General features: G+C 49.4%; 92 protein-coding genes (1 of these 92 running past the window's edge). 35 read left to right on the forward strand and 57 right to left on the reverse strand.

What is annotated here, in order from left to right; all coding sequences use genetic code 11:
• The 4 genes from G8770_RS17345 to G8770_RS17360 all read left to right on the forward strand — a co-directional run.
• Positions 1-478: IS3 family transposase (locus tag G8770_RS17345; RefSeq protein WP_167189798.1), on the forward strand; the 478-nt coding region annotated here is incomplete at its 5' end.
• 25 nt (positions 479-503) lie between these two features.
• Positions 504-866 (forward strand): SDR family oxidoreductase, encoded by a 363-nt coding sequence (locus tag G8770_RS17350; RefSeq protein ID WP_208022333.1) that lies wholly within the window; start codon positions 504-506, stop codon positions 864-866.
• A gap of 94 nt (positions 867-960) precedes the next feature.
• Positions 961-2,958 carry a glycoside hydrolase family 3 protein gene (locus G8770_RS17355; RefSeq protein ID WP_167189802.1) on the forward strand — a complete coding sequence of 666 codons (1,998 nt, stop codon included), beginning with the start codon at positions 961-963 and terminating at the stop codon, positions 2,956-2,958.
• A gap of 379 nt (positions 2,959-3,337) precedes the next feature.
• Positions 3,338-4,093, forward strand: coding sequence for a methyltransferase domain-containing protein (locus G8770_RS17360; protein ID WP_167189805.1), 756 nt, complete (start codon positions 3,338-3,340; stop codon positions 4,091-4,093).
• Positions 4,094-4,362: 269 nt separating this feature from the next.
• Here G8770_RS17360 and G8770_RS17370 read toward each other — a convergent pair whose 3' ends face one another.
• Both G8770_RS17370 and G8770_RS17375 read right to left on the reverse strand, forming a co-directional pair.
• Positions 4,363-5,787 carry an aldehyde dehydrogenase family protein gene (locus G8770_RS17370; RefSeq protein WP_167189807.1) on the reverse strand — a complete coding sequence of 475 codons (1,425 nt, stop codon included), beginning with the start codon at positions 5,785-5,787 and terminating at the stop codon, positions 4,363-4,365.
• Positions 5,788-5,826: 39 nt separating this feature from the next.
• A complete protein-coding gene (locus G8770_RS17375; protein ID WP_167189810.1) occupies positions 5,827-6,594 on the reverse strand; it encodes an SDR family NAD(P)-dependent oxidoreductase in 768 nt (255 codons plus the stop codon).
• A 280-nt stretch (positions 6,595-6,874) separates the two neighbouring features.
• Here G8770_RS17375 and G8770_RS17380 point away from each other — a divergent pair, with 280 nt between their 5' ends.
• Complete coding sequence (locus G8770_RS17380) at positions 6,875-9,166, forward strand: TonB-dependent receptor (protein ID WP_167189813.1); 2,292 nt, start codon at positions 6,875-6,877, stop codon at positions 9,164-9,166.
• A gap of 86 nt (positions 9,167-9,252) precedes the next feature.
• Here the strand turns inward: G8770_RS17380 and G8770_RS17385 are convergent, their stop codons facing one another.
• A complete protein-coding gene (locus G8770_RS17385) occupies positions 9,253-10,275 on the reverse strand; it encodes an AraC family transcriptional regulator (RefSeq protein WP_167189816.1) in 1,023 nt (340 codons plus the stop codon).
• A 319-nt stretch (positions 10,276-10,594) separates the two neighbouring features.
• Between G8770_RS17385 and G8770_RS17390 the strand changes: the two genes are divergently transcribed.
• Both G8770_RS17390 and G8770_RS17395 read left to right on the forward strand, forming a co-directional pair.
• Positions 10,595-12,517: a pyrroloquinoline quinone-dependent dehydrogenase gene (locus G8770_RS17390; RefSeq protein WP_167189819.1), complete on the forward strand. Its 1,923-nt coding sequence runs from the start codon at positions 10,595-10,597 to the stop codon at positions 12,515-12,517.
• 20 nt (positions 12,518-12,537) lie between these two features.
• Positions 12,538-14,259: an acetolactate synthase catalytic subunit gene (locus G8770_RS17395; RefSeq protein WP_208022334.1), complete on the forward strand. Its 1,722-nt coding sequence runs from the start codon at positions 12,538-12,540 to the stop codon at positions 14,257-14,259.
• A 146-nt stretch (positions 14,260-14,405) separates the two neighbouring features.
• Here G8770_RS17395 and G8770_RS17400 read toward each other — a convergent pair whose 3' ends face one another.
• The 3 genes from G8770_RS17400 to G8770_RS17410 are packed head-to-tail and all read right to left on the reverse strand — an operon-like array spanning position 14,406 to position 17,362.
• Complete coding sequence (locus G8770_RS17400; RefSeq protein ID WP_167189822.1) at positions 14,406-14,906, reverse strand: hypothetical protein; 501 nt, start codon at positions 14,904-14,906, stop codon at positions 14,406-14,408.
• Between the two features lie 36 nt (positions 14,907-14,942).
• Positions 14,943-16,916 carry a thiamine pyrophosphate-binding protein gene (locus G8770_RS17405; protein ID WP_167189825.1) on the reverse strand — a complete coding sequence of 658 codons (1,974 nt, stop codon included), beginning with the start codon at positions 16,914-16,916 and terminating at the stop codon, positions 14,943-14,945.
• Between the two features lie 56 nt (positions 16,917-16,972).
• Positions 16,973-17,362, reverse strand: a complete 390-nt coding sequence (locus tag G8770_RS17410) for a c-type cytochrome (RefSeq protein ID WP_167189827.1) — start codon at positions 17,360-17,362, stop codon at positions 16,973-16,975.
• Between the two features lie 362 nt (positions 17,363-17,724).
• On the opposite strand from G8770_RS17410, the gene G8770_RS17415 reads away from it, so the two are divergent.
• Complete coding sequence (locus G8770_RS17415) at positions 17,725-18,012, forward strand: hypothetical protein (protein WP_167189830.1); 288 nt, start codon at positions 17,725-17,727, stop codon at positions 18,010-18,012.
• A gap of 359 nt (positions 18,013-18,371) precedes the next feature.
• On the opposite strand, the gene dctP is transcribed toward G8770_RS17415, so the two are convergent.
• Positions 18,372-19,457, reverse strand: coding sequence for a TRAP transporter substrate-binding protein DctP (dctP, locus tag G8770_RS17420; RefSeq protein ID WP_167189833.1), 1,086 nt, complete (start codon positions 19,455-19,457; stop codon positions 18,372-18,374).
• 247 nt (positions 19,458-19,704) lie between these two features.
• Here dctP and G8770_RS24715 point away from each other — a divergent pair, with 247 nt between their 5' ends.
• Together G8770_RS24715 and G8770_RS24720 are read left to right on the forward strand one after the other, a co-directional pair.
• Complete coding sequence (locus tag G8770_RS24715) at positions 19,705-19,935, forward strand: TetR/AcrR family transcriptional regulator (protein ID WP_425050732.1); 231 nt, start codon at positions 19,705-19,707, stop codon at positions 19,933-19,935.
• On the forward strand, positions 19,884-20,252 hold the full coding sequence (locus tag G8770_RS24720; RefSeq protein ID WP_208022351.1) for a hypothetical protein: 369 nt from the start codon (positions 19,884-19,886) through the stop codon (positions 20,250-20,252). Before G8770_RS24715 ends, G8770_RS24720 begins: the two co-directional genes overlap by 52 nt.
• A 358-nt stretch (positions 20,253-20,610) precedes the next feature.
• Here the strand turns inward: G8770_RS24720 and G8770_RS17435 are convergent, their stop codons facing one another.
• From G8770_RS17435 to G8770_RS17475, 9 genes are all read right to left on the reverse strand, one after another.
• A complete protein-coding gene (locus G8770_RS17435) occupies positions 20,611-21,840 on the reverse strand; it encodes a tyrosine-type recombinase/integrase (protein WP_167189839.1) in 1,230 nt (409 codons plus the stop codon).
• 282 nt (positions 21,841-22,122) lie between these two features.
• The gene (locus G8770_RS17440) at positions 22,123-23,661 is read right to left on the reverse strand and encodes a glycoside hydrolase family 30 protein (RefSeq protein WP_208022335.1); all 1,539 of its coding nucleotides are present in this window, start codon (positions 23,659-23,661) and stop codon (positions 22,123-22,125) included.
• 53 nt (positions 23,662-23,714) lie between these two features.
• On the reverse strand, positions 23,715-25,307 hold the full coding sequence (locus G8770_RS17445; protein WP_167189841.1) for an alpha-N-arabinofuranosidase: 1,593 nt from the start codon (positions 25,305-25,307) through the stop codon (positions 23,715-23,717).
• Positions 25,308-25,371: 64 nt separating this feature from the next.
• A complete protein-coding gene (locus G8770_RS17450) occupies positions 25,372-26,940 on the reverse strand; it encodes a nucleoside hydrolase-like domain-containing protein (protein ID WP_208022336.1) in 1,569 nt (522 codons plus the stop codon).
• A gap of 57 nt (positions 26,941-26,997) precedes the next feature.
• Positions 26,998-29,109 (reverse strand): beta-galactosidase, encoded by a 2,112-nt coding sequence (locus G8770_RS17455; RefSeq protein WP_208022337.1) that lies wholly within the window; start codon positions 29,107-29,109, stop codon positions 26,998-27,000.
• Between the two features lie 18 nt (positions 29,110-29,127).
• Positions 29,128-30,069 carry an alpha/beta hydrolase gene (locus G8770_RS17460; RefSeq protein WP_167189844.1) on the reverse strand — a complete coding sequence of 314 codons (942 nt, stop codon included), beginning with the start codon at positions 30,067-30,069 and terminating at the stop codon, positions 29,128-29,130.
• 215 nt (positions 30,070-30,284) lie between these two features.
• A complete protein-coding gene (locus G8770_RS17465; RefSeq protein ID WP_208022338.1) occupies positions 30,285-32,507 on the reverse strand; it encodes a TonB-dependent receptor in 2,223 nt (740 codons plus the stop codon).
• A gap of 96 nt (positions 32,508-32,603) precedes the next feature.
• Positions 32,604-34,988: a beta-glucosidase family protein gene (locus tag G8770_RS17470; protein WP_167189846.1), complete on the reverse strand. Its 2,385-nt coding sequence runs from the start codon at positions 34,986-34,988 to the stop codon at positions 32,604-32,606.
• A 74-nt stretch (positions 34,989-35,062) separates the two neighbouring features.
• Positions 35,063-36,346, reverse strand: coding sequence for a sugar MFS transporter (locus G8770_RS17475; protein WP_167189849.1), 1,284 nt, complete (start codon positions 36,344-36,346; stop codon positions 35,063-35,065).
• Positions 36,347-37,341: 995 nt separating this feature from the next.
• Here G8770_RS17475 and G8770_RS17480 point away from each other — a divergent pair.
• The 4 genes from G8770_RS17480 (at position 37,342) to G8770_RS17495 (ending at position 41,377) form a co-directional block, all read left to right on the forward strand.
• The gene (locus tag G8770_RS17480; RefSeq protein ID WP_167189852.1) at positions 37,342-38,376 is read left to right on the forward strand and encodes a LacI family DNA-binding transcriptional regulator; all 1,035 of its coding nucleotides are present in this window, start codon (positions 37,342-37,344) and stop codon (positions 38,374-38,376) included.
• 793 nt (positions 38,377-39,169) lie between these two features.
• The gene (gene tnpB / locus G8770_RS17485) at positions 39,170-39,469 is read left to right on the forward strand and encodes a transposase (RefSeq protein ID WP_167189855.1); all 300 of its coding nucleotides are present in this window, start codon (positions 39,170-39,172) and stop codon (positions 39,467-39,469) included.
• A 115-nt stretch (positions 39,470-39,584) separates the two neighbouring features.
• Positions 39,585-40,028 carry a helix-turn-helix domain-containing protein gene (locus G8770_RS17490; protein WP_167189858.1) on the forward strand — a complete coding sequence of 148 codons (444 nt, stop codon included), beginning with the start codon at positions 39,585-39,587 and terminating at the stop codon, positions 40,026-40,028.
• Positions 40,025-41,377 carry a type II toxin-antitoxin system HipA family toxin gene (locus tag G8770_RS17495; RefSeq protein ID WP_167189861.1) on the forward strand — a complete coding sequence of 451 codons (1,353 nt, stop codon included), beginning with the start codon at positions 40,025-40,027 and terminating at the stop codon, positions 41,375-41,377. Before G8770_RS17490 ends, G8770_RS17495 begins: the two co-directional genes overlap by 4 nt.
• A gap of 187 nt (positions 41,378-41,564) precedes the next feature.
• On the opposite strand, the gene G8770_RS17500 is transcribed toward G8770_RS17495, so the two are convergent.
• Together G8770_RS17500 and G8770_RS17505 are read right to left on the reverse strand one after the other, a co-directional pair.
• Positions 41,565-42,002: a hypothetical protein gene (locus G8770_RS17500; RefSeq protein ID WP_167189864.1), complete on the reverse strand. Its 438-nt coding sequence runs from the start codon at positions 42,000-42,002 to the stop codon at positions 41,565-41,567.
• A gap of 409 nt (positions 42,003-42,411) precedes the next feature.
• The gene (locus tag G8770_RS17505; RefSeq protein ID WP_208022339.1) at positions 42,412-43,095 is read right to left on the reverse strand and encodes a TetR/AcrR family transcriptional regulator; all 684 of its coding nucleotides are present in this window, start codon (positions 43,093-43,095) and stop codon (positions 42,412-42,414) included.
• Positions 43,096-43,265: 170 nt separating this feature from the next.
• On the opposite strand from G8770_RS17505, the gene G8770_RS17510 reads away from it, so the two are divergent.
• Genes G8770_RS17510 through G8770_RS17520 form a run of 3 tightly spaced genes read left to right on the forward strand, consistent with a single transcriptional unit; the run spans position 43,266 to position 45,611 of the window.
• Entirely contained in the window at positions 43,266-44,465 is a 1,200-nt protein-coding gene (locus tag G8770_RS17510) for an aromatic ring-hydroxylating oxygenase subunit alpha (protein WP_167189867.1), read from the forward strand.
• A complete protein-coding gene (locus G8770_RS17515) occupies positions 44,462-44,809 on the forward strand; it encodes a hypothetical protein (protein WP_167189869.1) in 348 nt (115 codons plus the stop codon). Before G8770_RS17510 ends, G8770_RS17515 begins: the two co-directional genes overlap by 4 nt.
• A gap of 13 nt (positions 44,810-44,822) precedes the next feature.
• Positions 44,823-45,611, forward strand: a complete 789-nt coding sequence (locus tag G8770_RS17520) for an SDR family oxidoreductase (RefSeq protein WP_167189872.1) — start codon at positions 44,823-44,825, stop codon at positions 45,609-45,611.
• A gap of 915 nt (positions 45,612-46,526) precedes the next feature.
• Here the strand turns inward: G8770_RS17520 and G8770_RS17525 are convergent.
• Both G8770_RS17525 and G8770_RS17530 read right to left on the reverse strand, forming a co-directional pair.
• Complete coding sequence (locus G8770_RS17525; protein ID WP_167189875.1) at positions 46,527-47,036, reverse strand: MarR family winged helix-turn-helix transcriptional regulator; 510 nt, start codon at positions 47,034-47,036, stop codon at positions 46,527-46,529.
• A 120-nt stretch (positions 47,037-47,156) separates the two neighbouring features.
• Complete coding sequence (locus tag G8770_RS17530; RefSeq protein WP_167189878.1) at positions 47,157-48,233, reverse strand: aromatic ring-hydroxylating oxygenase subunit alpha; 1,077 nt, start codon at positions 48,231-48,233, stop codon at positions 47,157-47,159.
• Positions 48,234-48,709: 476 nt separating this feature from the next.
• On the opposite strand from G8770_RS17530, the gene G8770_RS23925 reads away from it, so the two are divergent.
• Together G8770_RS23925 and G8770_RS24725 are read left to right on the forward strand one after the other, a co-directional pair.
• The gene (locus G8770_RS23925; protein ID WP_208022340.1) at positions 48,710-48,910 is read left to right on the forward strand and encodes a hypothetical protein; all 201 of its coding nucleotides are present in this window, start codon (positions 48,710-48,712) and stop codon (positions 48,908-48,910) included.
• Between the two features lie 10 nt (positions 48,911-48,920).
• Entirely contained in the window at positions 48,921-49,043 is a 123-nt protein-coding gene (locus tag G8770_RS24725) for an alpha-hydroxy-acid oxidizing protein (protein ID WP_208022341.1), read from the forward strand.
• 203 nt (positions 49,044-49,246) lie between these two features.
• On the opposite strand, the gene G8770_RS17540 is transcribed toward G8770_RS24725, so the two are convergent.
• Positions 49,247-50,296, reverse strand: a complete 1,050-nt coding sequence (locus G8770_RS17540) for an aromatic ring-hydroxylating dioxygenase subunit alpha (RefSeq protein WP_208022342.1) — start codon at positions 50,294-50,296, stop codon at positions 49,247-49,249.
• Positions 50,297-50,505: 209 nt separating this feature from the next.
• On the opposite strand from G8770_RS17540, the gene G8770_RS17545 reads away from it, so the two are divergent.
• From G8770_RS17545 to G8770_RS17560, 4 genes are all read left to right on the forward strand, one after another.
• Positions 50,506-50,796 (forward strand): GntR family transcriptional regulator, encoded by a 291-nt coding sequence (locus G8770_RS17545; RefSeq protein ID WP_208022343.1) that lies wholly within the window; start codon positions 50,506-50,508, stop codon positions 50,794-50,796.
• 30 nt (positions 50,797-50,826) lie between these two features.
• Positions 50,827-51,741: a LysR family transcriptional regulator gene (locus tag G8770_RS17550; RefSeq protein ID WP_167189880.1), complete on the forward strand. Its 915-nt coding sequence runs from the start codon at positions 50,827-50,829 to the stop codon at positions 51,739-51,741.
• Positions 51,742-51,904: 163 nt separating this feature from the next.
• A complete protein-coding gene (locus G8770_RS17555) occupies positions 51,905-53,065 on the forward strand; it encodes an alpha/beta hydrolase family protein (RefSeq protein ID WP_167189882.1) in 1,161 nt (386 codons plus the stop codon).
• 5 nt (positions 53,066-53,070) lie between these two features.
• Positions 53,071-53,850 (forward strand): cyclase family protein, encoded by a 780-nt coding sequence (locus G8770_RS17560; RefSeq protein WP_167189884.1) that lies wholly within the window; start codon positions 53,071-53,073, stop codon positions 53,848-53,850.
• A gap of 77 nt (positions 53,851-53,927) precedes the next feature.
• Here G8770_RS17560 and G8770_RS17565 read toward each other — a convergent pair whose 3' ends face one another.
• Together G8770_RS17565 and ligA are read right to left on the reverse strand one after the other, a co-directional pair.
• A complete protein-coding gene (locus tag G8770_RS17565; RefSeq protein WP_167189886.1) occupies positions 53,928-54,779 on the reverse strand; it encodes a class III extradiol dioxygenase subunit beta in 852 nt (283 codons plus the stop codon).
• Complete coding sequence (gene ligA, locus G8770_RS17570; RefSeq protein ID WP_167189888.1) at positions 54,772-55,161, reverse strand: protocatechuate 4,5-dioxygenase subunit alpha; 390 nt, start codon at positions 55,159-55,161, stop codon at positions 54,772-54,774. The genes G8770_RS17565 and ligA overlap by 8 nt, the downstream gene beginning before the upstream one ends.
• Before the next feature lie 163 nt (positions 55,162-55,324).
• On the opposite strand from ligA, the gene G8770_RS17575 reads away from it, so the two are divergent.
• The 3 genes from G8770_RS17575 (at position 55,325) to G8770_RS17585 (ending at position 57,477) form a co-directional block, all read left to right on the forward strand.
• On the forward strand, positions 55,325-56,218 hold the full coding sequence (locus G8770_RS17575; RefSeq protein ID WP_167189889.1) for a LysR family transcriptional regulator: 894 nt from the start codon (positions 55,325-55,327) through the stop codon (positions 56,216-56,218).
• A 99-nt stretch (positions 56,219-56,317) separates the two neighbouring features.
• The gene (locus G8770_RS17580) at positions 56,318-56,764 is read left to right on the forward strand and encodes a nuclear transport factor 2 family protein (protein ID WP_167189891.1); all 447 of its coding nucleotides are present in this window, start codon (positions 56,318-56,320) and stop codon (positions 56,762-56,764) included.
• Positions 56,761-57,477 carry an alpha/beta fold hydrolase gene (locus G8770_RS17585; protein ID WP_167189894.1) on the forward strand — a complete coding sequence of 239 codons (717 nt, stop codon included), beginning with the start codon at positions 56,761-56,763 and terminating at the stop codon, positions 57,475-57,477. The genes G8770_RS17580 and G8770_RS17585 overlap by 4 nt, the downstream gene beginning before the upstream one ends.
• Before the next feature lie 317 nt (positions 57,478-57,794).
• Here the strand turns inward: G8770_RS17585 and G8770_RS17590 are convergent, their stop codons facing one another.
• The 11 genes from G8770_RS17590 to G8770_RS17640 all read right to left on the reverse strand — a co-directional run bounded on the left by G8770_RS17590 (position 57,795) and on the right by G8770_RS17640 (position 76,824).
• Positions 57,795-58,508, reverse strand: a complete 714-nt coding sequence (locus G8770_RS17590; protein WP_167189897.1) for a FadR/GntR family transcriptional regulator — start codon at positions 58,506-58,508, stop codon at positions 57,795-57,797.
• Positions 58,509-58,816: 308 nt separating this feature from the next.
• Positions 58,817-59,071 (reverse strand): mannonate dehydratase, encoded by a 255-nt coding sequence (locus G8770_RS24415; protein WP_167189900.1) that lies wholly within the window; start codon positions 59,069-59,071, stop codon positions 58,817-58,819.
• Positions 59,072-59,288: 217 nt separating this feature from the next.
• Positions 59,289-60,227: an alpha/beta hydrolase gene (locus G8770_RS17600; RefSeq protein ID WP_167189903.1), complete on the reverse strand. Its 939-nt coding sequence runs from the start codon at positions 60,225-60,227 to the stop codon at positions 59,289-59,291.
• A gap of 126 nt (positions 60,228-60,353) precedes the next feature.
• A complete protein-coding gene (locus G8770_RS17605; RefSeq protein WP_167189906.1) occupies positions 60,354-62,639 on the reverse strand; it encodes a TonB-dependent receptor in 2,286 nt (761 codons plus the stop codon).
• 757 nt (positions 62,640-63,396) lie between these two features.
• Positions 63,397-65,667 carry a TonB-dependent receptor gene (locus tag G8770_RS17610; protein WP_167189909.1) on the reverse strand — a complete coding sequence of 757 codons (2,271 nt, stop codon included), beginning with the start codon at positions 65,665-65,667 and terminating at the stop codon, positions 63,397-63,399.
• 229 nt (positions 65,668-65,896) lie between these two features.
• On the reverse strand, positions 65,897-68,602 hold the full coding sequence (locus tag G8770_RS17615; protein ID WP_167189912.1) for a glycoside hydrolase family 2 TIM barrel-domain containing protein: 2,706 nt from the start codon (positions 68,600-68,602) through the stop codon (positions 65,897-65,899).
• Between the two features lie 204 nt (positions 68,603-68,806).
• A complete protein-coding gene (locus G8770_RS17620) occupies positions 68,807-70,210 on the reverse strand; it encodes a nucleoside hydrolase-like domain-containing protein (RefSeq protein WP_167189914.1) in 1,404 nt (467 codons plus the stop codon).
• Between the two features lie 354 nt (positions 70,211-70,564).
• Positions 70,565-71,473, reverse strand: a complete 909-nt coding sequence (locus tag G8770_RS17625) for a CE1 family esterase (RefSeq protein WP_167189917.1) — start codon at positions 71,471-71,473, stop codon at positions 70,565-70,567.
• 492 nt (positions 71,474-71,965) lie between these two features.
• Entirely contained in the window at positions 71,966-72,088 is a 123-nt protein-coding gene (locus G8770_RS24730) for a sulfatase-like hydrolase/transferase (RefSeq protein ID WP_167190136.1), read from the reverse strand.
• Between the two features lie 93 nt (positions 72,089-72,181).
• Positions 72,182-74,044 (reverse strand): glycoside hydrolase family 3 protein, encoded by a 1,863-nt coding sequence (locus G8770_RS17635; RefSeq protein ID WP_208022345.1) that lies wholly within the window; start codon positions 74,042-74,044, stop codon positions 72,182-72,184.
• 455 nt (positions 74,045-74,499) lie between these two features.
• Positions 74,500-76,824, reverse strand: coding sequence for a TonB-dependent receptor (locus tag G8770_RS17640; RefSeq protein ID WP_167189920.1), 2,325 nt, complete (start codon positions 76,822-76,824; stop codon positions 74,500-74,502).
• Between the two features lie 241 nt (positions 76,825-77,065).
• Between G8770_RS17640 and G8770_RS17645 the strand changes: the two genes are divergently transcribed.
• Positions 77,066-78,202: an AraC family transcriptional regulator gene (locus G8770_RS17645; RefSeq protein ID WP_167189922.1), complete on the forward strand. Its 1,137-nt coding sequence runs from the start codon at positions 77,066-77,068 to the stop codon at positions 78,200-78,202.
• Between the two features lie 43 nt (positions 78,203-78,245).
• Here G8770_RS17645 and G8770_RS17650 read toward each other — a convergent pair whose 3' ends face one another.
• The 11 genes from G8770_RS17650 to G8770_RS17700 form a co-directional block, all read right to left on the reverse strand.
• Positions 78,246-78,827, reverse strand: coding sequence for a cupin domain-containing protein (locus G8770_RS17650; RefSeq protein WP_167189925.1), 582 nt, complete (start codon positions 78,825-78,827; stop codon positions 78,246-78,248).
• A gap of 14 nt (positions 78,828-78,841) precedes the next feature.
• On the reverse strand, positions 78,842-80,434 hold the full coding sequence (locus G8770_RS17655) for an arylsulfatase (RefSeq protein WP_167189928.1): 1,593 nt from the start codon (positions 80,432-80,434) through the stop codon (positions 78,842-78,844).
• Between the two features lie 152 nt (positions 80,435-80,586).
• Positions 80,587-81,270, reverse strand: a complete 684-nt coding sequence (locus G8770_RS17660; RefSeq protein WP_167189931.1) for a glutathione S-transferase family protein — start codon at positions 81,268-81,270, stop codon at positions 80,587-80,589.
• A gap of 19 nt (positions 81,271-81,289) precedes the next feature.
• Positions 81,290-82,228: an NAD-dependent epimerase/dehydratase family protein gene (locus G8770_RS17665; protein WP_167189934.1), complete on the reverse strand. Its 939-nt coding sequence runs from the start codon at positions 82,226-82,228 to the stop codon at positions 81,290-81,292.
• 10 nt (positions 82,229-82,238) lie between these two features.
• Positions 82,239-82,709: a hypothetical protein gene (locus tag G8770_RS17670; protein WP_167189936.1), complete on the reverse strand. Its 471-nt coding sequence runs from the start codon at positions 82,707-82,709 to the stop codon at positions 82,239-82,241.
• 71 nt (positions 82,710-82,780) lie between these two features.
• A complete protein-coding gene (locus G8770_RS17675; protein WP_167189939.1) occupies positions 82,781-85,243 on the reverse strand; it encodes a TonB-dependent receptor in 2,463 nt (820 codons plus the stop codon).
• Between the two features lie 200 nt (positions 85,244-85,443).
• Positions 85,444-86,247, reverse strand: coding sequence for a glutathione S-transferase family protein (locus tag G8770_RS17680; protein ID WP_167189942.1), 804 nt, complete (start codon positions 86,245-86,247; stop codon positions 85,444-85,446).
• Positions 86,248-86,347: 100 nt separating this feature from the next.
• Positions 86,348-87,481 carry an FAD-dependent monooxygenase gene (locus G8770_RS17685; RefSeq protein ID WP_167189945.1) on the reverse strand — a complete coding sequence of 378 codons (1,134 nt, stop codon included), beginning with the start codon at positions 87,479-87,481 and terminating at the stop codon, positions 86,348-86,350.
• Positions 87,478-87,840 (reverse strand): Rieske (2Fe-2S) protein, encoded by a 363-nt coding sequence (locus G8770_RS17690; RefSeq protein WP_208022346.1) that lies wholly within the window; start codon positions 87,838-87,840, stop codon positions 87,478-87,480. The genes G8770_RS17685 and G8770_RS17690 overlap by 4 nt, the downstream gene beginning before the upstream one ends.
• A gap of 14 nt (positions 87,841-87,854) precedes the next feature.
• Positions 87,855-88,787 (reverse strand): VOC family protein, encoded by a 933-nt coding sequence (locus tag G8770_RS17695; protein ID WP_167189948.1) that lies wholly within the window; start codon positions 88,785-88,787, stop codon positions 87,855-87,857.
• A gap of 172 nt (positions 88,788-88,959) precedes the next feature.
• Positions 88,960-89,943, reverse strand: a complete 984-nt coding sequence (locus G8770_RS17700) for a fumarylacetoacetate hydrolase family protein (RefSeq protein WP_167189951.1) — start codon at positions 89,941-89,943, stop codon at positions 88,960-88,962.
• Positions 89,944-90,239: 296 nt separating this feature from the next.
• On the opposite strand from G8770_RS17700, the gene G8770_RS17705 reads away from it, so the two are divergent.
• From G8770_RS17705 to G8770_RS17715, 3 genes are all read left to right on the forward strand, one after another.
• On the forward strand, positions 90,240-91,145 hold the full coding sequence (locus G8770_RS17705; RefSeq protein WP_167189953.1) for a LysR family transcriptional regulator: 906 nt from the start codon (positions 90,240-90,242) through the stop codon (positions 91,143-91,145).
• Positions 91,146-91,288: 143 nt separating this feature from the next.
• A complete protein-coding gene (locus tag G8770_RS17710) occupies positions 91,289-91,957 on the forward strand; it encodes a TetR/AcrR family transcriptional regulator (protein WP_167189957.1) in 669 nt (222 codons plus the stop codon).
• A 181-nt stretch (positions 91,958-92,138) separates the two neighbouring features.
• On the forward strand, positions 92,139-93,359 hold the full coding sequence (locus G8770_RS17715) for an MFS transporter (RefSeq protein ID WP_167189960.1): 1,221 nt from the start codon (positions 92,139-92,141) through the stop codon (positions 93,357-93,359).
• A 317-nt stretch (positions 93,360-93,676) separates the two neighbouring features.
• On the opposite strand, the gene G8770_RS17720 is transcribed toward G8770_RS17715, so the two are convergent.
• The 12 genes from G8770_RS17720 to G8770_RS17775 form a co-directional block, all read right to left on the reverse strand.
• Positions 93,677-93,943 (reverse strand): transposase, encoded by a 267-nt coding sequence (locus G8770_RS17720; protein WP_341771168.1) that lies wholly within the window; start codon positions 93,941-93,943, stop codon positions 93,677-93,679.
• Between the two features lie 255 nt (positions 93,944-94,198).
• Positions 94,199-94,438 (reverse strand): hypothetical protein, encoded by a 240-nt coding sequence (locus G8770_RS17725; RefSeq protein ID WP_167189795.1) that lies wholly within the window; start codon positions 94,436-94,438, stop codon positions 94,199-94,201.
• A 26-nt stretch (positions 94,439-94,464) separates the two neighbouring features.
• Entirely contained in the window at positions 94,465-97,797 is a 3,333-nt protein-coding gene (locus tag G8770_RS17730; RefSeq protein WP_167189966.1) for a glycosyl hydrolase, read from the reverse strand.
• Positions 97,794-99,002, reverse strand: a complete 1,209-nt coding sequence (locus tag G8770_RS17735) for a TCR/Tet family MFS transporter (RefSeq protein WP_167189969.1) — start codon at positions 99,000-99,002, stop codon at positions 97,794-97,796. The genes G8770_RS17730 and G8770_RS17735 overlap by 4 nt, the downstream gene beginning before the upstream one ends.
• 61 nt (positions 99,003-99,063) lie before the next feature.
• A complete protein-coding gene (locus G8770_RS17740; RefSeq protein WP_167189972.1) occupies positions 99,064-100,764 on the reverse strand; it encodes an FAD-dependent oxidoreductase in 1,701 nt (566 codons plus the stop codon).
• A 12-nt stretch (positions 100,765-100,776) separates the two neighbouring features.
• The gene (locus G8770_RS17745; protein WP_167189975.1) at positions 100,777-101,337 is read right to left on the reverse strand and encodes a gluconate 2-dehydrogenase subunit 3 family protein; all 561 of its coding nucleotides are present in this window, start codon (positions 101,335-101,337) and stop codon (positions 100,777-100,779) included.
• On the reverse strand, positions 101,337-102,503 hold the full coding sequence (locus G8770_RS17750) for a Gfo/Idh/MocA family protein (protein ID WP_243760553.1): 1,167 nt from the start codon (positions 102,501-102,503) through the stop codon (positions 101,337-101,339). Before G8770_RS17750 ends, G8770_RS17745 begins: the two co-directional genes overlap by 1 nt.
• 6 nt (positions 102,504-102,509) lie before the next feature.
• Positions 102,510-103,748, reverse strand: a complete 1,239-nt coding sequence (locus tag G8770_RS17755; RefSeq protein ID WP_167189978.1) for a sugar phosphate isomerase/epimerase family protein — start codon at positions 103,746-103,748, stop codon at positions 102,510-102,512.
• A 29-nt stretch (positions 103,749-103,777) separates the two neighbouring features.
• Complete coding sequence (locus G8770_RS17760) at positions 103,778-105,460, reverse strand: GMC oxidoreductase (RefSeq protein WP_167189981.1); 1,683 nt, start codon at positions 105,458-105,460, stop codon at positions 103,778-103,780.
• A 40-nt stretch (positions 105,461-105,500) separates the two neighbouring features.
• A complete protein-coding gene (locus tag G8770_RS17765) occupies positions 105,501-106,061 on the reverse strand; it encodes a gluconate 2-dehydrogenase subunit 3 family protein (RefSeq protein WP_167189984.1) in 561 nt (186 codons plus the stop codon).
• A gap of 163 nt (positions 106,062-106,224) precedes the next feature.
• Complete coding sequence (locus tag G8770_RS17770; protein WP_167189987.1) at positions 106,225-107,214, reverse strand: sugar phosphate isomerase/epimerase family protein; 990 nt, start codon at positions 107,212-107,214, stop codon at positions 106,225-106,227.
• Positions 107,211-107,657, reverse strand: a complete 447-nt coding sequence (locus tag G8770_RS17775) for a C-glycoside deglycosidase beta subunit domain-containing protein (RefSeq protein ID WP_167189990.1) — start codon at positions 107,655-107,657, stop codon at positions 107,211-107,213. The genes G8770_RS17770 and G8770_RS17775 overlap by 4 nt, the downstream gene beginning before the upstream one ends.
• A gap of 514 nt (positions 107,658-108,171) precedes the next feature.
• On the opposite strand from G8770_RS17775, the gene G8770_RS17780 reads away from it, so the two are divergent.
• The 5 genes from G8770_RS17780 to G8770_RS17800 form a co-directional block, all read left to right on the forward strand.
• Positions 108,172-110,337 (forward strand): TonB-dependent receptor domain-containing protein, encoded by a 2,166-nt coding sequence (locus tag G8770_RS17780; protein ID WP_167189993.1) that lies wholly within the window; start codon positions 108,172-108,174, stop codon positions 110,335-110,337.
• A gap of 88 nt (positions 110,338-110,425) precedes the next feature.
• Positions 110,426-112,738 carry a glycoside hydrolase family 3 N-terminal domain-containing protein gene (locus G8770_RS17785; protein ID WP_167189996.1) on the forward strand — a complete coding sequence of 771 codons (2,313 nt, stop codon included), beginning with the start codon at positions 110,426-110,428 and terminating at the stop codon, positions 112,736-112,738.
• A gap of 58 nt (positions 112,739-112,796) precedes the next feature.
• Positions 112,797-113,675: a sugar phosphate isomerase/epimerase family protein gene (locus tag G8770_RS17790; protein WP_167189999.1), complete on the forward strand. Its 879-nt coding sequence runs from the start codon at positions 112,797-112,799 to the stop codon at positions 113,673-113,675.
• An 11-nt stretch (positions 113,676-113,686) separates the two neighbouring features.
• Positions 113,687-114,094, forward strand: coding sequence for a C-glycoside deglycosidase beta subunit domain-containing protein (locus G8770_RS17795; RefSeq protein WP_167190002.1), 408 nt, complete (start codon positions 113,687-113,689; stop codon positions 114,092-114,094).
• 26 nt (positions 114,095-114,120) lie between these two features.
• A protein-coding gene (locus tag G8770_RS17800) for a family 43 glycosylhydrolase (protein ID WP_167190005.1) crosses the window boundary here: on the forward strand, positions 114,121-115,343 show its 5' portion. Its footprint extends 418 nt past the window's final position; the window shows 1,223 of its 1,641 coding nt (coding positions 1-1,223); its start codon is at positions 114,121-114,123; the stop codon falls past the right edge of the window.

Raw genomic sequence — 115,343 nt, forward strand, 5'->3', positions numbered from 1 at the left:
AGAGCCCCTTCGTCCGAACCAAGTTTGGTCAATGGATTTCATGCATGACCAGCTATCCGATGGCCGCAGTTATCGCTTGTTCAATGTCATTGATGATTACCGGCGCGAAGGGATTGCCATCGAAGCAGGCTTTTCGTTGCCATCAATCAGAGTGATCCGAGTACTAAATCAGCTACTTGAGTGGAGGGAAAAGCCAGCGGTTATACGGTGCGACAACGGCCCAGAATTTATCAGCCATGAGTTTACAAAGTGGGCGGTTGCGCATGATATCCGGATTGAATATATCCAACCGGGTAAGCCTCAACAGAATGCCTATATCGAGAGAACAAACCGGACCATCCGGTATAGTTGGGTAAGTAAACACCTGTTCGAAACGCTCGAACAAGTTCAGGAGTATGCAACTAAATGGCTTTGGTTTTACAATCACGAACGGCCACATAAGGCCAACAATGGGAAACCACCACTGATGGCTGCTTAATCTCTACTTTGAACGTCAGTTAAAAATGGGAGGATTACCGGGGCGAATTGTTAACCTCTCCTCAACTTCAATTGTCACAAACGCTATTGGCGTTAGCCACTACATGGCATTAAAAATGGGAATCATTGGTTTTACCCGAGGTCTTGCTAATGATGTGGGTAAGGATTTGATTACCGTAAATGCAGTCGCACCTGCGCTAACTGAGACGCCAGGAACTAGCCATCTTTCTCCAGAAGTACGTGAGTGTATCGTCAATCAGCAGTCATTCAAACGAATGGCAATACCTAAGGATATAGTGGGACCAATTTTGTTTCTGACAGGCGAGGATGCACAGTTTATTACTGGTCAAGTGCTCGCTGTCGATGGGGGGATGATGAAAGTCAGCTGAATATTACTGACTACAATTGATTTCAATTGTAATTTAGGCAGCGTTCAAAACCGGGGTACAACAATATTAAAGAAAACCCGAAAGAGAGAGTTCAATGATTCAATCTGTATGGATCGCAGGCATAGGCTTGACGCTGACAGCTTTTGCACTTACCGCCTGCCAGCAAACATTTCAGCCTACACGCACTTCAGATACCACTGTGTTGACCCAGCCCGAACTGAAACATCATTCAGCACCGATTCTGAGTGTTGCAAACCTGCAGTTTCGCGATCTGGATCGTAATGGAAGACTCACGCCCTATGAAGACTGGCGCCTGCCGGCGGAAAATCGGACGTCAGACCTTGTTGGGCGAATGACTCTGCGTGAAAAAGCAGGGACTATGATGCACGGTAGTCTACGGGCGGGTGGAGCGATTGGTTTGTCAGCTGAGGGGTACGATCTAACTCAAGTTCGCAAACAAATTGACAAGCAAGCCATCAGTAGCTTTATCACGCGTCTATCGGCACCCCCCCAAAAAATGGCCGAGCAAAATAACAAGATACAAGCCATTGCCGAGGAATCTCGACTGGGTATTCCATTGACGATCAGTACTGATCCACGGAATCACTTTCAATATGTCATGGGGGCAAGTGTAAGTGCAAATGGTTATTCACAGTGGCCTGAGCCGCTGGGTTTTGCTGCCTTGCGTAATCCCGAGCGAGTGAGGCGTTTTGCTGAAGTGGCTAGGCAGGAGTATCGCATGACCGGTATCCATCAGGCGCTTTCTCCGCAAGCGGACCTTGCGACTGAACCTCGTTGGGCTCGTGGCACGGGTACGTTTGGAGCCAATCCTGATCTTGTAGCGGTAATGGTTAATGCTTATGTTGCGGGCTTTCAAGGTAGTGACCAGGGGCTCACCAGCTACGGTGTGATGACGGTTGTTAAGCATTGGGTCGCCTATGGTGCTACCCCCCATGGCTGGGACGGACACAATTATTATGGTCGCTTTACCCAGGCCGACAATGAGTCTTTCGCACTCCACGTCAAACCGTTCATAGGCGCCTTTTCCGCGCACGTGTCGGCGGTTATGCCGACTTATTCGATTGTCAAAGGCGTCACCGTTGATGACAAACCACTGGAGCCGGTTGGGGCCGGCTTCAGCAAACAACTGCTCACTGGCCTGCTAAGGGGAGTTTACGGATTTGGTGGTATCGTATTGTCGGACTGGGCCATTCTGGACGATTGCCCGAAGAACACCTGTGAAGCTCCAGCGCAGCCGGGACTTATGGTTATCGGCTTACCTTGGGGGGTTGAGGATCTGTCACGCCAACAGAGAATGGTGAAAGGCCTTGAGGCGGGAATTGACCAATTCGGTGGCGCTGAGGAGACAGATCTGCTGGTCGATGCGGTTAATAAGGGATTGATCGATGAATCCAGGCTTGACCAGTCAGTCCAGCGTATCCTGCTGCCCAAATTTAAGATGGGGTTGTTTGAAAATCCTTATGTGGATGTGCATCAAGCGGCAGTGTCTGTTGTGTCTCCTGGAATTCTCGCCGAAGGCGTAAGAGCACAGGCGGAGTCCCAAGTATTGCTCAAAGCTTCTGGCGGATTGCAACCACTTGAAGCGGGTCAGTCGGTATATCTGGTTGGCGTTGATCCTGACCAAGCTATCGCTCATGGACTACTTGTAGTCGATGATCCGGAAAAGGCTGATGCTGCAATTGTGCGCATGTCGGCTCCGTTTGAACTTCTCCATCCGTTCCATTTTTTTGGTAGTCGCCAACATGAGGGGAGGCTTGATTATCGCGATGGTGACGCAGATTACGAGAAACTCAAATTGCTGCGAGGCAAGACCCGGGTTATTGCGTCCATTTTTCTTGATCGACCCGCGGTCCTCACCAATATCATCGATCTGACAGACGTGTTGCTAGGCAATTTCGGGATATCAGACGATGCATTGCTGGATGTTGTGACGGGGCGCGCGGCACCTCAAGGACGAATGCCTTTCGAACTACCTTCGTCTATGGCGGCAATATTGAATCAGGATCCGGCAAAACCTGACGATAGTATGTCGCCGCTCTTTCCTTACGGGGCCGGTATCGTCACCGACTAGATTCGAGTGTAAAACGCTTAAATTCAGGTGGGTATGAGAAGCGAGAAAGAATCTACAAAGTTTAGAATCAATAAACCTGAGTGCTAACAGCTCGAGAGGCGATAAGGTTAATAACTCGATTAACTCTCAAAATATTAATAAAGTATCAAGTTCCATTGACGGCCGTTCAAGATTTCGGTCGTCAATGTATTTGTCTAATTTATAGTCAACACTCACTTCATGTAACTCATGGTTAGCTTTGTACTGAAATATTAACTTGATATGTTACAGTATCAGTTGCTTACAGGCTCAGGGGGAAATATGATAAAACCTCATATACAGATTAATGATCTGCCTTATCATAGAAATGTACCCTACAGATATATAACTATTGAGAAACATGAAAGTCTTAGATAACCCTAATACCATTACGGAAAATCTTATTGCTAATTCCGCTATATCTCATGGAATGAGGGTGCTTGATTTTGGGTGCGGTAACGGTGAGACATCCAAATTACTAGCCAAAGCTGTTGGAGAAAGTGGCGAAGTAGTTGGAGTAGATATCAATGAGAATGCAGTTATTCAAGCCCGTGAAAAGCTAACTCTTGAAGGCTATAAAAACTGTAGATTTATACATACAGATATATCTGATCGATTGGAAAAATTAGATTACTTTGATGCAGTTTTTGGACGAAGAGTGTTGATGTATGTGCCTGATCAAAACAAGGTATTAAGTACGCTATCTTCTTTGCTTAAAGCTGGTGGGGTTATCTGCCTCCAAGAAAGCGACTCTACAATTGTGCCCGCTTCAACTGATTTATTACCTTTGCACGATAAAGTGAATGGTTGGGTTTGGGAAACTGTAAAAGCCGAGGGTGGTAACGTAAATACGGGCTTTATGTTACCTTCAATTCTTTCTAATTGTGGATTCAAGGTTGAAAGCATAAAGGCTGAGGCAATTATTCAAGGCCAAAACCTTCACTATCCTATGAGCACCGTTGTTCGTGCGATCCTTCCTCGCATTGTTGAAAAAGGCATTGCCACTGAAAGCGAAATTGATATCGAAAATCTTGACGATCGCCTGAAAAATGAGAGAGATAAAAATCAGGTATTCATTAGTGATCTTGTGTTTTCAGTAATTGCTATTAAGGTATAAAGCTAGCAATGTGTCGAAGCAGGCCGCTTTGCGTTTGGATAAGAGGTTGACAGCTTACAGTGTTAATCCTTCTTCTCCATGGGCCTGAAATCGACGCCATCACTTCCTTAAAGTCGGCCTGGATATACCGCACCGGCTGCAAACCAAGCCTGTATCACCAGCCTCTTCATCGAGCAAACCCACTGTAATCGCTGTTAAATTTCTCTGTTTATGACACCTTATGGTAGTGGAAGGATGTCTATGAGTCACACATCATATTTTATTCCCATTTAACCATTAAATCCCATCACGGCTTTAATTTCTAAAAACTCGGTAAATCCATGATGTCCCCACTCACGACCATTCCCCGATTGTTTGAAACCTCCGAAAGGGGCCTTAACATCGACGCCGGCACCATTTAAATGGACCATGCCGGTACGCAATCGCAGAGCAGTGGCTTTGGCTAAGTCTGTATTTGAAGAAGACACATAGCCAGACAAACCGTAAGGGCTGTCATTCGCAATATCAATAGCTTCGTCCAGGCTGTCGTAAGGGATAATTGAAAGTACTGGTCCGAAAATTTCTTCTTGCGCAATGGCCATTTTACCACTGACGTTCGAGAACACTGTGGGTTTAACAAAATAACCCTTTGCGAACTGATCTGGCCGACTCACACCTCCTGCAATTAAGCTCGCGCCTTCGGCTAGCCCCTGTTGAATATACTTCTGTACTTTGTACCACTGCACTTCGGAAACCACAGGCCCCAGTACAGTATTTTCTCTTGATGGATCGCCAATCAAAATGGAGTTGGCTTTTTGTTGAGCCAGTTTTTCTACTTCACCCAACAATTTCCTTGGTACCAGCATACGTGTCGGTGCATTGCAGGTTTGACCGGAATTCATCATTACAGCTTGAACATCTCTAGGGATGACTGTTTTAAGGTCGGCATCTTCAAGAATAATATTGGCAGATTTCCCTCCCAGTTCCTGAGTGACACGCTTGACTGTCGGTGCTGAGCATTTTGCCACTTCGATACCGGCATGAGTCGAACCGGTAAAAGACACCATGTCCACATCGGGGTGGCTGCTCATTATTGCACCGACAGTAGGTCCATCACCATTGATCAGGTTGAATACACCTGCGGGAACACCAGCCTCATGGAGTATCTCGGTCAGTAACAGCGCATTTAATGGGGCAACTTCACTGGGTTTTAGCACCAGGCTGCAACCGGTGGCCAATGCGGGTGCAACCTTGCAGCCAATTTGGTTAATTGGCCAGTTCCAGGGGGTAATCATGGCACAGACACCAATAGGTTCTTTGACGACCTGAGTGGTTCCAAGGGTTTCTTCAAACGCGTAATCGCGCAACACGTCCAAAGCAGTGATGAAATGGCCAAGACCACCAGGGGCATGTGCACGTTTGGCTAGCGTAATGGGGGCGCCCATTTCTTGAGAGATAATATCAGCAACATCATCCAAACGACGCTTGTAGTGTTCGATGATGCTTTCCAGCAGTTCGATACGTTCCTGACGACTGGTCAATGCAAAAGAGGAAAAAGCGCTTTTGGCCGCTGCGATGGCAAGATTGGCATCTTCGGCATTGCCCAAAGCAATGGTCTCAATAACATTTTCTGTTGCTGGATTGATGACTTTCAGAGTGTCTGTGCCCTTGGGATTTACCCATTGACCATTAATGTAAAATTGTTGAGCATTCATAGATTTTCCTTTGAACTCACTGTTTCGTGTGTAGATAGCTTAGTCGACTAACCTTGCCAGTACTTCGTTGCGGTAGCCGGTGAGTCGACCACCATCCACGACGATGGTCTGTCCGGTGATATAGCGGCTCTGTTCGCTGGCAAGAAAATGATAAACCCCAACAAGATCGTCCACTTCGGCGATACGCCCAAGAGTAGAGAGCTGTTTTGCCAGAGTATTGAGGATATGACCTGGTGGAAGCATCGGAGTTTTCACCGGACCTGGAGCCACCGAGTTACAGCGAATACCGCGCATGCCCAACTCAACGGCTGCGGTTTTTGTCATGCTGATGGTAGCAGCTTTAGTGGCACTGTAATCGAAGAATCCTTCATTCTGTTGTAAACCCGCAACTGAGGCCGTGGTGATTATTGAGCCGCCGTCATTCATGTGTCCGGGGCCATATTTTAGAATGTAATAGGTACCATAAAAGTTCAGGGCAACCAGTTTATCCAGTACCGCTTCTTCGGACTCGGTAATGTGTGTACCACGACCAGGTTTGCCGGCGTTATGGATGATGACATCCAGTTTTCCGTGAATGTCTTCGGCGGTTTGAAACGCGTTCAGAATTTCTTCACGCTGGCTGATGTCCACTTCCAGATAAATAGCTCCGTTATCCAGGATGGATTGCGGCGGGGGCTGAATATCCACAATCACCAGCTTGGCGCCTTCTAGCAGAAAGCGTTCACTGGTTCCCAGGCCAATGCCGGATGAGCCGCCGGTAATCAGGACGGACTTGTCTTTAAGACTGAACGGATTGTAGCTATTCATGATATTTTCTCGCAATGGTCTTTTTTTATGCAAACCATTGTCCATAAGAACGCCACGATCCAGCCATGACACTTCCGGACCTGTCGACTCACCAATCCGGTCATATCTTGGGCAGGTATTCCGAAGAGGATGTGCGTCCAAATCTGTGACTGACTTGACCGGAAACGACAATGTAAGTCATCACACGACTCATTAATCTGTGGTGCAAGCTGGCTGTGACTTCAAGCTACCGGACATGAAGTTAGTGCCTGATAACAAAAAATAACCGAGGAGAGTCCGTATGAAAGTTTTTAACAAACAGGCATTGGCATTGGGAATTGCCATGGCAACCGTTGGGGGGCAGGCCATGGCACAGCAAGGCAACTCTGAGGAACGTATGTTTTTTCTGGAAGAGATTGTTGTTACTGCGCAAAAGCGGGAGCAGAGTCTGAATGATGTCCCGGTATCTGTTGCCGTGGTCACTGGAGATGATCTCAAAAATTCCGGCACTCAGGATTTTCAAGCCATGGCAGACAGTGTTCCCAGTTTATCAATAACCAATGTGGCTAACATCACGGCTATTTCCATCCGCGGTATTGGGACGACTGATAACGGTGGTTTTGAGCAGTCTGTAGGCTTGTTTATTGATGGTGTTCAACAGCCAAAAGACCGTTTGTACCGCGCGACTTCTTTTCTGGATGTTGGCAGCATTCAGGTTTTGCGCGGCCCGCAGGGCACGTTATTTGGTAAAAATACCACCGCTGGCGCGATGATGCTAACGTCTAACCGACCTACACAGGACTTTGAAGGGAGTGTTACCACGGGCTATACCTTCGATGAAGGTGGAATCGGCGGCAATAATGGGGGTTATAGTGTTGAAGGATTTCTCTCCGGTGGTTTGACTAATACACTGTCAGCCCGTCTGACGTTTCGTCAAATTGAAGATGAGGGTTACTTTACTAACTTTACCCCGGACGGTGAAGAAAACGTTAATGACAAATCTCAACAGGCACTGCGTTTAAGTGTGTTGTGGCAACCCAATGATAATTTCGATGCATTGCTGAAACTTGAAAAAGGTCGTGTACGGGAAACCGGTGAGCCAAACCGTACCTTTAATCATGATACAGCGTATTCCACCAGCTTGGGGATTACTCCAGATATTGTGAATGCTGCAGCTATGTTTGCTGGACAAAATGTTGTGCCGCTAAAGGAAGGTTCTTACGCACAAAGCTGGAATACCGGTTTCGACGACACGAATAGTGAAGCGGCGACGCTAACCATGAACTGGTATGCTGGCGAGTACACGCTGATGTCCATTTCAGGCCATACGGCTTTTGATTACCAGCAAAATCGTGATTCTGACTGGATTTCTGCAGACCTGGCAAATCAAGATGACACTCAGGACTACGATGCTTTCAGTCAGGAGTTTCGTCTGGTATCTCCACAGGGACAGACCGTGGAATATGTTGCCGGATTGTATTATCAAACTACCAGTGATGAATCCAATGAGACACGCAATTTAAATGCCTCTATTTTGGGTTTACCTAATGCAATTGCCAGCCGTGACTACCAACAGGATGGAGAGACCTATGCCATTTACGGTAACGCAGATATTCACCTTGCAGATAACTGGACGTTGACCCTTGGCGTTAATTATACCTACGAAAACAAAGACGCCACCAGAGACTTATCGGTGAGTGGTGATCCAGGTGCCAGTACTGTTCTGGCTCTTTTGACCGGTGATGTTGCCCACCACATGGAAGGTGACCGATCCGTAGACCAGTTTAACAGTTCGGTAAAACTCAGCTGGAATGTAACAGACGAGACCATGCTTTATGTCAGTGCTGCGCAGGCTTTCAAGTCCGGTGGTTTTGATGAAACAGGTGGGCAGGGTGATGATCCTGGCGAGTATTTGGTTGATCCGGCGCAATTTGAGTTTGATGATGAAAAAGTACTGTCTATGGAAGTCGGTGGTAAAGGCACGTACCTGGATGGGCGTTTAAGCGCTAACTGGGCCGCATTCTATGTAGAGATGACTGATCGTCAATTTAGTCGTTATGTGCCGGGTACAGGTTTTATAGTGGGTAACTCTGGACAGGTGGATTACAGCGGTGTTGAGCTGGAAACACAATTTCTGATTACCGAAAACCTGAAGTGGGATTTACAGTTGTCTTACTTGAACGGTGAAATCGTGGAGCCGATTTCTTCACCTAATGCGGCAGGTCTTGAAAAGAAAGGCCCGACCAAAAACGCAAATTGGGGAGGTACGAATACATTGAGCTACGACTACTACGTGGGTGACTATCTGTTCAATGCGAAGATGGTTAATATTTACGATGGCGCAACTGATTTTAACGGTGCCAATCTGGATCGTGAATCAACGGTTCGCACCAATCTGCGTTTTGGTTTTGGCAGCAGTGATGGAGCCTGGGATGTGGCGTTCCTGGTAAACAATGTGACGGACGAAGAAGTGGTTCTGGCTTATCAGCAAAGTAACTTCTTTGATGCCTCTGCTGCAGGTGTAGGGACTGCCGCCGAAGCCTGGGTGCGTCCGCCACGCTCATATATGCTGCAGGGAACTTATAACTTTTAACAGAATTGTTGTAGCTATAGGTAAAGGCCGTTCATAATGAACGGCCTTTTTTGTCACTGTTAGAAATAGAAAATTAATGACCAAAATTATTGCATCAGCTGCCTGCGATAGCTACTGATGGTTTCTCCGGTCCATTGTTTGAAGCTACGGTGAAAGGATCGGGTTTCGCTGAACCCCAAGCGTTCGGCAATATCATCTATCGATAAAGATAAATCTTTCATGTAGTAGATCGCCATTTCCTGCCGCACTTCATTAAAGACTTCTTTAAAAGAGTAGCCTTCATTCAGTAGATGACGCTGAAGTGTACGGCCGCCCATATACAGGTGCTTGGCCACATCTTCCCGTGTAGGAACCATCTGCTCCAACAGCTTTCGAATCAAACTCTTGACTTTAAACGTGAAAGGAGGCGTAGATCGGATTTCACGGAGGCGAGTTTCCGCGTGAGATATGAGGATATCTCGCAGAGCAGGATCAGCTTGTGGAAAAAGTGTATCTCTTGCCATCTCGCGATCCATGCCAATGGAATAATGTTGTTGATCAAATAATAGAGGACACTCAAACGTTTCTTCATAAAGATCCATTATACGAGAGTCCTTTGGCGCAGAGTGACGAAAAGATGCGAATGCAAAACGACTAGGGAGTCTGAGTATATCTCGGGCGTAGCGAGCATGGCAGGCCAAAAGATGGTCAGCTACATTGCGTGACACCGTATCGATTTGAGGTGACAGTTCCCATCTGCTGATCAGATATTTTTTGTCTTCGGAGCTATAAAGCACCTGGCGATCCGAAAGGATGCCATAGAACTGCGAGGTAATATTGATAGCTTCCAGTGGGCAGGAGCAATTCGCATAGATGTAACCATTGATGTCATAGCTGCCCATTTCAACCTTCTGAGCCGCTTCCAGGCCAAACCAGGGTTCATCCGTCAGCTCGATACAGCGTTCCAACAGTCTGTTGCTCTGCTCAACAGGAATGCGCACATGGCGTTGAGTCACGTCACTGGTCTGTAGTCCCACATGGGATAACAAGCTAGTCGGGCAGAGTCCAAAATCGCTGGCGGTTTTTAAAAAAGGGATCAATGAACCTGAGTTTACACGGTATTCGATCATAGGTGCTCTCTTTGCAAATCATTCGCAAGTGGCTTTTGCTTTTTATAGTGTTTTACGTCCTAACCATAGGCTAATAAAAGCTGTCCGGAAACGTGATTGCTATCGACCATTCCAGTCAGTGATTTTACCTGCAGTTATCCTAATATGGTAGCGATTGGCTTATTTCGTAAAAAATCCAACATTTATCAAAATCTACCAGAAAATTCCCGTGTGAGCCAAGAGCTTGTGCGGGTAAAGCTTGTGACTATTCGAAAGAATCTAGTCATGTCATTAAATAAGATCTTAAGGCGCAGATGTGAAGGCAGCAGTAAAAATTATAATGACAACAGCGAGTATCTTTTCGTTATTGACGATATTCAGTGTGGCCGTAAATGCAGATTCGACACTGTGGAACTATCCGGCGGGTAGCGCCGGGGGCGAACGTTATTCTGGATTGACACAGATAACCAAAAACAATGTCGATCAATTGCTACCGGTTTGGGAATACCATTTTGATGAGGCTGAATCGAAAAAATACCCATCTTCTTTGCAAATGACCCCACTGTACTTACCGGAAAGGGCTGGTGAACACCTTGTGACCTGCAGTCCGTTTGGCCGTATTGTGGCGATTGATCCGGAAACCGGAGAAGAAAAGTGGCGATTTGACTCAGAGCTGGATGAAAGCCAGGTGCGAAATCACTTTAAGTGTCGTGGTATTACCTGGTGGGAAGATCCATTAAAAAAACAAGGTGATCATTGTAAGCAGAGCTTATACATGGCGGTGATCGACCGTCGAATTGTCGCAATTGATGCAGTTGAGGGAACGGCCTGTCAGGGCTTTGGTGAAAATGGCGTGGTCAAGTTGTATCAAGGCGATAAGCGTACGGCTACTGTTTTCTCCACATCTCCACCCGTAGTGGTGAATAATAATTTGGTGGTTGGCTCGCAGATAGAAGATTTTAATAGTGCACATATGCCTGCCGGGACGGTACAGGCTATAGATGTGCGTACTGGTACTTCACGCTGGTCATTCAGTACCATTCCCGAGCAGGACCACAATACTGAAAGCTGGCCCGCGAATCCCAAAAAAATCAGTGGTGCAGCCAATGTCTGGGCGCCATTGTCTGTAGATGCTGAGCGGGACATGGTGTTTGTACCTACCAGTTCTCCATCACCGGACTATTACGGCGTCTACCGGCCTGGTAACAATGAGTACGCGAACTCATTAGTGGCGTTGAATGGTAGTACTGGAGAAGTGCTGTGGCATTTTCAGTTTGTTCATCATGACCTGTGGGATTACGACACGCCTTCGCAACCGATTTTGACGGACATTAAACGCGACGGGAAAGTTATTCCTGCGGTGATTCAAACTACCAAACACGGTTTGGTGTTTATGTTTAACCGTGTTACGGGTGAGCCTCTATTTGATATTGAAGAGCGGCCGGTGCCGAAGTCTTTGGTTAAAGATGAACGTGCGTCACCTACTCAGCCATTTCCGGTAAAGCCCTTACCTTTGGTGAATCATGCCATCGGTGCTGAAGATGCCTGGGGATTTACTTTCTGGGATGAAGGTAAGTGCCAGGAAGCTTTCAGAAAACTGCACAATGAAGGCATTTTTACACCCTTCAGTACCACGCCGACGCTGTATAACCCCAGTGCGCTGGGGGGGATGAACTGGGGCGGTGCCTCGGTGTCGGTAGAAGATCAAACGCTGTATGTAAATCTCAGTAATATGGCGATGTTTGGTCAGTTGGTACCCATTGACCAGGCCAATTCTCAAGGAGAGTGGAACCCTGCGTTGACCCAGGTGAACTCTATGCAAGGGACGCCTTATGCCATTGTGATGGGCGTAATTTCGTCTCCTTTGGGGGTTCCCTGTTCTCCACCACCTTGGGGGAAATTAGTGGCGGTTGATCTGCAAACCGGTGACTTGCGCTGGACTTCGCCCCTGGGTTCAGTGCACGAAATGGGTCCTGTAGCCCTGCCATTTGAAATTGAGCTGGGTACTCCGAATCTCGGTGGTCCGTTGTTGACCAAGAGTGGCTTGATCTTTATTGGTGCCACCACAGATCGTCGTTTCCGTGCGTTCGACAGCAAAACCGGCGAGAAGTTGTGGACCGCGACCTTGCCCTTTGATGGCTCTGCGGCCCCGATGACGTTTGAACACAAAGGCCGTCAGTACGTTGTTATCGCTGCCGGAGGACAAATTGCGTTTGGTCGCCCGACAGGTGACTCCATTATGGCCTATGCGCTACCTGAATAACCTATGATGAGATAAAAATAATGAATGAAGAGTTGTTGAATGCCTTGCAATTGATGAAACCGCCACAGCGTTTCGCGGCTTCATTAAAACGTCACGGTGTAGAGTATCTTTTTGGTCAGAGCAATCCTCCGGCGATAACCCTGGCGGCAGATGATATTGGTATCTCGCAAATTGGTTACCGTCAAGAGAACGCGGGTACCTATATGGCCGATGCCTACGCGCGAGTAACAGGAAAAGTTCCGGTGGTGACTGCGCAAAACGGTCCTGCGGCTACCTTGCTGGTAGCGGGACTGGCGGAATGCTTATCGGCATCGACGCCAATTGTGGCTCTGGTGCAGGACGTTGGTCCCAATAACCAGGATCGAAACGCATTCCAGGAGCTGGATCAGGTCGAATTGTTTAAGGGGGTATCCAAATGGACAAAACGTGTTACCTCTGCCGATCGGATCGAAGATTATGTGGATATGGCGTTTGCCGCCGCTGCAGGTGGTCGGCCGGGCCCGGCGGTGCTGTTAGTATCCATGGAACTGCTGGCAGAGCGAGATGAAAAACCGGTGGCACCTCGCAAAGCGTGTTTGGGGTATTATCCATTGGATCGAACTCAGGCAGATCCCGCCAAACTGGTTGCAGCCGCTGAACTTTTAGCCAATGCAAAGGCGCCGATAGTGTATGCCGGTGGTGGTGTTATGGGTTCACAGGCGCAGCAAGCGTTACGTGAGTTGCAAGAACTGGCTCATCTTCCGGTGGCCACCAGCACCATGGGAAAGGGTAGTGTGGATGAGACACATCCCTTATCCATCGGCATTATTGGTTACTACATGGCGACTCGCGGTATGACAAAGTTTGCCAAGCCGTTGGTACAGGATGCAGATGTAATTTTACTGATCGGTAATCGCACTAATCAAAATGGAACGGATTCCTGGACGCTGTTGCCCAAAAACGCCACCTACATTCACATCGACATTGATCCCATCGAGATTGGTCGTAACTATGAATCCTTACGCTTGCAGGGTGATGCTAAATTAACGCTGCAGGCCTTAAACGAGATTTTGGCGGGGCAGGATTTAAGCATACGCCAAGCGGCCCGTGAACAGGTTGAGTCCATCATTGCTGCGTCCAAAGCCGCGCACCAAACAGAAATTATCGAAGTGACCCAGGCAATCATCAACCCGATCCGTCCGGAACGGGTCATGGCAGAGCTGGAACAACAATTGTCAAATAATCACATCGTGGTGGCCGATGCCAGTTTCTCTTCGATTTGGATCGCTAACTACTTGACCGCTAAAGCTAACCGCCGTTTCATCACCCCGCGTGGTCAAGCAGGTTTGGGGTGGGGGTTCCCGATGGGATTGGGGGCAAAATTGGGCAACCCGGATCGACCGGTAGTGTGTGTGGTGGGTGACGGAGGTTTTGCCCATGTTTGGTCGGAGCTGGAAACCGCCAAACGACACGGCATCCAAGTGGTGGTCATCGTGATGAATAACGCCATTTTGGGGTATCAAAAACACGCAGAAGATTCCGGTCTGGGGCGTCACAGTAACGTGTGTGAATTCGAACCGGTAGACCACGCAGCGATTGCGGAAGCCTGCGGTCTTAAAGGTATTCGTGTGGAACGGGCTGAGTACATTGCCGCAGCTTTAGCCCTTGCGATGTCTTCAGATCAATCTGTAGTGATTGATATACTGGTAGACCCCGATGCCATGCCACCCGTGAAAGTGTTTGAACGGCTACCCAACTATTAAGGCTGATAACTATACAATTTTGGTGCTCTCTTGAGGGGAAATCTTGCCCCTGATGTTCCACAGGCCTCTTTGCGAGGCCTTTTTTTTAGATTTAGAAATACTTTTATTGATAAGAGAGAAAATATAGAAAACTGCGAACGATAGGATTACCAGAAGGAGTCCGCGTCGATCTGGTATTGCTCGGAGACGTAGGTATCGTGTTGACCGTTTTTCAGAAAAATCTTGAACACCTCATGAATCAGCCCGATAAACCGCATCATAGTTTGCGCGCTTAATTTTTCAGTTAAAACCATCTCCAGAGACAGGTTGCTGCTGCGATTAACAACTTTAATTTGTTCGCGGTTGAAACGACGATGTTCCAGCTGAACGGGTGAACAGCGTTCAGCAATAAACGCGCGAAAGTCTTTGTCCATCCTTGATCGCGATTTCACATTGGGAAAGACCACTGGCATCTGAATCTTGCCAGTCATAAGGTTGATGTCTACCTGATACAGGCGATTAAAATGCCAATGCAGTTGATAGCGAGCTTGTTTAAGCGTCTCTTTCTCAACCGAAAATCCGTTAAAAAAACCCTTGGTGGCATAGCCTGCAAGAAGATCTGTGCAGGCTGTGATGTCAGGGTTTGTTTTTTTTACTGTTGAAGCCATGTTGTGACTCGTGATGTTTGTTTAGGCGAACAAGAATCAGTGAGCTACGGCGCCGCGGCCGGGTTCCACTGGCCATGCCAGACTGGGGTGCGGGAACTTGCTGGCACTGCTGAACTCTTTCAGCCCCTGACAGTTAATTACGCTGGATGCTCCTTCAGTACTGGCGAGTTTGTAAGCGCGGGCCAGTGCGGCCTGTAATTCTTTGGGTGACTTCACATATTCACCGTGTACACCCAAACCTTCTGCCATTTTATCGTAACGCAGATTTTCCTGGAACAAGTGAATGTGCGTAGCCTGTGGTTTGCGATAAGCCTGCCCCCAGGTGCCCCAGGCGTTGTTGTTATAGATCACCACAATCATTGGCACCTTGTATTGGTTGGCGGTATCCATCTCAAACAGACCGTAAGCTGCTGCTGCGTCACTGGTTGCACACAGGATAGGAGCACCCTTGTAGGCGGCTTGAGGCCCGATGCCGCGCTGTACCGCAACACCGATACCAAACGCCATGCCTATGTCTGCACCGATGGCGCCGTACTGATAGGGCACGCAAAAAGATTGAGCTGGACGCAGGCTAACAGCATTGCGAGCTAAAGCTCGGCCAATGGTAAAACCGCCCATTGTGTGACAGGTTTGCTTGGGATCAATGTCTCCACGAAAGAAAAAGTTTTCCAATTCCATAGCGACCGCCGCCGGGTGTAAATGCCCGGTCTTTTGGCTGTATTTTTGAGCGAGCTGGTAACCGCGATCAACGCCTTCGCTGAATTTTTTCCGTGCCCCTTCCAGCTCATTAACCCATTTACTGCGTTTTTTTCTGGGAATTTTATTGGCAAGTGCTTCCAAAAACAGAGCTTCATCACTGACGATACCGTAATCCACAGGCCAGTTGCGGCCAATGTCTTCCTGCTCTGGGTGAACTCTTATCATTTTAACGCCAGGGCTTACCGCATACTCATTGGGGCTCGGCATACAATATTGGCCGATGAATATAACCAGGTCAGCACTTAATGTAGCACCGGTTGCGGTAGCAGCAGACAGCCTGTGATCATCTGGAAAATGTCCGTTAACCGGCCCTGACTGAGCAACTGCAATATCGTTACGTTCAACCACACTCATCAGAGCTTCCCATCCTTTGCGCTGAAAAACACCTTGGCCGGCAATAATCAGCGGGCGTTCGGCCTGACCAATCATCTTGATAACGGTTTTGATCTCGTCACTGGATACTGATGCACGGGATTCTGTGCGATAATGGTCTCGGTTGTAATAGTCTGTCAGTTGGGTCGGATCGGTAAACTTCGCCCGAGAAACTTCAGAGGGAAAGTCCAGGTGTACGGGGCCGGGTACGCCGGATTTTAACTGACGGAAGGCATAGCCTGCGTACTCGTGAACACGATTGGGCGTGATGATTCGCTTGCCGTACTTTTTCATACCCTCAGTGGTGGGCTGTTGATAGACGTTTTGAATCATCTGCTCGCGATCTTCGCCGGCGATAGTCATGTTACTGGCTAGAACCAGTAGGGGAGTGCGCGCGGCATTAGCAGTACCAATTCCCATGATCATCGAGGTAAACCCCGGACCTTCGGTGCCGGAGCAGGCAGCTACCTCTCCCGTTGCACGGTGAAAACCATCTGCGGCATGGCACATTTGCCCCTCGTTGCGGCCGCCATAAGAGGGGATTCCCTCGGCCGCGAGAGCATGAACCACGTCGTAATTACCCGGGCAGCAAAACAGTGCGGCCAGCTCTTCTTCTTTACAGGCACGTGCAAATACTTCAGCGCCCGTCATACCGTCTTTGTTACTAAATGACGATGTTACCGCTGGCGTGGCCAGTGAGGTTTTAAAATCTGGGGAAATCATTACGGAAGGGATGTCCACTCCGCATTTGTCCGCCAGGGAGGTATCGGCTTTGGCCATGCCACCGACAGCGAGGGCGCCAGTGCCGAAGGCCGCTGACGCCATAAATTTGCGCCGTGACAGGCTGTCATTGGGGGACTTTTTATTATCATCGCTCATTCTATATTCTCCGGGTCTTGCAATCTGATTATCGCTTCGGGGCGTTACTATGGGGTCTACTGGGATTCGTGTTCTGCCAGTGCCTTTTGACGCGCCTCTTCGGGCCACAGGCTCAGTACAAAATTGGTGAGGTGCCAGATGTCTTCATCACCACTCAGAATCCACTCATACGCTGGCATATCTACCGCCTGGCCACCTTTAATGGCATCAAAAATATGCTGCCGAGTATTTCCACCACGCCACTGGGCAGGAGCCGTTAAATTAGTTGCATCCGCGACAAAGTTCACTGTGGCTTTGCCGTCGTTACCGTGACAGGAAGTGCAATTCATGGCGAATAGCTGCTTGCCGGCTTTGATGGATTCTTCGTTATACTGGATCTCGGCATGGGTTGTGGATGTCGCTGCTGCCAACAGAGACATTCCCAGACACAATGATTTAAAAGTCATAAAAGCGCCTTTGGCGTAAATGTAATAAGTATTGTTTTAGAGAGTTATATACGATTGACTATTCTCAAGGGGGCGTCAGAATCAGTCCATGCTTCAATCGGTCAGAAGAGAGACATAAATGGACATTGAGAACTTATCAATCCCAGGCTCCGAGATGGAAATTATTGAAATCTGTGACGTAGCTGGGGGTTTTAGGTCAGAAGGGGTTTTAAATTACAGGTGAGCCTCAACTCTATGTACAACCACAATGGCATACAACGTTAACGATCTTCTGCACGAGTCTCACAGGGATTGAACAAGAGCTACTTGCTTTATGGTCAACCTCTTTGACCGCATCGATTATCGGATACGGGATAGGATTCATGTTATTTCAAATGAATATGGGACCTGCACTGGCAATGATCCAAACGGCAGTGCAATCGCACCAAATAGCTCAGGCGGCATCAATTGTCTATTTTTTCACTAACTTGATGGGATTGGGAATTGGCCTTGTACTCGTTGGCATCTTAAATGATGTTTATGAATCCCCATTTGGAGATAAATCCTTGTCAGCAGCGATTTCAATTGTCGCACTTGAATATTTTATCGCAGCTTATTATTGGCGAGCAGGGGAGTCTGTCAACCATTCCAAATGGTTCGGCTCATCATAGTTGGCTTGCTGATGAAAAAAACGAAAGTGCGATAGTAACCATATTTAATATCATACGTCGGTAATGCGTGTTGACTAAATTAACCAGAGATTTTTTATCTATGTGAGCCTGGAATCTTGTATTCCAGGCTCACATCCCATCCGCAAGGTTCGTCAGCTCGTCGATACTGAATTTTTATATCGCACCAGCCTTTGACCACATCTATATACGTCTGTTGATAGAGCATAAATTCCACCAGATCAACTGATTCGCTCCATGCTGGTGAAAATCTCTTTACGCTCTATCCGAGTGTGTAGTGAGGGTATGCGCATGATGGTTCAAGACTGAGTCTCGTCAGAGAAGCTCACTTCCAAACCGCATCAGTTCATGATTTCACTCATGATCGACTTTACTTTAACAAGCACATTACCAGCGTTGGGATTTCCGTTACTTTCTTGAGTTTCCACCCACTTAGCTTGCACCTCTTCATATTTTGTTGCTTCTTTCAAATGTTCAATTTCATCAGAATTGAGTATCCGAACTTTGGCACCTGCACGTCTTAATGCATCAATCTGGGCCTCAAAACTATCATCCATCACAGCCCCAAGAGATTGGGAGGATATTTCAACAGCGCGATGAATGGCGTCCTTGTCTTCTTGGGTTAGGCTATCCCACACATCGTCATTCATCGTCAAAGGATAGATATGCCCCAACCACAAAGCTTTCGAAACCAGTATATTTGGCGCAACATCATGTACATTAAGAAAATAGCCACTATCCACGTTCACCATGAGGCCATCAAGAGTCTTTGCTTTCATGGCTTCGTAGATTTCGGGCCCCCAGTGCATGGTGACGGGTGTCGCGCCCACATTCTTTAGGAAATCCAGATGCCAAAAACTTGCAGAACGCCATTTTGCACCGGCGATACCATCAAGATGATCTAGTGGCGAAGCGCTATAGAACGCGACTGGGTATCCGGTCCCAAAGAATATCGGAACGATATTGTTTTGCTTCAGCTCCGCAGTGAAGGCCGGTATCTCGTTATACACCCGATGAAAAAAGTTGATTTGGCTGTTTGCAGTTGGTCCGACCGGAAAGCTCTTGAATATTTGGTGCAGTGGCAGTTCTTTGGCTGTGTATTCAGGCACCGTCGTCGCCATATCAGTAACTCCGTTACTGACTGCATTTAATGCATCATAGGCCGCCGCGATTTCGCCGTTCCAGTGTGCATCTATCTTCAGCCTCCCACTTGATTCCCTCTCAATCGCAGGGAAAAGAACATCTTTGAGAAACCGCGTACGCATCCGGTCAGACGGCTGATGATCACTGAATGTAAGAACGCGTGGGGACGGCGAATTCACTTGGGCAACAACTCCTGCCGCCATGACTGCTGCACCGATGATTGCGCCCAGAAACGCTTTGCGGGCTATACCTATTTTAAATATAGGTTTGTTATATTCATTCATACGTAATTTTCTCCACTTGATGCTTAAGTGATCTGACCCGTCAGGCTGAGGGCTTAACCTTGATATTTATGTCAATAGAGCGTAATTTGACCAAAACTACATGAACCAAATGTACTGAAGAATCAATCAGTTTGGAATTCGCATATTGAAAACATCTGTTCCACAACGGCTAAACCCTAGAAAAGAGCCCGCCCAGACGCGATCAAGAGTCACTGTAGACGCCATCCACACAGCAACTATTCAGGTTTTGCTGGCAGATGAGCTGACTAGCCTTACAACAACGCGGGTTGCCGAACGTGCAGGTGTCTCTGTTGGCACTCTTTATCAATACTTTCCTAATAAAGAGGCACTGCTCTATGCAGTTTTGCTGAACCACTTCGAACGACTGGCTGAGGCTTTGAGCGCATTAACACCTCCGTTCCCAGACTGCCACTCTGCGAGCGGGCAGATCAGCTCGTCGACACCTATGTTGGGGTAAAGATGTCAAATCCTGAAGCAACAGCTGTACTTTATAGAGTCGCAGGCACCATCAATCAGGCGAAGCTGTCCACCGGAATTTACAAGCGACTAGAGAGCGTAGTAGTTAGGGTATTAGAAAGTGCTTCCGACGCATCGTTTAGCGATCCTGCAAGAGTAGCTTTCACCTTGCTATCTGCTTTGGCAGGGTTATCGCGTAGCAGCTTTGGCCAAATTCATTCAGATAGCAGGCTACTGCAAAGATTTCGCGAGGAATCACGCTTGCTTGTGCACGCTTACCTCAAGGCGTCAGCAGATGTCTTAAGTACAGGGAAATAGGGCTGCACATTGAAAAAGATCTCTACCTAGGGAAACTGGGGTAAGTTTGATCAACGACAATTCACGACAGAAACTAATCTTAAGCATCTGTAAAATCCATTAGGGTCTCTCCAGTATCTGAATATTAAACAACTCTTTGCCAGAAAACGTGGTCATAGAGTTGGATTAGATCGAGCTGTACAGTTGTCAGGCCTTAAATCCCAAGGGCGGCATCACTCCGGATTGGATGATGCTAAAAATATTGCTCAGCTGATTGCTCATGATGAAGTTTTGAGGGAAGAGGTGTTGGTCAGGGCAGGCTCATAATCCTCTTCAAAAAATTTAATATATCCGATATATTGTTATATCGGATATATTCTCAGATTTTATGTTTCGACGCGGTTAACGCTCTCTCTCGATTATCGGAATCAACATACAGTTCATCAGTCGTACGAATGCTGCCATGCCCAAGATCCGCTTGAACATGTTGCAGAGGTCTATTCGCTGCGACTTCCATGGAAGCACCTGTGTGCCTTAGCCAGTGAGTGGTGGCAGCTTTTAACTCTCGAGCATCTTCTAGAAAGCCTTCTTCAGTTAACTGATTTACTGCTACAGAAAAAGCAATTTCGACCAGATTCCGAATCTGTCGTGATCGTAACCCCGATCTCCCGTTTAAGGCGGGAATCAACAATGAATCATCATCAGGGGAGGGGAGACCCAGTAAACCCAAGGCCTGTCGGTAACGCTCCAGGTAGTTCAGATAATCGCTGGAAATCGAGACATCGCGCTCTTTATTGCCTTTTCCAAATGCCTTAAACCACCAATTACCTTCATGATCCCTCCAGAAGTGATTCATAACAGGGGTCCAACGTTCTCGATTCGATAATTCAGATATCCGCAATTTCAGTGATTTCAAGGAAGCAATAATAAACAGCGTGCGCTCATGAATTGGATCTGAAATAGCCAAGCGCTCTGACGTGTCCAGCAGTGTTTGCCATTGTAACTCGGACAGCCGTTTGGGCTTTTTTATAGCCGCATTATCAATTAAATACTTGCAGTTTTTCTTAACGACAGAAACTGGATTACCCAATGCGTAGTCTTCCTCCATCAAATACTGGAAGTAAACGCTTAAATTTGAATAAAGGCCCTGGAGGCTTTTGTTATTAAGTCGGCCGGACCCGCTGGCAATTTTACGAAATGGGCGCCAGAGTGGATTAGGTAGTCTTAATCCGTCTTTGTCCAAAAAGCGTCGATGTGTGGTTTCAGCTACCCAGTCAGCAGGTGGCTTCATGACAAAATCAATGAAGTCTTCCAGATCCTGACGTCTCAGCTCAGCGACTGATTTCTTTTGAATTAACCAAGCCCAAAGCAGTAAACGCTCTGCATCTCCACGGAATTTATCGTATGTCTCTGTACTTTTTCGGCTATAACTGGTGAGAAACGCTTTGGTATGGCGATAATCATCCAGGGCATTTGTGATAGCCAGGTCAGTGACAAAAGCCTCAACGTCGGGGCTTACAGATGAAAACTGTTGATGTTTACTGAGACGAGTAAAGTGTAGGGCGGAATCAAAGAGTGGAATCCCAGGGAATTTCTTCGTGTCTGACATTGCTTAGAACCCCAAAAGTAATGGATTTGAGGACTATATCAAGCCCCGCCCCCCATTACCAGTAGTAGACACTACTGGTAATGGGGGGCGGGTTATTGCTATTTTTTAACACGTAAATCGCCAAGTAGGGTGAATTACGAAATTTGCCCTAAAACCTGTGCAAACCCTTGTAACATATTGATTTATTTGGGTTTACGTCTTAAAAAACTTTCAGCTCCGCATGCAACCGCACCAGTCACCTCGATCATAAATTACAGTAGAAGCTGACGAGCACTGGCAATATCAAGTTAAGGCAGAAGGCATAAGCCGCGCAGGAACGTGCAGGGTATTGAAAGTATCAGCAGGTAAATCTGCACGAAGGATTTTGTCGCCTATTTTTACTCTGACCGGTAATACTTCGGCCATCTCATTTTGTATAACCAGAACTATCGACTTGTCCGGATTTTGAAAGGCCAACTGATTTTCAAACCCCAAAAAGCTGGTGGCCGGCAAAAATCTGGCTCCTCGGCTGATGAACTGGCTGAAATGCTTCATCAAATAATATTCGTGATTAAACTGGTAGCTGCGAGCCTCAGGATCAATGGTCACCAGTGAATTCTGCGGCCAGCCCCAAGTGCTGAATGGATCGGTGGTAAGCGCGATATTCCAGTAGTGATAGGCGCTGGCGCCATGCTGGAGATACGTTTTGATCATATCCCACGCGTAGTGAGTATAGTGCCAGTCATTAGCCCCCGTGCCACATTCATGCTCGGTACCCCAGATGGCCAACTTGGGGTGTCGCTTGGCGATAAAGGGTAGCGCTCCCCTGCCCGCCCATTGCACGCCGACCCCCTTAATCACCCGCTCTGCTTGCGGAACCGCCAAAATTTGATCCACTAAATAGGGGTTATCACGCTCCAGTGTGCCCAGCAACACGTCGACATTGACCTTATCCATCTCTGCGCCCAGATAAGGGATAAATCGAGCCAGGCCCTCAGGCGTCCAGCAGCAACTGGGAAACGGTTGCGCCGAGTTGAATTCGTTTTGTGGCATTACGGCACACAATGGAATTCCGGCTTTTTGATATTCCTCGACATATCGGCGGAAATAACGTGCATAGGCTTCAAAGTAGGTTTTTTCCTGAATAAAATAATCGTTACCCTCGCTGCCAAGCTGATCAGGTTGAATACCGTTCGAAGGTTGCCCTGGCCAAGCAGGTGCCATTGCATAGTGTCGATTGGTTTTCATCCATGTTGGAGGGCTCCAGGGAGAGGCCCATATTTTAAGATCAGGCTGATATTGCATCGCCGACCGAATGTAGGGAATCAAGCTCGTTCGATCGTTTTCAATACTGAAATTTTCCAGTAAAAAATCCCCGGGAGTTTCGTCATAGCTGTACCAGCCCAGGGCAAAATCACTGGCTCCCATCGGCGTTCTGGCAATATTAAAATTCGCCCCCGTGTCGGGCGAGAAAATCGCACGGAGGATTTCCTGTTGCATATCATGGGGTAAGCTGGAAATACCCTGCCAACCTTTTTCACTGAACGCACCGCCAAAACCCACCATGGTCTGTTTGGGGTCGTTCAGCTGAATTTGCAGATCGTAACTGAAGAGATCTGAGCTGTCATTCGGGCCCAGCTCGGCGTGATGCAGCGCAGTCCATGGTCTTGTCCTGGACGTTGATAGCCAACGAATAGCACTGGTTTGACCGCTTGATTTTTTCGTGCCGGACCAGACGGGTACAGAAGCACTGGGCACCTTATCCGCCAGCAGATGGGAGCTCGCTGTCGCGCTCGCGATAGCACCCACCGTCGTCAAAAATCGTCTTCTATCCATTGCCATGGTTGCCGCCTCTTTCGTTTTTCTGGAATCACTTACGCTAAAACAAGCACTCGTTACTGCAGCGTCAAAACCACCACGGATTTCGACGGCACACTTGCCTTTAAGTGCTCGCCGACAACTGAGGCCGCGTCAAAAACATGAGGCATAATCTGTTCCTGCTCGCCGGGTATATTGTGTGCGTCTAATGCGGCATGGGTCAGAATCGTCCCCTCCGTCACCGTCAATACGTTGCCAAGATCAAGTTCCAATGTGTAATTCTGATCCAGTGATAGATTGGCAATGCCTACATGAATTCTTCCGTCTTTCCCTGTAGCCGCAGTAACACTCACGGCGGGATAACGCTTGCCTTTGTGTTTAATCATAGGCACTTTTATATCGACCGGAATAAAATTGGCATCCTGAAACGGCACATACATTTTGAATACATAGTAGGTCGGCGTTTTCGCCATTTTTTCGCCATCGGTCAGCAGCATGGCCTGTAATACATTGACCGTCTGGGCGATATTCGCCATGCGCACACGATCCGTGTGACGGTGAAAAATATTCAGCGTGGTGGCCGCAACCAACGCATCGCGCAAAGTGTTTTGCTGATACAGAAAGCCTGGCTCAGTACCCTCTTCCACGTCATACCAGGTCCCCCACTCGTCAACATAGAGTCCGATACGTTTTTCAGGATCCTGCTGGTCCATAACCTCAATGTGAGCTTGCAATACCTCCTCCATGCGGTTGGCCTGAAACAGAATTTCATGCCATTGATCAAGCGAGAAACCAGTAGCCTTGGCTTCGTTACGCTTTGGCCAGTCCCCTTCAAACAGGGTATAGAAGTGTAGCGAGATAGCATCCATGGCCATGGCTGCGTTGGTCATGACAACTTTGGTCCACTGGGTATCCAAATTGTTAGCACCGGAGGCAACCCGCAGGGCGTTGTTATCGTTATTATCGTGAAAACCAAAACCATTCTTGTGAAAGAAAGCAGAGAAGCGGCGCAATTCGTTAGCATAATACTCCGGCGTCATCGTACCTCCGCAACCCCAGCTTTCATTGCCAATACCGATAAAATCGACCTTAAAAGGTTCCTCTCGTCCGTTGGCGCGCCGTTGATTGGCAATGGTATCGGCATCATCAGAAGTCAAATATTCTATCCACTCACGCATTTCCGTAGGTGTGGAGGATGCAACGTTGACGGAAATATAGGCATCGGAACCGATCATCTGGGCAAAATCAAAAAATTCGTGAGTACCAAAGGCATTACTTTCAAGGCCCCCCCCCCACCAATTATTTTTGCGCACCGGGCGCTGGTCTCTGGGGCCAATACCATCACGCCAGTGATATTCATCGGCGAAACAGCCGCCGGGCCAGCGCACCACCGGCACTTTGATGTCTTTGAGTGCAGCCACTACATCCTTGCGAATGCCACGAACATTGGGGATATCAGACTCAGGCCCGACCCAGATACCGTCATAGATACTCGCGCCCAGGTGCTCACTGAACTGGCCGTAGATATGGCGGGAAATAGTTGCACCGGGATGATCCGTCGCCATTGCGCCTTTCAAAGTGATTTCTGCATGGACAGCGCTACCGACTAACAGCAATGGCAACAGCCATTTGGCCAGCTTCGAACGCTCATTGGTATTATTAAAACTCATAAGTATTCACCTTGTTATTGTATAGCTGTAGTGTGCTGACAGGCCGTGGATCAATGACTTGCGATCACTGCCTGTCCTTGGCCGTAACGTGAATAATCACTCTACGATAGCGGGTAAGCGCCGGTGTTCCGGAATCGGTAACGGCAAGAATTACGTGTGCGACACCTCCCTGGCAAGAGACCCATTGCGCAATCCAGGCATCGCGGCAGGCTTGAGTCACGGTCAGCGTTGCCTGCGGCTGATTCGCGTTGTGTATCGCGAGCTCTGCTAACCCCTGCCCCTGCACATACCCCGCTTCAGGGTAATGAAACCAGGTGAAGCTCAAGGGCTGACCATCAGGGTCGATGCTGTCTGAAGCATCCAGCGTAATCACGTCACCGACCTTGGCCTCGATCATCATGGGTTTAGAGCTCTGTTGACCGTTAAGCTGAATCTGCGGCGGATGATTGGCTGCATCGAAGTTTTGCAAAGTCCAATCCATACGGGTAGCAAAATCATGTTGAAAAGCTTCGCGCCAGCGCCAGATCGTCGCCTGATCCGACAGATGCAGTTTGCCATCGATACCCTTGACCTGATCCTGAGATGTCACCCGAAAAAACAAATCCCCGCCCTGAGTCCAGATAGCATGACTCTCACCATAGGGCTGACGCAACAGGTAACGACCGCCCCACCCCCCCCAGGCAGGATTGCGATAGCTTTCCAGCCCGTTACCCAACAGGTTAAGAAAAGCCGGCGTGTCACCTTCCATAATAAACAGATAGGAGGGATACAGTTTTCCATAACTTCCCTTGGAGCGAATGTTGTCCTGCAACCACTCATTGGTGATTAAGGAGGTATCCGCCCCGGCGCCATTGCGGTAAAAAAGATCACCGCTGATGCCCGTCCAGCTGGCATACACATATTCGCCACCGTCGGCAGAGGACGGCTTTACCACATAAAACAGCTGCGGAAATTGTGTGCGGATCCAGGGACCGGCATCGTCCTGATCGGAAATGGAATAGACGCGTAGTTTAGCGACAAACGACTGAAGTTCGACCTCGTTGCGGGTTTCGCGAATATGCAATAGCGCCTGAGCTAGAGTATTTGCCCCACCCCAGATGGAAATCCACAGCGGTCTGTCATCGGGCCGATCAGCCGCCGCGATGATCGCCATCGCCCCGGCTGAAGTCTGCCCTCTGGCAACGGCTGATAAACCATAGCCCGGCTGGCCCGCACTCACCTTCGATGCCAGGTAAGAGGCCTCGGGCCAACCTTCGGCGTGCAGCATCAGGTTGGCTCGCACTTGGGCGTATCCTGCAATAATCTTGTGAATGGTTTGCGGATTAGTGCGGTCTTTCAACCAGGTAGAGGTGGTGGCAATCAACCCTTCGATATCAATTTCGTTGGCGTAGAGCAACAGCCGCACCATCGACATCTGATCATCCGGTTCATTGCCCATGTCCGTAAGGACCAGCACCCGTGGCTTGCCCGTTGATTGATCGACATAGGCAGCATCCAGATAATTGGAAGATGTTTTAATGTCGAATGTGAGTTGCGGGTTCTGCATCTCATCGGCCTGCGCTGTACCCCCAAATAAACAAGCAACGAGAGTAGCAATCAGCAGTAGCAACTGATCAATGTCTTTAGTGTTCATATTCGAGCCTGATTATTCTGCGTTTTGGTTGAATCGAATTAGGAAACATTTAGCCTGCTATTGTTTTACCGTAGCTTCTTCGATGATCTTAAAATCCCAGCCAGTCAAGGTTACCGTTGAACCACTTTTTATAGGGCGAGCAGAAAGCAATTCAACACCGCCTGCATGAGGGTAAGAAAATGTATGCGCATCGGCCGAATAATTAAAATAGTAATGAACAATTCTTCCGCGCTGATTAACGCCCGACTTGACGATCAATGGAAAGTGTAACTGCTGATCGGGGCCCATTAACTTCGCTTCTTCGAGTGCCTGTAACATGATTTTCTCAATCAGCTCCGTTCCCGGCATGAAACCGATATAGGTAGCGCTACCACGCCCAAATTGGTTGCGGGTGATGGCGGCATACTGTCCCCACACCGGGTGTTCATAACGAGCCAATACCTCTGCTGTAGTCGGCGTCAGTAGCTCCATCCAGTGGCTGACACTGTTGTTATCGTCGCCCACCTGATACGGATCACCAGCGAGAGACACCTTGTTCGGCAATACGAACTGACTGTATTGAACACCCACCACCTGGTTTATCAGCCCTGGCTGCTGAACGACTCTAACCTTATCGTTTTCATTGGCAAAGCCACTTTTGAAGGTGTAAACAATGCGACCACCCTTGGCGACATAATCATTTAAACGCTGCAGTAATTCATCGCTGGCGGCATACAAGACCGGCACCACCAGTAATTTGTATTGCTCAATATTTTTACTGGAGGGATCGACAAAATCCACACCCACATTGAGACGATACAGGGCATCATAAAAAGGACGCAGAATATCGTTGTAGTTCTCTGTGGCATCCCAACCAAAACTGAAGCTGTTAAAACCGGTCAGCGCGTCATTGCTGAACAGGATCGCCACCTGGTGATTTTTTTTCAGGTTAACCAGCTTGTCGCCAATACGCTTGAAATCCGCACCAATGGTTTTGGCTTCGTTATAGGTGGGGTTTGGTTTAAAGTCATGGCTCAGCAAGCCTTTCCAATAGGTTTCAATCGCGTTGTGGATCGAGTGCCAGGGCCAGTAGGCAACCATGTTGGCCCCTGATGCCACATGGCTAAAAGCCTGTAGCCGAAGCTGTCCGGGATACGGTGTCCACTGGGGAAAACCCTGCGCTTCGGTCTCCACGACCAAATAGTTTTGCCCGTCTTTCATTGAGCGCGCCATATCGCCGCCGAAGGATATTTCAGTACCGGTAAGGTCGTCCTGCCCAGGGTGGTAAATATCCACCCCGGCAATATCCATCGCGCGGGCGGCGGCAAAGTGGTCAACATCAGGCTGTATACCATAGGAGTAGCCGCGCCATTCAAAATCAAAGTTTTGCATGACAAACTGATCGGGCCGTTTGTATTCATTAACCAACCCCGCCTGCCAGGCGAGGTACTCGGTCACCAGACCACGCTGAAAGCGGGAAAATTCACCATTGAGACTGGCATTGATGCTGCCGTTAACCGAGGGGAAATCTTCCCAGCTGTTGATGCGATTGCTCCAGTAGTCGAGCCCCAGTTCATGATTCATCACCTCCAGGGACGGGTATTTTCCGCGCATATGAGTAACAAATGCTTTCTGCACATTGGCACCAGAGGTGCCATAGTGCTTGGTTTCATTATCCACCTGAAAGCCGATCACAGCCGGATGATCTTTGACATGGCCAATCAATTGGCGGATAACCCGCTCAGCATGGCGACGAAAATCAGGATGAGTAATATCCATATTCTGACGCGCACCATAGCTGCGCTGTCCGCTGGGGGTAACCGCCAGGATATCCGGGTATTGACGCGCCATCCAGGTGGGAATTGCGTAAGTCGGGGTGCCGACAATCACTTTAATACCCACCTTGTGCATCACCTCAAGAACACGATCGACATGGCTGAAATCAAATTTACCATCGCTGGGTTCGAGAGTACCCCAGGTAGACTCAGCAATGCGTACCACGTTGATTCCAGCCTCTTTCATCATGCGGGAATCAGTTTGCAGGCGCTCGACGGGCATATATTCATCGTAATAAGCTACGCCATAGAGCAACTCTTCCATAGCCGGGTACCATGCCTCGGCCCCTCGGCTTAGCAGGGTTACAAACAGGACGAGCAGCAAAAAGAACGGGGAGCGTTTGGTGGTAGTCATGAGTCAGTCACCTTAGGGTTACATTGCTTTGTGGTGTTCAAGCCAACTCAGGTAATTGGCCATCCATATGTCACTGGTACTGCCACTAGGTCTGCTGCCAAAGCCGTGACCGCCGCTTGAAAAAAGATGAAACTCGATATTGCGGCTCTGTCGGTACCAGGCCTGTGGGAGTGCCATCCCTCCCTGACTAAACAACGGATCATCTGCGGCGATCGTCAAAAAAAGGGGGGGCCGCGGGCCATTTTTCACGGTATGACTCATGGGTGGATAAATCAGTGCTACGTGTTGCGCCAATGATGCCTCGGAGTGATTTTCCAGCAACCGAATAACCGTACGGGCACCTGCCGAGAAGCCAATCACACCGATTTGCCGGGGGTCAACACCCCACTCTGCCGAGCGCGACGAAACCAGCTTTAAAGCGGCGGCGAGGTCATCTACAGCGGGTTGATGGTCTGCTAACTTTTTTTCGCCCAAGCTACTGAACAGTTTCGCTAGCGCAACGATATTTTGCTGTGGATCCTCTGGCGTATGGGGCAAGCGATATTTGAGAATAAAAGTAGTATAACCTGCGTTTTGTAATTGCCTGGCAATGCCAAAACCTTCATTTTCTATGGAAACAAACTGGTAACCGCCACCCGGCACAATGATGATGGTTTTGCCATTGCGTTTATCGGCATCGGGAAACCCAGGAATCAACGTTGGCAGCACCGTATTGCGCACCATGACCTGGCCAAAAAATCGCTCCCAGAGTTCCGTGTCTTCTTCCGCTATTGTGTTGTTGGCATAAAGAGAAATCTCCTGCAGTCCGCCTGGCTTATCTAGAGATTCCGCTTGCAGAGCAGTTAGATCAAATAAAGTGTCGTCTTTGCCAGTGGCTGCATAAACTGTATAAGAGAAGACCGCGAGAATCCCTGCCATAAGCGCTACTGCTAATCGCTGTTTTAGACGTTCGAGTTTCATATTGATGTCCTTAAAGGTCACTGGCCGACTGGATTTATTCTGGCCGCACCATTGCAATGACAGCAGTAGCGAACTGAGCGCTGGTTCACCGCAAAGAGAACGCTTGTGTTGTCATCATCCTGAAGCTTAATCAGCCCAGAAACCGGCTGAATATTGTTATCAAAAAGATAGAAGGAAAAGCGCAGCAGATACTGCTGCGCTTTTATGGGGAGCTGTTAGAATTTCATCCCTGCTCGAACGCCGTATGTTCTAGGATCTTCGACATTGGCTGCGCCAAAAAAGCCAGAGGTTGCTGAACCCAGCGTAATCTCATCCTCAAGATTTTTGCCATACGCCTGCACATACCAGGAATCATCCTCGGAGTGATAGGTCAACGTGACATTGGTTTTGGTATAGCTCGGCTGCTTGAACTGAGATACATTAGGTAAATCAACAATATAATACTCAGAGCTATATAAGCTGCTGACGTTCGCATCCAGGTATCCGCCTATCGATAACGGAAATGTATGGGTATACGATAAACGAAAAGTATTTTCTGGCGCATGATCAAGATATTTTCCCTTGAAGTTCAGGTCCGGGTAATTAGCTTCATCGGGTACAAAATCATCGTAAACTGCGTCCAGCCAGGTTGCTGAAAATTCAAGCTTACCATTTTCATAGGGAAGCCAGATTCCGTCAATTTCAATACCTTCAATACCCGCTTCACCCGCATTGCGGGTAACTCTGGCAGGAGGATTGACAATCGTGGCCTCAATCTGCTTTTCAGTATAATCGTATGTAAATACCGACGCATTCAGGTTCAGAGTGTCTTCAAGTAAACTGAATTTAAAACCTGCTTCGATACTGGTCAACTCTTCTGGACCGTAATACAGTAACTCAGCGGGTTGAGTACAGCCTATTCCTGAGCCCTCTACACAACCATCATTAAAACCTCCCGCTTTATAGCCTGTTGCAACCGACGCATAGATCATGCCCAGATCACCCAGGAAGTAATCAACACCCAACTTCCAAGTGGTCTTGGTCCAATCATCTGCCGCCAGATTCTCATTGAGTACAGTACGTGTTACAACACCCGTATCAGGGTCTTGCACATCAAGTACTGTTGCTCCTTCTCGTGATTTTTCATCTTCGGTATAACGAATACCGCCAGTCACATGCAGATCGTTAGTTATATTGTAGGTGAGCTCGGTGAACGCGGCTTTAGACTCAGCTTCGACCGGCCCCTGAGGGAAGGCATAACCCACCGCATTCTCACCAAAAAACATCGAGGCTATAGGGTTGCCCAGATTGAGCTCCAAATCGATCTCTTCCTTAAAATAGTAAAGACCTGCCTGGCCGTGCAAGGGTTTATCTTGACCGAAGGCGATGCGCAGCTCATGGGAGCTCTGCTCAAAACTTCCAACGAAAGTAGCCGGGTTGGGAATACTTCCCAACACCATATAATTACGATTGAATTCACGATCAGCATCACGAACAGAGCCGAGGTACGTCAGTGAAAAGTTATCAAAATGATAGGTCGCTTCTGTCATCAGACTCCAACGATCTTCATCGCGCGAATCTGGTGCGGTAATTTCAAACGGCACATTGAGCAGATCGTCGGTACTGCCTGCAGCATGGTAACGAGGGTCAATGGTAGGCGTGGTGGCATAGCCATCCGGGAAAAAATTGCTGATCGGGAGTATGTTGAATACCGAGCCTTCCGCTTGGCTGGCCTCGCCTACCACCACAAATTCGAATTTGTCGTAGTCACCACCCAAAGACAGTCGACCCGTCAGGTTATCGCGAAATGCATCAAGATTTTTTGCGCCAGGACCTTCGAGTACGGTATCTCGTTTCTCGCGATTGACTGCCGCCCGCATGGCCAGATTATCATTAAGCGGCACATTGACCATGCCAGTAAAATTTTCTGTCCCGTAGTTGCCCAGCTCCATGTCGACAGAAGCTTCGAACTCATTTTTTGGACGGGCGGACAACACATTGATGACACCTGCCGTGGTATTGCGTCCATAGAGGGTACCCTGGGGGCCACGAAGTACTTCGACCCGCTCAAGATCAAAAAAGGAACCAACGATATCCTGAGAGCGTGCGATATATATTCCGTTTTGCATAAAGGCGACCGAGGGATCACCTTTCTCAGTGGTGTCCGTACTGGATACCCCACGAATAGCTACTCGATAGTCGCCGTTAGATTCCGTTAATCGTACATTGGGAACGACATCATTAAGCTTGGTTGCGTCTGTAATCCCTGAATCACGCATCGAATCGGGGGTTAGTGCCGTCATGGCAATTGGTGTCTCGGACAACAGACTTTCTGTCCGGGTGGCCGTTACCGTGACTTCTTCAATGGTCTTCTGAGCCAAGCTACTGGCCGAAGCCAAAGACAATACGGATAAAGAAATGGCATAGCTTAATTGTTTCTTATTTTTTATTTTTTTCATGGGTCTCTCCTGATTATTGACTAATTTTTATCACGCTTTTTCATCTTAAAATGTAGGATCCACAATGGTTGGTAAAGGAGATCCAGGTAAAAAATGTCATAAATCGGTTAAATTGCTCTCAGCGATGCGCTCATCGGGCAGTTCAAATGTCACCGTTTGGCGAATATCCCTGGACGAGGCGCCAATATCAATTTTATAAATACCCTTATCAGCAACCCAGGATGATCGGCTTTCATCAAACGATGCCAACTCCTTAACCTTTAAGGTAAAAGTCAATTGCTGGGATTCGGCAGGGGCTAACAGGCGAGTCTTGGCGAAACCTTTCAGTTCCCTGACCGGCTTTTTCAGCTGACCTTCGGGCGCGCTCAGATACACTTGTACCACTTCCTTACCAGCAACCTTACCGTTGTTAGTAACGGTGACTGAAACACTGATCGAGTCTTCGAAGGTAGTCGAACTGACGGTGGTCGAACCATACTCGAACTGGGTATAGGAAAGTCCATAACCAAACTCATAGGCTGGCTCAACGTTGAAGGTATCGTAGTATCGGTAACCGACGAAAATACCCTCTTCGTAATCCACCCTGGAAGGTTTACCCACGGCAAAGCCACCGATTCCAGAGACGGTTTTATCAGAGGTTTCCACACCGGGAAAATTATCTGATGACGGCACATCCCTATAGTGGACGGGCATGGTCGTCGGCAATTTTCCGGAAGGGTTTACCTTGCCAGTTAATACGTCGGCAATGGCATTACCCGCTTCCTGTCCACCCTGCCAAGGCAGTAAAATGGCATCGACCTGATCACGCCAACTGGCGATTTCCAGCACATTGCCGACATTGAGAATTACCACGACCTGTTTGTTCTGGGCATGGAAGGCCGAGGATACATCGGCAATCAAACGCTGCTCACCCGCGGTCAAGGTAAAATCACCCTCTACTGGACGATCCTGGAATTCACCCGAATTGCGACCAAGTGTAATCAGCGCGATATCGGCTTCAGCTGCCTGAGTGGCCAGTGCCTCACCTGCCAACGGCATTTCAACAATCGGCGGCAACAACTGAAAGAAGTTTTCCTTCTTTGGCTGCCGAGCTTTTTCCGTGGCCAAAAACTGTTCATAGGTAGACGCCAATTTGGAATCGATGTGGTATCCGGCAGTCTGTAAACCGTCAACCAGAGAAACGGTATAGGCTTCATTGACATCACCGCTACCGGCTCCGCCCGAAATAAAGTCATAGGAGGTATTACCAAACACGGCAACCTTGTTAACCGCTTTTGCCAGCGGCAATGCCCCGCCGGTATTTTTCAATAACACGGCACCTTCGGCGGCAGCCTGTCTCGCTGTGTGCGCGTGTGCATTGAGGTCCGGTTTGTTACTGTATGGGTAACCTGCATAGCTGGGCGACTGCAGAATCACCTTGAGAATTCGCTGCAGGTTTCTATCCAACGTTTTCTCGTCCAGCTGTCCAGACTCCAACCCTGCAGCAAGCTGTTCGGTATCCTTTGGAGTACCTGGCATGATCAGGTCATTTCCGGCATTCATCTGTGCTACCGCATCATCACCGGCAAACCAGTCGGTCATGACCAATCCCTGGAAATCCCACTCGTCGCGCAGCACTTGGGTGAGTATATTTTCGCTTTGTGGCGTATAGCTACCGTTGAGCTTATTGTAGGAACTCATGATGCCCCAGGGCTGGGAATCTTTGACCGCGATTTCAAAGCCGCGTAAATAGATTTCCCTGAGTGCACGCTCACTGGCAATGGTGTCGACCAGAAAACGGTTGGTCTCCTGATTATTGGCCACGTAGTGCTTGATGGTGGCACCGACACCATTGGACTCAATACCATTGACCATGGCTGCGGCCGACTTGCCGCTCAGAACGGGGTCTTCAGAATAATATTCAAAGTTACGGCCACCACGGGGGTTGCGATGAATGTTCATGCCAGGTGCCAACAGAATATCAACGCCGTATTCCTTAACTTCCTCGCCCATGGATTGACCAATGGTGGTCAGCATGTCCGTATCCCAAGTCGATGCCAACAGCGTTCCAATTGGAAAAGCCGTGGCGAAGTAGCTGTTAGGATCGCCTTTTCTCGAGGGCGAAATTCTCAAACCGGCAGGCCCATCGGCCAGTACGATGGAAGCTATACCTAATTCATTAAGGGCATAGGTATACCCTGCGGCACCCGGAACCTTGCTGTCGGGGTTGGTATAATCGTCAGTGTTCATTCCCGTGCCCATCACCAGATTGACTTTCTGGTCGAGGGATAAACGTGACAGGATGTCGTCGACTCTCTGTTCAATCGGCTTGGAAGTGTCTTCGTACAGATCTTTCTTGCCGTTGCCATTTAAATCACGAAAGGTGTTCTTTGTAAGTATTTGCGGCTGCCTAGCTCCATCTTCAGTGGCATTATCGACACTGCAGGCAGCGGTTAAGCATATTGTCAGAGTAAGTGGTAAATATTTTGTTTTTAAAGGCATAGTCGTTTACCCAATTATTTTTTATAGTTTTCCGAACGTTGTGCACACAAATCAGTGCGGTTCGACAAGGAATATCAGTTATTTTTCACGACGAATCTGGATCCACGAAGCCCGTAAAATACGATATACAGGTAACAGATCACCGGTAGAATAAATGCTGGCTGCAGCCCCATAGCATCCGCCAGAACGCCCTGAAGCAGAGGAATCAATGCACCACCAACTATGGCCAGACAAAGAACGCCGGACCCCTGGCTGGTGTGCTTTCCCAGGCCATGCAAGGCCAGACTAAAAATCGTAGGAAACATGATTGAGTTGCAGAGTCCCACCAGTAGAATGGCGTACATGGCCAAGGTTCCGCTACCAAGAGCCGCTGTCGTCACCAGCAGCACAGCGGCGCAGGCATTTAACGCTAACACCTTGCCGGGCTCGAAACGAGTCATGATCAACGCACCGATGAAACGCCCCACCATCGCGCCACCCCAGTACCAGGCAATATAATGGGCTGCCTGCTCTTCGGCTAAACCGGCAATATGAGGTTCACCGAGGAAACTCACTAAAAAACTGCCAATAGATACCTCGGCACCCACATAGACAAAGATACCCACAGCCCCCATTACCAGATGCGGGTACTGCCACGCCGATCCAGAACTTTTCAAGGACTGTGTGGTGGTTTTTGGTTGCTTGTGGCTGTGAAACGATGGCAGCTTCAGCACGGCAAAAATACCCGCAAAAATAAACAGCGTGGTAGCGAGCAGCATATAAGGAAACTTGACGGCATCAGCTTCGGAGGCGAGTTCACTGTTATGGACCAGCGCATCGGGCGCAACCGACAAAATCAGCATCGCACCAAAAAACGGCGCCACCGTGGTGCCTAATGCATTAAAAGCCTGAGTCAGATTGAGACGGCTGGATGCGGTTTCCGGTGGACCTAGTGCGGTCACATAAGGGTTTGCAGACACCTGCAACAAGGTTATTCCGGAAGCCAGCACAAACAGCGCCGCAAGGAACAGGAAATAGACTTGCTGAGAGGCTGCAGGGTAAAACATCAGGCACCCAACTCCCGCTACCAATAAGCCGACCACCAATCCACGCTTGTAACCGATGCGCTGTACCAGCGCCCCTGCCGGCAGCGACATCACAAAATAGGCACCAAAAAAACAAAACTGAATCAGCATTGCCTGGGTGTAGCTGAGAGAAAAGACGCTTTTCAAGTGCGGAATCAGAATGTCATTAAGACAGGTGATAAACCCCCAGATAAAAAACAGGCTGGTAAGGGCTGATAGAGCAAATCGATGATTGCTGGTATTGCACTGGGCGGAGAGTTCGGTCCGGGTAAGACCAGGTGTTACTGATGCCATATTTTCTTCCTCTTTGGAGAGGTATATTTATTTTTAGTCGTCGTAACGCAAAACCGCGACAGCTTATTTTTATGCTCCCGAGGGAGGTGTTATGCGTATGCTCCATTAAAATGACAGCGCTGTCAAGCAGGCGTGATTGTTTTTTCCCATCGCAGCATATGGATAATTATCGTGCGAGCGCTTCTTTACATAACCTTTTTCGACTGAATAGCTGTTTAACCAATAGTTTAAAATCGCTAATTTACCCAACCGACCGGCCGTTACCCCGGCATCTAGGGAGGACGCACCTCCTATGACTGTAGGCGTGCGTCCTGGATAGACCCGTGTACTTACCGTGCAATTGGGACTGTGCTCCAGTGCTCCTTGAAAGCCACCGCTATCGGGTGATTCCGCTCACGGCGCCTGTCATTAAATGATGAACTCGGGAGACAAGCCCCCCTGTTCTTGACCATGGCGCCTATAAAACCGAAGCAATGATTTGTGGATACGGTATCGATACTTGGGGGCGGGTAACGGCCTGCGAAACACTCAAACGGGGCGCCTGTAGGCTGTAATGGCTAATCTGATCAGTTTCAGGTGTGTTAAAATGGCAGTCAGAAAGGCCAACCACCGCCTCCATCTTGGTCTGCACTCACCTGCTGGTCCTAAGCCATTTGATGCCAACTTTAGGGGACAATAAAAGTAGCGAGCGAGCGTCAAAAAGGAGATACTTTACCGCTATGACAGCGCTATCAATCCAGTGACGTCTGTTGTTAACGTTTAAAATGTGTAGGGAGCACCATTGTGCTTTTTGATTTTCTTTATTTATTTTAGAATCTTTTGTTATTTAAATATTGTTTTTAAGGCCTATAAAATCCAAGCCATATTTAAGTTATCGCTGACAAAATTTCAGGCGACCAAATGGCATCAAAGTCTATGGTGACAACCGTTTAGCTCTGGTTTTTTAGCCAACCCCATCACCCACTAATATCGTTACCCGCAAAGTCATAGAGGACATGGATATCACAACCACCATCGAAGATGTGGCCAATTTGGCCGGAGTCTCTATAAAAACTGTTTCCAGAGTGGTGAATATGGAACCTAATGTTCGCCCTGCCACTCGTGAGCGTGTACAGGACGCGATACGTGAGCTTGGCTATCAGCCTAACCCATCCGCACGCGGGCTCGCCAGCAAACGCTCTTATCTTGTTGGCCTGTTCTACGATGACCTCATGGCTGAATCAACCTACATAGTCAATGTCCAGAGAGGCGTACTGACACGCTGTCGCAAAGAAGGTTACGAACTATTAATTCATCCATTCAACTATCACCAGAATGGGATCAATGGGCTGGCAGAAGAAATCACCGCTAACATTATCAAATCACGGATTGATGGCGTGATTCTTACGCCGCCTCTGTCAGACCTCTCCATCGCCATAGAAACGCTAAAGCGTCTGGACAAGCCACAAATCCGGCTGTCACCTGGCCATCATGAATCCGGATCTCCTTGTGTCTATTCAGATGATCGCATAGCAGCGAGATTGATGACCGAACATCTTATCCAGCTAGGCCATAAACGCATCGCTTTTATTGCCGGACACAGTGGCCACCTCGCCATCGTTCATCGCCAGACCGGTTTCATCGACGCAATGACTGCGGCAGGACTCAATATTGATAATGCCTCCGTCTCCCAAGGCAGCAATACCTTTGAATCCGGAGTCAAATGCGCTCGAGAGATCTTGTCACACGAACGGGCGCCAACGGCGATCTTTGCAAGCACTGATGAAATGGCGGCCGGAGTGATGAGCGTAGCCCATCAGTTGGGTTATTCAATACCAGGGGATCTCTCTGTAGCTGGATACGATAACTCTCAAATTGCACACCAGGTCTGGCCCGCATTAACGACCATTGCCCAGCCGGTCAATGAAATGGCTGAAATTGCCACAGGGTTACTCATCGACCAATTACGCGGAGGCAAAAAAAGCATCTCGCAAGTTGCGATGCAGTCCGAGCTGGTATTGCGTGACTCCACAGGCCCAGCGCCATGTTGACGGCGTTGTAGAACTTGCGTCAATGGAGAGCTTTTGCCTTGCAAGATACTCGGAAGAAAGGGGTACCTGTTTCAGTGCTTAAATAATCAGGAATTCTCAGATACATGATGCCATGTACAAAATACATGACGATATCTTTTCTGATCTTATATCTTTTAAATTTCATTAATCGAAAATAGACTGGATCATTGCCGGTCTAAAAAAAGTACCTTTTGATATGCTTTGTAATGAAAATCTGGCCCGTGTAAAAACCAAGGCCGCCTAAACCGATAAGGCCACTGTTCTTGCCCAAGAGATAAGATCGCTACTGACTCACGTTGATAAAAACTGCTCGATCATTGGGGCCTCTATATAGTCACGCGGAAGTCTCTTACGAGTCCTGCTCACAGTCTAACGACAAGCCCATTATAAAATGACATTAAGCGCCAATCCAATCACCCACTACTCATCAGTAGGTCTTATAACTAACCTCTGGATTTTCATCGTTCGGAGGTTTTATGAAACAACGTCGTACCAAAGCTCAGTAGCTGCCCTTGATCCATGAGTTTGACAACAGTAGCCTGACACTAGCTGAGCTCTGCACTCAGCGAAGCATTAACCCCAAATGCTTCAGTCTGCGCCGCATCAAACTCAAGGCCGATAGTAAGCCAGACGCCTTTGCTATTGCAGTGCCGGGTTTAAAACCATTGTCTGGATCTGGCGCTCAAGTCTCGATCCAATATGGTCGGGTCACTCTGCGATTACTTCTACAAAACGCCCAGGTGATAGCGGAACGGGTTAAGGCCCTGTCTGCATGATCGCGTGTTCTAAGGACATCAAGATTCACCTGCACCGTGAACCGGTGGACTTCCGCAAGGCCATTAACGGTCTGAGTGTCATCGTCAAGGATGAGATTGCCTTGTCTCCGTTCGAGACGGGGTTTGCTGTTTGGCAGAAGCGTCGGGAGGCGGATAAGTTCAAATGGCCACGTCAGCGGCCCGATGACCCGCTTCATCGGTTGAGACAGAATGAACAAATGCGTGGGCTTCTGGGCACACAGGATTGGCGCAAGAGCCGAAAAAACTTGTTTAATCAATCAAATATGACTTATTAAATCGAATTTTAGCACTTATCAATTCATATATGACGTTTATTACCCCTTGTTAACCTGTTATATTAGGGCTCAGATATGATCTCTTAAAGAGATTTTCTAGCTTAAGGATTCAAATATGACCGAATTATCTGAGCTGAATAACGCCGAAATAGCCGCCCTGATCGGTGAGCGAGTATCGGCTTGGCGCAAACTACGAGAACTCAGGCAGGAGGATCTCGCAGAACAGGCCGGCGTTGGTGTCAGTACTCTGGCTCGGCTCGAATCCGGGAAAAATTGCAGCATCCTCAACTTGATATCCATACTGCGAGCGTTGGGCAAGCTTGACTGGCTCGCCGCAGTCTCCAATGACACTGCCGTCAGCCCCGTTCAGATGGTAAAGATCAAAGCCAAAGAAAAGTTACGGGTAAGGCAAAAGCGAGGTGACAGTGGAATGGACAATGCCAGCATAACCCCCTCTTCCAAAATGAAATACACCAGCCACTCTAACGCAGAGACAAACAAACCGGATCAAGCTCATCCCGACAAAACCTCAGGCTGGACGTGGGGAGATGAAACATGAGTGAAGCCTTTGAGCACGCCAAAGTCAGGATTTGGGGAACAGACGTCGGCGCCGTCTCGTGGGATCACAGCGCTGATATTGCTGTGTTTGAATATGACAGCGACTTTATGAAGGCGCCGGTCGAATTGAGCCCAATAAGAATGCCCAAGCAGGCAGGTCCCATCAGGTTCCCTGGTCTCGAAAAGGCCTCATTCCATGGCTTGCCGGGGATGCTCGCTGATAGCTTGCCCGACAAGTTCGGCAATGCACTGATTGATCGCTGGTGCCGAGAGCAAAACCGCAAAGAACTCAATCCGGTGGAAAAACTTTTGTACGTTGGCCGGCGAGCTATGGGAGCACTGGAGTATGAGGATTCTTTTGACATTGGCATCAAGGAACATGATCGGCCAATCGACATTGCCAACCTGGTGAAGCTCTCGAGCAAAATCCTTTCGGAGCGCCAAAACTTCAAGACTGAACTTAAGGAATCGGACGGCACTGATTCGGGCACCCAAGGCCTCGAAGAAATCCTCATGGTAGGCAGTTCTGCCGGGGGCGCCCGGGCTAAAGCGCTGATAGCGTGGAACCGTAAAACCAGCGAAATACGCTCAGGTCAATTAGAGCTGGGAGCGGAGTTTGAGCACTACCTGATTAAGTTTGATGGCGTGTCGGAGAACAGGGACAAAGGACGACTTGCCGACCCGCAAGGTTTTGGTCGTATTGAATATGCATATCACCTAATGGCAAAGGCTGCCGGTGTCAGCATGGCACCCTGCGAGCTCTATGAAGAAAATGGCCGGGCGCATTTCCTAACCAAGCGATTTGACCGAGTGGATGGTCAAAAGCTTCACATGCAAAGCTTATGTGCGATCGCACACTATGATTTTAATATGGCAGGGGCTTACAGCTACGAACAGGCCTTTAGAGTGATGACACAACTTCTGAAGGAAGAGGCTCAGCCAGCCCTGGAGCAGCAGTATCGCCGCATGGTGTTTAATGTCTTGGCGAGGAATCAGGACGACCACACAAAAAATATAGCCTTCCTCATGGACCGTCAAGGTAACTGGAGCTTGTCTCCGGCTTTTGATGTGACCTATAGCTATAACCCGGAAGGCGAATGGACGTCAGGGCATCAAATGACGATTGCAGGCAAGCGCGGAAAATCCGGGTCTGACGCCATCACCATGGATGACCTCATCGGTATTGGCAAACATGCGAATATTCAGCCAGGAAAAGCGAGAAAAATAATTCAGGGGGTTTCTGAGGCCGTCAGGGAATTTAAATACTGCGCACATAAAGCCAAGGTTAACGAAGAATTGACGGTCGTTGCCAGCCATGGAATACGCTCTGAATTGCTGAGTATTTATTAAGATACCCGCTCCTGAACGGCTTTTATTGGACCATCAATGCTGCTACAGCAATGTTTACAACTCAAATTTTCATAGACCATGACATCCAGTATTTCTCCATACAGAACTGATGCAACGGATGTAAATAAGGCACACTGAATAATTATCTCATTGTAGAGCTATCGATAAGGCAAGTTCACCAAGTCAATTAATAGTCGTCGTCTTCATATTCATCAGTGTAGCCTGGCTCTATTGGGGATTCATTAAACAGCTTTTCTTCATCATCATACTCTTCATCATTCCGCGCTTCGTCTGGTTCAGAATGAACATCACCATTGCTGCTGTTTTCATCATCAAAATAGTGGTCGATGGTAAATTCACATTCAATATTGCCGACACCCTGCTCCGAATAATAACAATAGTTAACCGCCGCAACGGGGTACTCCCAGACATCTAACTCAATATGTACAGTATTACCACAGGAGGCACATGATGTATCATATTGTGCGACATAACGAACATACTCATCATCTTGCGCTTCAGGACTGGTGTCTTCTCCAAACGTCAATGACTTACCTTCAACGGTGCCTGATTTTCGACAACGATTGCAGACATACGTTAAATATCCACTAATGGAGACATTCATTCACTGATTCCTTGATCAGATACATTGTTACAGCAAGTAACCATGCTGAAAGCACTTAATCGAGTCGATATCAGATGATCGATAATACGTGCTCAGCAAAGAGTTGATTATAAAATGAATACGCAGAGCTAGATAGGTCTAAAGCAGGTGAATAGATCCGCTCACAGGGAATGCTAGGCACGATCCAAAATTCCGGGATTCAAGGGCCACTAGGGATGCGGAAATGTAAAACTGAAGATGACCTACTACTCGTTATGGGAAGCAGAGGCGGAGCTCAGTGATTGGCAATTATGTGCGAACCGAACCAAGATCTCACTTGGCAGAAGAATTCTCAGCGGTGGCGGATATCCAGTAATCACTTGGCGGTTCAAGGGTGAGCCTCAGTCTTAAAAAAAATTTACAGTAGCAACTACTCTTCCCCAAAGAAGGATCTATTTTCCAGCATGCGCATGGTCTCTTTTCTGAAGCGTTGAATGACCAGCTCGTTATCGGCATCCGGGCAAACGCTGCTTTTAAAAATGCTCGGGCCGATAAAGGCCATAGTCAACAAATTAATACTGAACACCTCGGGATCAATACCGTCCGGATCGCCCTCTAAAGAAAACTTCTCACGCATCCCCTCAACCATTTTATCCCAGTGCGGGTAGAGCCGGCGGATATCACCATCGTTGAGTGCATCATCGACCCACATCCTCAGCAACTCTGGATTCTCCAACACAAAACGGAAGATGTGCTCCGCCCGGTCCTGAGGCGGCTTCACAGGCTCAAAGGCTGAGGCCAGCTGCTGTGATGACCAGGCTTTAACTTCCTCAATCAGCTTTTCCCTGCTGTCAAAATGGTAGTAAACGGTGGTTCTGTTAACCGCCATAGCACGGGCTAACGCTGCGATAGATACAGCCTCCACACCCTTATCTGATATCAGCTTAACAGCCGTTTCAATCATCTTCCGGTGAGTCGCCTCATAACCTCTATTGCGCTTCGGCAACGCTTCCTTCGGATCAAAACTCAAAACGCCACTCCTCACTACATTAATACGCGTACCAACTAACAACGTGCCAGGCAAAAACTGTACTTTCTGAGCCAGACCGTCCAAATTTCAGTCCACAATAGCGCTCCCCGGCAATAAATACAACACATGTGTTGTAATTATTTGAGGGTCGATGTAATTTGTACACACCTGTTGTATTTATAACAATTACCAGCGGAAGGCATGGCCCAGAGGCGAATCATGACGGGCGTGCTAATACCGCAGGAGGACCAGTAATGAGTGAATTACACCAATATCAGAGACCGGAAAGCGAAGAAGCCATGGCGTTAGGTACGGATCCCATTCCGACCGCCCCCTACTTCTCGGATGACTATTTTGAGTTAGAGCGGGAGGCGATCTTCAAGCGAACCTGGCTTAACATCGGTCACGTCTGTGAATTGCCGGAGTCCGGCAGCTTTATAGTCCGCGAGCTGGAATTTGCCGACGCATCTATTCTGATTACACGCAGCAAGGATGCCGAGATCAGAGCCTTCCATAATGTCTGCACCCACCGTGGCACTCAACTGATTGCCACCGACTCGGGCACACGCAATACTTTCACCTGCCCCTACCACAGCTGGACTTTTAACAATACTGGCGAACTGCGTGGCGCCCCTGACTTCGAGCGTTTTTATGTCGAAAAGAAAGACTGTAGCCTGCTCAAAGTCGCCGTGGGCGTTTGCGCCGGGCTGATCTTTATTAATCTCGATCCCGAGCCCAAACAGAGCCTGCATGATTTCCTCGGCCCCTTTGCGGAGCAATGGGAGCAGTTACCCGTTGCCAAAGCTTCAACCTACTCTGAGTATGTTTATGAAATTGATGGCAATTGGAAGCTCACCTACGATAACTTTCAGGAAAACTACCACCTGCGTTTTATCCATCCCCGCTCAGGCGGCGGTGGTGCCGTCGGCGCAGACAACCCGTTTGGCTACCCAACGGCCTATGGATTTCACGGCGATCACCGCACCCAGCAAATCTGGGCCAATCCGAACCCTGTCTTGAGCGATACACAAAAATTTGCCTTTGGTAAATTGATCCCCGCCCTGTTGCAGAAAGATTCTTTGCAACACCCTTTTGGTCGCGCCTATTGGGCCACCTATCCCAATCTGTTTATGATCGGTACACCGACTCAACCCTTTGTTCACTACGTAATGCCCATTAGTGCGCGTAAATCCCGGGGAGTGATCCGCATCTACTGGGTGGGAGAGGACAGCAATGCCAGCGAGCGCTTTGGTCGTGAATTCTCCATGGCGATGGCCCGGGATGTGCACAGCGAAGATCGTATGGTCATTGAAGCGGCGCAAAGAGGGCTGAACAGCGGTGCTCTGAAGCATATCCACCTGCAATCTCAGGAAGTGTTATTGCGTCATCTGTATACCCGCGTCGATGCCAAAGTCCAAGCCTATAAGCAAGAAATGTCCAGAGGTGCCTTATGAACCCTTCACCTTCCCTCTTACCCTCTGGATTCGAAACACTGGAACCCTTTGTTGACTTTTGGGCGACAGACACTTCTGCCAAACGAGCCCAGCGCCGTGATAGCAGTACCGAAGAACAACGACAGCAATTTTACAACGCCATCATAAGCCTGGCGCCCACTGCGCTTGATCAACTTGATGCCAAACCAATCAGCGAATGGGATGACAGTGAAAAGCGCTTAATGCAGCTGGTCCTAAGCTTCGGTCACATCGCAATGGCCGTCGAACTTCAAAAGGACGCCGAAGCAGAACATGTTAAGTGGAGGCCATTTATGCACATTACAACAACCCCTGCAGATCGTTAAGGAATTTTGAAGAATGAAACTATCTGACAAAGTTGCTTTTATCACTGGCGGCGGTGGAGGTATTGGCGCTGGCATTGCGCAAGCGTTCGCCGAGAAAGGTATGAAGCTGGTTTTAGCGGACATCAATCTTGCTCATGCCGAGGAACAAGCAAAACCCTTTGGCGATAATGCCATTGCTCTGCAAATTGATGTCACTTCATTGGAGAGCTGGGCCGTCGCCAAAGCTGTAGCCTATGAGACGTTTGGCCGGGTCGATGTGCTGTGTAACAACGCGGGGATTTCCCAACCACGTCAGCCGCTGGACCAAGTTCCCCCCGATACCTTTGCCAAGGTAATGGCCGTTAATACCACCGGTGTCTACAACGGTGTCGTTACCTTTGCTGATGACATGCGTCAACGAGGTAGTGGCCACATTGTAAATACTGCATCAATGAATGGATTGCTTGCGTTCGGTACTTTCGGGGCCTACTCTGCCAGTAAATTTGCCGTCACCGCCATGTCCGAAGCGCTTCGTGATGAGTTGGCTCCCTATAATGTTGGCGTGTCTGTACTCTTTCCCGGGTTAACCCGAAGCCGTATGTCAGAAGCCGATATTGCCTCCGGGGATATCCCTGAAGAAGTCGCTGCCCAAGGATTAACCGATCCCGTCTATTTGGGACGCGCTGTAGCAAACGCCATTGAAAACAACCAGCTGTATGTTATTTCTCATCCGGTTTATAAAGCCGTTTTGGAAAAGCGCTATGCTGAAATTCTGGCTGCACATGGCCAGTCAGCACAAGAGGCTTTTGGCACAAGCGATTAACCATGCTGATAGTGTTCCGCCAGCTTCGACACTTGGTTTCATTTGGAGCTGGGTTGCTATCACCGTCATTGATGATTTCACGCCATTGGTTGCCTACACGGATAGCCACTCACGTCACGCCTGGTGTCGCCATCTCACGTCTGCACAAGATATGATCACGACAACCAAACGAAGCAATTGGGAATAGAGCCTGTAAATCGGTATTTCTAATTTTTTGCTATTGGAAATTGGGGGGCAGAGACAGAGTCTATAGACGACCGGAAAAAACCTCAAAAACCCCTTATTTTAATGCATATAAATCAACTGGGCATAAGGTTTTATACAGGTTTTCTTATATAAATGGCCAGGCTCCCCAAAATGAAAGAATTTATAGGGTGTCGGAGGAAACGGCATTACTGGTTTTAACCCCCGAGTACAGTAGCCCGCAATGCGCAAACAGATTAAAACTAAACTCTAATTCCCACAACCAACTTACTGTTTTATATGTTTTAGATGTGTGTGCCAAAGTTTTTTCTCCATCTTTTCCTTTCAGTGATTCCGCTGCGCGTCACCCCGACCACACGAAATCCGCCAGAGAAAGTTCACTGAGATAGTCATTCGGACAAATGCCAACGGCGATACGACCAGCAGCCATTACTTGACGCCTTACCGGACTATCTAAAGGTAAAAATGACGAACTTGAAGCCATCAGTGTATTAAGGTCGACAATCAACTTTATCAGCAGCGGTAGGCTGTCGGAAAGAAGAGGCATATATGCCGTTGTCTCGCATATTTCGCAAACGCTCTACATTGGAATGTTAAATGAATATTTTCTGACAAATTCTTCCCAAACCAAGAATGGGATCAAGGCCTTATCGGATAACACGATCAACTCAGCTCTAAAAGATATTCTCTAGCAGGGGGCCAGCGTAAGCTTCAGTTGTCCTTGGTTTCACCTAAATACGCTTCACTGGCCGCTTCAACCGCTGGCAGGTTCGAGTGCAGCTTATGCAGTATTTTGATCAGGGTGTCGGTTTCCCGTTCAGATAACGTCGACAGCAGCGCCTCTTCCCTGACCAGCGCCAGGCCAATAATTTGATCGTGCAAGTCCCGACCTTTGCGGGTAATGGTAGCCAGTCGTACTCGTTTATCGTATGCGTCATCACTGAATGCAATGAGTTTATCGGCGTGCATTTTTTTAAAACAACGACTCACCGACGCCTTGTCCAGGCCAATGGTTTGCGAGATATACTGGGCCGATATGGGGGCTCCTTTGGCCAGCAAAACCAGGCAGCGCCACACTTCAATGCCCACCCCGAAATGCTTCAAATAGAGCGTCGAGGCGCCTCCCGACAACTTGTTGGATATCCAGGTCAACAGGGCCGGGACATAGGTGTCTAGTTCAATCTCCGCCGCCGGGCTGGCGGAGGTTTTGCGATCAATCATCTGCTTCTCATTCCGTATGGATACTGGTGCTCAAACATCCGGCAACGATAACAGATTTCACTCTTTTATGCGTCTCCCTGTACAGCCCCACTCCACAGCACCACTCCACAACCCCCTCCACTAACCGGCAGTGCTGCGCAGCTTCTCTATAATGCGCCTTGCCCGATTGGCCCCGGCATCCACATGAATACTGATCATGGGCGCGTGACCGAACTTGAGCATATTCTGGTATTGATCTTCGATCACCACCTTGTCTTCTTCGAAAGTTAAAGCCGTTTGCTCAACCACTTTTTGCAAGGTGGCCTCGGGGTCCGATTGTGGGTTGGTGGCGATGGTCCAGAAATAATGTGACGTGGTTTCTGTTTCCGGCGTTACACCGTGGAAACCGCGCATGTGAAAACCGCCGCGCTCTGGATCGTTCAAATCTTCGCTGTTGGCATCCACTGCACCGGTCCAGATTTTCAGGTGCGTGGGCAAGAACTCGATTTCCTGCCAGCGATCAATCCGGTCCTTAAAGGGATAGGCCGCAGTGTAGGTGGGTGGCGGCAGCGAATCGCGCATATGGCGCACCACCCGCACACACTCCCCTTCGCCGGTGACCCTCATGTCTGCGTTCATGTGCGTTTTGGCATCACCGCCAATCGTCCGCAAATGCACGTAGCCGAGATGGCTCAAATCCAGCAAGTTGTCGTGAATCAACTGATAGGGTGCCTCATAATGATACACATCGCCATCGTAGAGGTACTTGCCACTGCTGTGAACGGCATAATTGGGAGGCTCAAAAAGCGGTTCAGCATCCTGGTCCAGACCAAACCACATCCAGATGAAGCCATCGACTTCTTTGACCTGGTAACTCTTCACTTTCGCCCGTGGCGGAATAATGTCTTGACCCGGTATGTCTATGCACTGCCCGCCACCGTTGTATAGCATGCCATGATAACCACAGCGTATACCGGCGTCTTCGAGTGTCCCTGAGGACAATGGCAAGGCCCGATGGCAACAGCGATCTTCCAGCGCATGTACGCGCCCATCACCGTCACGAAACAATACCACTGCCTGACTTAACAGTGTGCGGCCTACCGGTTGATCGGTGAGCTCTTTCGACAGCGCGGCCACATACCACTGATTCAGCGGGAATGGACTTTTGGTTTCGTCGGTTAAATCACTCACACCGGGTATGTGCATTTGAACGCTCATGGCTCTCCCCTCTTTTACTTATGTTTAATATTTTATACAGACAATCTAGTTGATAACTCAACTATTTTAGTATTGTTAAATATTGTTGAGTTGTCAACCATGTTCAGAGAGAAATAAAGGGGATAAGATCATGGTCGGGTAAAAAACCGTGACGGTCTAAAACGGCCACGGCTCGTCAGGGTCCTTGGGCCGAGATGCTAAACCCCCCGCTCGTCAGGCAAATTCAAATCGACAGGTTTGATCCCTAACAGGTTGCACCAAACACTCAAACAATCAATGGGACAGCCATCTTTCTGGAGCGCTCACTAAGATAGACCAAATCCAAACGGATAGAGCGTGTTACCCTCACTAAAGCCTGCCGTATCGGGTGCCTGATGAATCACGGCATCCAGAGTATTAGGAATAGCGAAAGGCAACTTGCCCTGAGGCTTGGCCAGCCCGGTAATCGTGAAAGAGATTTGGTTAACGGCATGACCATGCCGCCGAAAGTTACGGCAGCGCGCAATTTCTTCAGTTACGCCACCAGTTTTGAATGGTGGTTTAATATGATGTTGAACCCCGATTTCAAACTGTCGAATGTCGCGCGTCGGGTGGATGTCCTCGGTGGAGGTTCCATGGGGTTGATCGATTACATGACCGCAGCGTTACCTGGAAAGTTGCTGCCTGGCTGCGGGTAGCCAATCAGGTGTGGAGCGATGTTTAACTATTTTGAAAACTGAGGTTGAACGTTCAATGGCTTTGCTGGGGGTGAAATCTATTTCAGAAATTAATGAATCGCATCTGGTGGATATCAAGCGCTTGAATAAATAAAGCACAATCAGGTTCTGTAAAGATTGTTACCTTATTTTAAAAAATTGAACCGATTTACTGATTTAGGGCCTCATTGACACTACACCCAGCACCCTTTATTTGCATGTTGTATTGAGAATTTTGTGGACACAAGTTGTCACATACGATGGCTACGGACTGTCTCTGGATCATGCGCACCAGAGACAGCGATCCAAAAGACGGGGTTAACCCGCCTCGGCCTCCGTTTCGATCATTTTATCCAGCAAACGGCGTGACTGCACTCCACCGGCGTCAATGTTGAGTTTCATCAGACGACGCTCGGGGTACTCCAGTAGATTGCGCTGTTGCCGTTCCAGCATGTCCTGATCCTCCGCAAAAATCTTGCCCTGACCTTCGCGAATCGAATCCGTCAGCGCTTGATCGTGGGGTTTGAAGTCGCGGGCCATCCCCCAGAAATACCAGATCGAGGTATCCGTTTCCGGTGTCATAAAATCAACCACCGTACTGTTGGCTCTGTACTGCGCAGGCGCCTCGTAACCGCCGTGCCCGGCATGAGCCACACCCACTTCGATCATTACCTGACTGGGAGGTGTAAAACGACAGATCTGCCAGCGATCCACCGGAACGTCATCGGCCAGATCATTGGCACGCAGAGCCATTTGCCAGAACGGCGGCGGCATGATGTTGTCCATAAAACGGCTGGTGACCACTTCCCCGTCCACAGTTTTGGTATGCACCGGCGCCTCGTCAATTTCCTTTTGCCCAATGCTGGTGGCGTGAACATAGGTTTCGTGGGTCAGATCCATCAGATTGTCGATCATCAAACGGTAATCACACTGAATATGATAGAGCCCGCCGCCATAGGCCCAATCGGGATTCTCGGCCCACTCGAGGTGGGGGATCAAATTGATGTCCGCCTGATCCGCGTCGCTAGGCCAGACCCAGATAAAGCCGTAACGCTCATGCACCGCAAAGCGTTTGATGCAGGGAAAGCTTTGGACGCGCTGACCGGGCATGGAATCGGTTTTGCCATCCGCCCCCATTTTCAAGCCGTGATAACCACACACCAGCTGACCATCTTCCAGGTAGCCCAGTGACAACGGCGCACCGCGATGGGGACAGAAGTCTTCCAGGGCGACGGCTTTGCCCTCGGCATCGCGATAGAACACCATCGGCTCATTGCAGATACGGCGGCCCAGTGGCTTATTGTCGAGTTCGTCGGGGGTGCAGGCTACATACCAACAGTTTTTGGGGAAAATGGGAGGGTTGCTCATTATCGTATCTCTCCTAGGCTGTATTTTATTGGATCCAATATATCGTCAGAATAATTTACAGGCAAGTAAAAACAGCATTATTGGATCCATAAATAGATTATTGAGGTTTGAACAACGATCAGATAGGCATTATATCTATCGCTGGAAAGCACAATTGGATCCAACCTGTTAAGATGATTGTCGTTTTAGCTTGAGTAGTGACCAGCACCATGAGCAAACCCGGTCAACGTGTATTGAGTACCCTGCGACAGATGATCATCTCGCGCGAATTGGCGCCCGGCGAGCGGGTGACGGAAATTCCCACGGCGGAACGCCTTGGCATCTCCCGCACACCGCTGCGCATCCTGGAACAGGAAGGTTTGCTGGAAAAGCAGGCTCGTCGAGGTTATCGAGTGCGGCTGATAACCCCCAATGCCAACCTCAGGTATGCGGAAGTATTTGCCTGCCGTTGCGGGCAAAATCAGGGAACCCGGCTAATTCAGGGAGCTCGTGAGGCGTGAGAAGGATGCATTGCTTAAATAGGTTTTCCTGTGCGCCATAAAACCCTGGATCTTAATCTGCTGGTGGCTCTGGACATATTACTGGAAGAACAGAGCGTAACCCGTGCTGCAGAGCGCCTGCACATCAGCCAACCGGCGATGAGTGCGGCCCTGGCGCGGCTGAGGGATTATTTTGATGAGCCTTTATTTGTGATGCACGGCAAGAAAATGGTGCCTACCGCGACAGCATTGCGACTCAAGGAGCCTCTAAAGACGTTATTGCGCGATGTGGACGTGTTGGTTACCGAAGCCACACACTTTGACCCAGCGACATCAGAGCGACACTTCAAAGTGTCTGCGTCTGATTATGTGCTGGCCGTGGTCATGCCACACCTGATTCAACGCCTGGAACATCTGGCACCGGGTATCATCATTAACTGCGTCCCCCAGTCAGAACTGTCTGCTCAGCAACTTGACCAGGGAAAGCTGGACATGATTATTGCTCCAGAAAAACACATCTCCCCCGATCACCCCAGCGAGTTGCTGTTCACCGACCGGTTCATGGCGGTTGGCTGCGCCGGCAACCCGCTGATGGCAGTGGATCAACTGACCGAAGAAGCATTTTATGCGGCGGGTCATGTGGTTGTAGACATCGGTGCCAATTCGGCACCTTCGGTCGGTGAAAGCCACCTGCGCCAACGGGGCCGGCAGCGGCGCATCGAAATGAGTGTGGCGTCTTTTTTACTGGCTCCCGAAATGGTCGTCAACACCGCCAAAATCACCGTGATGCATGAGAAGCTGGCACGGCTTTTTCAGCAGCGCCTGCCGATTGCCATTGCCGAACTGCCCTTCGATCTGCCCTGTATGCGAGAAATGGTTCAGTATCATGTGTCGCGTCAAAATGATACCGGACTACGCTGGCTGATCGATCAGATGAGGCAGCTACACACCCTTAACGATAAATAAAATTGATGATTATCCATAAATATAATCACTTTTACAGATTGTTTTAGTCGTTTTATAGTCGCCATCATCAGAATAAAACGTTTTTTCACACATGCAGCGCGCCAATACGGAGCGCCATGACTTGCCTCAACCCAGGCAACTTAATGACTCGGAGATCTAAACAATGGCGTTATTTGAATATTTTCCCAACTACGTATGGAACCTGTCCGTTTCCATCGCCGTAGAAAGTGGAGCAAAAATCGGTGAAATCATCGATATGTGCCAGCCAATTCGCGACGCGGCGGCAAATGGTGACGATGCCGGCACCGCTGAATTTCTCGAGCAGTGGGTGAAAATGGCGGACAATCTGATTGGCTTGGCCGACGAAGACGAGGCGCAAGGCTGCCTGTTTTCTGCCGGCACCAAGCTGAAGCGCGCGGCGCTCTACCTGATGGTAGCCGAGCGAATGCAGGGCCACGGCAACCCCAACCGCGAAGAAACGTGGAATAAAGCGCAAGAGGTATTTCGCAAGAGTATCCAGCTCAGCCAAGAAAATTGTGAGCGCGTCGAAATTCCTTTGGACAATGGTGGCACCATGCCAGCGCTGTTTGTACGCGCCCCCGGCGAGGGTCCAAAGCCAACCGTGGTCTACTGTAATGGCCTGGACAGCTGCAAAGAGATGCTCTATTGGTCCAACCTGCCACAGGCACTGGCCAAGCGTGGCATTTCCACCCTGTGTGTGGATCAGCCCGGTACCGGTGAAGCCTTGCGCAACTACAAGCTGCCCGCCACCCCCCACAGTGAAACCTGGGCTTCCAAAGCCGTGGACTGGCTGGAACAGCGTCCTGAGGTGGATGCCAGTCGCATCGGTATGACCGGCATTTCTCTGGGTGGTCACTATGCGCCGCGGGCGGTAGCCTTCGAGCCGCGATTTGCCTCGGGCGCCGTATGGGGAGCCAACCACAACTGGGCGGAAGTGCAGCAAAAACGTCTCAAGCGCGAGGGCGAAAACCCCGTACCACACTACTGGGGGCACGTGATGTGGGTGTTCGGCGCAAGCGATATGGACGACTTCTTTGCCAAAGCCGAGGACATGACCCTGAACGGTGTCATGGAAAAAATCAAAGTGCCGTTCCTGGTGACGCACGGGGCCAAAGACCGTCAAATCGGCCTGGAATACGCTCACCAGAGCTACGAGCAACTGGTCAATTCACCGAACCGCAAGCTGAGAATCTTTACCGAGCGTGAAGGCGGTGTCGAGCACGTGGGCGCGGACAACATGAGCTTTGGCTGCGACTACATTGCCGACTGGTTTGCACAAACTCTGGGCGGCACAGTGGGGTAAATAAGATGTCACGTCAATTTATCGATTTATCCATCTATCTGGAAAACGATGTGATCACGGATCCGCCGTTTATGCGGCCGGAGATTACTTATCAGACCCATGAAGAAACGGTTCCAGAAGCGAACCATTTCTTTCCCGGTGTGGCGGCGGACGAGTTTCCCGGTGGTCACGGGTTTGCGGCTGCCGAGACGGTTAAGCTTACCACCCACAACGGCACGCATATGGACGCGCCCTGGCACTTTCACCCCACCATGAACAATGGTGAACGGGCCATCACCATTGACGAAGTGCCACTGGACTGGTGTTTTCGTCCCGGTGTGAAGCTGGATTTTCGCCACTTTGAAAATGGCTATGTGGTGACTGCTGCCGACGTGGAAGCCGAGCTCAAGCGCATTGGTTATGAAATCCAGCCGATGGATATTGTGCTGGTGAATACCGCAGCCGGCGGTGCCGTCGGCAACCCCGACTTCGTCAACATCGGTTGCGGCATGGGCTATGAAGCCACCATGTATTTACTGGAACGCGGTGTGCGAGTGACCGGCACCGACGCCTGGTCGTGGGATGCACCATTCAGCCATACCGCCAAGCGAGTGGCTGAAACCGGCGATAAATCGCTGATCTGGGAAGGCCACAAGGCCGGTCGCGATGTGGGCTATTGCCATATGGAAAAGCTGCACAATCTCGAGGCCTTGCCAGCCTTTGGTTATACCGTATCCTGCTTCCCGCACAAGGTGCGTGGAGGCTCGGCAGGCTGGACGCGCGCGGTTGCCATCATCGACGACTGAGCAGTGAGTGCTGATTAAGCCTTAAAATCTGAGTGGTGCACAGCATCCTTGTTGTGCACCACTCGGGGATCACTCAGTTATTTCGCTTCCTCGTCATCTTCCAAAACGATGATACCTGCGCCGCTGTTTGATGCTGGCACATGGTAAAAGGAGTAGGTTTCCTTCGCCTTTTCCGACAGAGCTCCTCGCATAATCAACCACATCACCAGTTCAACCCCTTCCGAACCGGCTTCGCGCATGTATTCAACATGCGGCATGTTCACCAGACGCTGTGGATCTTCGGAAAGATCTCTCAGAAATGCCGTATCAAACTCGGCATTGACCAGGCCCGCACGCTCCCCCTGCAGCTGGTGAGACATACCACCGGTGCCCAAAATAGCGACCTTGATGTCTTTGTCATAGCTTTCAACAGCCTTGCGAATCGCCTGCCCGAGTTTAAAACAGCGTTTTCCCGTAGGCGCAGGATATTGTATGACATTCACACACAGCGGAATGACGTTGCATGGCCATTCTTGCGGTTGATCAAACAGGATCGACAGCGGCACCGTGCAACCGTGATCAATATCCATATTGTTGGCGATGGTGATGTCAAATTCGTCCAGGATGAGCGACTCCGCCAGGTGCCAGGCCAAATCCGGATCCCCTTTCGCAACGGGCACGCCGCGCGGCCCATAACCTTCGTCAGCCGGCTGGAATTCGGCGGCCACCCCCAGGGTAAAGGTTGGAATCAATTCCAAACTGAAAGCTGACGCGTGATCGTTATAAACCACAATCGCCACATCGGGTTTGTGTTCCTCAATCCAGTCGCGCACCGGTTGATAACCGTCAAACAACGGTTTCCAGTAATCTTCCTGGGTTCTACCATGATCAATAGCGGCACCTATGGCCGGAACATGACTGGTACCCACGCCACACATAATTTTAGCCACGGGCTTGCTCCTTTTTGCTGCGATTGCCTTCAATGGAACGACCACCGCTGACCATCATCTGACGGAATTGCTCTTCGCTGATGTTTGACATTTTTCCACCGACATACTGCATGGAGTGACCGTCAAACACAGCCAGTTTGAAGGTGTAATAAATGTTGCCGCCCAGTCTCAACATCCCCAGCCAATCGCGTTCCAGCACACTTTGCTTTTGCGCTTCGGTCATGGGAAATGCCTCAAGATAAGCCGCTTCGTCGTCGCGGAAAGCATCGCGATTTGCTTTGTTGTTCAGTGACATGCAAAACATATTCAGGTGATATCCAGCCCGACAGTGTTTGCTGTCCATGACATAGGTACCGGGGATGTCGTCGTATTCTCTACTCATGGTGACTCTCCGAATGGTGGTAAATGAGTATTTCTCCTGTTATGGCCCCGCAGAAAGTGCCGGTGGCTGCCAGGTGCGTATAAAGACTGTGGCAGTCGCTATCGCCAAAAGTCTAATGAAGTGATAATCTTGGAACAACAATAGCTTTTAAGACATATCGTTCATGCAGTGGAACATAGCCGACTTACCTATCTTTGCCGCTGTTGTCGATCAGGGTGGAGTCACCCATGCTGCCCGCAAGCTGCGTTTGCCGAAATCCAGCGTCAGTCGATTTGTCAATCGGCTCGAGCAGGATCTCAATGTGCGTCTGTTTGAGCGCAACTCCCGGGCCATGCGGCTGACCCAGGAAGGCGAAGTCTTTTATAAGCACGCGCAGCTCATTCTTGAGCAGGTGGCCTCGGCCGATGCCCAGATGAACGGTTTGACAGATACCCCCAGAGGCGATTTGTCGGTATCACTGCCGATGGCATTTTCACGGCTGATTGTGTCCCGGCATTTACCCGAGTTTCATCGCCGCTATCCGGATATTCGTGTCCACATTACGGTAAACCCCACCCCAGTGGATCTGATTGGCGACCACGTTGACATCGCGGTACAAGTGGGTGTTCTACCCGACTCCGATTACATTGCGGTGCCGCTGACACGGCACAAGTTAATTTGGGTCGCCCACCCCGACCTCGCCCCCAAAATCAACCGGATTAAGGACCTTACCGAGCTGACTGGGGCCATTAAAATTTGTGAAAAACGCTACAATCAGGTTCCGCTCAAGATCAAGTTCAACAAGGGGCCGGAAAAGATCACGCTCGATGCGGCCATTGAGACCACGGACCCGATCATGGTGAAAGACTGTGTGCTCAACCGCATGGGTATTGGGCTGTTGCCTTCCATTTATTGCCGTGAAGACCTCGCCTCGGGCGCGCTGGTGGAAGTGGCAGACAATGTCGAGCTGATCGAAAAGGCCCAAGCCTCAGCGGTGTACACCAGCAAGCGTATGCTGAGTGCGCGCACCCGTGTGTTTATCGACTTTCTGAAAGAGGTATCCCGAGAGATCGCATAAATGCTGTTCAACCGCTGGAACAATGCGTTCACACCCGCATTTTGACCCTGGAGTTCGCTACTCTGTGTGGTTTGTGGGAAGACGGGAGTTTTGAAGACCATGAACGACACTGATTACGCCCAGTGGCAAATCGAGCGCGCCATCAAGGCGGCACAATATGCGCTGGATCAAAAAGATTTAGTCACCTTTGCCAACTATTTTACCGAAGACGGCAAGCTGTTTAGACCGACCTCCAAGGATCCCGTCTGCGGGCGGGATGCCATCATTGCCGTTTACCAGAACAATCCGAGTGAACGGCTGAATCGCCATCTGCTGTCCAATGTCCATGTTACCCACATGGCGGAAGGTGTCGCCCACTCCGTCAGTTATGTCACCCTGTATTCCGCCACGCAAACCGCTCACGAAAAACCGGTCACCGGTTGGCCATTGCAGCGTGCTCTGGTGGGGGAATATCACGATACCTGGCGTCGAACATCCGATCAATGGCTGCTGTCTGAACGGCGCGCCTTATTCAGTATTAACCTGTTAATCGGAGAGGCTCAATGACAACGGTTGTGTTATTGCCCGGTCTTATTTGCGATCACGCCAATTGGGCGGCGCAACAAGAGGCCTTGCTGGACGCAGGTTACGAAACCCTGATTATCGATTATGGCAACGCCGACACCATTGCCCACATGGCCAAGATTGTCCTCAGCCAGGCTCCGGAGCAATTTATAGTGATCGGCCACTCCATGGGCGGGCGAGTTGCTCTGGAAGTGGTCAGGCAGGCCAGTGAGCGCGTTACAGCGCTTATTTTAATGGATACAGGTTATTTGCCCCTTGCTCAGAATCAACAAGGACAGCAAGAAGTCGCGGGGCGTATGGCACTGGTGGAGCAGGCACAACGCGATGGCATGCGGGCCATGGGCGAGCTCTGGATGCAGGGGATGGTGTTGCCGGAACACTTGCAGGATCAGCAACTGTGTAACGCGATTCTCGATATGATTGAGCGCAAGACACCCGAGCAGTTTGCCAACCAGCAACACGCCTTGATCGACCGACCAAATGCCCGCGCCGTGTTGAGTGCCCTCACCTGCCCGACGTGTTTTATCTGCGGCGATCAGGACGCCTGGAGCCCACTGGAGCGTCATCACGAGATGGCCAGATTGGTACCCGGCGCGCCGCCGGTCTTCAGCATCAAAAACTCCGGCCATATGAGCACCATGGAACAACCCGAGTCAGTCAACGACGTCATCCTGTCCTGGCTTCAAACATTATAATTGTGCTCTTGGCTAAAGACTGCAGCCATCCAATGTCCTGAGCCAACCCATAGCCACACGCACCCGCTGTGGCAACTGTGGATCGTGACCTGGAGTCAGCAAGCGCTGAAATGCGTTGGAAGCTGCGACAGCGATTGGTGTAATGATCATTCAGCCGGTCAAAACGCCCTTTCGCGATCTGGTTAAGCCCATGCACGAAGCTTACGAAGGCACTTCGATAGATGAGGTGTTACATGCAATTAAAACCATTCCTTAATGCATTTCGTGGTGCAGTCCACTATCTGCAGATGGGCTTATATTAATGAGGCGTTGAAGGCTCAGTTGTTCTTTCTGTCCAACAAAGCCCTATCAGCGGCAATGGCATTGCTGATATGAGTGGCCATGGTTTGTCGTGCAGAAATTGGGTCACGAGATTGCAGGGCTTCAAAGATGGCTCGATGCTCCTGAGCTGAGGGATGTATGCCCTCTTCCCTGACCCGTTCATGGAATACGGCACTGATTTCGGAGCGATTGCGCAACTCCCACAGCCAGCGAACCATAGAGGCCAGTGCGCTGTTTTGGGCCGCTTCGGCCAGAATACAGTGGAAGCGCTGATCGGCCTCTTCGCTGATGGAACCCTGTGAATCCTCGCGCTCCATATCGTGCAAAGCTTCTTCCATTTCGGTCATTTGAGCTGGTGTGATGCGTGCCGCAGCCAGGGCTGCAATTTCACTTTCGAGCAGACGCCTGGCTTCCAGTATCTCAAACGGCCCCGGCCCCTCATCGCGCAGACCACTGGTTAGATTGTTCTCAGTATCCATTTGCGGCAACACATAAATGCCGGAACCGGTGCGGATTTCTACCAGGCCTGCAATCTCCAAAGCAATCATGGCTTCGCGAATGGTGGGACGGCTGACTTCGAATTGCTGGGCCAGGTCGCGCTCGGAAGGCAACCGCTGTCCGGGTTCAATTTCACCGGATTTAATGAAATTTTCGATCTGGTTGGCCACCTCAAGGTAGAGGCGACGGACTTTGACAGCTTCAATACGCATGAGGGGGATAGCCGGTAAATAAATCAGATGGTCAGGCCAATAGTCTCACAAATTTAAAAAAACTGCCAATTCTGATATGCGTAATCGACACCCCAAATGGTGAAGGGCTCCATGAACAGATAGTCCTTCTTGGCGACATTAGCAGTGGCATAGCCAGCAGCAGCTCAGGGAAAGCTTTTAGGGACGGTGGCGGTACCTTTTCGTAATTTTGATCGGCGGTACGCATGTGCTGAGCACCGATGGATTATGAAAAAAAGGCCCCGGGGATCAGCCAGGAGAGCAGATAGCGACGAGATCCCCGAGGTGAGTTACAAGCTCACAAGGTTTGAGAGACAACAGTAAAAATCAAGCTTTTTCAGCCTTTCCAGGCTATCCATAACACCGTACAATTCTACCAGGCTTTTCAAGCGCCCCAGATATGAATAACCAGAATTGGTTCCGATTTGTCCCACTTCATCGGCCATCAAATGTCCGTGATCCGGCCGCATGGGAATTTCCAGGTCATTACGGCCAATGTCGGCACGACTATGCTCTTCTGCCAGAAGTGCTCCAATCAGCCACACCTAAATCAAAAACTTTTCCCGCGAGCCTGGAGCGAGATCAAACAGAGGCTCACCGATAAAAACGATGCCTGGTAATTTGTTCATTAACGAAACTGTGTTCTTCCTGTTCAAAAAAGGCAGCGGAAGAACCGCTGCCTGCGGTTACTTAAAACGCATTATTTTATTGCAGTTTCAAGTAATAACCGTTGTTTGTGATTGCGCGTGAGAGCAGTCAGATTTACTGTGCACTCAACAGATTGCGACTTTTCAACCACAGCATAAATTGGTCCATGATTCCCTCGGTTGTCGTTCCGGGTTTACCCGCACCAAAACCGTGGCCGCCCCGCTCATAGGCGTGAAGTTCAACCGAAATTCCTGCATCACGCCAAGCATTAATAATGCCAAATCCCTGTCCCGAAAATAGTGCATCATCCATGGCAATCGCTGAAAACATCGGAGGCGAGTACTCAGGCACAGAAACAGATTTCATGGGGCCATAGATGTAGCCTAGAAAATCCGCCTGCTCATCGGCTTTTCCAGTTATCACGGTCTGTAATCCTGTCATGGCCCCTGCTGAAAAACCGATAAAACCTACGCGTTCAGGATCTACGCCCCATTCGCTTGCGCGGGCACGAATCAGCCGAAGCGCTTGCAGTGCATCAGCACCTGCCCTGGGCTCTTCAATTTTCGCGGGTTCTTTAGCTGATTTTTTGTCCGATCTGTTACCACTATTAGCAGCATTTTCGGCTATTTGTCTCATGATTTCGCTTTCATCATCTGGCGTTTCGTTGATGCGGTACTTCAACACAAACGCTGCCACACCCTGTTCAGCCAGGCGTTTGGCAATATCAAAGCCTTCTTTATCTATAGCCAGCACCTTATATGCACCGCCTGGGGCAACAATGACAGCAAGCCCGGTAGCATCTTCCTCGGCAGGAAGCACAGGAGTGATGGTAGGCCATGTAACGTTACGAACCCTCCGGCTTTCATTTCCATCATTGCGATCCAACAGGTTCCAGCGTTCGATGATATTGCTTTCAGGAATTTCACCCGGCTCATAGAGCGGGATGGCATCTGTCTGAGGTGGCGTATCGATACGCTTGAGCTCAAATCCTGACTGCGCCCATGAGACGCCACTCACCAGAAGAGCACTTAATAGAACAAATACTGATTTCATATAGCAATCTTCCAAGTTTGCTTATTGCATAAGGAATCCAGTTAAATAAAAAACCAGACTCCAATCCTTCCTATGGTCAGGAGACCTTCTCGCTTTCAATTAGAGAGAAGGTTTCCTTTGTCGGCCTTAGAAGTTGTAACTTGCGTTAATGCCGGCGTAGCGCATAGCGTTGCGTGACCACTGTTTGGAAATAGCCGTTGCACCACCAAATCGCTGACTGGCGTCGTCGTAACCCATGGAGTAGTTTTCGTCAAACAGGTTGTTAACAAAGAAGGTTACTTTGTACTGCTCGTTGGGTTCCACAATACCAACACTGATATTGGCAATGCCGTAGGCTTCCTGAGCGTTCAACGGGTTACCATAGAGGCTATAGTTGATGTCGTCCTGCCACTGGTAGTTTGCCTGGGCAAAGATATTAAAAGGCAGGCTGCCGGCGGAGCGCTCCCAGTAAGCAGACAGGTTATATTTCAGGTCCGGGGAGTTATTGAGGTCTTCACCACTCAAGTCCTGCACATCCAGCCCACCAGGCCCAGCACCAATCATACAGCCCTGGGCTTCAGTCTGACCAAAGTAGCATTGCGCGTTTTCAAAGCTCTCAAGGGTTGCATCCACGTACGCTACTGTAGCACTTAAGCGCAGATTCTCAGTTGCCTGAAAGGACAGATCAGCTTCTACACCCTGGGTGCGTAATTCGCCCACGTTATTGAGTGCAAATACTGGTGCGCCAACGCTGTCCACTGTCGCGCCTTGCGCCTGATAGTCGTCAAAGTCCGTCAGGAAAGCGACCACTTCATAGCGGAAACGGCGATTTTCAGTCGTGCCCTTGATGCCCAGTTCGTAGGAAATGGAGTTTTCTTCGCCCACCGGGTTGTCGGCATCTGCTTGAGTAAAACCGGTTGCAACATCATAGGTTTGCCCCTTGTAGCCGGTACTCACAGAGCCAAATACCATGGCGCCATTGTCCAGAAAATGACGCAGAGCCAGTTTTCCGGTTGCGGCATTCTGTGTGTCTTCACCTGAATAATTCTCAGGAGTGTCCGAAGTGAATCCGTTAGCATAGTAGTCGGTAAAATCCGCCGAGATTTTTTCGCGGTTCAACCGGAAGCCGATATCCAGGAAGGTGTCCTCGGTGATGCTCAATGAGCCCTGCCCAAAAACCGCCATGCTTTCCGTTGCTGCAGTGGCATCCCATCTGGAGAGAAGAAACACCAGAGGCTTTCTGTCAAACTCTCGATCAACTTCAAAATCCGAGTAGAAAGCACCGAGCATATACTCGAAATTGGTATCCGAGTTGGAAGTTAAGCGAATTTCCTGAGTAAAAGCCTTGGATTCTTCTGATGATTCCTGGATGATCACGGGGCCACCAATGCCCAGGGGATCGAAGATAGGCAACAAAAATGAAGGAAACGATTCTTCCATTGGAACGTCGGTCAGATCTGTATCAACTTGCGAGTCGACTTGGTACTTTTGATAGCTGCTGACGGATGTCAGTGTGTGTCCTGGCAACTCGTAATGCACTTTGAAAACCGCCATGTCCTGATCGGTTTGGTAGCCGTTAGGGCTGTCGGAACGCATATTCTTGTTGTCTTCGCCGGGAACAATGCCTTCACCATAGACTGACGGATCCGCTTCAAACCAAGTGGATACTGAGCTGGATTCCTTTGAAGAGCTGTCGAGAATGACTTCCATATCCAGGGCATCGGTGGGCTGCCAAACCAGCTTGGCACGCAGGCCATCTGCCTTTTCGCCATTGAGGTCTTTGCCATTGGTCAGGTTAGTGATATAGCCATCACGATCCTGATAGTAGCCCGAAATACGGTAAGCCAGAGTCTCGGTGATAGGGCCAGAGAAAGAGAGCTGAACTTTTTCTTCATCATCATCGGTCAAGCGTCCACTGATGCTGCCAGTGAATTCATCGCTCGGCGCCTTAGTCACAATATTAACCAGACCAGCAGAGGCGTTTTTACCAAACAGAGTGCCTTGAGGGCCTCTCAATACCTCAACGCGATCAATATCTACCAGATTGCTAAAGGCCTGTGCCTGACGGACCAGCGGTACTTCATCAACTACGACTGACACACTGGCTTCTGTAGCGATACTGAACGATGCGGTACCCACGCCACGCATTCGGATGACGTTGCCTGCAGGGCCTTCACCCTGATCCATGGTCAGGGAGGGAGACACACGGGTGACATCAGTGAAGTTCTTGATGTCCAGTCTGTCGATGGCATCGGCATTCATCACAGAAATGGCGACAGGGACATCTTGTAGATTCTGCTCCCGCTTCTGTGCAGTCACTACGATTTCTTCAAGCGCAAATTCCTGCGCATTGACAGGCATCTGAATCGCCAGAGACGACACGCCTATAGCTGCAGACAGCAGGCTGTATTTAAAGTGGTTGTGGGAAATCATAAAACTCTCCTGATTCTCTCTAATTATTTTAATGTCCATGATACAACTGGTACTTATTGGCCATATGGGAAGGTGGCCTTACCAATAAGGGTAAACTACATCGAGAGCTCGCCTTTTTATAATCATTTTTTGCGATACATGGCATTGCGCATCGTGATGGGTTGGCCACCTGAAAAGCTAACCCCTTGATTTACAAGGAGTTACAACCTTTTAGCGGCATCAAAACGTCTAGTTCGCCCGGGCCTCTGCTTTAACCACGTAACCTTGATCAGCGGAGAAGATCAGCCAAGCTCGCCAACGGTGACGGTGACGGTGAGGTGACGGTGAGGTGAGGTGAGGTGAGGTGATGGTGATGGTGACATGGAAAGTCTTTTTTATGACCTTGCGAGGTTCACCGGCCAGGTCAACCGTTCTCGCCTCACCACCACTGAAGAAATTATCTGGCTATAGCTCAGGGAAAGCTTTTAGGGACGATGGCGGTAACGTTTCGTAATTTCGATCGGCGGTACGCATGTGCTGAGCACCGATGGATGATGAAAAAAGGCCCCGGGGATCAGCCAGGAGAGCAGATAGCGACGAGATCCCCGAGGTGAGTTACAAGCTCACAAGGTTTGAGAGACAACAGTAAAAATCAAGCTTTCTTGAACCCTTCCAGGGTATCAATAACACCGTACAATGCCTGGTAATTTGTTCATTAACGAAACCGCGTTATTCCTGTTCAAAAAAAGGCAGCGGAAGAACCGCTGCCTGCAGTTACTTAAAACGCATAACTTGCTTTAATTCCAGCGTAACGACGTGATTCACGCGTCCACTGTTTGGTGATGTAGGCGTTTCCATCATTCTGGCGATCGGACAGATCCTGATAGCGGGTGGAGTAACGTTCGTCGAAAGCGTTATTGACAAACAATGTCACCTGATAGCGACCACTGGACTCAACGATGCCGACACCAAAGTTGGCAATGCCATAAGCATCTTCAGCGTCATTCGGTGCGCCGTAAAGGTCAAAATTCACCTCATCTTGCCATTGGTAGTTGGCTTGTGCGAACCAATTGAAAGGCATGCTGCTGGAAACCTGCTCCCAGTAAGCGCCGGCGTTGAATTTGAAGTCCGGAGAGTTGTTCAAATCCTTACCACTCAGATCCTGCAGGAAGACAGACGGATCGGATGTCGGTACGTTACAGCCTTCAGCAGCAGTTTGGCCGAAGTAACATTCTGCACCCACCCAGTCTTCGATCGTGGCATCAACCCAGGCGCCGCTAAAGTCCAGACGCAAACTTTCGGTGGCCTGATAAGACAGGTCGACTTCAACACCTTGCGTGCGCAGTTCACCGACATTGTTAAGGGAAAAATCAACCGAAGTATCCGTTACTACGGACCCTTGTGCCTGGTAATCCTCAAAATCGGTTAAAAAGGCAACGACTTCATAGCTTAAACGGCGATCTGCAGTTTTGCCTTTAATACCGATCTCATAGTTGATTGAGTCTTCACTGCCAACGGGGTCAGCAGCGGCTTCCGGGGTAAAACCGGATGAAATGTCGTAGGCCAGCCCTTTGTAGCCAGTGCTGACCGAGGCATAGACCATAGCGTCGTTTTGCAGAAAATGACGCAAGGCAATTTTCCCCGTTACCGCACTTTCCGAGTCTTTGCCGCCAAAGGTGACTGGTGCAGCAGACAGGTCGCCCCGGTCAGGAATGAAATCGGTGTAATCCGTAGATATTTCTTCACGGTTGAAGCGAATACCCAGATCCAGATAGGTATTTTCGGCTAAGGACAGAGAACCCTGACCAAACAGTGCCATACTCTCATTTGTCGGAGTTGCTTCCCAGTGGTCCAGAATGAAGCGGATCGCATACCGATCAAGACTCTTGTAGTGCTCGACATCTGAATAATAGGCTCCGACCATGTACTCGAACGTATCAGACCATGTGGATGTCAAGCGCAACTCCTGAGTAAAGGAATCACTGTCCTGAGAAGTGTTCATCTCGAATGTGGGGGTTCCTTCTGGAAATCCACCCGGGTTCAGGAAAGGGTTCTGAGGAACCGGATCTGGTGAGTAATCACCATCGGTCAAAGCCTCCAGCTTGAAATTCTGATAGCTGGTGATTGATGTTAATACATGACCACCCAAATCATAGTTGAGTTTGAATATCGCCATGGTCTGATCGGTTTCAAATTCATTGGGCGTGTCGTAACGCACCTTGCGATTGTCTTCTCCGGCAGTGATGCCTACACCAGGATCGGGATGCGCAAACCAGGTAGAGACCGAACTGGCCTTACGCTCGGAGGCGTCCAATATCAATGTCATGTCCAGTTTATCGGTAGGCTCCCACAGCAATTTTGCCCTGATGCCATGAGACTCTTCGCCGTTAAAATCAGAACCGTCTTCAAGGTTTTCAATGTAACCTTCCCGATCGGTGTAGAAGCCTGATACCCGGTAGCTCAAAGTATCAGTCAGAGGTCCAGAAACTGAGAGATCGACCTTCTTCTCATCGTCATCGGTGAATCGTACCCCGGTTTTGGCAGAGAACTCCTGAGATGGAGCTTGTGTGGTGATGCTGACAACCCCGGCCGAAGCATTTTTACCGAACAGAGTACCCTGAGGACCGCGCAAAACTTCAATACGCTCAATATCCATCAAGTTGTTGAATGCCTGTGCAGAGACCATCAGGGGCACTTCGTCTACCACAACGGACACGCTGGGCTCTGCGGACACTGAGTAGACGGCGGTACCAACACCGCGCATCCGGATAGAGTTATCGGATGGTTCATCGCCACTTTGCATGGTCAGTGCAGGAGATACTCGGGCGACGTCAGTAAAATTCTTGATATCCAACTTTTCGAGGGAGTCGGCGTTCAGTACAGAAATCGCAACAGGTACGTCCTGCACGTTCTGCTCCCGTTTCTGCGCAGTCACTACGATTTCTTCAAGCGCAAATTCCTGCGCACTTGCAGGCATCTGAATCGCCAGAGACGACACGCCTATAGCTGCAGACAGCAGGCTGTATTTAAAGGGGTTGTGGGAAATCATAAAGCTCTCCTGATTCTCTGTAATTATTTTTAGCGTTGATGATACAACTGGTACTTACTGGTCATATGGGAAGGTGGCCTTACCAATAAAGATAAACTACATCGAGCGCCTGCCTTTTTATAATCATTTTTTGCGATACGTGGCATTGCGCATCATGATCACTTGGCGACCTAAAAGGCTAACCCCTTGATGTACAAGGAGTTACAACCTTTTAGCGGCATCAAAACGTCTAGTTCGCCCGGGCCTCGGCTTTCACCACGTCGATTGCTGATACTACGGCCCCACCTTGATCAGCGGAGAAGATCAGCTCAAGCTCGCCATCGGTGACGGTGACGCGGAAAGTCTTTTTTATGGCCTTGCGAGGTTCGCCGGCCTGCTGGAGGATGCTGAAATCTTTCAGCAGATGACTGCCATTGGCCATTACATCAAACTGCCGATCCTGAAGGGTGGTATCCGGCTCCATCAATGTCAGTACCACCTGGTATTCGCCATTACTGACGGGTAAGCGATACTCGAACTCCCCTTCCCTATAGGTTGCCAGAAGTTCACGGTCTTCGCTGTTGGCGATGTCAGCCAAGACCGGAGGCTTGCCCCAGCCACCGGGCTGGTCAACCGTTCTCGCCTCACCACCACTGAAGAAATCATCTGATCCATAGTCTGCGGCGACAGAAGATGCTGCCAGCAAGGCTCCGGCATCAATATGGTAGGCATTGGTCAGGCCGGCCTTGAGGTGCCACTGGACCGTATCGCTTTCGCGGCCCTCGGCAAACACGCCTTCGGCGCGCAGCTGGTTTTCGCCATCAGACAAACTTACTTCAGTCCAGACACAAATCTGTTGCTCACAGTCTGACTTCTTACCAAGAGATTCACCATTAAGCCAAAGCTCTGTCTCCGGCGCATTACTGTACACCCGGACATCCGTCACTGGGTAAGCTCGCTCTTTGTAGCGACGACCGGTGATATGCACCGTTGGTTCATCCGACCAGTTCGCTTTATAAAAGTAATAGCTATCTTTTTTAATCTTGCGATCATAGGTCACCAGCCCCTTGGTATTGATATCCACCGCATCGCCTTCAACTCGTACTTTTGTGGCAAAGTCAAAACTATTCCATACCCAGCTTGCCCACAAATAAGGCCTGGAGGATATTTCCACCCAATTTTTTTCATGCACGTAGGACATATACTCTTCAGGCTGAGCAACACCAGTCGCATCCACAGGTCCGCCTAGAGGATTGTCGGTATGCTGAGAAATGCCGCCGCCTGCGCCATATTCACTCACTGAAAGCGGCTGCTCGGGACGGACTGTGCGTAGATGATCCAGGTGAGGACCAATATCCTGAGCTTCACCGTAATACCAGCCAAAATACAGATTGGCACCCACGACTTCGGTCAGGTGCCCTGTGGTCGGAAATTCCGCATTGGCCAAACCTTTACGCTCTTCACAACAGTGAGCCAATGTTGACAACCGGCTGCTGTCTTCCTCATTAACAATTGCAGCCAACTCTTTCAGCAAGGGCTCCAACAACGCAGCATCGCTTCTTTTTGCGGATAGAAATGCCGGCAAGATGGCACCAAAATCTACTTCGTTAGCAATACCCCAAACAATAACTGACGGGTGGTTGAAATTCTGATGAATCATTTCACGCAGTTGCAATTTGGCGTTCTCAGACAACTCCTGATTGGCCTCTTTATTTTCCGGCGCATAAGACCAGGAACTGACCAGTGGAATTTCATCCCAGAGCACCAGGCCCTTGCGATTGGCGATTTCGTGAACCGGCTGGCCATGCGGGTAGTGTGCCAAACGAACAGTATTAGCGCCCATTTCTTTCATGATAGCTACGTCTTCGGCAATATCCTCACGAGACACAGCCCAGCCCTTGCCTTCGCGATCCTGGTGATAAGATACGCCATGCAAGCGATACGGCTCACCGTTAAGTATAAAACCGCGCTCCGCATCGAATGCAACTTCGCGAATGCCGTAATCCTGATCAAGGCGATCCAGCAAACCGGAGTCTGCGTCCCGGACCTCTGTGCGAAGCGTATAAATATATGGATTTTCTATCCCCTGCCACAGGACAGGGTCCTGAACATCAAGCACGTCTTCTACTTCAGTGGTCTGGCCCGCCGCAAGGGATACTGCCTGCTCAGAGTAGGCGACCCTCTGCCCCTTGTCGTCAATCAACGAGCTAACAAGCCTTACCTCTTGCGTTATTGCTGTGGCGTTGCTTAGCCGCGAACTTATATCAATTTTTACGCTATCTTCACCAATTTGCGACGTTGCATAAACACCCGGCCCACCGAAATCACGCATATCGATGTGCACCGGTTTGGTCACAACTATCCGTACAGGTCGGTAGATGCCGCCATGAACAAAAAAATCGCCGGCAATAGGCAATACATCCTGAGTAGAAGATCCCGCTTCCGGCAATGTGTTATCTGCCTTCACCACAAGTAGATTAGATTTACCGGACTCGATCAACTCTGTGACATCAAAACGAAAACGGGCAAAGCCACTACGATGTTCGCCTACGTAGTTGCCATTGAGCCACACCTCTGCAGTTCGGCTAACAGCATCAAACTCCAGCCAGACTCTCTCACCTTCAGTGGTTTCCGGCGCGTTAAACGTCAGACGATACCAACCTACGCCCTGCTCGGCGTTGACGTTCTCTTTTGTATGCAGATGTTCTAGCAGGTCGTTTTTGTAGTAACCCACCCGATTCCAGCTGTGAGGCACCGCAACGGTTTCCCAGGCGCTGTCGTCAAAGGCGAGTGTCACTACATCTTCATCTGTGTTCCCAAACTGGAACTTCCAGTCAGTCTTTAACGGTGTCGTTTCGCGGGCTTCACCTTCAGGAGGTATGGAGAGAGTGCATGCCGTGACAACAACGACAAATAAAGTGCCGAGTATTAGGCCGAGGATCGATGAACGTTTCATTATGTTAGCCTTACCAATATTTGTTATGGTCTAGTGGTAAGGCCAGTTTACATGAGCACCTGTGCGTTCTCAACCAAATTGAGCATTAGTGGTCGGGGGTGGGAGTTTGAAGGAGAATCTTCGCCACCGCTATGATAGTGGTTGTAGCTGTCAGAAGCTGCTTGGGATGATTGTTGCGCTCATTGTCGAGTGAAAAGGACCGGGTTAATCACTATCATGCAATTCAATATGCAACAGGACGCGGCGATAACGGGTTAACGCAGGTATTCCCTTGTCGGTCACCTCCAGTATAAGGTGATAGGTACCCTCACGGGCATTATCTGCCAGTGCAATTCGGGTCTGCGGTTCCTTTGGATTTTCGATGGTTAACGGAGAGCGGACTCGGGCTCCACTGACCTCATTATACACCCACCAATGATAATCCAATTTGTCGCCGTCAGGATCTTTTGACGCCGTCGCATCCATCGTGATGACCTCACCAGGCGCGGCTGTTATCTCGATCGGCTGTATACCGTGACTGCCATTTAGCACAAGAACCGGTGGGTGGTTGGCACGGCTGTAATCATCTGTGAGTGACCATTGAATACGTGCGGCAAAGTCTGTTTGAAACGCTTTGCGCCAGCGGAAAATACTGGCTTGATTGCTGGTGTACTCCGTACCATTTTTGATCAGTGTGTCTTGGGTGTCTCCGTAGTGCATGGCGGTCAAATCTGACTTGACGTATCGCCCTCCCCAACCGCCAAACTCCGGGTGCTCGGGGACATTTAAGCCATTGGGAATCAAGCCGAGAAATGACGGTGTATCGCCTTCCATAATGAACAGGTGTGGCGGGTACTGCTTACCCAATGGCCCTTTACGAATGTTCTCTTCGAGCCATTGGTTGGTGACATACTCTACATCCGGCCATTGCTGTCGGCGTTTAAGATCGCCTGAAATCCCAACCCAGGTTGCCAATCCATACTGGTTCCAACCGTGGACACTGGCAATATAAAAAGCCTGGGGGAAGTTACGACGAATCCAAGAGCCCGCATTATCCTGGTCTGAAATCGAGTATATTCGCAGCTTGGCAACAAATGCAGCTACGTCTTCTGCTGAGCGGGACGCCCGAACAGTCCACAAAGCCTGGGCCAGATCGGCGGCACCACCCCAGACGGCAATCCATAAAGGATGATCACTCTCGTCGACAGTGTCGATAATATGCGTTGAAGCGACTGTCGACTTGCCGTCACCAACACCGTCCATACCAAACTCTGTCACACCGCTGAATACCAGTTGTTGAAGGGTGTTGGCCGAGGGGTACCCAGCTGCGTGGACCCGAAGGTTATCGAGAACTTCTCCATAGGCAGCAATTCGCTCGCGCAACAGTTGGGGCTGCACCTTGTTCTTCTGCCAGGTAGAGGTAGACGCTACAATGCCCTGAATGTCAAATTCGTTGGCATACAACAAAAACCGCACGAAAGATTCAGCGTCATCCGGCTCATTGCCAATATCGGTTAAAACCAAAACTCGAGGCTTAATCTGGTTGGCCGCACTTTCCGTTGCGGTCGCAATCCCGGAAGTCAACAGTCCAATTATGACGATCAGTATGCCAGTGATATTTGCATGCATATTTCTATTTCCGTTGTATTAACTAGAACGATTACCTGTGATTATCCTGCGAAACTCATTCCCGTCGTCAGTCGGCAGATTGAACGAGGTGTTGCTCAAAAAAACTTCCATATCCGTTGAGTCTCGGGTAAATCCTTGTCGGTTTTTAATCTGTAGAGGCTGTAAACCTTGATTGATCGCAGATTGCAGTGATCTGCTGTCAAGCACACCACCAAACTGATCTATGCCTGCATTCATGAACATCTTTTGCTGCACCGTACCCGACCCAATGTTTCATCACTGATCTCTGCTTAACCTCTACTTTGAATGTCAGTTAAAAATGGGAGGATTACCATGCATTAGTCCATCACATAGTTATGGATTTACTGATAGAGGATGCCGTTCAAAAAACTTCCATATCAGATGAGCTGCAGGTAGATCTTTGTCAGTGTCTCCCATTCCGTATTTGGCAGCAATGTCGGCCGCAGGTGATCCGGGCCAAGTATGACCAGCCAAGGAAGACCGGTAGAGAATAACTTCGGCTCCATTGTCGCATTCACTGTAGCTGATTCTATCGACGGTTTTCGTTACTAGCTCACGGATGGGTGCATTCTTACAACGGTTGTTTTGACGCCAGTAGGCAACGGCTTGCGGAATTCCAATATGCCAATAAGTAGGAGAGTCTGTCTGGTGTGTGTAATGATTTACATGATCTTGAGTTCCGTGAAATGTAATGACAGGAACCGGCCTTTGAGGTTGACAACCTTCCGCATACTGTAGCCCTGCAACTGGTGCTATCGCTGCAATCTTACTTGATAGATCACAGGCCAGTCGACTGATCATCCTGGCGCCACCGGAAAACCCGGTCGCGTAAATCCGAGCAGGATCAATCAAGTATTTTTCCTGTATTGCATCAATGAGCTGTCGAATGAATTTAACGTCGTCCACGCCTGAAGGATCGCTGTTGACATTCCATGTAACCTTCCCCGTACTATGTTTCTGATACTCAGCTTTTGGGAGCACAAGCAAAAATCCTTCGGCTTCCGAAAGCGGTTCAAAATTTGAGATCTCCGATTGAATGACGGGGCTAGCCCCGGAGCCGTGAAAATTGATCACCACGGGAATGGGATTCCTGTCGTCATAAGAAGACGGAACACGTTCGTACCACTGTCGTTTAATTCCATCTACGATGGTGTGGTTCAATGTATCTGCATGGCTTTGTTTGGCAAGGGCCAGATTCATCATGCTAATCACAGCTAGTATGGTAACTAAATACATCGGCATATGGACTCCGGAGATATTATAAAGTTAAATCAAATTTAGGCGACCAAGACAGTCATCGACCGAAGATAAAGCCGCCTAGTAATCTTTTAAGTAGCCTGTCATCTTTCAATCACTGTCGTACATGAAACCCAAGTCATGCCAGCTATTATGTTGATTTTGCATCCACCTGGGATTATTGGCGTTGTTTTCGGCTGTATTTTTGAGATTTCAGAAAACTCAAAATCAGTCTGATCATATTGCCCTCTATGGCGTTCAGCGGGTACGGCATCGAAATGAACGGCCTTGTGTCTCAAAATACACGAAAAAAGGTTTGTCGGAACATCTTCCTTTTTCTAACCACTGCATCGCCTAATCGGTCAGTTCATCAATAATGTAACCTCGTTGATCCACATTTTTCCGATCGACGTTGATCTGATTGACCACACCTTGGGTTACTAAATGAGGAGGAGTCATGTCTTTAGGGTAGTAAGCACTTTGCCCAGCAAAGCTGACTCAAAAATCGAATCCATCACGAGGCATGTCGGTTTTATTCCCCATATGCCACTTGCCAATAAACGCAGTCTCGTAGCCCGCTTTCTGCAACCATTTTGGATAATAATTGAAAAAAGAATAGATATAAAACGCGACTTAAATTTTCGGTCTCTCATCAGCATTGTTAGGATGTCATGAGTATTTCATGACATCCCTCGAAGTAAAATCACATTTATATCAATAACTTACACGATAACCAATTGGATATAAAGGCGATTCAGAGTCGTTAGGCGTGTCAGACTTTTGCTTTTCAACGGCCTTCATGCTGGCAGGCATTTCAAACGGTAGACTTCCGATAGCCTTTACTTTACCGGTCAACGCATTAACCAGAGCCTGATCAGAAGCGCCAAAGTTACCCAATACGGCAGCGGCTATCGGTTTGAAAGGCGTCAGCACTGCCGGTCGGTCCAGATAGATACTCAAAATAACTGGTGTCGTCTGGCTGATGGCGCGGGCCTGCTGTAAAGTGGGTTGGTCATCGGGGAATGCCAGGCTACCATCGTGCTGAATTGCCCCGAAGAAAAAGTTGGGGTAAAGGGTTTCGTAAGGGCTGTCTGTTTTCAAAATGGCCACATCCGCTATGTGCGGTTGATGTACCAAGGTAAACCCTGCGTTTTCAAACACCGAGGTGTCAATCCCCTCGCCCAAGTACACTTTACTTACAGTGTTGGCGTCCAGGGGCAAGATTTGTTTTTTATTTTCCAAAACAACCATGGACTGAGCTTGTAATTTTAAAGCCAGTTCTTTGGACTCTGGAGTGGCAACAATTTTCGTAGCCTTTAGTGATTTAACAAAAGGTGCTTCGAAAATCCCTAAAGAAAATGTTTGTCTTAAAACACGCAATACTGACTCATCCAGACGTGATTCTGAAACCCGTCCTTGCTGAACGGCCGACAACAGAGCATTGCTATCTAGCACGCCGCCAAATTGGTCAACACCTGCATGCAGTGCTTGAGCAAATCGTTCGCTCTGTGTCAGATTTTCAACGCCCCACGCGGTGGAAATGCCACGGAAACTCGGACGTTCTCCTTCCGGGAAACCTTCTTTGCAGATGGTACCGCAGTCGTTGGTAATGGCCCAATCTGACAATATCACGCCTTCAAAGCCATAGTCATTGCGCAGCATAGATAGCATGGGCTGGTTGTAACCGGCTGCTACATCCGGTAGGACTTTGCCATTGATTTCCACCCCGCTGAAGATGGGATACGCGGGCATGACTCCAGCGACTTTACTGCTAAAAGCACCTTTAAAAGGTTCGATGTGATAAGGTAGTTGCTCTGAGGATAAATCTGCGAAGCGGCCATAGTAGTTATGTGCGTCGAGGCCATCTTTCGCTGCTCCATAACCTACCCAATGTTTTACTACACTGGCCACCGAGTTTGGGCCAAGTCCATGGGATCCATCCTGGATTCCGTCCACATAGGCTTCGACCATGCGTTTGGCCAATTTGGCATTTTCACCAAACGTGCCATTGATACGAGGCCAGCGCGGCTCTGTAGACAAATCAGCTTGGGGCGATAAAGCCATAGTGAAGCCTACGGCACGATACTCCTGTCGTACTATATCGGCAAACTCTCGAGTTAAACCGGATTGATTAATCGCGGCAAAACCCAGCGTTTCCGGAAATTGAGTAAATCCTGCACTTTGAACACTGGCACCGACCGTCTCTTGAAAATGATGTCGTGGGTCGGTGCTCATCACCACTGGAATACCAAGGCGCGTATTCTCGGCTACAGCCTGCACACTGTTGTTTGCCTCTGCCAGTGCCTTGGGTGGCAGTGCTAAGCGGCTGACAAAGTAAGTAATGTGATGGTTTTGAATGGCATCTGCGATCTGATTCAGATTGTAGCCGGTAGCTGGAACCCCAAAAGGCGTGTCATCCAAGGCATTGCCATGCAGTAGCTGACCTGCTTTTTCCGGCAATGTCATTCGGGAGATCAGATCCTGGGCGCGTTCTGCAGGCAGCAGACGCCAGTCTTCATAGGGGTCGAGCACCCCGTTGCGATTAAGATCTCTAAACTGACAGCCATCTTTGGACAATGTGGGAGCTGCTTGTGTGATGATTGACGGTTGATTTGAACACGAGCTCATTGACAGGGGAGCGGCCTGTTGAATGTTGGTGCAGCCACTGAGACTGACAATTCCCGCAACGGCACACAGTGCGGGTGCAAAACGCCGTGGCTTCGAAAAATACGGTGGTTTATGCATTACGAACTACCTGTTCTAAATATGTTCAAGGGACAATAGCGCAGTGATTATGAAGTCATGATCATTGTCAATCAGAGAGCCGTTGTTGAATAGTCTGGGTCAAGGTGTCATTTTCACGGAATGTTCCGGTAAATTCGGTACTGACCGGCTATACACCACACCTGATATACGGCATGGAAAATCTGGTTCCGGGCTTGAGCGTAAATCCCTGAAAATTAACTGGGCGCAATCACCAGCGGCCGTTATAGCTGTGGCCGCTGATGATTCCATGTTACGAAGGTTAGGTATTAGAATTCGTAACCGACATTGACACCGATGGTGCGTACCGAATTGTAGTTATAGGACTGAATATAAGTTCCTATACTGCTTTGTGCGTCCCCAGTTTCGGAGTTGATGGTGGCGGGATTCATTTCGTCGGTACAGTTTTTACAGAACAGGGACAGCTTCCACCCTTCCGGACTGCGAAGCCCCGCTGTCAGGCCGAAAATATTAATGTCGCCCAACTGGGTGCCTGGATCATTGACAATGCCGTAGTAAATATCAGAGCGGTAATACCAGCTGCCTTCAACATACGCCTCCATGCCATTATTCAGGTAAAACTCATAACGCAATTGGGTAGTAGCGGTTACATCCGGTGCGAGAGGAAGATCCATGCCCGCAGCATTGAAACGGCGTGCGCCAATGGAACCATCACAACCCGGGGTGGTCTGCTCGGGATAACATTGCGCCCCTGGGAAGTCGTCGTAGGTGGAATCCAGTAATGAGATTGCACTGCTGAGTGTCAGGCCTTCGGCTAACAGAGCCATCACACTGATTTCCGCCCCTTGAGATGTGACTTCGGCGGCATTTTGGATCAGGAAGTTTTGCGAGGCGGTATCGACACTCTGCACCTGATAATCTTTGAAATTTTGATGGAATACAGAGGCATTAACCTGCAGGCGGTTATCAAACCAACTACTTTTCACACCAATTTCATAAGCCAACACGGTTTCTTCATCGACCGCCATTTCTCCCGTAGGGGTCGGGCCGTCATTGTAACCGGGCGCTTTGTAGCCGGTACTCGCTGAGGCGTACAGCATGATGCCATCCTGTGGAAAATATTGAGTACCCAGTTTCCAACTGAAGTTCGTTACTGAATTATCCTCTTCATAGTGACCGGGAGTGCCACCAAGATTGGAAATATAGCGATCGGCATTGCGTCCGGAGATCAAATCCATTTCCAGTTCGTCATGAGTCAGTCGTCCGCCGGCAATCAGAGACCACTGATCAGAGAGTTTGTAGTCCAGTTGACCAAACAGGGCCACGCTGGTGGTGCCCATCTCATATTCAGTATCGGATCCCAATAACGTTAGATCGTAGTTCTGATAGGTACACTGTCCGGGCCCAAAACAGATGGGAAAACCAGGAACCCCGGCGGCCCCTACCCCCCACCCTTTGTGATCCATCACAGAATTAAAGTAGTAGAGCCCCATTTGACCACTGACATCTCCTATAGTCGGTAACACCAGTCGTAATTCGTTGCTGAATTGCTCGAATCGCTGTTCATTGCCGTTATCAAAGCCATCCTGAGTGGTGTAGTCTGTATCCAGTTCCTGATCTCGCTCGTAATAGCGCCAGGCTGCAATATTGATCAGCTCTGCATCATTATCGAACAGGTAGGAAACGGTAGCTTGCAATCCGCCGCTGTCCTGATCGCGGAAGATGCCTTTATCGACCACAGCGGTGAGATTATCCTCATCCGGAACGATACCATCGGCAGCGAATATGTCTTTCAAGGGGCTGTTATCGGCGACTGCACGGAAGCCGCGATCATAAATCCCTGCAATACCTTCCTGCTTGGAATAATCGCCGATGAAGTAGAGGCTTAACTTGTCAGAGATTTCGTTCAAATATTTCAGCTTGATGTATTTTTGTTCAAATTCATCATCAACACTCTGGTTGGGTTTGGCGGGATTATTATCCAGGCTGATATCGGTGATCATATCCCGGGTGTTGTAAATGGCATTGAGGCGCATTGCTGAATGCTCATTAATGGGAATGTTCACATTGCCTTTTGCGGTATAGGTCTCCGAATCATTAACGGTGGTTGGCAGTTGTGTATAATCAAATTCAACATCACCAGAGAGTTCTTCAAACACCGGTTTTTTGGAGGTAATGTTAATCAGACCTGCGGACGCATTTTTACCGAACAGCAGACCTTGAGGCCCATACAGTACCTCGATACGCTCAATATCATTAAATAAAGCACCGCCCAAGCCAGGACGACCATAGTTCACCTCGTCAACTGACAGGGCCACACTGGAATCCAGTGTGTTAACAAAAACTACAGAACCTACACCACGAACCGCCAGGGAATCGTCTCTGCCCAGTTGCAGACCAGGTGTCACCAGGGTCAACTCTGTCACCTGGGTGAGGTTTTTATCTGCCAGGCTGTCTCCGCTAACAGAAGTCAGGCTGATGGGCACATCCTGCGAACTCTGTTCCTTTCGCTGGGCTGTAACTACAACTTCCTCCAGCATAAAGCCTGTGTCTTTGGCCATCACCGGATTTGCTATGAGAAATGGCGCGCTGGAAATGCTGATGGCCAGCGCAAGAAGGGACTTTTTATACATGGTGTTTCCTCTAAGCTCTATTTTTAATTGAGTTATCGTTATACTGTGAAATGCTAGTATCTATATTGCGAATACCTTAATTATTGGAATCTTTAATTTTACTGTCTGGGCACCTTCTGTAATATGGAAGATCCTGTTGTTTTGTCAGCTCGAACAAGATAAATTTCTTTCTTTGGCTCGCTATAGAAAATTTCAGCCGGGATTTCCTGCTAAACGTCATCAAAAATGCGAAATGTAGACCATGAATTCACTTTCATTCAATGAAGCTTTCTTTCTGTGTAAGGAATTTTACTACTCATGGATCCATTGGGAGTCATTTTCGAATGAGGAAAAAAGCCAATTTTGGGATAAAAACCAAAGTAGAATGGAATGTATGTCACTCAGTTTGGACCGTTATATCCATCTGACAGATTCCATCCAGAAAAACTCGAAGATCGACGGAGTAAAACAGAGTCTGGAACAACAATGGAGTTGGTTGTTTGAAGCTCCAGAATCCGGAATTAATGTGACTTTTGAGCAGTTAAAAAAATTCCGGACACACTCTGAAGAGTTGCTGAAAAATGAAGTGAATTTTTTACCGTGCAACTGGTTTTATAGTGGTATTACCCGAAGTCATCAAGGGCAGCTGGATGATATTACTACCACCAAAGGAAGTATGAGCATCCAGTGGGACTTGCATTTGATTCTTGAAGGTACCGGGTTCTATCAAGGGAAAAACTATCAGCTTACGGCCCCCCCCGGTACAGTGATTCTAATACCTCCAACAGAGACTCTCGTTTACCGCCGGTCTGATGCTTCTGCGAAGTGGATTCATCAATGGGTCGCGTTTCCTATGGAGGGATCTCCCGCTGATTTGATTCACCGGCTCCCTAAAACGGGTGGGCTATACCATCGTCAAGTTGACGCTTATGCCTTCCAGAAGATCCGGGAAGTTCTGCATGACATCGCCACCAAGAATCACATGGAGTCGGAGCAGGCAATGTCAGAACAGCGCAGCGGCCTGGAAAAAGTCCTTGCAATGACCATTCAGTCCAGCAACGGCGGGTTTCAAACAAATCAAACCGTGTTGAAGGCTTGCCACTTTATTAACGACAATGTATCCACAAACCTGACAATTGACGATATTGCCAGGCAGTGTAATCTCTCCCCTTCGCGAGTATCCCATATCTTTCGGGAAAAATTTGGCGTATCTCCCATCGTTTGGCGCAATGAAATGCGCTTGGCCAAAGCTTGCCAACTGTTGACGGACAGTTATTACAGTGTCGGCGAAATTGCCGCCCAGGTTGGCTATGAAGATCAGCTGTACTTTTCCAAACTGTTTAAAAAACGTATGGGATTTACCCCCAGTGGTTATCGAAATATTCAATGGCGACGCTGATTGAGACGGAAACGAATTTTATCAAGGTAAATGCGGTCACGGTTTATTTCTTGTCTTCCAGTTGTCGAGCAATCTTCGGGTCATACGTGCCGTCAATCAACACAAACATCATGCGACTGGTCTTGCCCGTGCGATTGGCCCAGGCATGATTGGTACCTCGCTGAACCACGACACTGCCAGGCTTCAACAACACCTCTTCCTTGTCGAGTACCAGAGTGATTTCGCCTTCAATAACCACGCCGTAATCGACTGACTCAGTGCGGTGCATTAAGGGATGCGGTGAATCGGTTTTGACGGTAGAGGCAGCCACGTCGCCAATTTGTGAGAACGCCGCTGCCATCCTCTCGGCCCCGTGATCCAGAAACTCCTGGCTATCGGGTGGAATGTCCACAAACCGAATTCGAGTTCCCGAAGCGGGCGGAGGCAGCACCAGGGGGCCTATCGTGGGATCTGCGCCGTTATCAACCCTGGCCGGAGTCCCCTCGGTACTCCAGACTTCGTGAAAGACGGTGCCGGGAATGGCTTTAATTTCTTCCACATGGGGTAAATCGCCGTTGAATACAGCGTAGGCATTACCGTCTTGATCGTGGCCAGTCACCACACGATGTATAGCGGAAAGTGACATCTGTATACCTCAAGTTAATGATTGAATTTTGGGTATATAAGTTGATTGCGTTTTTCGTAATCCAGCCAGAGCTGCATCATGTCTTGTAATTTCTGCGGGTGTTGTTCCGACAGATCAGACTGTTCAAGCGGATCGTTCTTCAAGTTGTATAATTGCCAACCTTTGCCACCTTGCATCGGCGAACGGTGTACCAACTTCCAGTGTCCCTGGCGGTAGGCTTTACCGCCAAACAATTCCCAGCCCATATCGGCACTGATATTTTGAGACGATGTCAAAAATGAACGCCCTTCTACCGGCAGTTCTTTGCCAGAAGGCAGTGGAATACTGGCCAGGTCAAGCAAGGTTGGCAGCACGTCTTTAACCGTCACGAATTGATCCGAAATGCTGTGCGCGTTTTGCATGCCGGAATACCAGACAAACGCGGGGGCATGTATCCCACCTTCCGAGACCGAACCTTTGTAATCACGAGCGGGCCCCACAGAAGCGCGCGCCCAATTGGGTCCCTGAAACAGATAGGAATTGGCCTTACCCATGTTCTCGTAGCGGTTATCACAACAAGTCTCGACATGCTGACGGAACCGTTTGTGCTCTTTATCCAGACTGGCCCCTTCTGCACCATTGTCCGACATAAAGAAAATGATCGTGTTATCCAGTTCGCCAATATCCTTTAAGTAATTGATGAGTCGGCCAAAGTGTTGATCCATGTCATCGACCATGGCAGCGTAGATTTCCATTGTGCGCTGCTCAATCTTTTGTTCTTCCTGAGTCAGTGCTTGCCAGGGCTTTTGGTCCGGCTGGCGAGGCGCCGTCGCAGCAGCATCGGAGGTGAGCCCCAGAGCTTTGGCTTTTTCCACACGCTGACTGTGGAGTTGGTCATAGCCCTGAGCGTAACGGTTTTTATACTTGGCAATGGATGCGTCCGGCGCCTGCAAAGGCCAGTGCGGAGCGGTATAGGCGAGATAACCAAAAAAAGGCTTGCCGCTCTCTCGCTCCGTTTCGATGTACTCAATCATCTTGTCGGTGTAAAAACGCGACGAATAAAAATCGCCCGGCAACGTTACCGGCTCGCCATTTTCCCGGTATGCGGCGTGCATGGAATTGAGGCCCAGATCAGAAAGGTGACCCGCCCCACCGTCCAATAATGCGAAGGACTTATGAAACCCCCTGGCCGTAGGGCTGTGGACTTTGTCGTGCCCCAGATGCCACTTACCACTCATCAATGTGCGGTAACCTGCGTCAGCAAAGACGCCGGGGAGAAAGGCCGCTCGGTCATTCAGATGACCTTCATAACCCAGTTTACCCCGTTGATTGGGCGCTAAGGCCTCGGCCATAGCGCCGAGACCGACCTTGTGGTGATCCACACCGGTCATCAACATGGCGCGGGTTGGGGAGCAGGTAGCTGCGGTATAAAATTGACTCAACCGCAAACCAGATTTTGCCAGCACGTCGAGGTTGGGGGTTTCAATTTCGCCACCGAAGCTGCCCAGATCGGTATAACCCAGGTCATCGGCTACCACCAGCAGGACATTGGGACGCCGTGTCTCTGCAAAGGCTGAGGTTAGAAACAGCGAAAGAATGACATTGGCTATCCAGATACATTTATTCATGACTACCTTTCCGATAAAACTATTGTTAGTGGTTATTTGTTCGTCACTCGCTATGGCTGACGATCATTCACGGTGAACTGTCCACCATTGCGAACCGCTGGCCACTCATCAATACACAACGGCTATGGCCAAAATGTCAAACCGTGGTTTGTTTAACGCGTCACAGGGCTTGGCGGCGGTGTGAACAGCAGGCCTTCCCGCTTCAGAGTCTCTTCTGCGGCTTGTTCACGAGCCAAGGCACGCTTCACTGAGGGGCGTTCGGACATACGTCGGGCGTGATCGACAAACGCCGGATAACGACTGACGTCATAATTTGCGCCTTCCACACGCCAAAAACACCAGTAGAGGTAAGCGTCCACCACCGACCATTCATCACCGTACCACCACGTCTGATGTGTCAGGCGATCATTGATCAGTTGAAAGTACTCATCCATGCCCTGACTGCCACGCTGCCATACCTCTGACGCACACGCCTCCCCGCCAAAAAAATGAGGCATTCTAATTCGGGTTACCAAGGGGTGTAAGGTGGTGCCGCAAAAACACAGGTCAGCCAATTGACGCGCATGAGTCAAACTATCGTCCGCTGCAGGCAATAATCCGCCATGACGGTGGTTAAGGTACGACAAGATCGCCACATTCTCAGTTAAAGCCTCACCCTCATACACCAGACAGGGAACTTTACCTTTGGGGTTGTGTTGTTTGTATTCTGGGGATTTGTGCTCCCCTTTCATAAAACGAACCACCCGGCTTTCAAAATCCAGACCCAGTTCTTCCAGAGCAATCGTGGTAACTCGGGCGCAGGTGCCAGGTGCCATATACAAAATGATGTCTGCCATAAGGTTTCCTTATTAAAACTTAAATAGGCTGTAATGCTCGGGTGACCAGGGTAATCGCGTCGACGTCGTGCATGAATCCGGCTTGTTCTGCACGACTCGTCATAATGGGCGGGTACTGTCCGAACAGGGCTTCAAGATTTGTGTCGGGGTTGAAACTGACCAATGCCGGATCTTGATCGTACACATGACACAACGCGGAGATGACTTGCCGAATGCTCAAGTGCAGTATCGGCAATTGCCAGATACTGTGTTGGGTTTGGGGGTTCAACTCTGTCGCGTGTAGCAGATTATCCACACAACATTTTACCGACATCCACCAGGCGGTCGCGTCGGCACTGACCGGGCATTCATAACTGTGCCCCTCAGCGAGGGCATGCATGAGGTCGCTCATAAAAGCAGACTTTAAACCACTGGCCTGAGAAGGGCGAGCCACAATACCCGGCAATCGCAGCGCCTGCCCATTGATGTCCCCGCGCCGGCTTAGGTCGCGAATCAGTGTCTCCACCATCAGCTTGTGCGCTCCGTAAGACAACTGGGGATGCGGCAAGTAGTCTTCATCCATTGATTGAGGTAAATCAACGCCATAAACGGCAATGCTGCTGGTGTAGATCAGAGTGGGGCAATGGACTTGCTGTTGCAATTGATTCAACAACTCCAGCGTGCCCTGCAGATTGACGCGATAGCCCAAGTCATAATCCTGTTCTGCCAGTCCACCGGGCACACTGGCCAAATGGAAAACAACATCAATGCCGTCGGCTAGGATGCGTCGCAGCAATGCGGTATCAGACACATCACCCGTGTAAGCTTTTACCCAATCCAGATTGGGGTAACTGGTTACTGCTTGATCCAGCAGCAACAGCTGTTCAATGCTTTCACCTTGCAGTTTGGGTGTATCGATAAGCGCATTGGTCAATGCTCGACCAACCAAACCGCTCGCTCCGATAATCAGAACCCTCATGTCTATACCTTTAAGTGTATTTGCCTTTGTTGTATTCCGTCAGCGACAGCAATACTGCCTTGGGTGTAATCATCGCGCTCAATGCAACTCCATAAATGACTTTATAAAACAGCACACTGTGAAGGCTGAACGTCTCGACAGTCAGGGCTTTAAGGACAATAAAATGGAATCCGGTCGCTAAAACAGCGACGGCAATCCCGCCCGTTAATGCACGCAGCAGTACATGATTAGGCCAAAGATTAGAGCGATACGGCAAGGAGGGAATCGTCGATTTCTTGAGCCGGTGGCGTGTTATTAGTGTAGGCACAAGAATTGCAAAAAAAGTCACAAACAGAGATTGTGGTATCACATCTACCAAAATTTGATTTGAGCTTATTTCACTGAATTTCTGGAAAACCAGATACGCAAAGATAAAACTGAAGCATCCATTAACAACGGAGCTGATCAGGGTTTCTAGTGCAATATATTTTTTATGATTCATGCATTCAAGTCTGGGTCATGGTATTGCAAAGCTATCCCCTCCCGGCAACGCACCGGGAAGGGATATCCTGGCTAGAAGTAGTAGTTGAAACGAACACCATAAGTGCGTGGTGGTTCGTAAACCGTACTCACCAGATTACTCATATTGCCCAGCACTTGAGTCAGTGACGGAACATCTTCGTTGGTGAAATTACGGGCATAAGCCATTGCCGACCACTTGCCGTCACCACTTTCGAGGCCAAGAGTGGCATCATAGGTGGTAACTGAATCTGCCCTTTGTTTTGGTGTATATTCGAATCCGATCCAACGTTCGTCCCGATAACGGGCATCCAGACTGAAGGTTGCTTGCAAGCCGGCAATCTCAAATTTCTGATCAATGCCCAACGACGCAGACCACTCGGGAGAGTTGCGGCCTTCCTTACCAGCACAATCCACTTCCCAGAGTGCATTACCCGCACCACTTATTCCCTGGTAATCGGTACTACAACCAGTTATGGCCTTTACAGCGGGATCCGGAGTGGGTTGAATATAGCTGTACTCATCAATTTCATTTTTGAGATACTGCAGGTTACCACGAAGCCGTGTGCTCTCTGTGGCCATGAAGATCATATCCAGTTCAATCCCCTGGATGGTGGAACTGCCAATATTTTCGGTAAAGAAGGCGTTGTTTCCAGAGGTATCAATACCCAGGTGACTCGCCTGTTGATCTTCGTACTCCCAGTAAAACACTTCTGCGTTCAGCTGCAAGCGGTTATCCAGGAAGCGGTTCTTGGAACCAAGGGTAAAGGCATCCAGAAACTCGGGGTCATATTGCTCGTGTCCATTGGCCAGACTGAAACCACCGGATCTATAGCCGGTCTCATAGCTGATATAGAGCAAGCTGTCCGGAGTGATATCGTATTCTGCCGCTATACGGTAGGTAATTTCTTCTGAAGTTTGACTGCTATCAGAAGGCGTTGGATTGATCATCAGTAAGTTACCAGCGGAGCCATAAGGCACTGGGCCTGTGCCAATACCCGGTGCGCCGAACGGCAGATCAGCCGGGTCTATTTGCGCCAGAGTCTCTTCAACGGTTGCACCCGCCGGGATCGCCGGACCGCCCGCACAATTGGGAATTGCTGGCCCACCAGGAAAGGCCGGAGCGTAAGAAGTACACAGATTGAGGAACGAGTTAGCAACCCCATCAAAGGTTTTTTTATCATCGGTCCAACGCACCGCACCCACCAATCTAAATTCATCGGTCACATTGAAAGTGCCGCGAGCAAACAGGGCCGTGGACTCTGAGGTTGAAGCGTTAATGGTTGTCGTGGATTGAACACTTTGCTGATTGTAAGATGCCAATCCTTCGACTTCCTCATCAAAATAATAGGCTCCGAGTATCCAGTCGATGGGACCCGTCGAGGTGGCAAACCTGACTTCAAGACTGGTTTGCTCCTGGTCATCCTGAACGATGGCAGCCTGAAAACCCGGATTGATAAACACCGTGTCTTGCTCCGCTTCACGATAGGCCGGGATAACGGTCAGGTCACCAAAGCCCAGATCTATATTCAATTCCGCGGTAATCCCCCAGTTCTTGTTGTCAATAGAGGGGTCACGTTGAGGGTAAGGCGAGGTGAATGCCGGGGTGGTAGGCAGGGACGCGTAGTAGGCTTCTGCCTCGGAGGTTAAAGCCCCCGTGTAGGCATCGGAAACATTGTCGGGTGCCGGGTTAAAGTTATACCCGTCAATATTGTTCGGGTTAGTCGAAGGAGAACCAAACTGAAAACCGTAGTTGCCATCATAAGTCGGGGCATTGCCTGTGCCTTTAACGGTTGAATAGTCGAAGGCCAGTCTAAGATCTACACGATCAGACAGTTCACCAAACACTTGCCCCCGGAAGGCCATGTCGTCGGTAGCCGCGGTGCCGTCATCGTTGTAACCATTGTCTTCCACCTTGGTCATGGCGAGCCGGGTCGCCCACTTATCACCTAGCGGCAGGTTGATCGCAGCCGATGCCTCAATCGTGTCGTAGTTACCCACTCGCAGGGAAAGATCCCCGGAGGTTTCACCCAACACTGGCTTCACCGGAATGACGTTGATGGCACCGGCGGTGGCATTACGACCGTAGAGTGTACCTTGAGGGCCTTTCAGAACCTCAATCCGATCCACGTCAAGAAAAGAGGCAGACGTGGATGTTGGTCGGCCAAGAAACACGTTGTCGATGTTGAAGGCCAAGGCGGAATCGGTAAAGGCATTGACCGCGAAGTTACCCACACCGCGGACAAAAAACACATTATTCGCGCCACCACCGGACACCACCGTGAGGGCTGGTGCAATTTTACTCAGACCTTTGGCATCAGTGATACCAACACGATTCAGTTCCATTTGACCCGCGGCGTCCACCGCAATGGCAGCATCCTGTAGACTCTCGCTTTTTCTTTGAGCGGTAATCACCACCTCTTCAAGCACGGCACCACTGCCTGATTGAGCATGTGTAAGAGTTGAAATGGATGCTGCAGTGAGCATCGGAACGAGTATAGGAATTATTTTTTTCATGCTTGTCTCCGTTTTTATTGATTTATTATTTTTTGCAATACTGTTGTTGACGCCGAAACTGTTACAACGATATGCAATCTTGTCTCTGATTTAGCCCAACAGTTTTTTGGGCAGGTTGAATAATAATGAATCCTTTGCCTCACGGGAAAATGGATTTTCGTGATACCAACTAGTGAGCTTCACGATAGGTTTGCATCAATTTACAAATCATCAATTAATGCTTTTACTGTGGGCCATGCCTCCTGTCCCTTTTGACCCATGAGTTGAATGTAGGAGTGGTTGTGCCAATCGAGCATCCCCTGTCGGTAACCGGCGGTTTCAGTCATGCGCAGCAGCCAGGCATCAATTCCTGGATACTCATGCCACCACTCAGCCATCTGTAACTGCTGCAGGCGTTCGAGATAGGGCAACAGGCTGAAGTCGGCCAGGCTCAGGTGTGCGCCAGCCAACCAACCGCCATGCGAGAGGGCGTGATCCATGTCCTGCAGAAGCTTGTTGTAGACATAGAGAGATTGTCGCAATCGGGGAGAATCCAGACCATTCAATAAAAATTCTCGCATGTTACTGGCGCGAGCAGGATCAGGAATATTATTCAAAAAGCCCTCGAGTGCGTCCTGATCGGCATAGCGCTCCAGCATTTGGTGACGGAATGCCACACAGAAACTGATGACCGCAATATTCTCGTGCAAGCTGGCATCCAGTCGAATCATCCAGTTGCGGACAATCGCGCGCTCGAGGGGATTGGCAGGCATCAAGGCTGGATCAGGAAAGACCTCATCGAGGTATTCAATAATGGCGGTGGACTCTGTAATGGTGGCACCATTGTGCTGCAGTACCGGCACCATTCCTTTGGGGTTGACCTGCTTAAATTCCGGTTTGAATTGATCACCTGCGCGCAAGTTCAGGTGCACACTCTCCCATTCCAGATTTTTATAAGCCAAGACCATGCGAACTTTTTGTGCGCAGACCGACATATCGTTATGAAACAGCTTTAGTTTTAGCATTATTATTACCGTTTTAAAGAAGTCGAGTTTGGGTTTTTCCTTTAAGCAACCGCTATCGTCATGGCATCTCGCCATGACGATAGCGATTATCAACCGATGGTTAAATGGGTTGCATCAGAGCGGTCAGTGAATCGCGCATGATACCTGCGTGTTCCATCTTGTCACCACCTTCGATTTCGATTTCGCCCAGGCGCCCTGAATTTTCGACGACCATGCGACAGCGCTCCCAGCGACGAGTCTGAAACGCCTGCAAGGCGCTCTCAACCTCAGTGTGTTGATCCAATTCCTCGGCAAGCACAATGGCGTCTTCAATACCAATACAGGCACCGGACGCCAAATGCGGCGTGGTTGCATGCACCGTATCGCCAATCAAGACAACACGCTCCTTGTACCAGGGCAGCGGCACGAGCTGACCATCAAGTGGACGGTACATGACCTTTGCATCTTGATTAATTTGTTCAGCCAGCGCGTGAACCGCCGGCGCGGTAAAATGCTCCAGCAACAATTGCTTGAGAATGGCGGGCTCTTCGGCCGGATCAAAACGCTGACGCTCTTTGCTGTTCACCGTCAGGAACAGGTAGACCTGATCCTTGGACATGGGGTTGATGCCCGCCTTCAAGTGCTCACCTACCCACATCATGGTGCCTGCACAATCCTCGGGACGCGGCAGCACCGCACGCCACACACCCTGTCCGGAATAGCAAGGCTTAGGGGCATCAGGCAATAACCAATCACGGGTTTTGGAGTGAAGTCCATCGGCAGCGATCACCAGATCAAAACGGTCCTTGCTGTTATCCGTGAAAGTGACCGTAACGCCCTCTGCGTCCATGTCCAGCTGCTGATAAGTCTGGCCGAGTCTAACCTGTGTGCCGGACTCGCGAACCTTTTGGGCCAGGATACGCGCCAGAACAGGTCGCATAATAGCACCCGCTCCAGGTATCTCCGGGCCCGCAAAGCGTGGCGTGGGAATATGCTGCAGGTGGTGACCATTGGGTGCGTACACATCCAACCCGTTGACACCGCTGCCCTGCTCCAAAAACTCATCGAGCATGCCCAGGGTCTTGAATGCACGCAGAGTGGCGCCACCAATACTGATGCCGGCACCGTCCGCTTGCCACTCAGGATCAAGCTCTACCAGATGGGTCTCGATATTTAATTTGCGCAGTTGAATCGCAGCGGACATACCGGAAAATCCGCCGCCCACGATCAATACTTTATTTACTGAATTACTCACGGGCTCTCTCCTCCACCGTGGGGCTCGTCAATGGCGACCAGGATGTCACCATTGTCCATGATCTGAACTGGCACCTTGGGCAAACTCTCACCCATACAGGGGCCGTCAATACACAGACCAGTTGCTATTTCAAAATGTGCACCGTGGGCAGCGCAGACAATCGTCCCCCCCCACGGATCAAGGTATTCGTCTTTACGCCAGGGCAACGCGGTATCACCATAGTGAGGACACAAGTCTTTGTAGGCATAGATGTGATTCCCCTGACGCACGACAAACACTGTGTCCTGTCCCTCCCGAGACGGATCAAAACCCCGAGCATTCTGCTCGGGAAGATCGTCAAGGTGACACAGTTTGATCATACGGTGCATGCTGTTTACTGATCCGCTGCGGGTGGAGGCCCCATCGGTGCCCATTTCTCGCGGAATTGCAGCAGAAATGCCTGCGAGTTATCCGCCCCCGGAGCGATGGCGCGAGCCGTCCAGTCGTCATTGTGCAAGTCCATATCCGCATCGTATTCTACGTTGCAGCCGAATGGACTCTTGAAGTACCAGAACCAGTTGGATCCGAGCAGGTGACGACCAGGACCCCAAAAGCTTTGATAACCTTTGTTGACCATGTTGGTGCCCGCGTGAACGACCTCGGTGGGACCGCCCATGTGGAAGGTAAAATGTTCAATCCCCTGCATATGAGGCGGGGTTTGAATAAAGAACACCGTGTGGTGATCCTGAGTTCCGGCTGGACGCATGAAGGGCCCAACACCGTGAAAGCGATCGGTGGTGATAAAGCCCAGACGCTCGGCGTAAAAAGCTTCGGCCTTGGCAAAGTCGGGCACGAAATAGACAACGTGTGACAGTGAGCGAGGTTTGGGTGAAGCTTCTTTTTCAACCCCAATCACGTTGAGGCCGCGCTGGTTGTCGGCGCCGGGAGCGTTGATGGTTTCTGCAGGCAAATTCAGGGTCTTGCGCACAGTGACCTGAAAGCCCAGCGCGAAGCCCATGTCATCAACAGCTTCAATGGAACCGTCGTCCAGCTGTTTGACCTCACGGTCTTTTTTTAATTCCTCGGCAATGGCGTCCAGGGTCGCCTGATCCGCTACACCGTAAATGGTTTTGCGCAGGGTGCTGCCAGTTTCCAGCGGGGCAGGCAGAGAGGTGTCGTCTTTAGCTTTTACTTCCACACCGGTGCCGTCGAGGGCTTCAAAGCGGCCATTCCCCACCGATTCCAGACCGTAGTCCAGCAGGTACTGTGTGCAGCTGTCGATGTCGTCGACACCAAAAATCAGAGTATCAGGTCCTATAATGTTCATACTGTTTCTCACTTTTTTTCTGACTGGGATTGGATGGAATATCCAATCGTCTAACATTCACTCGTCAATACAAAGGCCGTTCATCAGCAGTGCCCTGCCGGGTCACTCAGTGACACAACAAGCCTTGCATCACGTCAATTCAATCCACTTGCCTGCGCAGGTCGGATCCTCTTTATTTGGTGCACACCGCGATCTTCTGATCAATGGCGCCAAAAGGTTCACTGCCATCGGGCAAGCTCGCCGAAATTCGAACCTGGTCACCGAACTTCATAAAACCGGTACGAATTTCACCGTACTGAATGACATCAATAGCGCGTCGCTCGGAAATGCAGGCCGAGCCGACACTGCGATCCGAATTGGAGACGGTGCCTGACCCAAGCACTGTGCCGGCACTTAAGCGTCGCGTCAGCGCAGCGTGGGCAATCAGTTCGTGAAAACCAAAGTGCATGGCGCCGCCATTGGGGTGACCAAACCACTCACCATTCCAGCTCACATGCAACGGCAAGTGAACCCGACCATCGCGCCACGCATCCCCCAGCTCATCGGGGGTAATGGCAACGGCGGCAAAACTGGTGGACGGTTTGGCCTGCACAAAACCAAAGCCAGTTTGCATTTCCCGCGGGGCCATAGTGCGCAGGCTGACATCGTTCACCATGGTGATCAGACGCACGTGCTCCAGGGCCCGATCGGCGGGTGTGCCCATCGGCACTTCGTCGACGATCACAGCGAACTCGCCTTCAAAATCGATACCGTGCTCTTCGGCAGGCAACACGATGTCATCATTCGGACCCCGGAAATCGTCCCCCGCCCCCTGGTAAATCAACGGGATGATGTCGGCGTCTTTGATGGGGGCGTGATTAAACGCCTGCTGCATCAGGTCACCGTGGCTTAAAAAGAGTGACCCATCCAGCCACTGCCAGGCACGCGGCAACGGAGCTGCCGCCTGGGTGGTGTCAAATTCAAACACGCCATCCAGAGTGTTGACGTTTATGGCTTGTTCCAGTTCACGCAGGGCGGGCTCGACGTCCTGCCAGCGTTCAATCGCTTGCTGCATGGTTGGTGCGATATGGGACACATCTACAGCCTTGGTCAGGTCGCGAGATACCAGCACCAAACGACCGTCGGGTGTCTGATTCTTCAGGGTAGCGAGCTTCATTATGGGTACCTGAATTTATGTTTTTTATAAGTGTTGGAAGAAACGTTACTGTATACCGGCTCTCTCCGGTGTATGCAGAAAAGACTACGTCGAACAGAAGTCTTTTAAAAATCACTTATTGCGATACGATGTATCGCCTATCGTGATACATCAGCCGCAAGGCACTAGATGGCTCAAAAGGGCGTCAATGGGTGAAACAGCTATAGTTGACATACCGATAGGTTCGATAGAAAGTATTGGGGAAAATGATAATTAAACTGCCGGATACCGGCAAAGTACCCTAGAGAGCGGATCCGATGCGTTTTGAACACCTTGACCTGAATCTGTTGGTAGCACTGGATGTGCTCCTGGATGAGTGCAATATCACCCGCGCCGCTGAGCGACTGAACATGACTCAGTCAGCCACCAGTGGGGTGTTGCGACGGTTGCGAACCTTCTTTGACGATGAGCTGCTGGTGCAGGTGGGCCGCAAAATGCAGCCCACCCCTTATGCGCTGGAGCTGCAGGAGCCGGTGCGGGAAGTGATGCTGAAGATTCGTTCCAGCATCATCACCAAGCGCACCTTTGATCCGTCCACCAGTAAGCGTCACTTTCGGCTGATCAGTGCCGATTTCATTATCACGGTCTTGTTGCGGGATGTGCTGCGCTCCATGCAGGAGGAGGCCCCGGGATTGACCTTCGAGATCCTGAGTCCTTTCACTGGAAATGAATTGCGGCTGGAACGGGGCGAAGTGGATTTAATGCTGGTTCCCAAACGTTACACCGTGGAGGGACATCCCTCCGAATTGCTGTTTGAGGAAGAGCACGTGTGCGTGGTGTGCGGAAAAAACAGCCAGGTCGGCGAACAAATCAGCTTTGAGCAGTACATCGAGATGGGACACGTCTCGGTAGGGTTTGGCAGCAGTCGCCAGCTCAGCATCGAGGACTGGTTTATGAAGCAGTACGACGTTCAGCGCCGTATTGAGGTGATTACCAGCGATTTCAACACCTTGCCACAACTGGTGCTGGGCACCAACAGAATCGCCACCATGCACAAGCGCCTGGCCGAGTATTACGCGCAATATCTCCCTATCCGCCTGCTGCCCACGCCAGTGGAATTGCCCACCATGCAAGAGCATATTCAGTGGCACCGGGCAATGGAGAATGATCCACTGCATCGCTGGGTGCGGGAGAAGATACAGAAGGTAGCCGCTGAGCTGTAATAAGTGAAGATGACTGTCTAAATCCCACCCTTTTGCTTGCCCCTCACCTCAGGCCAAAGTAAAATTCTAATTCGTAACACTGCCTGATGCTTAATAGCGATATTCCGGGCAGAAAGAGCCTAACTGACAGCAAAAGACCCTCTATGAGACAAACCAAAAAAAGCGGCGACCGTTTCGCTAAGGAACCCAAGCAAACCCGTAGCCGAGAATCTCTGGAGCGTTTACTGACATCAGCCGCCAAGTTGTTAACGGAAAAAAAATACTCCGACTTCACCCTGCAAGAGGTCAGCAAAGTTTCCAACGTGTCTATCGGCTCCATTTACAACCGCTTTAAGGGCAAAGACGACCTTGTGCGGCAAATTCAACAGCGTGAAGTTGAACGGATGGATATCGATTCGGCCGTTATGATTAACAATCTTCGACGTCAGCAGCTTCCGCTCCGCCAGCTTATGCCCGCCGTAGTGCATGGTTTTGCAGAGTTTTTGCGCAAATACCGTGGCATTCTGCGCGCATTGATGGAAATTGCTATCGTCGATGAGGTCGTGGCAGATACTGGCCGCAAGCACTCCGTCCAAAATATCGGGGATTATGAAAAGCTTCTGCTGGAATGTAGGGACGAAATTACCCAGCCTAATCCGGAGCGAGCCGTCAATTTTGTTTTCAGGTTGGTTTATGCCTCGCTGTCTCGCTATTTAGGTCTGGGTACCGTGGATGAATCCCTTGAGGAAGGAGACTGGGAGACCCTTCTGGACGACCTCAGTGATGTTTCTTTGCACTACCTGCTGGGCAATCCAGATCAAATCCGGGAGTGAGCCCTGACCGGCTCGCCCACTTGATTATCTTTTTCTCGCCCGCCTCAGCCCTATACTCTCGTAAAATTAATTTGACTCTTGGTTCCAGTTAGGTAATCCTTCGCTCAAATAATGGAACATAAATTCTAATTAAGATTGGTTCCTTGAAGTCCGAAGTCTTACTCTCAATCAGGTATGTCTTATGAGCCAACCCAAAACTGCCGGCACGGCACAAGGTATTGTCTGCGCCCTGCTGCCGCTCTTCGCCATGTTAGGCGCGGTGTTAATTGCCCCAATTTTAGGGGTTATGAGTCAACATTTTAGTGACACCCCGAACTCTCAGGTGCTCGTCCCCTTATTATTAACAGCGCCGGCATTATGCCTTGCCCTTTTATCTCCACTGGCAGGGATGCTGGGCAATCGAATCGGCTATCGCCCTGTGATACTGGTGTCACTCACTTTCTACGGCATAACCGGGGTTGCCCCGATTTTTCTCGAGTCCCTGCACGCGATCCTGATCAGCCGCCTGCTGGTAGGTATCGCTGAGGCTGGCATCGTGACGTGCTGCATGGCGATCATGTCGCATTATTTTACCGGTGATGACCGGCAGAAATGGTTCACAATTACCAATATTGCCATGCCTTGGGCCGGCGCTGTGGTTATTGCGGGTACTGGTATGCTGGGTAGTATGGATTGGCGGTTGACGTTTGCTTCGTACGGTCTCAGCTTATTGGTGTTGGTTGCCGCCGTCATTTACCTGTTTGAACCGGTTATTGAGCGCGAGCCTTCGACTCCGGCGGCTACCGCTGACAAAACCAACTTTCCCGGTTGGCCTGTTACGTTGCGTATCGTCCTTATTGCTATTACCGGGTCCGTTGCGTTCTATATCGCACCGGTAAAACTGGCGTTTCTCCTGCAAGACCAAGGTGTGAATTCACCGTCTGTGAATGCCAATATCATGGCTTTAGGCCTAGTTGTTGGGGGTCCATCGGGTGCGGTGCTGGCTCGTTTACTGAAGCACAGGAATGTGGGCACTGTGCTGGCTATGGCAATGGGAACCATGACTGCCGGTCTCGCCATCATGGCGCTGGGCAATAACGCCATCACCATTGGCGCAGGTACCGTCATACAGCAAATGGGGGGGGGTATGATGTTAGTGACCGCCATGACCTATGTGATGAGTCTGGCTCAGCCCAACCAACGAGGAACTTTTTCCGGGATTTGGTGGTTTACTTACACCATGGCTAATTTTGTCACACCGCTGCTGATGTCAGCCCTGTTGTTCCTTACCGATTCTCACAGTGCATCGGTACTGGCTGCTGGAGGTTTGATCATAGTGGTGTGTCTGTGGTTACTCACTGCGAATGCTTTCCGCCGCCAGATTGTGGAACAAGGAGGCGTGCTAGAGATGGGCGGGCATTAAACTGAACTTCGCCTGGACAGAGGGTGTAACTAATTCTGTGTAACCGCCGGAGTTGAACGTAATCGCTGATGCGTTCCTCGAACTCGATCATAAATCGGTTCAATGCAGACTTCCATTTCGAATCGGCATGGTCCATTTCTTCGACGCGTCCATGACAGTGGGGTAGACCGCTTTCCGGGCTGAATCGTACGTTGGGAACAACTTTCGCTGCGGATGACGCTGTTTAAGGATGCGATCGCGTTGATGGTGCAGATCGACGCCTTTCGGGTATCGGCGGGATAGCGGAATAACGTTCTCAGGTTAGACCAGTGGTTACGCTAAAAGCAGCTGATATGGGGGGATTTCTCGTTCCAGCGGCCAGCGAACTCGTCCAGTGCCTGTAGAGCCTCTTCCTCCGCGGCTGACTGGTAGATACGCTTCAGATCACTGTCACGGACTTGCAGTCCTTCCACGGCACATACTTCATCGAGTTGCGTACCATGTGGAATTATGCAGAGCTGAATCTGCGCTTGTGGGTAAACCGCGCTGATAACGTCAGGGAAGTCCTTGAGCTCGTCCACACAGGCGATCAGAATATCCTTCACGCCGCAATTCTGGAGCTCAATGAGCACGCCCAGCCAGAACTTGGCACCCTTATTCTAGGAGAGCCACATGCCCAACAGCTATTTCTGGCCTTCCAGATGACGCCCAGAGCCTGGTAGATTGCCTTGTTGATCACCTGCTTGTCCTGCCGAACTTTACCACGATACAGTCCAGGTAGACGATGGGGTAGACCGGGTCCAGAGGGCGTGACTGCCACTCCACTACCTAGCCGATAACGGCTTCTGTCATCTTGGAAATCAGGGGAGGGGTGAGCTGTCGGCGTCGTACACTTCCTTGAAAGTGGTGTCAACTATCCTGCCAGAGCGGGTGTATAGCAGAAGTCTTATTAAAGAATTGTTGTCATCCAGCTCAGGATCTGTTGTAACAATAGTTCTTATTTTTTGAGGTTTTTTGTTTTCCAGATCAGCCATTCCAACAGTACTAAAAAACAAAGTATTCAGCATCAAAAAACCAACGATACTCTTTGATATACTCATATTACTTCCCTCTCTTATATTTTTGATCATAAACTACCACTGTGCTTTACCACTATGTTGACTGGCCCTATCAATCCTGACGGTCTGAGTGGTGCGTCGGGAGAATACACCAGTGGCATATTATGGTGAGGAATTCCTTTTTCGGTATCGACTGCAACACCGATCAACCGATTACTCCAAAGATTGCTGATTGTTATGGATAGCTGATTCTGCCCTGCCCTGACAAAGTCCGTGACATTCAGTGTGTAAGGCCATGTCCACAAGGTGCCTGCACTGTGACCATTGATACTGACATCAGCAATATCACCGATATTTGCAATTTCCAACAACAGCTGCTGGCTTTTATTCACATCATTTTGTGTCAACATAAACTGGTTGTGATAATGAGTAACCCCGCTAAAGTATTTAAGACGTTCATCATCAAACCGAGACAGGGACTTCAGTTTATTCAGCGTCAGGGAAATTTCAGGCCCATAATGGGCATCTGTCGAAAATTGCCAATCCGATATCAATGGAATAGTCTTTTGGACAACGGAAATGTCTGAGTCAACTTGTAGTGAAGGTTTCTGCGCTTCATTCAACACCAGGAATACAGATTCATGAGGCGCAAGGTTAAGCGAGACCTTAACTTCTTCATCCGTTGATACCCAGTCAGGTGTCGATCTTACTCCACTCATGGGATACCAAAGCTCCGGATTTACTCCTTTTTTAGCCAGAGTCAGCTGTCCCGTCAACGGTTGATTCAAACTGTTCACCAAAAACATAATCGTGCGGTCATCAATCTCCCGTGCCTGCCCCCAGAGTGATGCGCGCTGTGGTGCTGCCGCACCGGACGAATTGACATCAAAATGCCATTGCGGAGAGATGCCCAGTTGGGAGATAGCCTGACTGGCGGATAGACTCTCGTGAACATTTGGCAGCGCCCATAACTGCTGTATGGCTTGTTGGACCTTTTGCGGGTCATCCGCAAGCGAGGGGCTGGCCATAGGTTTGGCCCCTGTGATAACGACGCCTTGCCGAGCAATGGCTAACAATTTTTGTAATGTGGACAGAGTCATAAAACGGCTGGATCCACCCAGATACAAAAATCGATAGCTCCCCCCGCTGCGGTTGAACAAGACCGAATCTTTAACCTTGAGCTGTGACAGACCTTTAGCTGAAATGAAATCATAATCGTAACCCGTGGGTATATTCGGAGTTTTATCACCAAACAAGGCCGTAACGGGTGCCTCTTCGCCAATAAAATAAGCAAAATCCGTAACACGATGACCCTGCTGCAGCAAAGTTTGAGCCCGTGTCAAATAATCGACCCAGCCTTTTGCCTGGTCAGCCCAGGCCATATTGCGATTGAAATAATGCCCTAATAACGGCATCAGGCTCATGCCCGGAGTGTAAGTCTTACCCTCGGCTTGATGAACCGAGCTGTGCAGCATCAATCGATTGGCTCCCAGTATCATCGCCTGGTCGGCGGCAACCTTCAGCTCTTTGGGACCCACAGCCCAAGGATAACCAAATGTGGTCATTGCCTCGGTGGCGACAATCGGCTTGCCATACACATTGGCCACTGACGCTGCACCTTTGACATCCATCAAATAGGTCGCCTTGGGCTGGGTGCCCTCGGGGTAAAACCAGAAAGCACCCATGGGAACATCGGCGACTGAACGCATATCCAGATCATTGCCCAATTGAGGACGATGATCCTCTAATGCTTCGGCGTAATAGGTGAGTCCATGCTTGCGCGCAAAGTCAGCGATGACCTGATAGTGATTTTCTTGTAGCAGTTCTGCGATGGTCTGGCGAAAGTCCCACAAGAACCGATCCGTAGCTGCAGCGCTTTCTATGACCTCACCGGTCAGGCTCACAAGCCAGAGCAAAGGGTCGTATCCATGAAGTCTCTGAAAGTCTTCAATGAAATTGTCGGTCCAGTTTTGCGGCCCTGATTCAATACTGTCACTGAGAAGGCCAGTGATTCCCTGTTGCAACTGCCCGTTGGAGTAATAATGTCGGGCGTATTGCTCCAGGTAAGCGGCCACTTTTTCTGCGGATAATTTATCGACCTCCAACCCCGTCGCTTCCTCTGGTGCCGGGCCATTATGGTGGCCGGTCAAGGAGTAGCCCAGGCGAATGATTTTCCACTGCCCCGCTGGCGCTTCCCAATTCAATCGTCCATCGACATCCATGAATGCAGTGACATCCTTAACCTGATTCAAAGAAGCCCCGGCTTTCACTCCGTCTTCAGTTGCCACCGCATAGTAATCCTCGGCAGCGGCAAAGCCCGCTTTCTCTTCCAGTGCATTGACTCTGGGGCTGGTGTGAAGCTTTACTTCAGAGATCGCATACTGCTCCAACTTGACTGGCATGGGCAGCTTCTTCGCACCTGTGGCATAGTGTAATGAAGCCATAAAGCCCGGCTTGTCACTGGGAGTCAGTAACACGCGGAAATACTTCGCGGTGACAGGTGTAAATGAAGCGCTGCGAACCAGTGATCTCGTAGGTTGCATCTCGGACACTGTTTTGAAGATTTTGCCATCGTGGCTGTACTGGAATTTGGCTGTTGGAGGCTGCCCAGTGCCAAATCCTCTGGGATCCGGTAAGCCCAGAGTCACCCCCTGTACTGTGATCGGCTCTACTGCGGATAACTGCAACCAGGCATTACCCTGCTCATCACTGGGTAGCGATTGTGCCGGCCAGAATGCCTTATCCTGCAAGGACTCAATATTCTCAACCTGTGCACTGGTGGTCATCTGCAACGGCGCTAGGTCCTGATTATTAACCGGGATTGCCAAGACCGCGATATCACGATAAAAATCGGCCACTGAATGAGCGTGTTCTCCCAAGCCTGCCAGAGGAATATCCTGATAAGGCCCAGCAACCGATGGTGGCCGGGGTACTGAAACCTGCAGGCGTTTGCCTCCCGTTACACGAACTTTTGACCACACCAGTTTTTTCATGGCATCTTCAAGTTTGACCCAGGGACCTCCGGTGGCACTCCAACCCGGCGATGTGGTAATGGCAAAATCCAGGCCCAGTGCATGGGCTTTGTCAGTAGTACTGGACAGCACGTTTTGCCAGGCTTTCGAGCCATAAATAACACGTTTGTGTGCCGGTGCAGGTGTGCCCATCCCGGCTTCAAATAATTGTACGCCACCTATGCCAGTCTTATGCAGCCATTCGAGATCGTTTATGGCCTCCTGTTCATTAATGGCACCATTGCGCCAATGCCACCAGACATGGGGTGCGGTGGAAGGTTGGGGGGTTGCAAACTTTTGATACAAATCATCGGCAGTTGCAACCAGACCCATCATCAGCAAAAAGCCACCGGTGGCTGACACTAACACTGCTTTAATTGGAGTCATCATTTTTTTAACCTTATTACTAACACTAAAGAGCACAGAGCCAGACCTGCGCCCAACACATAGGGCACACCCGACAATGACACAGGCGTTGCCACAGTCGCAAAAAAACTGAATAACCAAGGCATCAACAAAGGCGTTACCATTGATGCCAAACTATTGATTGCCGTCACAGTCCCCTGCAAGCCACCTTGCTCATTGGCTGGCAATTGACGGGAAAGATAACCATTGATGGCGCCATTGGTCATAAACCCCATGGCGCTGGGAATGATCAGCATCAGCAAAAGACCAATATCGGTCACAATAGCGAGCCCCAACAGGCTGAATGCAATCAGACACAATCCTATACAAGCCGTTTTATCATCCCCAAAACGATGAACCAATCTCCCCATCAAAAAACCTTGGGTAATGACGCCCACCAAACCGTAGAGTCCCAACGACATACCGACTTCTCTGGGACCCCAGTCAAACCGGAAACCGGTGAAGTAAGGCCAGGTAACCGGTACGGTTTGCAGGGCAAGTTGCAACAACAGCATAGCCAGTAGTAAAGGCGCCAGTCCGGAAAATTGACGTATATGCACAAAAGCGCCCCAGGGATTGGCGCGAGACCATTGAAAGCTTCGTCGATGTTCATGTTGCAGGGACTCAGGCAACACCCAATACCCATAGCAAACATTCAAGAATGACAGTCCGGCTGCGACAAAAAATGGCACCCTTAGCCCCCATTCTGAAACCAGACCGCTCAAGACAGGCCCGATAATAAAGCCCAGTCCAAAAGCAGCACCCAGTATCCCGAAGCGTTTGGCTCGCTCAGCTGGTGGAGTCACATCGGCAATGTACGCCGCTGCAACGCTGGGTGTTGCACCAAATATTCCCGCAAATGCCTGTGCCACAAATAACCAAAGCAGACTGGGAGCGAAACCCATTAAAATATAATTAATCCCAAAAGCCATCAGCGACGCCAACAGCACAGGTCTTCGACCAAAGTGATCACTGAGATTTCCCAACAGTGGCGCACAAAGAAACTGCATAGTGGCAAACAGAGCAGTAATTGCCCCGCCCCACACCGCTGCATCAGTGATTGATACACCGCCGAGCTGCTGAATCAATTCCGGGATAACCGGGATAAGTAGACCGATACCAATGCTGTCGATCAGAATGGTCAAAAAGATAAACGCAACCGATTGGCGGTTTTTTGTTGGGCCTTGCATAAATGATTTCTTATCAACAGGTATGAGCGTTACCAAAGGGTGACGCTCACGATTAGGGGCGCTAAATAGACCCATTAAGCAGCTGATCGGCGGCGTAATTTGCAGCCCGCGCAGTAAGTGCCATATAGGTCAGAGAAGGATTTTGACACGCTGAGGACGCCATTGCGGCACCATCGGTGACAAACAAGTTTGAAATGTCATGGACTTGATTAAAGCCATTCAAAGTTGATGTTCGAGGATCCCGCCCCATTCGGGCGCCACCCATTTCATGGATGGACATGCCACCTGGCCCTGGTTGATTAGATGACATCACCACATGCCCGCCCAACAGATCCATCATTTTTCTCGCTTCTTTTTCAGCATCCCTCAGTGCAGCATGCTCATTTTCCCCATGGGAAAAGTCGATGTTAACTTGCGGCACTCCGTACTGATCGGTTTTATTGCTGAGCGTGATCCTATTACTGGCTCTGGGAAGGGATTCAGCAAAGACGGTTAAAGCAAACATCCAAGTCCCAGGTTTGCGCAACTCATTTTTAAAATCCTGCCCTAAGCCCGCCATTCGTTTCCCTCGTGTCCAAGTTGGACGATAGGCTCCGCCTTGATAGGAATAACCACGAGTAAAATCGGTGCCGTCGCCAGACGCGGAACTGAGGTTTCGAAAGCGTGGGATGACAATACCGGTAGGCCGATTACCTTCGTAATAGTATTTTTCAAAGCCTGGGATGACAGCCACCGCTCCCATGGAGTTGGCATGATCCATAAAATAACGCCCCAGTACGTCATTACGATTAGCCAGACCGTTGGGGAAGGCATCCGATCGTGAGCGAAGCAATAAGCCGACTGAATTGACAGATCCTGCGCACAGAAACACTATCTTTGCGGTGTAGTGCTTGCGAGATCGATCGGAGGTATTGATCACATCCACCCCCGTGATTCGACCTGCAGATTCGTCATAGCGAACCTTATCCACCAGCGCATCGGTCATCAGCGTCAGGTTTCCTGTGGCTTTCGCCGCAGGCAAAGTGGAGCTTTGGGTCGAAAAATACGCACCAAACGAACACCCGCGTGAACAAATATCCCGATATTGACACGGTGAGCGACCCGACTTAGCTTCCGTCATGTTAGCGGTACGGCCTATGGTCAGACACCGCTCAGGATAGTGAGTTTGTAATTTCTGACGTAATGCAGTTTCAGGCGGAAACAGCGCCATGGGCTTCTGAAATTGCCCATCGGGTAATTGCTCCAAATTTTCTGCGGCACCAGACACCCCGATAAAGGATTCCACCCGATCATACCAAGGTGAAACATCTTTATAGCGAATCGGCCAATCGACACCATGACCATCCTGCTGGTTCGCCTTAAAATCACCATCCCCCCAGCGATAACACTGTCGTCCCCAAGTGAGAGAACGGCCACCCAACTGATAGCTGCGTAACCATTTGAAGCCATTGTCAGCAGTGGTCTGGTAAGGGTGTTCTTTATCGTTGACGAAATGATGCCTGTTCCATTCATCCAGTTGGAAATTTTTGCTTTGAATGAACGCGTCCTGTTTCCACTGTTTCTGGTCCCCCTCCCCTCGGTAGGGTAGCTCCCACGGTGCTTTAAATTCCGTTTTATATCCTGAGCCATGCTCAATCATTGGCCCACGCTCGAGCAGAAGAACCTTTAGGCCTCTTTCGGTCAGCTCTTTTGCTGCCCACCCACCGGTGATGCCCGAGCCCACTACGATCGCATCAAAATCTGTATTCTGTGTTTGATTCATTTTCATGTCGCCTTATAGCTTGCCGGCCATCCAATCACTCGACCAGGCTCGGTTAGCACTCTCATCTTGTGTAATATCTACTTCAGGCAACAGATGACCGGGAATCAGTTTGTAGCGTAATTCTTCTGAAGCGCCGACCTTAGAGCTGTAATAGCCCGTTAATATTAACGCTTTGACCGTGCGCCACAGCGTTGCGATTTCACTATCAGAATACTCTTTAAACGCTTGTGCATCGACCTCGGATAATCGCTTTATCTGATCACTTTGCGGAACTTCAGCAAAAGAACCTGATGGACTTAATACGTTGAGAAAGTTCGTCAGCGTCGAGCTATTGGCGCCTTCCAGCTCATGTTCACTGGCGATAATTAGCCAGGGTGCAACCCCCACTGATTTAGCGCCCAGGGTATCAGTATCGGGAATCATCAGGTCGCACAGCGCATCCAGATCCGCCAACAGTTCCGCAGATGCCAGGGTGGTTTTATCGACACCCTCAAGCGCACTCCAGACCTGACTGGCTGAGGTTATTGATAGCAACCCCAGGCCACTGGCTTGAATAAATTTTCGACGCTTCATCAAGGTATCTCCTTCCAAATACTGCCGGCTTTAGAGCTGGCAACAGCTTGCTCAATAAAACGCATCCCACGCAACCCGTCATTGATCGTTGGATAGCCGCCAGAAAGGGGTTCGTCCTGTAGCGCATGTCTCACATCACTCAAAAACAACTGGTAGAGATTGGCAAACGCCTCCAGATACCCTTCTGGGTGCCCGCCTGGCGTTCGGGTTAACCGTTGTGCTTGTTCGCTTTGCAGATTGACACCTGTACGCAGTTTTTGCCACGGTTGCCCAGCGGGCTTGAATAACAGCGTATTAGGCTCCTGTTGATGCCACTCCAGTCCGGCTTTATCACCGTAGACTCGAATGTTCAGATTATTTTCTTCACCGCACGCGACCTGAGAACAGCTCAGTACTCCTTTAGCGCCACCTTTCAGTCGAAGCAGCATATTGGCATCATCATCGAGTTGTCGACCGGGTACGAAAGCGCTGAGATCTGCACACAGCGACTCAATCTGTTTACCACTGACAAACTCCAGCAAATTGGCTGCATGACTGCCTATATCCCCCACACAACAGCTGATGCCGGCGCGGGCAGGATCGGTACGCCACTGCGCTTGTTTGGCAGCGGGATCCTGTTCGAGCGGCTCCATCAACCAATCCTGTTGATATTCGACCAGCACTTTACGCAACTGACCCAACGCACCGTCTGCGATCAACTGCCGGGCCTCCCGCATCGAGGGGTAGCCGGTGTAGGTATGAGTCAAGCCAAATAACGAGCCGGATGTCTCAACCACTGCAGCCAAACTTTCTGCTTCGGCCAGAGATACCGCAACGGGTTTATCACACATCACGTGAATACCTGCTTGCAAAAACGCTTTGGCAACCGGAACATGCAAATGGTTCGGGGTCACAATGATGACGAAATCAATTCCGTCTTCACGGGCGGCCTCTTCCTGCGCCATGACCTCATAGCTGTCGTACCAGCGTGACAGAAACCAGTCTTCTGCACTGCTGCGTGCAATCTCCGGATCGGATGACATTGCTCCGGCAATAATCTGTGCCTGACCATCCAGCTCGACGGCAATGCGGTGAATTGCACCGATAAAAGCTCCCTTGCCACCACCTACAATTCCGCCTCGCAAACGTCGTTTGCGGACATTGTCAAGATTAGTAATTTCCATCATTATTCCTCATGACCGGTAAGCTTGCCGCCCAAACCCTTGTACCGGGATTTCCAGCTCCGGCATGATTTCTTGCTGCATGGCGTACATGGCGGCGGCAGCATGATCAATGGCCTGACAAAAATCGACCGATCCTTTAAGCAAAGGCTTTAACCGGCTTTTATCCTGAATTCGCGCAGGTGGGTATTCATGTTCAACAACCAAATACGTCTCTGCAGGATCTAGATCCAGCAGTTCCCTGGCTGCCAGCTGATGATCCAGCCAATCAACGCTACGATTTTGTAAATACGCCAAAGGGTCATGACGGGCGGTGCCCGGCAGTTCGTGCTCGCATAAGATTGTTTGTTTTTTCCAGGCATGCACCTGATCAGCCGGATTGTCAGAGGGCTTGTCGTCCTTCCAGTCACCGCGTTCCAGTGTCTGGCCACCATAGCCCCAACCTGAAACTCCTTTGGCATCGATGACCTGCCCTTTAACATGAAAACCACCGATCAAGAATCCATATCCCGCGTCTTTCAGATACTGGAATATGGAACGCGTGTCCTGGCCCATCAACACTGCATGGGACGGATCGTAGTGAATACGGAATTGATCGCCAACACCGTGCTTTTCACAAATACGATGCAGGGCAATCCAGGGGCCGGGGGCATAGGCAATGTTGTTGTGCCAGTGATCAGTGGTATTCCAGCCTGGCATCGGGCACTGTTCAACGCGGAAAGACAATCCCCGGTCTTTGGCAGCTTTCAACAAAGGGACAAACTCTTGCTCAAACATCTTCAGGTTCTGGTCCATGGACAAGCTAGGATTGCGTCCCACAAAGCCACAAACAGCGTCTGTACCCATCAAAACTGCGGCATCAAATACTCGCAACATAAACTCGTGCTTTTTGACCCGCTCATTACGATCATTGACCAGCATATTGTCAAAATAGGCCAGGTCCGAGAGTCCCACACCTGTGCATTTCATAGCCTCTGCAACCCGACGTGCACGATGTTGATTGAAAGGCTGACGCAGATCCAGAGTATTGGCGACTGGGTCCAGCATTACTTCTGCGGGAATATCGGAAACTGAAGGGTGCAGCGCCGAAGACAACTGAATATAAGGTGAACCAATTTCTTGTGAAAATGCCAACCATTCTTCAATCGCCAGGTCCGGATCCTGATCACGCAACTCTCGAGGCGTCAGCTCCTGCAGAGCTGCAGTCAACACACTGAGCTTCATGGATTTTGGGGTATATTGAATCGTCATTTTCAGCTCCACTTAAATAGGTAAAAGGCTTAAATACGACCGGCGTGAAATTCTTCGGCAATGTGCGCACAAGCTCGAGCGGTAAGCGCCATATAGGTTAAAGACGGGTTAGAGTTGCCCGCGGAAGCCATAGCAGCTCCGTCGGTCACCAGCAGGTTCGGAATATCGTGTGCCTGATTCCACTGGTTTAACACCGAGGATTGGGGATCCCGTCCCATGCGTGCACCACCCATTTCGTGAATAGCGGTTCCGGGTACCGGATCAATGGGTATAGTACGAATGTTTTTAACACCGGCTACAGTCATCATTTCTACAATCGTCTGTGTGGCTTCTGAGCGCATTTTTTCAGCGTTTTCTCCATAGCTCACATCAATGTCCAAGACTGGAACCCCCCACTCATCATGAACATTGGAATTGATGGTTAACCGGTTGTGTGCTTGCGGAAGTGGCTCACACTGTGCCAGTAAAAAGATTGACCACTTGGGTTTTTTCAGACTTTCTTTCAGGGATACCCCGATGTCTGAACCGTGTAAACCACGGTTCCAGTTACTTTTGGTGGTGGAGCCATTGATCTGGTATCCGCGCTGGTACGGCTGTCGGTCGTTTCCAGTATTGCGGAAACGAGGGACATAAAGTGGTGCCGCCCTCCCCCCCATATAATTCGGTACATCGGGACCATCCAGATCCCCCATTACCAAATTGGACGGGAAGTGGTCCATAACATATTGACCCAATACGCCACTGTTATTGGCGAGACCATGTGGGAACCGTTCGTTCGCTGAATTCAACAGCAAACGCACAGATTCGAACGCAGAGGCGCACAGCATAACAATACGGCTGTGATAGTCTTTTTCTTCACGAGTATTGGTGTCAATAATACGAACACCCGTAACACGGTTTGTGTTTGCGTCATACAAAATTCGGGTGACTACACTGTCTGTAGCCACGTCAAGATTTCCGGTTTTTTGTGCCGCTGGGAGCGTGGAGCTCTGCGTTGAAAAATAAGCGCCGAATGAACAACCTCTGGCACACAGGTTACGGTATTGACATGGAGCCCGGCCATTATGAACCTGTGTCAGATTAGCCATTCTGGCAATGCTCAACTGCCGATCCGGGTAGTGATCCGCAATTTTCTTCGACATTTTCTGTTCCAGGATGTTCATTTTCATGGGCGGCAAAAAATCACCATCCGGCCCCATGGGGTTGTTCAGCCGTTCGCCACTGACACCAATAAATTTTTCAACGTACCCATACCATTGATCAAGATCCTCGTAACGGATGGGCCAATCGGTACCGTGTCCGTCCTTGAGATTTTCTTCAAAGTTGACAGGGCTCATGCGGTAACTTTGCCGACCCCAGGTCAGGGATTTACCGCCCAACTGATGTCCTCGAAACCACAGGAAAGGTTTTTTCTCCGGATGGGTGTAGGGATTTTCACGGTCGTTGATGAAAAAATGTTCGGTGGCTTCGGTAAAATGATCACTTTGATTTTGAATAAAGTGATCCCGTTGATAACGTCGTTTATCACCCAACAAGCGGTAACGAAACTCATAGGGCTGCTTAAGTTCCGTCGTGTAATCTTTAACGTGCTCCACGTTGCGACCGCGCTCAATCATGAGAGTTTTCAAGCCTCTCTCACACAATTCCTTGGCAGCCCAGCCTCCGGTAATACCCGAGCCTACTACAATCGCATCATATACTTTCTTTGCCATGGTTCACTTCCGGTTTGATAAATTATTGAAATTTCTGGAATCAGGCCGAATAGGTTTGTGCCATGGCGGGTCCAATGTCCGTATTTTGTCCGGCACCATATTGAACCTGCAACTCTTCTTTTTGACCCATTTCCGAGGTGTAATAACCAATGATTGTGAAAGCTCTTAACTGTTTGAAAAATGACTGGTATATGGAGTGTTCCGGCTGAATTAATACCCGTGCTTCAAGCTCCATCAAAGAGGACATATCACTATCTTCCAGGTTTGCTAAGGTTTTACCTGAGGTAGATTGAAGATTCGCTTGTAACGTATCTAATCCCTTCACAAAATCCAGCTGCTCTTCTTCCAGCATCCAGTCGCGAAACAGAAGCTCAATAAAGCCATGCGCATCGGCAGCGCGGGCCCCCGGAGTCTCTGTCTGTGGAATTATCGCTTCACAGGCTTTTTCCAATAGCACGATGTGGTTATTTAAAAGTGTCAAGCTGGCTGCTGATGTCGGTGTCGGCCTGCGCAATATCTGAGCAGATGCCGAGCAAATGTAAAGTGACGACGGGAGGGATAGAGCAAGAGTTAAACGACTCAAAAAATCTCTGCGCTTCATGGAAGATCACCTTTCATACAACGAGGCATGTGGTTGTTATTAGTAGATCGGGACAACCTGTACCTGGAATCCAAACCGGAATCTGAGGCTCATCCTGGGTTAGAAACAGCATCTGAAGCCAATGTCTGGAGTTTGGTGACAAGATGACCCGATAAAATGCAGCTTACGCTGCGAGACTGGACAGTATCTCTTTTTCCATCTTAAGATGACGTTCAATTTGTTCTGACGCATCATTTAGATAAAAACAGTGCCCTTCGTACTCGGTCATAATGGTGCCACTAAAATCGGACTCGGCAATCATGGTCAACAGTTCTTTATAAGGTATGGTGGTTTCTACACAATCCTCACCAATATGGTAAAACTTGGCATGGAAGTATAACGAGTACGGCAGCAGTGACTTAAAGCCTTCCAGGTCGGCAGACTCCGCGAAACTCAGAAAACCAAAAAGCTCACTGATCGCATACAGTTCCGCGTCACCACCACCCATACTTTTGATTTTCTCGCTCATTGTGTCTTCGTTGAAACCGGTATGGCGGTTGGCGACAATAAAATCAATCAATGCTTTATCCGCACCCAGGCTCAGATAGCGTTCAACCATCAGAGGGTTCGGTTTGGTAATAAAACAGCCGAAATCGGGTACAAACCCTAAATGCGAGGAGCCAGTTTCTTTAATCGCCGCCAGGGTTTCCTGTATATTGGCATCACCGGGTTTACTGGGTGCGTGAACTTCAAAACCAATGCGGACATTGTAAAACTCTGCCATTTGAGCGACGGGCTTCAGCAGATGATTGGGAACGGCCCCCCCTCGCATCATCGGACAGCCCAGGCGATGTGCTGTCAACAGCTCATAGGTGACTTCGTTGAGAATCTCCTGATCTGTCATGTCATGATCAGAATAACGGCCGACATCAATATAGCCGCCGTAACTGAACGGTTCTACATCGTACTGCTTACACAGGGACAGTATCTGATCGATTTCTTCCTGTTTCGGCAGTGGGTAATCACTGAATACTTGAGATCCGACGATCTCAAACTTTTTTATACCCAGTTGCTGCAGCTCCCGAAACATATCTTCCAATTGATATTCGGGGTTGTTGATCCAGTTTTCCGTAAATCCGTACAGCGATACACCAAAATCTACTACATCACTCATAATGTTTTTACCTCTTGCGCCAGAGTCATGGTTTTGTGGGCGGAGCTGTCGAACATCCCGTAAACTCTGGGCGCAAAGCGCATATATGGGTTGCGCAACTCCAGGGTCAATTCAATATCATGCTCACCGGGCGGCAGTCCACCGTTGTAAACTTCAAGATCAATCTTATTGCGAATCCCCCAAAACTCGGAATACAGATCCTTGAGCTGTGCAACCGTAAATTTCTTTTCATTGATAACCACACAGATAAAGTGTTCAGGAACAGACTTGCCATTCACTGAAAGTTCCAGCTTATCAATACAGGAAATAGCCACCCCGCGGTAATAATTCAGATAAACCCCCAAATTAAAACCGACAGTATTGTCATTGAGTGCAATAGGCTGAAAGTGTTTATTGCTGAGGATCCGATCATCGAACCCCAGCCGCATTAGTTTAGTTGGCAAAGCGCTGTCTCCCGCCGATTATGTAGTGAAGAGTCATCAACTGCCTCTCATGTCTTATTTATAATAACAATTCTAAAAATATAATCAATCATGGGGCTACTAAAATATAGGTTCACACTATCATCGCTAGACTTAAGTCATTCAAAAGAAAATGCACCACAAAGGCAATTACCATGGTTTTATTGCCATATATGGCACATTAATAGAGCTTTAACACCATTTTAACAGTAAATATCGAAGGGTTATCCTAAAATATCGTCAATTTCGAATACTCGCTACCTGTCACCTAAGGTTAAACAGCGCCCCACCTGGTTACCTTAGGTAACACTAGAATCAAAATTACAATATTAGTATTGAAATTATCGCTCTAATATATTTAGATGGCTCCATGCCGTGCCATAATCAGTAAAAAGCACTGCGTCGGTTCTTCGCTGAACCCGCTGACACTCTATGTATCTGAGTGACGGCAGTTGAGCACTATAAAAATTCCTATCGGAGAGTTGAGATGACACCCGTGAGTACCTTTACCCGAAAAACATTACCCTGTTGTATATCCGCCGCCATGGCCTTAGCGTCGATGGATGGAATAGCTGAAAGCGGCTTCTCCCTTGAAGAAGTGATCGTTACGGCAAATCGTGTTGAAACCAGTGCACAGGACACTGCCGTGGCCTTAACCGCCTACACGGGCGAAAATCTTGTCGATTCGGGCATCAGCAATGTGGTTGCCTTGCAGGCCGTTGACCCAAGTGTCAACGTAAGTACCAGTAATGGCGCGGCATACATTGCCATGCGCGGTGTGGCCAGTACTGACGTTACCGAAATCGGTGACCCTTCTGTTCCCATTGCAAGAGACGGTTTTTTTACCAATCGCTCTTTCAATATTTTCTCCTCCATGTACGACGTACAGCGCATTGAAGTATTAAAAGGTCCTCAAGGCACTCTGTTTGGTCGTAACTCAACTGGCGGCCTGATCAACATCATCACCAACAAGCCTGGCCAGGAGTTTGAAGGACGGGTTTCATTGGATGTTGGCAACTACTCCTCTCGAAACATTGATGCCATGGTTAACGTCCCTGTTTCTGAAAAAGTCCAACTGCGTTTATCAGCAGTAGACCGTCAGCATGACGGGTATCGTGATATTGAGCCAATAGGACTGGAAGCAGACGATGAAAACAATTACTCGTGGCGTACCCAGATTGCGTTTCAGCCCACTGAAAATTTTGAGGGGTCGGTCTCTTATCAGAAAGACAATGTCGATCAAGTCGGTGATGCTCCTTTTAAGGGTACACTAGCCCAGGATATCGATATTGATGATATCGACACTGAACTTTATTCAGGCTATGCCCCCGTTGCGACTCACCTGGACAGCGAACGTACTCGTTGGGAATTTATCTATGCCGGCCTTCCGTGGGGTATGGAAGTGACATATTCAGGTGGTTATGACAAGCAAAGTTGGAAACATGATCTAGACGGTACTGACTCCGGTGATTTAGTGCCTGCACAATTCAAACAAAATGAAACCCCGGATACGGTAAATCATGAAATCCGATTTGCGACGGATCAGGATAAAGCGTTTACCGCCCAGTTCGGTTATTTTTACTTTAAAGAAGAAAACACCATTGACTCCGGTTTGCAAAAAATAGCGGGGCCTTATTCAGGTCGTTACCTGATCAAATTCGACTACGATGTAACCACCGAGTCCAATGCCTTTTTTGGTCAGGTAGGTTATCGCTTCAATGATCAGTTTAAAGTTACAGCCGGGGCTCGAAAAACCAAAGATGAAAAAACTCGCAATGGTCAGGGGGCGCTTGATCTTGAAGTCGCGAGCTCTGGTCACCTGCCACCAATTGTAATCGTAACCCCCGGTGATGGAGAAATCTCTCAATCCGAACCTACCTATCATGTGGGTCTAGAGTGGACCCCGACAAATGACACCTTAGTCTATGCAAAATATGATACCGGGTATAAATCTGGGGGTTTTAATTCAAATGGCTCCTCTGCTTCTGTGCCCTATGATCCGGAAAATATCAAATCCTGGGAAATAGGCACTAAGAACAATCTGTTTGATAACCGCCTTCAGCTAAATGCATCCCTTTACCGCATGGAATATGAAGGGTATCAAGCCTCGCAACAAACTGAAGTCATAGCTGGTGATAGTCAGGGCGTCTTTAATGTAGGTAGTGCCACCATTAATGGTTTAGAAACTCAAGCCATTCTTTTAGTGGGTGATTACGGTAAATTCGGTCTGGATGTGGCGTACATTGATGCGACATTTGATTCATTGGATGCACCCGTTGTGGATGGTGCCGGTGATATTGTCGATATATCAGGCAACGAACTTCCCAACGCTCCGGAATTGGCTTTTACCCTGAGTTATGAACAAGTATTTTCCCTTGGCGACGCGGGTGAAATTACGGCAAGAATTGATGGCAAGTATTCTTCCTCATTTTATTACGATGCTTTCAATAATGCCGACACCGAATCTCCATCCTATGCCGTGGGTAATCTCTCCATGAAATATGTCACTCCTGACGCCCAGTGGGAGATTCAAGGCTACGTTCGAAACTTTACTGATGAAGATATTTTATCGAAAGCAACACGAAATTATGTTGGCCACTGGAACGAATACCAATTCCAGCCACCGCGCACTTATGGTGTTAGAGTCAATTACAACTTTTGATAGATAAAATTTATTGTTTGTTCTCATTGCCCGGCTTTGTGCCGGGCTTTTTTGACTGGTAAACGTTCAATATATTGGGTAATTCCTCATGAGAGACATTTTTCAGTTGTCGCGCAGACGTTTTTTACAAAACTCGGCGATCGCTGCGGCTTTTGCTTCCGGTGTTAGTCGTGTAGAGGCTCAACAAGATATTATCAACGACAATTTTATTGATACATTGTTAGCTAAAATGACACTGGAGGAAAAGGCTGGTCAGTTGCATATGGAGGGAGTTTTAACCCCCAGGATGGTGCAACCAAATTTTCAAAAAATTAATCCATTCACACCCAACTTTACACCAGCGCAAGCGCAAAAATTACTCGATGAACAGCAACATCGAATCCGTCAGGGAGCCATTGGCTTCATGACGTCTCCGGAAGATGTGGACTCGGTAATACTCGCCCAGAAAACCGCTGTCGAGGAGACTCGGCTCAAGATTCCGCTCTTGTTTGGCGCCGATATTATACATGGCCATAAAACCGTGTTTCCGGTACCTATTGCTGAGGCTGCCAGTTTTGAACCTGATCTGGCTCGGCGTACTGCCCGGGCTGCGGCCAAAGAAGTGACTGCAGATCAAGGCATCGACATGACCTACGCCCCTATGGTTGATATTGCCCGAGACCAACGTTGGGGTCGTGTTGTCGAGGGCTCCGGTGAAGATGTATTGCTCGGCTCGCTGTTTGCTGAAGCCCGAGTTCGCGGCTTTCAAAATGACGATCCGGCTGCGCCGGATTCCCTGCTGGCTTGCGTTAAACACTTTGCAGCCTATGGCGCAGCCGAGTCTGGATTGGATTACGCCGGCAACGGTTTATCCGAGCGTGTGCTGCACGAAGTCTACCTTCCGCCTTTTGACGCAGCCTTTCGCGCAGGCGCCATAGTCACCATGGCTGCCTTTAATACAAATGATGGAGTACCCAGCACCGGGGACCCTCACCTGCTGACAGAAATTCTACGCCAACGCATGGGTTTTAATGGTGCTGTGCTATCAGACTTTCAAAGTGAAAAAGAATTGGTCAATCACGGTTACGCCAAGGACGACCGTGATGCGGCGCGCATGGCTTTGACCGCCGGCTGTGACATTGGCATGGTCAGTGGAATATATCCTCAATACTTGCCTGATCTGGTTCGTTCAGGCGAGCTGGATGTGCGATATCTGGATCAAGCGGTGCGGCGTGTATTGTACATAAAAAAGCAAGCGGGATTGTTCGATGATCCTTTCAGGCGTATCAACAAAACGACCTCAACATTAGCACCCATGTTGAAACAACATCGACAACTTGCTCGCGAAAGCGCCCAGAAGTCAGTAGTGATGTTAAAAAACGAACAATCACTTTTGCCCTTATCCAAGGCAGGGCAGCGCATCGCACTGATTGGTCCATTTGGTGAAGATACAGACAATCTCGATGGGGCCTGGTCACCTTTCGTCCCTGCGATCCCATCTGTTTCTCTAGTAGATGGAATTAAAAATGTCCTCTCGAACACATCGGATCTGACTATCGTTAAAGGATCAGAAATTACTACGGCTATTGACGGAGGAATACATGCAGCTGTTGTTGCTGCCCAACACTCAGATGTTGTCATTCTGGCCATCGGTGAGGCAGCCACGATGTCTGGCGAGTCCAGCTCCAGAACGAACATTGTAATTCCTGAAGCTCAGCAAGCACTGGCTGAAGCTGTTGCCGCTACTGGCACCCCGGTCATTGTTATTCTGCGCAATGGCCGGGCACTGGCTCTCAAAGGCGCGGTTAGAGATGCCAATGCCATTTTGGTCGGCTGGTATCTGGGGACGGCAACAGGTCCAGCTTTGACCGACATTCTGTTTGGTGACGTTGCTCCCTCGGGTCGCCTGCCGATGAGCTTCCCTCTGGAAAGCGGTCAACAACCGTATTACTACGCGCGTGAGTTGTCCGGGCGCCCGCCCGCTGCAGACTCTAAGCAACACTTCACGTCTCATTTCCTTGATATCCCGAACCAGCCTCTCTACCCGTTTGGCCATGGATTGAGCTATTCGGAGATTGAATATTCAACAACACACTGCAACAAAAACACGATCACAAAAGGTGAATCATTGCTCGTCAGTTGTTATCTCCAAAACCGTGGAGGAAGAACCGTTTTTGAAACAGCACAGCTCTATCTACATGACAACGCTGCCAGTGTCGTTCAACCGGTACGAAAAATGATTGACTTTACAAGAGTCAAACTTCTACCCGGTGAAAAGAAAAAAATTCAGTTTACGGTTGATTCATCAGCTCTATCTTTCCTGGACAGAAATTTAACAACCCGCCTGGAAGCAGGTGCGTTCACCGTCTGGATAGCACCTTCGGCCACAGCAGGCGAACCCGCTCAGTTCGAGCTGAAGTAGACGTTCCGAACTTGAGCGCGAATAAAATTCAACTCTATATATCTATGAGAAAATCACTATGACTACAAAAACTCATCAAGAGAAAAAACCTTATCGCGGGGTTTCTCTCTATTGTTATGCTGAAGAACTTGGTTTCACCATGACCATGGAAGATTGCTTTGCCGATATGTATGACATGGGTGCCACCGGCTTGGAGATTCTTGCCAATGGTCATATTGAAAACTACCCCAACCCTACCGATGAATGGCTCGAAAACTGGTTTTCACTGTTGAAAAAATACGAAATTGAACCCGTTGAATATGGCCATTGGGTTGATTCCCGCCTCGTACCCGGGCAACAGTTATCCACCAAAGATTCTTACGATATGCTGGTGAAGGATATCAAGCTTGCCAGTAAGCTCGGCTTTAGCGTGATGCGAACCAAACTGGGTGTTGTTGATGAAATACTGACGCCAGTGCCTAACTGGCAAGAGTTTATTGAAATGGCGCTGCCCGTAGCCGAAGAGTACAACGTAAAAATGTGCCCTGAATTACATCAGCCGACGCCGTTAAAATCGGCGATGGTCGACGAATATGTAGAATTTATTGAGCGCACAGGGACCAAGCACTTTGGCCTGAATATTGACTTTGGGGTTTTCCAAAGTCCCGAAGGACGACTCCAAATCCCAGGTGTCGACAACCCTCCATCGGCACCAGAAGATATGATTGCGTTGCTGCCTTACACCTACGCCTGTCACGCAAAATTCACTCATATGACCGAAGACTTTATCGACCCTACGCACCCCTATGATGAAATCATCAAAATTTTGATTCAGGAAAAGTGGGATGGCTGCTTATTGAGTGAATACGAGGGTGGCAATCGATCTGTACCTGGATACACATCCGATCAGTTACGCAAACAACACGTCATGATGCGCCGTTTATTGGGCGAGATTTAAGGAAGCTAATTATGTTAGAGCAATCAATTATCCAATTGCGCGGTTTTAGAAATATTCACGACGGTGGAAAAATTACCGGTTTTCAAATTCCTGTGCGCCTGAATTATTATCGGGGAATCTGGCTCTCCCAGCTCCGTCCCGCCCAGGTAACTGTCGATGGCCACACCTATACCGAAAATGAAATATGCTGGAACATTGGAGGCAATATTTACACACAACAAGAACTCTGCCATCGCTCTGATGTTCACTGGAACAACCTAGACGTGGCGACACTGATCATTAATAAAGACGGTGGGCTGATACCCGGTCTGCATGAGGTAGAGGTCTATTATCAGTTCAGTGCATCTTATCTCCCGCCTAGAATCGATCTGAATTTTTTCAGTCGGCCAGACAGTCGCAAGATGGTATTGGTTCGTTAACTCATTCATGATCACGGAGAAATAGTATGAGTCAATCTCGCCGTCACTTTATGAAGCTTGGGCTTGCCGGTGTGTCTTTGGCATCTTTACCCTCACATAGTGCATCAGCTGACCATAACAGTGATTGTGGCCTTAAAACGTCTTTGCCAGAAGTTGCTTGGGGCACGGGTTATGAGGGTCAGCGAATTGCGGATTTGGACAACGGTTCTTATTTGAACCCCATTTTATCTGGCGATTATCCCGACCCTACAATATTGCAAGACGGCGATGATTATTATATGACGCACTCTTCTTTTGAAGCGTCCCCGGGGTTGTTGATATGGCACTCAAAAGATTTGGTGAATTGGCGGCCTCTGGTCAACGCCCTGGAAAAGCCGTTGGGTATTGTATTTGCCGTAGATCTGGTAAAGCATAATGATCATTATTATCTCTACATCCCATTCATGAAGGCCCCCTGGTCTACTGAACTGAAAGATTTTGCCAATATTTATGTGATTCATGCCCCCAGTATTGAGGGCCCCTGGAGCGAACCCATTGATTTAGGGATTTATGGGTTGATTGATCCAGGTCATGCAGTAGGTGAAGACGGAAATCGCTACTTGTTTCTTTCGGGAGTTAACCGGGTTCAGCTAGCAGCTAATGGATTGTCTACCATAGGTTCTATAAATCATGTCTATGATGGCTGGCAGTACCCTTCCGATTGGATAACAGAAGCTTATGCCCTCGAAGGGCCCAAAATATTTAAAAGGGGTCAATGGTTCTACTTAATCAGCGCCGTTGGTGGTACGGCAGGACCCGCTACTGGGCATATGGTGATAGCTGCCCGAGCAAAATCAATAAACGGGCCTTGGCAAAATTGTCCACACAACCCCATCATTCGTACTGCAGATGAACGGGAATATTGGTGGTCTCGCGGGCATGCTACCTTTGTTATGGGGCCTAATGATCAATGGTATATGGTCTACCACGGTTATGAGAATGGGTTCCGAACATTGGGTCGGCAAACGCTGCTCGAACCTGTTGAGTGGAGCAGCGATGGCTGGCCGATCGCCATGGGCGGCGATTTATCGGTACCTCTTCCTCTGCCTGCAAGCAACAGCGGAATTAAGCATGGCATGAAGAAATCAGATGATTTCGACGAGCTAGCACTAGGTACTCGCTGGACACTGTTCAATGCAGACCCTAACGAGCCAAGTCGCGTCACTGTATCGAATAATCGATTGATGTTTAAAGCTCAGGGTGATGACCC

It is taken from the genome of Pseudomaricurvus hydrocarbonicus (assembly GCF_011602365.1).
Taxonomy (GTDB): Bacteria; Pseudomonadota; Gammaproteobacteria; order Pseudomonadales; family Cellvibrionaceae; genus Pseudomaricurvus; species Pseudomaricurvus hydrocarbonicus.

Excerpts from the sequence above, each read along its gene's own strand:
- G8770_RS17620 (WP_167189914.1), bottom strand. The coding sequence starts at position 70,210 with ATGCATGCAAATATCACTGGCATACTGATCGTCATAATTGGACTGTTG.
- G8770_RS17580 (WP_167189891.1), top strand. The coding sequence starts at position 56,318 with ATGAACGACACTGATTACGCCCAGTGGCAAATCGAGCGCGCCATCAAG.
- G8770_RS17705 (WP_167189953.1), top strand. The coding sequence starts at position 90,240 with ATGCGTTTTGAACACCTTGACCTGAATCTGTTGGTAGCACTGGATGTG.
- G8770_RS17625 (WP_167189917.1), bottom strand. The coding sequence starts at position 71,473 with ATGCCGATGTATTTAGTTACCATACTAGCTGTGATTAGCATGATGAAT.
- G8770_RS17470 (WP_167189846.1), bottom strand. The coding sequence starts at position 34,988 with ATGCCTTTAAAAACAAAATATTTACCACTTACTCTGACAATATGCTTA.
- G8770_RS17600 (WP_167189903.1), bottom strand. The coding sequence starts at position 60,227 with ATGAAATCAGTATTTGTTCTATTAAGTGCTCTTCTGGTGAGTGGCGTC.
- G8770_RS17395 (WP_208022334.1), top strand. The coding sequence starts at position 12,538 with ATGAATGAAGAGTTGTTGAATGCCTTGCAATTGATGAAACCGCCACAG.
- G8770_RS17385 (WP_167189816.1), bottom strand. The coding sequence starts at position 10,275 with ATGATCGAATACCGTGTAAACTCAGGTTCATTGATCCCTTTTTTAAAA.
- G8770_RS17795 (WP_167190002.1), top strand. The coding sequence starts at position 113,687 with ATGTTAGAGCAATCAATTATCCAATTGCGCGGTTTTAGAAATATTCAC.
- G8770_RS17790 (WP_167189999.1), top strand. The coding sequence starts at position 112,797 with ATGACTACAAAAACTCATCAAGAGAAAAAACCTTATCGCGGGGTTTCT.
- G8770_RS17545 (WP_208022343.1), top strand. The coding sequence starts at position 50,506 with ATGAGCAAACCCGGTCAACGTGTATTGAGTACCCTGCGACAGATGATC.
- tnpB (WP_167189855.1), top strand. The coding sequence starts at position 39,170 with ATGATCGCGTGTTCTAAGGACATCAAGATTCACCTGCACCGTGAACCG.
- G8770_RS17400 (WP_167189822.1), bottom strand. The coding sequence starts at position 14,906 with ATGGCTTCAACAGTAAAAAAAACAAACCCTGACATCACAGCCTGCACA.
- G8770_RS17370 (WP_167189807.1), bottom strand. The coding sequence starts at position 5,787 with ATGAATGCTCAACAATTTTACATTAATGGTCAATGGGTAAATCCCAAG.
- G8770_RS17730 (WP_167189966.1), bottom strand. The coding sequence starts at position 97,797 with ATGATGACTCCAATTAAAGCAGTGTTAGTGTCAGCCACCGGTGGCTTT.
- G8770_RS17605 (WP_167189906.1), bottom strand. The coding sequence starts at position 62,639 with ATGATTTCCCACAACCACTTTAAATACAGCCTGCTGTCTGCAGCTATA.
- G8770_RS17760 (WP_167189981.1), bottom strand. The coding sequence starts at position 105,460 with ATGGCAAAGAAAGTATATGATGCGATTGTAGTAGGCTCGGGTATTACC.
- G8770_RS17525 (WP_167189875.1), bottom strand. The coding sequence starts at position 47,036 with ATGATTGATCGCAAAACCTCCGCCAGCCCGGCGGCGGAGATTGAACTA.
- G8770_RS17380 (WP_167189813.1), top strand. The coding sequence starts at position 6,875 with ATGAAAGTTTTTAACAAACAGGCATTGGCATTGGGAATTGCCATGGCA.
- G8770_RS17590 (WP_167189897.1), bottom strand. The coding sequence starts at position 58,508 with ATGCGTATTGAAGCTGTCAAAGTCCGTCGCCTCTACCTTGAGGTGGCC.
- G8770_RS17675 (WP_167189939.1), bottom strand. The coding sequence starts at position 85,243 with ATGAAAAAAATAATTCCTATACTCGTTCCGATGCTCACTGCAGCATCC.
- G8770_RS17755 (WP_167189978.1), bottom strand. The coding sequence starts at position 103,748 with ATGACGATTCAATATACCCCAAAATCCATGAAGCTCAGTGTGTTGACT.
- G8770_RS17445 (WP_167189841.1), bottom strand. The coding sequence starts at position 25,307 with ATGAGTTTTAATAATACCAATGAGCGTTCGAAGCTGGCCAAATGGCTG.
- G8770_RS17640 (WP_167189920.1), bottom strand. The coding sequence starts at position 76,824 with ATGTATAAAAAGTCCCTTCTTGCGCTGGCCATCAGCATTTCCAGCGCG.
- G8770_RS17540 (WP_208022342.1), bottom strand. The coding sequence starts at position 50,296 with ATGAGCAACCCTCCCATTTTCCCCAAAAACTGTTGGTATGTAGCCTGC.
- G8770_RS17610 (WP_167189909.1), bottom strand. The coding sequence starts at position 65,667 with ATGATTTCCCACAACCCCTTTAAATACAGCCTGCTGTCTGCAGCTATA.
- G8770_RS17725 (WP_167189795.1), bottom strand. The coding sequence starts at position 94,438 with ATGAGTATATCAAAGAGTATCGTTGGTTTTTTGATGCTGAATACTTTG.
- G8770_RS17665 (WP_167189934.1), bottom strand. The coding sequence starts at position 82,228 with ATGAGGGTTCTGATTATCGGAGCGAGCGGTTTGGTTGGTCGAGCATTG.
- G8770_RS17460 (WP_167189844.1), bottom strand. The coding sequence starts at position 30,069 with ATGAAACTCGAACGTCTAAAACAGCGATTAGCAGTAGCGCTTATGGCA.
- G8770_RS17575 (WP_167189889.1), top strand. The coding sequence starts at position 55,325 with ATGCAGTGGAACATAGCCGACTTACCTATCTTTGCCGCTGTTGTCGAT.
- G8770_RS17785 (WP_167189996.1), top strand. The coding sequence starts at position 110,426 with ATGAGAGACATTTTTCAGTTGTCGCGCAGACGTTTTTTACAAAACTCG.
- G8770_RS17770 (WP_167189987.1), bottom strand. The coding sequence starts at position 107,214 with ATGAGTGATGTAGTAGATTTTGGTGTATCGCTGTACGGATTTACGGAA.
- G8770_RS17390 (WP_167189819.1), top strand. The coding sequence starts at position 10,595 with ATGACAACAGCGAGTATCTTTTCGTTATTGACGATATTCAGTGTGGCC.
- G8770_RS17555 (WP_167189882.1), top strand. The coding sequence starts at position 51,905 with ATGGCGTTATTTGAATATTTTCCCAACTACGTATGGAACCTGTCCGTT.
- G8770_RS17660 (WP_167189931.1), bottom strand. The coding sequence starts at position 81,270 with ATGGCAGACATCATTTTGTATATGGCACCTGGCACCTGCGCCCGAGTT.
- G8770_RS17455 (WP_208022337.1), bottom strand. The coding sequence starts at position 29,109 with ATGACTACCACCAAACGCTCCCCGTTCTTTTTGCTGCTCGTCCTGTTT.
- G8770_RS17530 (WP_167189878.1), bottom strand. The coding sequence starts at position 48,233 with ATGAGCGTTCAAATGCACATACCCGGTGTGAGTGATTTAACCGACGAA.
- G8770_RS17480 (WP_167189852.1), top strand. The coding sequence starts at position 37,342 with ATGGATATCACAACCACCATCGAAGATGTGGCCAATTTGGCCGGAGTC.
- G8770_RS17500 (WP_167189864.1), bottom strand. The coding sequence starts at position 42,002 with ATGAATGTCTCCATTAGTGGATATTTAACGTATGTCTGCAATCGTTGT.
- G8770_RS17515 (WP_167189869.1), top strand. The coding sequence starts at position 44,462 with ATGAACCCTTCACCTTCCCTCTTACCCTCTGGATTCGAAACACTGGAA.
- G8770_RS17490 (WP_167189858.1), top strand. The coding sequence starts at position 39,585 with ATGACCGAATTATCTGAGCTGAATAACGCCGAAATAGCCGCCCTGATC.
- G8770_RS17350 (WP_208022333.1), top strand. The coding sequence starts at position 504 with ATGGGAGGATTACCGGGGCGAATTGTTAACCTCTCCTCAACTTCAATT.
- G8770_RS17360 (WP_167189805.1), top strand. The coding sequence starts at position 3,338 with ATGAAAGTCTTAGATAACCCTAATACCATTACGGAAAATCTTATTGCT.
- G8770_RS17560 (WP_167189884.1), top strand. The coding sequence starts at position 53,071 with ATGTCACGTCAATTTATCGATTTATCCATCTATCTGGAAAACGATGTG.
- G8770_RS17520 (WP_167189872.1), top strand. The coding sequence starts at position 44,823 with ATGAAACTATCTGACAAAGTTGCTTTTATCACTGGCGGCGGTGGAGGT.
- G8770_RS23925 (WP_208022340.1), top strand. The coding sequence starts at position 48,710 with ATGCCGCCGAAAGTTACGGCAGCGCGCAATTTCTTCAGTTACGCCACC.
- G8770_RS17750 (WP_243760553.1), bottom strand. The coding sequence starts at position 102,503 with ATGATGGAAATTACTAATCTTGACAATGTCCGCAAACGACGTTTGCGA.
- G8770_RS17715 (WP_167189960.1), top strand. The coding sequence starts at position 92,139 with ATGAGCCAACCCAAAACTGCCGGCACGGCACAAGGTATTGTCTGCGCC.
- G8770_RS17710 (WP_167189957.1), top strand. The coding sequence starts at position 91,289 with ATGAGACAAACCAAAAAAAGCGGCGACCGTTTCGCTAAGGAACCCAAG.
- ligA (WP_167189888.1), bottom strand. The coding sequence starts at position 55,161 with ATGAGTAGAGAATACGACGACATCCCCGGTACCTATGTCATGGACAGC.
- G8770_RS17375 (WP_167189810.1), bottom strand. The coding sequence starts at position 6,594 with ATGAATAGCTACAATCCGTTCAGTCTTAAAGACAAGTCCGTCCTGATT.
- G8770_RS17695 (WP_167189948.1), bottom strand. The coding sequence starts at position 88,787 with ATGAACATTATAGGACCTGATACTCTGATTTTTGGTGTCGACGACATC.
- G8770_RS17740 (WP_167189972.1), bottom strand. The coding sequence starts at position 100,764 with ATGAATCAAACACAGAATACAGATTTTGATGCGATCGTAGTGGGCTCG.
- G8770_RS17510 (WP_167189867.1), top strand. The coding sequence starts at position 43,266 with ATGAGTGAATTACACCAATATCAGAGACCGGAAAGCGAAGAAGCCATG.
- G8770_RS17355 (WP_167189802.1), top strand. The coding sequence starts at position 961 with ATGATTCAATCTGTATGGATCGCAGGCATAGGCTTGACGCTGACAGCT.
- G8770_RS17735 (WP_167189969.1), bottom strand. The coding sequence starts at position 99,002 with ATGCAAGGCCCAACAAAAAACCGCCAATCGGTTGCGTTTATCTTTTTG.
- G8770_RS17655 (WP_167189928.1), bottom strand. The coding sequence starts at position 80,434 with ATGAATAAATGTATCTGGATAGCCAATGTCATTCTTTCGCTGTTTCTA.
- G8770_RS17765 (WP_167189984.1), bottom strand. The coding sequence starts at position 106,061 with ATGAAGCGCAGAGATTTTTTGAGTCGTTTAACTCTTGCTCTATCCCTC.
- G8770_RS17450 (WP_208022336.1), bottom strand. The coding sequence starts at position 26,940 with ATGAACACTAAAGACATTGATCAGTTGCTACTGCTGATTGCTACTCTC.
- G8770_RS17415 (WP_167189830.1), top strand. The coding sequence starts at position 17,725 with ATGTTATTTCAAATGAATATGGGACCTGCACTGGCAATGATCCAAACG.
- G8770_RS17700 (WP_167189951.1), bottom strand. The coding sequence starts at position 89,943 with ATGAAGCTCGCTACCCTGAAGAATCAGACACCCGACGGTCGTTTGGTG.
- G8770_RS17440 (WP_208022335.1), bottom strand. The coding sequence starts at position 23,661 with ATGGCAATGGATAGAAGACGATTTTTGACGACGGTGGGTGCTATCGCG.
- G8770_RS17650 (WP_167189925.1), bottom strand. The coding sequence starts at position 78,827 with ATGTCACTTTCCGCTATACATCGTGTGGTGACTGGCCACGATCAAGAC.
- G8770_RS17745 (WP_167189975.1), bottom strand. The coding sequence starts at position 101,337 with ATGAAGCGTCGAAAATTTATTCAAGCCAGTGGCCTGGGGTTGCTATCA.
- G8770_RS17435 (WP_167189839.1), bottom strand. The coding sequence starts at position 21,840 with ATGTCAGACACGAAGAAATTCCCTGGGATTCCACTCTTTGATTCCGCC.
- G8770_RS17410 (WP_167189827.1), bottom strand. The coding sequence starts at position 17,362 with ATGACTTTTAAATCATTGTGTCTGGGAATGTCTCTGTTGGCAGCAGCG.
- G8770_RS17615 (WP_167189912.1), bottom strand. The coding sequence starts at position 68,602 with ATGAAACGTTCATCGATCCTCGGCCTAATACTCGGCACTTTATTTGTC.
- G8770_RS17465 (WP_208022338.1), bottom strand. The coding sequence starts at position 32,507 with ATGAAAAAAATAAAAAATAAGAAACAATTAAGCTATGCCATTTCTTTA.
- G8770_RS17670 (WP_167189936.1), bottom strand. The coding sequence starts at position 82,709 with ATGAATCATAAAAAATATATTGCACTAGAAACCCTGATCAGCTCCGTT.
- G8770_RS17405 (WP_167189825.1), bottom strand. The coding sequence starts at position 16,916 with ATGAGCGATGATAATAAAAAGTCCCCCAATGACAGCCTGTCACGGCGC.
- G8770_RS17495 (WP_167189861.1), top strand. The coding sequence starts at position 40,025 with ATGAGTGAAGCCTTTGAGCACGCCAAAGTCAGGATTTGGGGAACAGAC.
- G8770_RS17475 (WP_167189849.1), bottom strand. The coding sequence starts at position 36,346 with ATGGCATCAGTAACACCTGGTCTTACCCGGACCGAACTCTCCGCCCAG.
- G8770_RS17645 (WP_167189922.1), top strand. The coding sequence starts at position 77,066 with ATGAATTCACTTTCATTCAATGAAGCTTTCTTTCTGTGTAAGGAATTT.
- dctP (WP_167189833.1), bottom strand. The coding sequence starts at position 19,457 with ATGAATGAATATAACAAACCTATATTTAAAATAGGTATAGCCCGCAAA.
- G8770_RS17585 (WP_167189894.1), top strand. The coding sequence starts at position 56,761 with ATGACAACGGTTGTGTTATTGCCCGGTCTTATTTGCGATCACGCCAAT.
- G8770_RS17680 (WP_167189942.1), bottom strand. The coding sequence starts at position 86,247 with ATGCTAAAACTAAAGCTGTTTCATAACGATATGTCGGTCTGCGCACAA.
- G8770_RS17690 (WP_208022346.1), bottom strand. The coding sequence starts at position 87,840 with ATGATCAAACTGTGTCACCTTGACGATCTTCCCGAGCAGAATGCTCGG.